Here is a 110,915-nt window from a genome sequence, read left to right as displayed (position 1 = left end):
AGCGAGGAGAACCCGCGCCAGTTCTATCGCCGCTGGCGCGACTACATGGACGGCGCCGACTGGGACACCCTGCTGGGCCGCCACGACACCGGCGCGGCGAGCTTCGCCGGATGACGGCCGCGGAATCAACAGGCATGGCGCACCACCCCGTCACCCTCGTCACCGGCGGCACCTTCGGCCTCGGCGAAGCCATCGCGCTCGAACTGGCCCGGCGCGGCCACCGCGTGCTGGCCTTCGGGCTCGCGCAGCCGCAGGTCTCGAGCACCGCGCAGGGCCTCGAGGGCGTGCGCGCCGCGGCCGAGGCCGCGGGCCTGGCCGAGCGCATCGAGGTGCTCGAGGCCGATGTGTCCAGCGCCGCCGATGTCGAACGCGTGGTCGAACGCGCGCTGTCGCGCTTCGGCCGCATCGACGGCCTGGTCAACAACGCCGCCATCGGCCCGCTCGGCACGGTGCTCGACACGAGCGAAGAGATGTTCGACCGCATCCTAGCCGTCAACGTGAAGGGCGTGTACCTCGCCTCGCGCGCCGTCATCCCCACGATGGCCGCGCAGGGCGGCGGCTCGATCGTCAACATCGGCTCGGGCGCCGGCCACGGCAAGCCCAACATGGCGGCCTACGCGGCCAGCAAGGGCGCGGTGCTCGCGCTCACCACCGCGATGGCCTACGACCATTTCCATCAGCACATCCGCGTGAACCTCGCGATTCCCGGCGGCGGCGGCATCGTCTCGGGCATGAGCGTGGGCCGCGTGGGCGGCGACGCCGCGCTGTTCGCGGGCCGCAAGGTCGCGGGCACGGCGGCGGGCCGCCCGGCCACCGGGCGCGACCTGGCCAACGCCGTGGCCTTCCTGCTGTCCGACGACGCCGCCACCGTCTCGGGCACGGTGGTCGACGTCGGCTGCTTCGCGAACCAGGGCGGACCGATCCCGCCCGCACCGAATTCCTGACCGAACCTCCCACGAAGGACGCATCGATGACCGAGACCCTCACCGAACCGACCGCCGTCGCCAGCCCGCCGCCGAGGCCGCCGCGCGACGCGCGCTACTACGAACTCAAGCGCGAGATCGAGGAGTTCCTCTACGACGAGGCCGAGATGCTCGACCAGCGGCGATTCCGCGAATGGCTGGACACGCTGGCCGAGGACCTCGTGTACTTCATGCCGATGATGTTCAACGTCAAGTTCGGCCAGCACGAGACGCGCGAGAAGACCCGCTACGAGAAGGACATGAGCTGGTTCAACGAGGGCAAGTGGACCCTGACCAAGCGCGCCGAGCAGATCCTCACCGGCGTGCACTGGGCCGAGGAACCGCTGTCGCGGCTGTGCCGCCTCGTCACCAACGTGCAGCTCACCGCGATCGAAGAGAACGCGGCCGGCCAGCAGGAGGTGTCGGTGCTCAGCGGCTTCCTGATCTACCAGAACCGCTGCGAGCACGAGGAGTACTACTTCGCCGGCAAGCGCAGCGACGTGCTGCGGCGCGTGGACGGCCGGTGGCAGCTCGCGCGGCGCGAGATCCGGCTCGGCCAGAACGTGCTGCTGGCCAAGAACCTCACCATGTTCTTCTGAGGTCCGCTCATGCTGAACATCATGCACCTCGAGGCGGGCCGCAGGCTCGAACTTCGCAGCGGCGCCATCGGCGAGATCGTCGAGAACATGGGCGACGGCATCTGGGTGCAGCTGCGCATCCTGAGCGCGCCGCGCGGCGACTTCGCCGCGGGCGACGAAGAGCTGATCCATTGCGAGGACATCAAGGACCTCGCGCCCGACTGACATCGACACGCGGCGGGCAGGACCGGGCCGTCGAAGCCCGGCCGTCCGTCGACGCCCCCACAAACCGGAGACAAGCCCCATGAAGATCCTTTCGACGCGCTTCAACGCGCGTGCGCTCGCGAGCGCCGCCCTCGCGCTTTGCGCCTTCGCTGCCACGGCCCAACCCTTTCCCTCCAAACCGGTGACGCTGGTCGTTCCCTTCGCGCCCGGCGCCTCGGCCGACGGCATCGCGCGCATCGTCGGGCGCGAACTCTCCACCGCGCTGGGCCAGCCCGTGGTGGTCGACAACAAGCCCGGCGGCGGCGGCGCCACCGGCCTGATCGGCGTGGCGAAGTCCGCGCCCGACGGCTACACCATCGGCATGGGCGCCACCGGCGCGATCGTGGTCAATCCGAACCTGCCCGACGCCGCGCCGCTCAAGCCGCAGGAGCAGCTCGCGCCGGTCGCGAAGGTGGCCGACATCCCGCTGGTGCTGGTGGCCGGCGCGAAGACCGGGCTGCGCGACCTGCGCGGCTTCATCGAGAAGGCACGCGCCACGCCCGAGGGCACCAGCTACGGCACCACCGGCCAGTACACCGCGCAACACCTCGCGGGCGAACTGCTGGCCAGCATGGCGAAGCTCAAGCTGGTCGCCGTGCCCTACCGCGGCAGCGGCCCCGCGGTGACCGACCTGCTCGGCGGCCAGTTGCCGGTGGCGGTGGTCGACCTGACCTCGGCCTATCCGCACATCAAGAGCGGCGCGCTGGTGGCGCTCGGCGTGACCAGCGCCACGCGCAGCGCGGTGGCGCCCGAGATTCCGACCATCGCCGAGGGCGGCGTGCCCGGCTACTCGGCCACCGCGTGGATGGGCCTGTTCGCGCCCGCCAAGGCGCCGCCCGAGGCGATCGAGAAGCTCGCGGGCGCGATCCAGGCCGTGGTCACCAAGCCCGAGGTGCAGTCGCAGATCGTCGGGCTCGCGGCCGAACCGCGCTACCTCGGGCCGGCCGGGTTCAAGAGCTTCATCCACGCCGAGTCGGACAAATGGGCGGGCGTGATCGCCTCCATTCCCGCGCCCCAGAAGTAGCCCGCCAAGGAGACGCCATGATCCGCCTGAAGAGATTCGCGAGCCTGCTCGGCCTCGCCGTGCTGGCCAGCGCCAGCACCGCCGCGCCCTGGGCGCCCACCAAGCCGGTGCGCATCATCGTGCCGATCACCGGCAGCACCAACGACACGGTGGCGCGGCTGGTGCAGCCGAAGCTGCAGGAGACGCTGGGCCAGCCGGTGATCGTCGAGAACCGGCCCGGCGCGGGCGGCAACATCGGCGCCGACTACGTCGCCAAGTCGCCGCCCGACGGCCACACGCTGCTGGTGGGCTACAACGGGCCGATCGCGATCAACGCCACGCTGTTCCGCAAGATGCCCTTCGATCCGCGCAAGGACCTGGCGCCGATCACGCTGGCCGTGACCTCGCCGCAGTACCTCGTGGTCAATGCCGACCTGCCCGCGAAGACGCCGGCCGAGTTCGTCGCGCTGGCCAAGGCGCGCAAGGGCGGGCTGTCGTATGCCTCGGTGGCGGTGGGCAGCGCCTCGCACCTGACGATGGAGATGCTGAAGTCCGCCGCGCAGGTCGACATCACGCACGTGCCGTACAAGGGCGCGGGACCGGCGCTGGTCGACCTGGTGGCCGGCAACGTGCAGAGCGCCTTCCTGGTGCCGGGCAACGTGCAGCAGTTCGTCAAGGACGGCCGGCTGCGCGTGATCGCGACCACGGGCGAGAAGCGCTTCGCGAACGTGCCCGAGGTGCCGACGATGGTCGAGTCGGGCTATCCCGATTTCGTCGCCACGTCGTGGGTCGGCTTCCTCGCGCCCGGCGGCACGCCGCGGCCCGTGATCGACCGGCTCAATGCCGAGATCGTGAAGATCGTGCGCTCGCCCGAGATCAGCGCGAAACTCCGGGAGCTGGAATTCGACGTGGTGGCCGGCTCGCCCGAGGATTTCTCGCGCTGGATCGACAAGGAAGTGGACCGCTGGGGCCGCGTCATCAAGTCCACCGGCGCCACCGTCGACTGACCAGCACACCCCTCACGATTTGAACGAAGAACCCAGGAGACACACGAATGACGATGGATGCGGCCTCGGCCCCACCCGCTCCCCCCGCGCCGGCCGGCATGCCGGCCGCCGAATGGACCGCCCGGCTCGACCTGGCCTGCTGCTACCGGCTGTTCGACCACCTCGGCTGGACCGAGCTGATCTTCAACCACATCACGCTGCGCGTGGACGAAGCCGGCGAGGGATCGGAAGCGCGCTACCTGATCAACCCCTTCGGCCTGCACTACGCCGAGGTCACGCCACTGAACCTGATCTGCACCGACATCGGCGGCAACTCGCAAAGCGAGAGCGCCTACACGGTCAACAAGGCGGGCTTCGTGATCCACAGCGCGGTGCATGCCGCGCGGCCCGATGCGCACTGCATCATGCACGTGCACACCACCGCGGGCTGCGCCGTCGCCTCGAAGGAAGAGGGCCTGCGGCACGACAACTTCTACAGCGCGATGATGTACGGCGACGTGGCCTACCATGACTACGAGGGCGTGACCACGAACCTCGACGAGCAGCCGCGGCTGGTGCGCTCGCTCGGCAAGGCCAACCACCTGATCCTGCGCAACCACGGGCTGCTGACCGCGGGGCCCGACATCCCGACCGCCTTCAACCGCCTGTGGACCCTGCAGCGCGCCTGCGAGATCCAGCTCGCGTCCGATGCCGGGCGCGGGTCGAACCGCGCGATCCCCGCCGAGATCCTCGAGACCGTGCCGGCCACGCGCGTCGCGGGGCGCGGCCCGGTGAACCGGCTGGTGTTCGAGGCCATGCTGCGGCGCGCGGGCATCTCGCGCGCGATGTTCGCCTGAGACTGAACTAGTTCGCGAAGTGCGCCGCGAGCGCGAGGTCCGCCGCGGACCTCGCCTCGGCCACGGCCGCTTCGCCCAGTCCCGTGCCCTGCACCGAGAAGAAGTGCAGTTCGGTCAGCCCGATGCTGCCGAGGATCGCGCGCAGATAGGGCGTGAGGAAATCGGGCTGCCGCGCGCGCTCGCCCGAGAAGCGGCCGCCCGAGGCGATCGCGATGAACACGGGCCGGTCGCGCAGCATGCCGACCTTGCCCTCGGGCGTCATGCGGAAGGTGCGGCGGGCGCGCACCACGTGGTCGATCCAGGCCTTGAGCACCGAGGGCAGGCTCAGGTTGTGCATCGGCGTGCCGATGACCACGACGTCGGCCTTCTCGAGTTCCTCGATCAGGGCATCGGAAGTCGCGACCGCGCCCCGCGGCGCGACCTCGGCCGTGGCCGAGTGCTGCCCCGAGGCGTAGTTGGCGTCGATGTGCGCGAGGCCGCCATCGCCGATCGCGCGCCGCACGAGCAGCGCCGCGGGCGCCTGCCCGCGAAGGTGTTCGACGATCCTGTGCGAGAGCCGGCGGCTCTCGGAGTCTTGTCCGCGCGGGCTGCAGTCCAGGTGCAGGATGTTCATCGTTCGCTCCCCATGATGTGATGGCGGCGATTCTAGGAATCGCATGGTCTGACCCGAAGAGCCATGAATCGATATTTGGAATAGGCCATGATCGATGGCCCGGTGCTACGATCCTGCGCACCCTCCTCTCTCCTCACGCACGCCATGGCCGCAGGGACCCTCGCCCATCTCTCGCCGCTGGATCCGAAGTCGCCGGAGCCCTACTACCGGCAGATCTACGGGCGCTTCCGCAACGCGATCGCGAGCGGCACGCTGAACCCCGGCGACCGCATCCCCTCGGCGCGCGCGCTCACTCAGGAGCTGGGCCTGGCGCGCGGTACCATCGATGCCGCCTACGGCCTGCTCGCGGCCGAGGGCTACATCCAGGCGCGCGGGCAGGCGGGCACGGTGGTGTCGCCGAGCCTGCGGCCGCGCATGCCGGTCGCGCGCGAGCAGCCGGCGCCCGCGGCCCGCCCCTACACGCCGAGCTTCCGGCCCGATTCGATCCTGCCGTTCCAGATGGGCCTGCCCGCGCTCGACGTGTTCCCGCGCAAGATCTGGGCACGGCTGGGCGCACGCGCCGCGCGCGCGATGCAGCCGATCGACATGACGCATCCGGCCGTGCCGGGCCTGCCCGCGCTGCGCGCCGGGATCGCTGCCTATCTGCACGTATCGCGCGGCATCGACTGCGCGCCCTCGCAGGTCTTTCTCACCTCGGGCTACCGCCACACGCTCGAGCTGGTCGCGCAGGCGCTGCTCAAGCCCGCCGACCGCGTGTGGTTCGAGAACCCCGGCTATCCGCCCACGCGCGAACTGCTGGCGGCGATGCGGCTCGCGGGCGTGGCCGTGCCGGTGGACGCCGAGGGCCTGGTGGTGGCCGAGGGCCTGCGGCTGGCCCCGAAGGCGCGTGCCGCGGTGGTCACGCCCGCGCACCAGAGCCCGCTGTGCGTGTCGCTGTCGCTGCCGCGCCGGCTCGCGCTGCTCGACTGGGCCCGGCGTAACCGATCGTGGATCGTCGAGGACGACTACGACGGCGAGTACCGCTATGCCGGCCGCCCGCTGCCCGCGCTCAAGAGCCTGGACCGCGACGGCCGCGTGATCTATGCCGGCACCTTCAGCAAGGTGCTGTTCCCGAGCCTGCGGCTGGCCTACCTCGTCGTGCCCGAGGCGCAGGTCGAGCGCTTCGAACGGACCCAGGCGATGTTCGCGGGCGGCAGCCCGCAGCTCACGCAGGCCATCGTCGCCGACTTCATCGCCGAAGGGCATTTCGCGCGCCACATCCAGCGCATGCGCAAGCTCTATGCCGAACGCCGCGACGCGACCCGCGCAGGCCTCGAGCGCGTGCTCGGCGCCAAGGTGCGCATCGACGAGCAGCCGGGCGGCATGCACCTGATCCTGCGGCTGCAGGGCCGGCGCTCCGACCGCCGGCTGGTCGCGCGCATGCGCGAGGAAGGCCTGTTCGCGGAGGCGCTGAGCGACTGGGCCGTCGACCGGGACATCGCACCCGCGCTGATGGTGGCCTTCACGAACGTCGACTCCACCGCCACGGCCGAGCGGCTCGCACGGCGGATCCTGCCGCTGATGTGAAGCGCCGCGGCCGGATCATGGCCTAGAACGCAAGGCCAATCATGGCTCTTCTGAAGTAGACCAAGCCGCGGCACCATACGGTTCTTCATTCAACGCACATTGCTTCCAGAGGATCCGTCATGACCCATCGCATCGACTACGCCAAGGTTTCGCCCGAAGGCTACAAGGCCTTCGGCGGGGTGTACGCCGCGCTCCAGAAGAGCGGCCTGCCCAAGGAACTGGTCGATCTCGTCTACCTGCGCGTCTCGCAGATCAACGGCTGCGCCTACTGCATCGACATGCATTCGCGCGACCTGCTCAAGGGCGGCCTGCCCGTCGACAAGCTGGTGCTGGTGCCGGTGTGGCACGAGGCCGGCGCCGTGTTCAGCGCGCGCGAACGCGCCGCGCTGGCCTGGTCGGAATCGGTGACGCGCGTGGCCGACACCGGCGTGCCCGATGCCGACTACCAGGCCGCCAGCGCCGAATTCAGCGAGAAGGAACTGGTCGACCTGACCTATGCCATCGGCCTGATGAATGCCTTCAACCGCCTCGGCGTGACCTTCCGCGCCACGCCGGCGGCAGCCGCGGCCGCCGCCAAGGCCTGAGCGTGGCCTGGACCCTGCTCGGCATCGCCGGGCTGCTGGAAATCGCCTTCGCCTTCGCGATGAAGTCCTCCGAGGGCTTCACGCGGCTGGTGCCGGCCCTGTTCACGGTCGCCACGGGGCTGTCGAGCGTGGTGCTGCTGTCGTTCTCGATGCGCACCCTGCCGATGGGTACCGGCTACGCGGTCTGGACCGGCATCGGCGCCGCGGGCACCGCGATCGTCGGTGTGCTCGCGCTCGGCGATTCGGCGGCGCCGCTGCGGCTGCTGTGCATCGCGCTGATCCTCGCGGGCGTGATCGGGCTCAAGCTGGTCGCGGCCGACTGAGCAGGCCGCCGCCAGCCGCAGGAGGCATTCAGTTACATGCGCCATCGGCGCCGTCCGACGTGCCTACCCCGGCGCCCCTCGCGATCATTGCGGCCATATTCCTGGAGGTTCCCAAAATGGCTGTGGCGCAAAAGAACTGGATGGCGGATGGCGGCGGCCACAAGGAGGCATCGCTCGCCACATGGACCGTGCTCGTGTCGCTGCTGGTCGTCGTCGTCACGATGGCCTGCCTCTATCTCGCGGTGCAGCGCGAGCGGGCGGCCGTGGCGCAGGCGCCCGTGTCGGCCGTGTCGATGCAGACGCAACCCGAAGAGATTTCGCTGGCGAGCATGCCGGTCGGGTTGGCCAAGTAAGGCCCGCTCGCGAAGCTCTTCAGGCGAGTGGCCGTAGCGCCACGCCCATGTCGCGCCAATCTTCGGGGTGACAGGTGAACAGCAGCACCTGGTGCCGCTGCGCCGCATCGAACAGCACGCGCTTCATCTGCGCCAGGCGCGGCGCATCGCTGTGCACCAGCGCGTCGTCGAGGATCAGCAGGGTCGGACGACCCGCCTCCTGCAACAGGTCGGCATAGGCGAAGCGGCTGATGAGCCGCAGCTGCTCGCGCGCGCCGAAGCTCAACTCCTGCAACTGACCGCTCTCCACCGCGCCGCCCAGGCGCGCGCGCGTGAGCATGACGGGCGCGAGTCCCGCATCCATCTCCACCGTGGCGCCGGGCATCAGCAACGGCAGGTAGTGCTGCATGCGCGCCTGCAGCGGTGCCTGCAGCCGGGTCAGCGTGGCCTGCCGCTTCTGCTCCAGCTTGCGGCACAGCAGCGACAGCGCCTCGGCGCGGCGCTGCAGGTCGGCCTGCCGGCGCTGCGCCTGCGCGAGCTGGCCGGCCAGCGCCTCGCGCTGTTCCTCGAGGCCCTGGACACCGGACTGCTGCAAGGCGCTCTCGAGCACCAGCAGCTGTTCGCGCCGCTGCTGGTGGCCGCGCATCAGTTGCTCGATGCTGCGCCGCAACCGCTCGATGTCCTGCAGCACGATGTCGGGTCGCGCGGCCTGCAATTCGGTCTCGGTGAGATCGATGCGCGCGGCCAGGGCATCGGCCTCGGCGCTCGCGGCCAGCAGTTGCTGGTTCGCCTGCGCCTGGCGCTGCTGGCGGCCCGGGTCGGCCAGCGTGGCCTGGGCCGCGGCCAGTTCGCGCCGTGCCGCCTCGCTCGCGCCCTGCGCGGCCGACTGGCGGCGCTGCGCCTCGCCCAGGGTCTTGCGCAGCGCCTGCTCGGCCGCCACGGCGGCGTCCTGCGCGGCCTCTGCCTCTTCCATCGAGGGCAACTCGCCCGCGGGCGTTGCGGGCAGCCGTTCGAGCGCGGCCTGCGCGCCCGCATGGCGGGCCTGCGCCTGGGCGTGCTCGCCGCGCAGCGTGTCGATGCCGCGCGGCGCGACGATCGCCAGCGCCTGCTGCGCGAGCCGGGTCTGGGCCTCGAGATCGGCCGCGGCGCGCTGCCGCGCCTGGGCCTGCGCGACCTCGTCGACGCCGAGCGAACGCAGCGCGGCCTGCAGCGCCTCGCGCGCATCGGCATGCTGGCGCGCCAGGCCCGCGAGGTCGTTGCCGCCGGGCGTGATGATCAGTTGCCCGCCACCGGGCAGGTGCAGCGTGGCGGGCGCGTCGACGAGCCGTTCGCCCTCGGCGCGCAGCTCGTGGCTTTCGCCGCGCGCCTGCAGGCGCAGCGCCTGGCCTTCGGGCAGCACGAACTGCAATCGCGTGGCGACGGCCTGGCGGCGCAGGTCGGCATCGCGCTCGGCGCGCTCGAGCTTGAGCAGCCGATCGAGTTCGGCCGGCTGGATCGCCGGTGTGGAGGCGGCCGTGGCGCGCAGGGCCGCGAGCCGCTCCTGCGCCTCCTCGGCACGCGCGAGGTTCTCGGCATGGCGCGCGACCTCGGCCTGCGCCTGCTGCAGTTGCTGCTGCAGGCCGCGCCGCTGCGCTTCCTGGCTCGCCGCGCGCCAGGCCTCGCGCGCGGCATCGACGCGCCGTTGCGCCGCATCGGCCTGCGTGCGCGCCTGGGCCACGGCCTCGTCGCTCTCGCGCAGTTGGCGCTCGGCCTCCTCGGCGGCCCGCTCGCGCGCCTGCGCGGTCGCCTGCTGCTGCGCCAGGCCTTCGAGCGCCTTGGCGAGCAGGTCGCGCGTCTCCTGCAGCTGCCGCAGCCGCGCGCGGTCGCCAAGCAATTGCGCCTGGCCGGCCTGCAGCGCCTCGTTGCGGGTCTGCGCGGCCTGCAGTTCCTCGCGCAGCGCGTCCCAGGGCCGGGCCGTCTCGTCGGCCTGGTGCTGCTGGCGCATCAGCGCGAGCTGGTCGACCTGCTCGCGGTAGGTGGTGATCTGCGCATCGAGCGCGGCCCGCTGCGCCTGCAGCGCGGCGGCCTGCTCGATGACCTCGGCATAGGCGGCGCGCGGCTTGCCGGTCGAGGTCAGCAGTTCGTCGCGCTGCGCGCGCAGGCTGTCGAGCAGCGCATCGCCGCCGCTCGCGGCCAGCGGCGCCGCGGCATCGCCGGCCGGGTCGCGCAGCGCATCGTGCAGGTGGTCGCGCGCATGGCTCACGTCGAGCTCCTGGCCGCGCCCCTGCTCCACCCACAGCAGACCCGGAATGCCCCAGTTCTCGGGCCGGCTCGCGCCCTTGGCCGCGAACGAGAAACCGAACAGCTGCGCCAGGTGGTCCTCGGCCTCGGTGCCCTCGAGGCTGCGCGCGCCGGCATCGAGCACGCAGCGTTTCTTCGCGAGGAAGCTCTTCATGAGCCGGTGCGGCTGGCCGTCGAGCAGGAAGTCGAGCTCGACCTGCGGCGCGGCGCCCGTGCCCTCGCCCCAGGGGCGCAGGTCCTCGACCTGGGTGGAACGGTGGCGTTCGAAGAAGGCCGCGCGGATGGCGCGCACCAGCGTGCTCTTGCCGGCCTCGTTGGCGGCCGCGACGATGTTGAGCCCGGGCTCGAAGCCATCGAGTTCGAACGGCGCGCGAAAGCGCCGCAGCTGCTCGACGCGCAAGCGGGTGATCTGCAGCTTCATGGCCGGGCCCCCTCCGCCGCGCCGCGCGCGAGTTCGGCCGCGAGCAGCGCCAGCGCGTCCTGCGCGATGCGCGCCTGCGCCGGGTCCGCGCCGGCCTGGGCCTCGCGCAGCTCCTGCATCACCTCGCCGAGGTAGCCGTCGGCGCGCAGGCCGGCGATGTCCTCATCGGTGGGCTCGAGCCGCAGCGCCGACAGGTCGGCCTGCAGATGGCGCGCGCGCGCCTCCGCGCGGCCGATCGCGGCCTGCAGCCGCTGCAGTCCCGCGAGGTCGATGCGGCCCTGCACCCGCAGGTCGACCACGTCGTGCGCATCGAGCCCCTCGAGCTGCGCTTCGAGCGCGTCGGCATCGCTCGCGACCTGCAGCACGCCGGCGATGGCCTGCCAGCGGAAGCGGCCGACCTGCAACTGCGTGACGCGCGGCTCGGCACCGGGCGCGTCGATCTCGACCAGCAGCGCCTGGCCCGAGCCGTTGTCCTTGAAGCGGTCGGGCTCGGGCGTGCCCGCGTACCAGGTGCGCGCGTCGATGCGCTTGCAGCCGTGCCAGTCGCCGAGCGCGAGGTAGTCGAGCCGCGCGCTCGCCGCGCGCTCGGGCGCGATCGGGTTGGCCGAATCGATGTCCTCCGACAGCAGGCCCTGCACGCTGCCGTGCGCGAGGCCGATGCGCAGCAGGCCCGCGGGCGTGTCGGCCTCGTCGAACCAGGCCGTGAGGTCGTTGTAGGTGTGACGCTGCGCGAGCGGCGCGGGCAGCACCGCGAAGCCCTGGGCCTCGAACAGGCACAGCTCGGGCGCGAGCAACAGGTGCACGTGGGACGGCACCGCGCCCAGGCGCTGCGCGCGCGTCCACACGCTCTCGGCCAGCGCGGCGTCGTGGTTGCCGGGGATCAGCAGCCAGGGGCCGGAATAGGCAGCGAGTGCATTGAACAGCCGGCGCAGCGTGCGCTCGGACACGGTCTGGGCATCGAACACGTCGCCCGCGACCAGCACCGCGTCCACCCGGTGCTCGAGCGCGAGCGCGGCGAGGCGTTCGACCACGGCGATGCGCGCCTCGGCCAGGATCGGCGCGTGCTCGGGGTCGAAGCTCGCGAACTGGCGGCCGATCTGCCAGTCGGCCGTATGGAGAAAACGTGTCATGAAAGGATGGGAGGGTGCGGCGCGCTCGCGCCGTGGCGTTGCATTGTCGGTGCTTCGCTCACGCGTCGAAGCCCTCGGCCAGCGTCTCGCGCAGCCAGGCCACGAACACGGCCACCGCGCGCGGCACATGGGTGGCATAGGGACGGATCGCATAGAGCTTCTCGCCGAAGGCACCGACCGAGCGCCATTGCGGCAGCACCTCCTGCAGCTTGCCCGACTGCAGCGCCGACTGCGCGCTGAAGTCGGGCACCAGCGCGATGCCCAGGCCGCTCACGGCCGCGTCGCGCAGCGCCTCGCTGTTGTTGGCCACCAGCGGCCCCGACACCGGCACCGTGATGCGCTGCACCGCCGCCTTCGAGGCCGCGGCGCGCGCCTCGAAATGCCAGGTCGGCGTTTCCTGCGCGCGCGGGTAGTGCAGGCAGTCGTGCTCGGCCAGCGCCTGCGGCTCGCGCGGCGTGCCGCGGCGGCGCAGGTAGGCGCGGCTCGCGACCAGCACCGAGCGGGTGTCGCACAGGGTCCAGGCGACGTGGGTGTCGGGCGGCGCGGCCGTGTGCCGGATCGCGAGGTCGAAGCCCTCCATCGCGAGCGAGCTCAGGCGATCGGACATGTCGAGCTCGATGCGCACCTCGGGCTGCGCGCGCAGGAAGGCCGCGAGCCGCGGCACCAGTTGCTGGCGCGCCAGGGCCACCGGCGCCGTGACGCGCACCAGCCCGCGCGGCACGCCGGCCAGGTCGCGCACGCCCTCGAAGCTGTGGGCGATCTGCTCGAAGGGCCCGCGCATGTCCTCCACCAGCCGCTGGCCGGCCTCGGTGAGCCGCACGCTGCGCGTGGTGCGCTGCACCAGCGAGGCGCCGGCCGCGCGCTCGAGCTCGGCGATGCGCTGGCTCATGGCCGCCTTGCTCACGTTGAGCCGCAGCGCCGCCGCCGTGAAGCTGCCCTGCTGCGCCAGCACCGTGAGCCAGTGCAGGTGGGTCCAGAGCGACTCGATATTTTGGGTCTTCATGGATCCATTGTTCACTATCGCAAACAATAAGTTCAAGCTTCGCGTCTAGGCGAGGACGACCGCGCTGCCTAAACTGCCCCTCGACCCCCCGCATTCCTTCGCATCCCGCCTCCTTTCACACGAGAGACACGCACCATGCCCATCCAGTCCATCGACCATTACATCGCCGGCCAGGCCGTCGCCAACACCTCGGGCCGCACGCAGGACGTGACCAACCCCGCCACCGGCGCCGTCACCGGCCGCGCCGGCCTGGCCGACGCCAGCCAGGTCGCCGCCGCCGTGGCCGCCGCGCAGGCCGCCTTCCCGGCCTGGGCCGACACGCCGCCGATCCGCCGCGCACGCGTGATGTTCAAGTTCCTGCAGCTGCTCAACGAACACAAGGACGAACTGGCCCACCTGATCACGGCCGAGCACGGCAAGGTGTTCACCGACGCGCAGGGCGAAGTCAGCCGCGGCATCGACATCGTCGAGTTCGCCTGCGGCATTCCGCAACTGCTCAAGGGCGACTTCACCGACCAGGTCTCGACCGGCATCGACAACTGGACCCTGCGCCAGCCGCTGGGCGTGGTCGCGGGCATCACGCCCTTCAACTTCCCGGTGATGGTGCCGATGTGGATGTTCCCGGTGGCGATCGCCGCGGGCAACACCTTCATCCTCAAGCCCAGCCCGACCGACCCGAGCCCCTCGCTGCGCATCGCCGAGCTGCTCAAGCAGGCCGGCCTGCCCGACGGCGTGTTCAACGTGGTGCAGGGCGACAAGGCCGCGGTCGACGCGCTGCTCGAGCATCCCGACGTCAAGGCCGTGAGCTTCGTGGGCTCGACCCCGATCGCCAACTACATCTACGAGACCGGCGCACGCCACGGCAAGCGCGTGCAGGCCCTGGGCGGCGCGAAGAACCACATGGTGGTCATGCCCGACGCCGACATCGACCAGGCCGTCGACGCGCTGATCGGCGCGGGCTACGGCTCGGCCGGCGAACGCTGCATGGCGATCAGCGTGGCGGTGCTGGTGGGCGACGCGGCCGAGAAGATCATGCCGAAGCTGATCGAGCGCACCAAGACGCTGAAGGTGCTCGACGGCGAGAACCTCGAGGCCGAGATGGGCCCGATCGTCACGCGCGCCGCGCACGAGCGCATCACCGGCTACATCGCCCAGGGCGAGAAGGAAGGCGCGAAGCTGCTGGTCGATGGCCGCCAGTTCGACGGCGCCAAGGCCGGCAAGGGCTGCGACGACGGCTTCTGGATGGGCGGCACCCTGTTCGACCACGTCACGCCCGAGATGCGCATCTACAAGGAAGAGATCTTCGGCCCGGTGCTGTCGTGCGTGCGCGTCGCCAACTTCAAGGACGCCGTCGACCTCGTCAACGCCCACGAATTCGGCAACGGCGTGAGCTGCTTCACCCGCGACGGCAACGTGGCGCGCGAATTCGGCCGCCGCATCCAGGTCGGCATGGTCGGCATCAACGTGCCGATCCCGGTGCCGATGGCCTGGCACGGCTTCGGCGGCTGGAAGCGCTCGCTGTTCGGCGACATGCACGCGTATGGCGAGGAAGGCGTGCGCTTCTATACGAAGCAGAAGTCGATCATGCAGCGCTGGCCCGAGAGCACGCCGAAGGGGGCGGAGTTCGTGATGCCTACGGCGAAGTAAGCCTGGCCCCTCACCCTCGCGCAGGCGGCCCATCGGCCGCCTTTTTCTTGGGCTCAGCTCGCCCGCATCCGGCAAGCCGCCCGCACGATCCGCGCCGTCGGATTCGGCGTCATGTCGAGAAAGCGCATCGGCTTGGGCGCCGCGCTGTAGTCGGCGATCTGGTGCGGCTCGCCGCGCCACAGCGGCTCGGCATAGAAACGCGCCTGCACATAGGTCGCGCTCTTCGCATGGCAGTCGAAGACCACGCGCGATTCGTACGAGCGATAGGGGACGCGGTCCCAGTTGAAGCGCGGGCCCGAGCGGTTCACGCGCACGTTCATCTCGATCAGCGGCTTCTCGGGCGCGGCCTCGCCTTCCGCGGGCGGCGTTGCCGCGATGCGGTTGGGGTCGACCTGCACCGTGTCGGCCGCCTTGTCGAGCGGATCGCCGACCACGGTGAACCACGCGGGCTGCGCCCATGCCAGGCTGCCCGCCACTGAAAGACCCGCCGCCAGCCACCAATGCCTCACGCGTTTGCTCCTCGTTGTCGCGACCGGGCCCCGCCGGGTCGGCAGGGAAAATAACCGAAGAATCCGGTTCGCTGACACAGGAATTTACAGTTTGGGGCACATCGGGCTTGTCGGACACCGGCGTGGCGGGCCTGCGGAAAGCGCGCCGTTGCCGCGCCCGACGACGGACAAAGCTTCGGCGCCGGCCGCGTACCGGGGCGTTCTCCGACATGGCGAGGGTCGGGCCGCCTCCCGACAGTAGAGTCGAGCCCCGTCCCCGGCCACCCCCAACGAATTTCGCAAAGGATCGCACCCATGACCAGAAAGCTCATCAGCTCCGGCTCCACCTTCGAACAGCAGATCGGCTACTCGCGCGCCGTCGTCGCGGGCGACTGGGTGTTCGTCTCGGGCACCACGGGCTTCGACTACTCCACCATGACCATCTCGGACGACGTGGTCGAACAGGCCGAGCAATGCCTGAAGAACATCGAGGCGGCGCTGCAGGAGGCCGGCGCCAGCCTGCGCGATGTGGTACGCGTGACCTATGTGCTGCCCGACGGCGCCGAGTTCGAAGCCTGCTGGCCGGTGCTGCGCAAGTACTTCGGCGAGGTGCGCCCCGCGGCGATGATGATCTCGGCGGGGCTGGCCGATCCGCGCATGAAGATCGAGATCGAGGTGACGGCGCTGCGCACCTGAGGCGCTTGCGTGCGGAGGTTCTCTCACTCCCCCGCGCGCCTTTGGTCCATGTGCGCCAACAGGCTGTTCGCGCCTTCGGCGGAGAACCATTGCGCGAAGGCCTCGCTGGTTTCGCTCGCGATCCTGTTGCTTCGCTCCAGCATGGCGAGTTCGTACGCTTCGATGGCCTGGCGCCAATCGGAGGCACCGATCAGCGACTCGGCCAGTTCCGCGGCGTCCAGCATCGCGAGGTTCACGCCCTCGCCCATCGGCGCCATCACGTGCGCCGCATCGCCGAGCAGCGTGAGCCCGGGCTTGTGCGTCCAGCGGAAGTCGACCGGCAGCGCGACGATCGGACGGATGGCGGCGATCCGGTCGGCCTTGTCGATGAGGTCGAGCAAGGCAGGCGACCATCCTTCGAAGCGGGTGCGCAGCTCGGCCAGGGTGATGCCGGCCAGTGCCTTGTCCGGACGATCGGTGTCCGACTCACGGCTGCGGAAGGCGGCATAGACGCGGATCGCACCACCGCCATTGCGCTGCGCGAAGAGGCCCGCGCCGTCGTGCAGCGAAAACACCGATCCACGTCCGACCCGCTCGCTCAGCGCCGCATGCCGCTCGTCCACCTGGGAGAACCACAGCTCCACGAAGGTGACGCCCGTGTAGGTGGGCTGCTGCTCGGCGAGCGCCGCGCGCACCCGCGACCATGCGCCATCGGCACCGATCACGAGGTCGAAGGGACCCACGACCTCGTCGCGCAGCCGCAGGAAATGGGCGCCGCTGCCATCGCTCAGCACCGCATCGACGGATTCGCCCCATCGCACCACGCCCTCGCCCAGCGACCGCAACAGCAATTGGCGCAGCAGTACGCGATCGATCTCGGGCCGGTCTCCAGTGCCCTCCTCGGGGATCTCCTCGCGCAGCACCGCGCCGGTCGCGTGGTCGAGCACCCGTTGCCCCTGGTCCTCATGGCGCGCCACCGCGAGGAAATCCTCGAGCAGGCCGGCCTTGGCCAAGGCCAGTTGCCCGCCGTCGGGATGAAGATCGAGCGTGCCGCCCTGGTCGCGTGCATCGAACGCCGCATCCCCCTCGAAGACCGTGACCGGCCACCCCGCGCGATGCAGGAGGTTCGCTGCGCAAAGCCCGCCCGGGCCGGCACCGACGATGGCAATGCGTGGCGCTTTCATGGGATCGATTTCGTTGATAACATAGCCTCCTATGTTAAAGAGATAGGATGCTATGTCAAGAGGTGCCATCGATGGCTGAAGCGTGGCAACCGCGGGCCATGCCGACGCTGGCGCTCAGTCGCGTCGCGAGGATGATCCATCGCCTGGTCGAGCTGCGGCTGTCGCCGCTCGGCATCAAGACAGCGCAGTTGCCCGTGCTCGTCGCCTTGAAGGACGGCGCGAAGCTCACGCAGAAGGAACTGGCCGTGATCGCCGGCGTCGAGCAGCCGACCATGGCGCAGTTGCTGGCGCGCATGGAGCGCGATGGGTTGATACGGCGGGAGCCTTCGCCCGACAACTGGCGCAGCAGCCTCGTCATGCTGACCGCCCATGCCGAGGCCCTGCTCGAACCGGGTAGGGAGGTCTTGCGCTCGATCGACGAAGAGGTGTGCGCCGGCCTCGGCGCGGAGGATCGGGAGACGTTTCTGCGGCTGCTTTACAAGATTGCCGAAGGGGCCGGGGAGGCTGACCGCTGAGCCGCAGCGATCGCCTCGACCTGCATCTGACGCGCGCGTCAAGCCGACCGAGGACGACGGCGAGCCGCGAGTCGCAACGACCTGTTCACAGGCCCCCGACGATCAACGGAGCCAAGACGATCATGGCAAGCGCGCACACGACGTTGACGATCTGCAGCAGGTGAATGGCACCGGCCTCGAACCTGAAGATCGAATACAGCGCCAAGGCTGACGGCATGAACAGCGCCGCGTAGAAAGCAAACTGGAACTTCGCACCAGTGAACCCCAGGGCGTTCATGCAGATTGTCAGGATGAACCAGCACGTGAGCGCCACGCCGTGCAGCGAAACCAACAGCCGCGTACCGGGCGAGTAGTGCTCCGCCGCTCGAAAATAGATCACGCTCACCAGGAAGGTCGCCAGAGGCGGGCCAACGATGAAGATGAGGATCGGTAGCGCTTCCATGGGCTGTGGCGGGTGAGGGGCGTCGATGTCGTCGGCAGCAGACGGCCAATCTATGCCCCGCCGCGCCTTCCCTCGGAATGAAACCCACGCGGTACCGCAATGCGGTACGTCGGGTGCCGTGCCCTGCGCCGGTGACATGCGTGAGGAAGTCACCGGCACCCACAACGGCCACGGGCCAGATCAGGAATCGCTCATCCGCGATGGAGGCGTCTTCCGCCGCCAGGGAAGTCCGGCCGCGACCCCGAATCCAAGTGACAGCACGAGGTGCATGGCCAGGATAGTCAACGCCGCGTCGAGGGCAAGCCGCCGGGACAGGGCCGTCAATGCGACAAGAAAGAGCAGCGAGATCGGAACCGAGATCGCCATCAGCCCCGGAACGGTTCCCCAACGCCGACGGGCCATCGCGAACAGCACGGGCACGCCGATGAGCGCCATGCCGACCAGAACACCGTAGCTCAGCAGAACCCAGAGGGTCGAGAACTCCGCCAGCAACGCGCTCCAGTATCTTTCCGGTGGAATGCCCCATCGGGCCCACGCCTCATCGGCGGGGGTGTAGCTGCTCGCCGCCGCGAATCCACAGCACACGAGCACCACGACGACGTAGCCCAGGACCAAGCGCGCGATCGACACAGGCGGCGCATCGCTGCGCGAGTACAGCATCGCAGTCGAAACCAGCAGGATGGCCGCGAGCACAGCCAATGCGATCGGGTCCCAAAGCGCGCCAGCCAACCAGCCTGCTTCCATCCGCACCTCCATGTGTCACGACGAGCGCTCGCGATGCACATCGGGAACGACATGGTACGCACGTCAGGCGTGCGGCGAGTCCCTGCGAATCCGCAAGCCCGTCAAAACACCCCAGGCGCCCGCCACACGATATCCCGCACATTGATCCGCCGCGGAATGATCCCCAGTGCCTGGAAGGCATCGGCCAGTTGCTGCTGTTGCGCGATGTGCGCCTCGGTCACGGGCCCGAACGAGAACTCCGCGCGCGCGAAGGCGGCCGACCAGGGCTTGACGTCGATGCCCGTGGCCTCGGCCGCGATGGCGGCGAGTTCCTCGCGGTGCTGGCCCGACCAGACGGTGAGCAGGCGCAGTTCGTCGAGCACGGCCGCCAGCACCGAGGGATGGCGCGTGGCGAAGTCGCGGCCGGCCATGTAGTACGAAGCGCTGGTGAGCCGCTTGTCGGTGGTTTCGGCGACGACGCGCGCGCCATAGCGTTCCTCGGCGATCGCGTAGTAGGGATCCCAGACCACCCAGGCGTCGATGTTGCCGCCGTTGAAGGCGGCGGTGGCATCGGCCGGCGACAGGTAGGTGGGCTGGATGTCCTGGAAGCCCAGGCCCGCGGTGGCCAGCGCCTTGATCGTCACGTTCTGCGCGCTCGAGCCCTTGCCGAACGCGACCTTCTTGCCCTTCAGGTCCGCCAGCGTACGGATCGGCGAGTTCTTCGGCACTAGCACCGCATGCTGCGCCGAGGGCGTGGCGGCCGCATAGACGAGGTCGGAGCCGCCGGCCTGCGCGAACACCGGCGGCGTGTCGCCGACCGAGCCCAGGTCGATGACGCCCGCGCCCAGCGCCTCGAGCATCGGCGGGCCGAACTGGAACTCGACCCACTTGACGCTGCCCACGCCCAGCGCCTTGAGGCGCTTCTCCACCACCTGCTGCTTGCGTGCCAGCACCAGCACGGCCGAGCCCTTCTGGAAGCCGATCCTCACCTCCTTGGGCAAGGCGTTCTGCGCCCAGGATCTGGCGGGCAGCGAAAGCGCAGCGGCCAGCGCCAGCAGCGTGGGCGCGACCTGTCGGCGACGCAGGGAGAAGTCGGATCCGGAGGACAAGAGCACACCTCGAGGCAAGTCGGTAGAGGCCGCGATGCTGCACCGCGGCCCGCCGCTTGTCGAATGCGCTGCGCGCGCTTGCTTATGCGCTTTTCCTATGTGCGCGCCGCCGCGCGCCGCGGCTTCACGAAGCGCAGCGTCATGCGGTCCGATTCGCCAATGGCAAGGTACTTCGCGCGCTCCACGTCGCCTCCGCGCAGGGTCGGCGGCAATGCCCAGACCCCGTTCGCATGGTCGCGCGTGTCGCGCGGATTGGCGTTGATCTCGCTCTCGCCGTCGAACACGAAGCCGGCCGCGCGGGCGCGCGCGATCACGAAGTCCTGCGCCACGTAGCCGCTGTCGATGGTCCGTGCGAGCGATGTGCCGGGCAGCGCGCGGTGCTCCTCCACGCCGAGCACGCCACCGGGCCTGAGCACGTCGAAGAAGGCGCGCAAGGTCTCGTCGAAATGGCCGTCGGCGATCCAGTTGTGGATGTTGCGGAAGGTCAGCACCGCGTCGGCGCCACCGGGCGGGTGGATGTCGGTGAAGCGGTCGGTCGGCAAAGTGCCGAGCACCACGCGGCCGTAGTGGGCGGGGTCGTCCGCGAGCTTCCTCGCGAAGGCCGCGCGGGCACGCTGCTGCTCGGGCGTGCCGTCGGCCGGCGCATGGGCCGCGTAGAGGCGGCCGCGGGCTTTCAGGTAGGGCGCGAGGATCTCGGTGTACCAGCCGCCGCCCGGCGCGATCTCGACCACCGACCACTCGGGCCGCAGGCCGAAGAAGGACAGCGTCTCGAGCGGATGCCGCGCACCATCGCGCGCGCGATTGGCCGCGCTGCGCTGCGGGCCGTCGATGGCCGACTGCAGCGCGGCGAGCGCGGGATCGGCGGCGCCCACGGCAGCGGGCGCGACGGCGGCCGCGGCCAGGCCCAGCAGCAGCGCGCGGCGCCGGTCCGAGTGACGGCCGGCCATGGCGGCGGAAGATGCGATGGACATGGGACGCTTCTCTTTCTCGAAATGGACGCTCTCAGGCCAGGGCGGCATCCGCGAACGATCGCGCGGCCGCGCCGGCCACGCGCGGCAGCACATGATCGGCGAAGCGGCGCATCTCCGCTTCGAAGGGCTGGAACTGCAGCATGAACAGCTCGATGCCGGCCGCGTGGAAGGCCTCGATGCGGCGCGCCACGCTGTCGTAGCTGCCCACGAGCTCGGCCGCGGTGCCGCCGTTCGAGCCCACGCGCGGCGACTTCTGCGCGGTCTGGAACATCACGGCCTTGGGATCGATGTTGGGCTTGTTGGCCGCGCGCAGCGGCGCGTCGAGCGCCGCGAGCGCGAGCAGGCGCGCATGCTCGGCGCGCGCCTCCTCGTCGGTCTCGCGCGCGACCACGAAGGCCGAAAGCCCGAACTGCAGCGGCGCCCAGCCGGCCGGTCGCTCGCGGCGCCGCAGGTCGGCGATCAGCGCCTGCACGTCGGCCAGCGGCTGGCCGTTGATGAACCAGGTGTCGCCGCGCTCGGCCACCAGCGCGCGCGCCGGCTCCGATTCGCCGCCCACGTAGATGCGCGGCCGCGCGCGGTGCAGGCCCGCCGGGCTCAGCCGGTAGTCGTCGAGCTTGAAGTGCTCGCCCGCGAAGCGCGTGCGCTCGCCGCGCAGCAGCGACTCCACCACCTCGATCCATTCGCGGCCATAGGCGTAGCGCGCATCGTGCTCGGCGAAGGGAATGCCGGCGCGCTCGAGCTCGGGCCGGTTCCAGGCATTGACGAGGTTGATCGCGAAGCGCCCGCCGCTGATCTCCTCGATGCCCAGCGCCATCTTCGCGAGCACCGCCGGGTGATAGAGGTAGGGCTTGATGGCGGCGATGATCTCGATGCGCGAAGTCAGCGCGGCCAGCGCCGCGGCCGCCGTCCAGGCCTCGAGCTGCGCGCTCTCGCCATCGTGCGGATTGACCGTGTGCTGCGCCACCAGCACCGAGTCGAAACCGAGCCGCTCGGCCTCGAGCACCAGCGCGCGGTTGCGCCGCCAGGAGGCGTCGTAGGGTTCGTCGGGATCCTGCAGCGCGGCGCGGCTGCCGTGCACCAGCGCCCAGATGCCGAAACGCGGGCCAAGGCCGTGGGAAGAAGCAGAGGTCATGGCGATGAAGAAGGGTTGTTTATGCGGCGGCATCGCGCAGCAGCGGCAGCAGTTGCTCGCCCTGCCGGCGGATCTCGTCGAGATAGGGCGTGTCGGACAGCACGAAGTGCGTGATGCCCAGCGCCTGGTACTTGCGCAGCGAGCGCGCGACGTCCTGCGCCGAGCCCACCAGCCAGGTGGTGGCGGCACCGCCGCCGCCGTACTTGCCGGGCGTGGTGTAGAGGTTGTCGTCGAGCACCTCGCCGCGCTCGTGCAGCTGCAGCAGCCGGCGCTGGCCCACGGCCTGCGCGCGGTCGGGCTCGCCGGGGGCAGCGCCGCGCGCCATCTGCGCCACCTTGGCCTCGGCGTCGGCCCAGGCCTCCTCGGTGGTGTCGCGCACCAGCGTCGTGACCCGCAGGCCGAAGCGCAGCGGCGGGAGGTCGCGGTCGAGGCTACGGCTCAACGCCTTCAGCCGCTCGATGCGTTCCTCGATACCGTCGCGCGGCTCGCCCCAGAACAGCTGCACGTCGGCCTCGGTCGCCGACACGCGCTCGGCCGCCTCGGAGGCGCCGCCGAAATAGATCGTCGGATGGCGCCGCGTGCCGCGCACCTCGATGCGCGGCTGCACGGTGGCGTTCTCCACGCCGAAGTGCTCGCCACGGTACGTCACGCCCTCCTCGGTCCAGAGCCGGCGCACCAGGTGGATGAACTCGCGCGTGCGCGCATAGCGCTGTTCGGGGTCGCCCTCGCTGTCGCCATAGGCCGCGAGCTGGTCCTTGCCCGAAACGATGTTGATGCGCACGCGGCCGCCGCTCAGGTGGTCGAGCGTGGCCGCTGCCGCGGCGAACTGCGCGGGCCGCCAGTAGCCGGGGCGGATCGCGATCAGCGGCTCGAAGCGGGCGGTGCGCGCCGCGAGCGCGGTCGCCACCGTGAAGGTGTCGGGCCGGCCCCAGCCGGCGCCGAGCAGCGCGCCCTTCCAGCCGTGCGCCTCGAGCGCCAGGGCATGGCGGGTCAGCGTGTCGAGGCTGTTGTGGCCCTCGACGGCGGCATCGCCGCGATGGCCGGCCACGACCTGGTTGGGGACGTACCAGAGGAATTCGGTGGATTCGCTCATCGCCGTGCCTCCCCCACCGCAACGCAAGCGCACGATGCGGATATGCACATGTGCTTTTCTTCGTTCGCCCGCGAGCGGCTTCGCTCCATCGTTGAGTTCTTCATTTCACCGACTTCCAAAGGATTCCTCGCATGAGCCGCGACCGACTCTTCCTGCTCGAGGCAGGCTTCACCGACGACAAGCACCCGGGCGACGCCTTCGTCTGCCCCGACGGCCTGCCCATCGAGGGGCTGCTGGCCTCGGCGCCCGAACAGGCCGCGCGCCTCGAGGTGCACCGGCTGCCGTTCCCGCGCCCGCGCGCGGCCGTGGTGGCGGTGCTCGACGAGGCGCACCAGAGCCTGCCGGTGCTGGTGTTCGGCGACGAGTCGCCGGCACCGGCCGACGCGCAGTCGCTCGGCGCCTTGCGCTTCGTGACCGACACGCGCCGCATCCTCGCGCTGCTGGCCGAGCGCCACGGCTTTCCGAAGGTGCATTGACCCTCGACCGGGCGCGGCCCGGCTTCAGGCCACCGCGTGCAGCTGCGGCCGCGGCGCGGCGGCGCGCTCGGCCTGCGGCTGCAGCTGCCGCAGCACCGGCAGCGCGCGCGAGACCGCCAGCGCGATGCGCGCGCGCAGCAGTTCGCTGCGCACCTGGTAGTTCTCGAAATCGCGGTCGGTGGCGTAGACGCCGATCGGCAGCGTGTGCGACTGGAAGAAGCTGAACAGCGGCCGCAGTTGGTGATCGATCACCAGCGCATGGCGCTCGCTGCCGCCGGTCGCGGCCAGCAGCACCGGCTTGTCGATCAGCGCATCGTGGTGCACGAAGTCGAGGAAGTGCTTGAACAGGCCGCTGTAGGCGCCGCGGAACACGGGGCTGGCGGCGATCACCAGGTCGGCCGACTCGAGGGCCACGAGGGCTTCCTCGACCGCAGCCGGCAATTGCGGGCGGTAGAGCACCGCGCCGAACTGCGGCACCAGATTGCCGATCTCGATCACGCGGCTCTCGACGGGGATCGCCTGGGCGATGCCTTCGATCAGCTCCTCGACCAGCACCAGGGTGCGCGAGGGGCGTTGCAGGCCGCCGGACAGGGCGACGATCTTGAGGGGGGTTTGGGGCATGGGATGGATGGCGCGGCCGGCGGGCTGCGCGTGTGCAGACTAGGGCTGCGGCCATTCTGCGCGCCGTGCGCGGCGCGTGAACCTCGACTTTCGCATGTGCTTCTGCGAACTTCGTCTATGCGCCGTACGGGGTGCGCCGCGCGCATGGCAGGCATGCGCGGCGGCCATGGCAGAAGCCGCATATGGGCCGCATATGGATGTGCGCAATCGTTCGTTCCGCACGGCCGATGCGCGTCCCAGAATCGCGCCGGCCTTCCCCCTCCCCCTCTTCTCTCTTCCCCCGCATGACGCTCCCCACCTCCGCCATCGACCATCCCTGGGGCGCACCGCCCAGCGCGCGCTACGACGAACTCGCGCGGCCGTTCCGCGCCGTGTTCGCGCGCATCCGCGAGGGCGCGGTGGCGCGCGACCTCGCGCACCAGCTGCCGCACGAGGAGATCGGCTGGCTGCGCGAGGCCGGCTTCGCGCGGCTGCGCCTGCCGGTCGAACGCGGCGGCGCCGACGCCAGCCTGGTCGAGCTGTTCGCGCTGTTGACCGAGCTCGGCGCGGCCGACACCAACGTGGTCAACGCCCTGCGCGCGCACTTCGGCTTCTCCGAGGACGTGCTGCTCGCGCCCGAGTCGCCGTGGCGCACGCACTGGCTCGAGCGGCTCGCCGCGGGCGAGCTCGTGGGCTCGGGCTTCTCGGAGACCGGCGACGCCAAGGTCGGCGCCTTCTCGACCCGGCTGCGCGCCACGCCGCGCGGGCTGCGTCTCGACGGGCGCAAGTTCTACACCACCGGTTCGCTGTTCGCCGACTGGATCAACGCCGTGGCCGACGACGACGAAGGCCAGCCCACGATGATCTCGGTGCCGCGCCAGGCCGCGGGCGTGCAGGTGCTGGACGACTGGGACGGCTTCGGCCAGGCGCTCACCGCGAGCGGCACCGCCACCTTCGAGGACGTGGCGATCGATCCGCTGTGGGTCAACCCGAGCAAGCTGCGCTTTCCCTACGCCTCGCCCTACTTCCAGACCGTGCACCTGGCCTCGCTGGCCGGCATCGCGCGCGCCTCGAGCGACGACCTCGCGCAGCGCGTGCGCGCGCGCGACCGCAGCTACAGCCACGGCAATGCCACGCGCGTGTCCGACGATCCGCAGATCCTGCAGGTGGTGGGCCGCGGCCGCAGCGCGGCCTATGGCGCGAGCGCGATCGTGCTGCAGGCGGCCGGCGCGCTGCAGCGCGCGCACGATGCGCACCTCGATGCTTCGCTGCCCGACGAGGCGCGCGCCGCCGCCGCGGCCGCCTCGCACGTCGAGGTGGACCAGGCGGTCTCGGTCGTCACGCGGCTGGTGCTCGACGCGAGCACCGAGCTGTTCGACGCGCTCGGCGCCTCGGCCACGCTGCGCACCCACGGGCTGGACCGCTACTGGCGCAACGCGCGCACCATCTCCTCGCACAACCCGCGCGTCTACCGCGAGCGCCAGGTCGGCGCCTTCGCGGTCAACGGCACGCCGCCGCCGACCTTCTATCGCGTCGGCAAGAGCTGAACGCGGCGGGCGGTCCGCCGCCCGGCTTCAGCCATAGCCGTAGGGATTGGGCACGTCCCCCGCCAGCAGCCAGGCGCCGATGCCCTGGTGCCGGTAGTCGAGCGGGTCGTGCAGCGTGTGCACGCGCACGTTGCGCCAGTAGCGGTCGAGGTTGTGCTTCGAGGCGGTGCCGCGCGCGCCCACCAGCTCGAAGATCTGCGAGGTGACGTGCAGCGCCGTGCGCGCGGCCTGCGTGCGCGCGGCGGCCACGTCGATCGCGAGCGCCCCACGGCTGTCGGCCGTGAGCGCGAAGCCCTGCTCCCAGGCCTGCTGGAAGCGCTCGTTGGCCTGGTTCGACAGCGCCATGGCGGCCTGCAGCGCCGACCACATCTCGCCCGCGCGCAGTTGCAGCAACCGGTCGTCCTCGGCGCGCTCCACGCCGGCCATGGGCCAGGGCTGGGTGTGGGCGCGCAGGTGCTCGATGGCGACGCGCAGCGCGCCGAAGGCATTGCCGAGGTAGATCTCGGTCAGCACGATCTGGCCGATCAGGTTGCGCAGCGTGGCGCGCGGGCTCGAGGCCACGCCGGGCGGGCCGAGGATCTCGTCGTGCGCGATGCGCACGCGCCGGAACTCGACGTTGCCGCTGTCGGTCTGGCGCTGGCCCATGTTGTCCCAGTCGCCGAGCACCGTGATGCCCGCGCGCGAGGTCGGCACCACGGCGAACAGCCGGTCGGTCGGCTCGGGGCCGAGCACCACCGAGACGTTGAGCACGTCGGAGTCCGGGGCGCCCGAGCAGAAGCCCTTCACGCCGTCGATCTCGATGCCGTCGTCGGTGCGCGCCGCCTGCAGCCGGGTGTCGCGCGCATTCACGGCATTGCCCCAGAACCAGCGCTTCTCCACCGCCTCGCCGAGGAAGCGCGCCTGCTGCGCCTCGGAGCCGAACAGCAGCACGCTCGCCACCTGCAGGTGCTGGAAGCCGAACAGGTGCGCGAGCGAGCTGTCGGCCTGCGCGAGCCGGCGCAGGATGCGGAAGATCAGCGGCCAGGCCGCCTGCTGGCCGCCATGGGCCGCGGGGATCGCGAGCGTGAGCAGGCCGCTGCGGCGCAGCAGCGCGCGTTCGGCCAGTGCCGTGCCGCCCGCGCGGTCGCGCTCGCCGGCGCTGGCGGCCAGGGTGTTCGCGAGCGCGAGCACCGGCTCGGTGAAGATGCCGAAGTCCTCGGCGAAGGGATCGGCCGCCGATGGCGTGCCCTGGGGAGCGGAAGAAGAGGACACGGGATGGCGGCCTGCGGTGGAGAAGAGGAAGCGGAAAGCGGGGGCGGGCCGGAACGCGGGATCGGAGAACGGCGACGCCTGCCGCGGCGGCTGCACGCATGATGCCGAGCCGGACCCCGTTCGCTTAGAACATTCCGGCGCATGGATATGCGCCGCGCGTTCAGCGCCGATGGTCGACGCGCCGCGCCAGCCACTCGCCGACGAACTGGATCGCCGACACCAGCGCGATCAGGATCACGATCACCTCGAACATCACGCGCGTCTCGTAGCGCTCGTAGCCGTAGCGAATCGCCAGGTCGCCGAGGCCGCCGGCGCCCACCGCGCCCGCCATGGCCGAGGCATTGACCATCGCGATCACGCTGACCGTCATGCCGCCGATGATCCCGGGCAGCGCCTCGGGCAGCAGCACGTGGCGCACGATGTGCCAGCGCCGGCAGCCCATGGCGCGCGCGGCCTCGACCAGGCCCGCGTCGACGTCGTTGAGGCTGACCTGCGCGATGCGCGCATAGAACGGGATCAGGTTGGCCGCCAGCGGCACCACCGCGGCCCAGGTGCCGAGCGTGGTGCCGACCAGGAAGCGCGTGACCGGCAGCAGCGCGATCAGCAGGATGATGAACGGGATCGCGCGGCAGACGTTCACCGCGATCGACAGCGCCCTGTGGAAGCGCGGCCGCGGATAGAGGTTGCGCGGCGCCGTCACCGTGAGCACCACCGCGAGCACCAGCCCCAGCGCGATCGCGATGAAGGCCGAGATGCCCACCATCAGCAGCGTCTGGAAGAAGGCCTGGACGTACTTGTCAATCTGCGGCGTGGACATAGCCCAGGACCTCGATGCGGTCGGCCGCGAGCGCCTGGCGCGCGGCTTCGATGTCGAAAGAAGGGTCCGCGCCCACCGGCACGGCCACCAGCAGCCGGCCCTGCGCATGGCCGCGGATGCGGTCGAGCCCGCCGTGCAGCCAGGTCGCGCCCGGGCCGAGCGCGGCCAGTGCCTCGAAGGGCAGGCCCCGCGGCCGCGCGGCGCCGTCGAAGCCCAGGCTCAGCACCCGCAGGGCCGGCCGGCCCGGGATGCCTTCGAGGCCTTCGAGCCCCGGCACCAGCGCCGCGGCCAGGTCGGGCGGCAGGTCGTGCAGCAGCGGCTGCAGCAGCGCGCGCGTGGCCTCGGCCCGCGGCTTGCCGAACACGCGCCACACCTCGCCCAGCTCGACGAGGCGGCCGCGGTCGAGCACCAGCACGCGGTCGCAGACCTCGCGGATCACCGCCATGTCGTGCGTGATCAGCACCACCGTGAGGCCGAAGCGCCGGTTGATGTCGCGCAGCAGCGCGAGGATCGATTGCGTGGTCTCGGGATCGAGCGCCGAGGTCGCCTCGTCGCACAGCAGGATCTGCGGCCGGTGCACCAGCGCGCGCGCGATGCCCACGCGCTGCTTCTGCCCGCCCGAGAGCTGCGCCGGCCAGGCATCGGCCTTTTCGGCCAGGCCCACGAGCTCGAGCAGCTCGTCCACGCGCTCGCGGATGCGCCGCGGTTCCACGCCCGCCACCTTGAGCGGCAGCGCGACGTTGTCGCGCACGGTCTTGGCCGACAGCAGGTTGAAGTGCTGGAAGATCATGCCGATGCGCCGGCGCAGCGCGACCAGGCCGTCCTCGTCGAGGCCGCCCACGTCCACGCCGTCGACGCGCACCGTGCCGCCGCTCGCGGCCTCGAGCGCATTGATGGTGCGCAGCAGCGTGGACTTGCCCGCGCCGCTGCGGCCGATGATGCCGAAGACCTCGCCGCGCTCGACGGCGAACGAGACCGCCTCGAGCGCCGCCACCGTGCCGGCCGCGCCCGAGTAAGTCTTGGAGATCTGCTCGAAGACGATGTGGGCCGGCGCCGCCGGCGTCGTCGCGGCGCTCAGAAGACGGGCAGTACCGAACCCTGGTACCGCGTCTGGATGAACTGGCGCACTTCCTCCGACTGGTAGGCCTGGACCAGCGGCTTGACCCAGGCCGCGTTCTTGTCCTTCTCGCGCACCACGATGATGTTGACGTAGGGGTTGTTTTCCTTCTTCTCGACCGCGAGGCCGTCGCGCGTCGCGATCAGGCCGGCCTGGTAGGCGAAGGTGTTGACGATGGCCGAGGCGTCCACGTCCTCGAGCGAGCGCGCGAGCACCACCGAGGCGGCCTCCACCAGCTGCACCTTCTTCCTGTAGCCGGTGATGTCGGCCAGCGTGGCGGTGCCCTTGAAGGGATCGAAGCCCTCGCGCAAGGTGAGCACGCCCTGGTCGCGCAGCACCACCAGCGCGCGCGTCTGGTTGCTCGGGTCGTCGGGGATGCCGAGCTTGGCGCCGTCGGGCAGGTCCTTGAAGGCCTTGTGCTTCTTCGAATAGAAGGCGATCGGCGAGATGTAGGTGTTGCCCACGCTGACCAGCTTGTAGCCGCGCTGCTTGACCTGGTCGTTGAGGAAGGGGATGTGCTGGAACGAGTTGGCCTCGAGGTCGCCGTTGTTGAGCGCCTCGTTGGGGCTGGCCGAGCCGGTGATGACCACGGGTTTGACCTCGAGGCCGTTGCGCCTGGCGACCTTGGTGACCACTTCCCAGATCTCCTCGTCGACGCCGCCGCGCACGCCCACGCGCAGGGTCGGCGATTGCGCGAGGGCCGCGGTCTGCGCCCAGAGCGCGGTCGAGGCGAGGACGAGTGCGCCGAGGGCGCGAAGAACACTGCGTGTGTGCATGACTTTCTCTTTTCGGTTGCCGGTTTTTTGCTGCGGCCGATCTTCGAAGGCCGCGCCATGGCGGGAAAGGAAAGTTTTCGCACAAGCAATCTCGCTGCGCGACGAAGGCGCGGATCGATCCGCGCCGCGCACCGGCGGCGCGCTTGCACATGCGCATTCCGAAGTTGCCGTGGCGCGGGCCCGCCGATACGGTCGACGGCTTCGCATGTCACCCTGCCTGGAGTTCCTTCGATGACCGCTTCGCTGCCTTCCCTCCCGCTTCCGCCGAGCCGCCGCACGCTGGTGCGCGGTGCCGCCGCCGCGCTCGGCGCCGCCGGCCTCGGCCTGCTGGGCCGTCGCGCCTGGGGCGCCGACAACGACAAGCCGATCACGCTGTCGTGGACCGGCACCGGCCTGTGCCTGAGCCCGATCGTGGTCGCCAATGAACTCGGTTACTTCACGAAGAACAACGTGAAGGTGGAGATCATCAATTTCGCGGGCGCGGTCGACCAGGTGCTCGAATCGATCGCCACCGGCAAGGCCGACATCTCGCTGGGCCTGATCCATGCCTGGCTCAAGCCGCTGGAAGCGGGCTTCGACGTGAAGGTGGTGGGCACCGCGCACGCGGGCTGCATCCGCGTGCTCGCGCCAAAAACCTCGGGCATCGCGAGCATCGAGGCCGTGAAGGGCAAGACCATCGGTGTCTCGAGTCCCGCGGGCTATGGCCGCCAGTTCTTCTCGACCGCGCTGGCGCGGCGCGGCGTGAACCCCGACCAGGACGTGCAGTGGCGCGTGTTCCCGGCCGACCAGCTCGACATCGCGCAGAAGAAGGGCGAGATCGACGTCATCGCCGACTCGGACCCGAACCTCTACCTGATCGAGAAGCGCAACCCCGGCGCCTACCTCGAGATCGCCAATATCCTCAAGGGCGACTTCAAGGACCGGCTGTGCTGCATCGTCGCGGCGCGCGGCGAACTGGTGAAGCGCAATCCGCAGCAGGTGGCGGCCGTGGTGCGCTCGCTGCACCAGGCGGCGGACTTCATCGCCGAGAACCCCAACGAGGCCGGGCGCGCGGTGAGCAAGCTGTTCCCGAAGGTGGCGCAACAGGACCTCGGCAGCATCCTCTCGACCATCGGCTACACGCACCATGCCAAGCGCTTCGATCTCGCGAAGGAGATCGAGAGCTATGCGGTCGACCTCAAGCAGGTGGGGGTGCTCAAGAAGAGCACCGATCCGGCGCGGTTCGCGAAATTCCTGACAGTGGACGTGCTGGCCTGAGCGCCCGCTTCAGGCCGCCAGCGGCTCGGGCACCGCGGCCAGCAGCGAGCGCGTGTACTCATGCGCGGGCCGCGACAGCACCTCCTCCACCGGCCCCTGCTCGACCAGCCGGCCGCGGTTGAGCACCAGCACGCGGTCGGCCACGTGGCGCACGAGGTTGATGTCGTGCGAGATGAACAGCAGCGCCGTGCCCAGCCGCGACTGCAGCTCGGCGATCAGGTCGATGACCTGGGCCTGCACCGAGACGTCGAGCGCCGACACCGGCTCGTCGCAGACGATCAGCGCGGGCTGCGCCGCGAGCGCGCGCGCGATCGCCACGCGCTGGCGCTGGCCGCCCGAGAGCGAACGCGGGAAGCGCTCGGCCAGCTCGGGCGCCAGGCCCACCTGCTGCAGCAGCGCCGCGATGCACGCGCCCGTCTCGGCGCGCGGCAGGCCCTGCAGGTTCTCGGCGATCACCTGCGACACGCGGTAGCGCGGATCGAAGCTGCTCAGCGGATCCTGCGGGATGTACTGCAGCCGCGGCCGCAGCGGCCGGCGCGCGGCCTCGGAGACGCCCGACCACGGCTGGCCCAGCAGCCGCACCGCGCCCGCGTCGGGCTCGAGCAGGCCGAGCACGATCTTCGCGCAGGTGGACTTGCCCGAGCCCGATTCGCCGACCAGGCCGAGCACCTCGCCGGCCGCGATCGAGAACGACAGGTCCTCGAGCGCCACGAAGTCCTCGCGCGGACCCAGCCCGCGCCGCACCGCGAAGCGCTTGCCAATGCCCTGGACCTCGAGCACCGGCGCCTGCGCGGCCGGCACGGGCGTGCGTGGCGGCAGCGGCTCGCGCACGATGCGCAGCCGCGCCTCGGGGCCGACGCCGGTCGCCTCGAAGCGTGCCGACGACAGCCGGCTGCCGCGCGAGGAGGTCGAGGGCACGGCCGCGATCAGCTGCCGGGTGTAGCCATGGCGCGGGCTCGACAGCACGTCGCGCACCGGGCCCTGCTCGAGCACGCGGCCATGGCGCATCACGAGCACGCGGTCGGCGATGCCCGCCACCGCAGACAGGTCATGGCTGATCAGCAGCAGGCCGCTGCCTTCGTCGCGCACGCGCCGCGCCAGCACCTCGATCACCTGCTTCTGCAGCGCCGCGTCGAGCGCGGTGGTGGGCTCATCGGCCACGATCAGCGGCGGCAGGCCCGCGATCGCGGCCGCGATCAGCGCGCGCTGGCGCAAGCCGCCCGAGAGCTGGTGCGCATACTGGCCGATGCGGCGTTCGGGTTCGGGCATGCCCACGCGCGCGAGCGTTTCCAGCACGCGCCGGCGCACCGCCGCGCGGCCGCGCAGCAGGCCATGGTGCTCGAGCACCTCGCCGACCTCGCGGCCGATGGGGCGCAGCGGATCGAGCGACACCAGTGCGTCCTGCATCACCAGCCCCGCGAAGGTGCCGCGCAGGCGGCGCCAGTCGGTGGCATCGAAGCGGTTCGCGTCGCGCCCGTCGATCAGGAATTTGCGCGCATTCACGCGCGCGCCCGGCCCCGCGAGCGCGAGCAGGCTGCGCGCGGTCACGCTCTTGCCCGAGCCCGACTCGCCGACCAGCGCCACGCATTCGCCGCGCGCGATGCGCAGGTCGAGCGCCTCGACCACGGTGCGCTCGCCCGCGGGCGTGTCGAAGCGGACCGTGAGGCCCTCGACGTCGACCAGCGGCACTTCGCTCATGCCAGCCTCCCCTCGAAGCGCCGCTGCAGATGGTGGCCAAGCACGGTGAACGAGATCACCGTGAGCGTGATGGCCGCGCCCGGGAACACGCCGGGCCACCAGGCCACGCGCAGCACGTCGCGGCTCTCGGCCAGCATCACGCCCCACTCGGGCGTGGGCGGCTGCGGGCCGAGGCCGAGGAAGCTCAGCCCCGAGGCAGCCAGCACGGTCGATCCCACGTAGACGGTGGCGGTCACGGGCACCGCCACCAGCACGTTGGGCAGCAGGTGGTCGAAGAACACCTGGGCGCGGCTGCGGCCGTAGATGTAGGCATGGGTCACGTAGTCGGCCTGGCGCACGATGCGCGTCTGCGCGCGCACCACGCGCGCGAACTTCGGAATGCCCGCGATGCCGACCGCGAGCGCGATGTTGGCCAGCCCCGGGCCCAGGAACACCACCACCAGCATCGCCAGCAGCACGCCCGGAAAGGACGAGATCACGTCGAACAGCCGCGACAGCCCCTCGTCGAGCAGCCATTGCTTCTGGCCCGCCACCAAGCCCAGCAGCACGCCGGCCAGCACCGAGATCGCCGTGCCGCCGATGCCGATGAACAGCGAGTAGCGCGCGCCATGCACGGTGCGCGAGAGCACGTCGCGGCCGAGCCGGTCGGTGCCGAAGGGATGCTCGGCGCCCGGCGGCTGCAACACCGCGAGGAAGTCGCCCTCGAGCGGATCGAGCGGTGCCAGCCAGCGCGGCGCGACGGTGGCGATCACCAGCAGCACGACGAACAGCGCAGACAGAAGTACCGCGAGCGGCGGCAGGCGCCGGCGCGGTGCGCTCGACGCGGGTGCGCTGCCCGCTGGCAGCGCGACGGTCTCGGATGCGGAAGTCATGATGCCTTGAGCCTCGGGTCGATCAGTGCATAGAGCAGGTCCAGCACGGTGGACGCCGCGACGTGGATGAAGGCCGCCAGCAGCACCACCGCGAGCACCACGGGCGCGTCCTGGCTCAGCACCGCGTTGAGCGTGACCGTGCCCAGGCCGGGCCGGCCGAACACCTTCTCGGTGATGACGGCGCCGCCGAGCAGGCCGCCGATGATCCAGCCGCCGAGCGTGACCACCGGCAGCGCCGCATGCCGCAGCACGTGCCGCAGGCGCAGCCGCAGCTCGCCCAGGCCGCGCGCGCGCACCGTGACCACGAAGGGCTGCTCGAGCGCGCGCTCCATCGCCTCGCGCAGCACCTGCGCGAGCAGGCCCGCGGTCGGCAACGCCAGCGCGGTCGCCGGCAGCACCAGCGCGCGCCAGTCGGCCGCGCCCGAGACCGGGAACCAGCGCAGCGTGAACGAGAAGGCCATCAGCAGCAGGATGCCGAGCCAGAACACCGGCGTGGAGGCGAACACCAGCTCCAGCGTGGAGGCCGCCGCGCGCGCGAAGCGTCCGCGGCCCGAGGTCAGCGTGGCCACCACCACCGCGAACAGCAGCGCCAGCACGCCGGCCGCGAGCGCGAGCTCGACCGTGGGCCACAGCTGCGCCATCACCACGCGCGCCACCGGCTGGCGCAGTTCGTACGAGGTGCCGAAGTCGCCGCTGGCGATGCGCGCCAGGAAGCCCAGGTACTGCTCCCACAGCGGTCGGTCCAGCCCCCACTCGGCCGCGATGGCCTCGCGCAGGCCCGGGTAGTCGAGGTCGCCGGCCAGGATGTCCTCGACCCGGCCCGGCAGCGCATGCAGGGCCAGGAAGGCCGCGGTGGCGCTGCCCCACGCCACCAGCAGGCCGGCACCCAGCCGCGAGATCACCAGTCGCCACATGACGGGCTCAGCGCTCCGACAGCCACACGTCGTGGAAGTTCGACGGCGAGTCGAGCTGCGTCTCGAACGACAGGCCGCGCACCCGGCTCTTGGCCGCGAGCTGGTAGTTGGCCGAGAACAGCGGCACGATGATGCCCTGGTCCACCGCGTGGCGCTGCGCGGCGTCGACCAGCTTCTTCTTCTCCTCGAGATTCGTGGAAGCCAGCGCGTCGTTGATGTAGCCGAACAGCGTCTTGTCGCCCTTGTCGGCCACCGCGCGGATGAAGCCGCTCTCGCCGATGTTGCCCTGCAGCTCCTGCGCCGCGTCGGCCGGCAGGTAGGTGTTGGGATAGATGCTCCACGAGCCCTTCTGCAGCTGCTGCGCCCACTCGCCGCCGGTGACGAAGCGCAGCCGCAGGTCGAAGCCCAGGTTCTTGCGCAGCTGCGCCTGCAGGCCCTGGATCAGCACGTCGCGGTTGTCGCGCACGAAGGGCTGCGGGTAGCCGACCTCGATGGTCAGGCGCTGGCCGTCCTTGGTGCGGAAGCCCTCGGCGTCGCGGCCGGTCCAGCCCGCTTCGTCGAGCAGCTTGTTGGCCGCGGCCGGGTTGTTGCCCCAGCTGCCCTCGAGCGCCTTGTTGTAGAAGAAGCTGTCGGGGCCGATGTTCGACCAGGCTCGGCGGTAGGTGCCGCGGTAGACGCTCTTGACCAGCGCATCGATGTCGGCGCCGTCGCGCAGCGCGCGGCGCACGCGCACGTCGGTGGCCGGCGGGATCGTGTAGTTGACGTTGAGCGTGAACGAGGTCTGCGCGCCCGCGGGTCCGACCAGGAACTGGAAGCCCGGCTGGTCCTTGAACAGGCCCACGTCGGTGGGCTGCACGCCCTCGATCACGTCGACCTGGCCCGAGCTCAGCGCGCCCGCGCGCACCGCGTACTCGGGCAGGAAGCGCACCGTCACGCGGTCCAGCCAGGCCGGTCCCTGGTGCGCCGCATAGCCGGGCGCCCACTGGTAGCGCGGGTTGCGCGCGAAGCCGGCCGACTGGCCGCGCACATAGTTCTGGAACAGGAAGGGGCCGCTGCCCGCGATGGCCGGACCGCCGCCGCAGAGGTCGTCGCCCGACTGCAGCGACTTCGGCGAGATCAGGCCCAACCGCACGCTGGCGATCGATTCGAGCAGGCCCGAGTCGGGCCGGGCCAGCTGCAGCCGCACCTCGCTGGCCGACACCACCTGCACGCGCTCCACGGCCTTGAGCAGTTCGCCGGCGGCGTTGGTGTTCTTCGTGTCGCGCACGAAGTCGAAGTTGAACTTCACGGCCGCCGCGTCGAGCGGCGTGCCGTCATGGAACTGCAGGCCCGGCTTGAGCTTGAAGGCATAGGTCTTGCCGTCGGGCGAGACGCTCCACTCCTGCGCCAGCCAGGGCAGGAACTTGCCGCCCTTGCCCTTGGCGACCAGCGAGTCGATGTAGTTGCGGATCAGGATGTAGGAGTTCTGCTGCGTCGAGCGGTGCGGGTTGAAGCAGATCGGATCGGTGGTGACGCCGAAGACCACCTCGCCGCCCTGGCGCGGCGTGTCGGCGGCCAGCGCGAGGTTCATGCCGCAGGCCGCGAGCAGGCCGGCCTGGAGGATGCGCGGCAGCGCGCGCCGCGGGGAAGCAAGGACAAGGGAGATCTTCATGACGACGGAAAGGAACGTGGGAAAGCCGCGCGGACGAGTCCGCGCCTGGAGGAAAGGAAAAGGAATCGGCGCGCGCGGCGCCGACCGTGCAGGCCCGGGCGAACGCCCGTGCACGGGCAGCGCCGATCTTCGAAGCTCAGGGCTTCGCGGCTAACGAAAGTTTTCGCAGAAGCTATCTCGCTCAGCGCGCATGGAGCGCTCCCGCGCCTTTCATCCGCTCAATCCAGCAGCCCGTCCCAGTAGAGACGCGCCGCCGCCAGCACGGTCCGCATCTGCGTCGTGTGCGCGAGCCGGAAGGCCGCGCCGCGCACGGTCTCGTCGGGGAACTCGCTGATCAGCGTGAACGGCACGGTCGAGCGCTCGTCGGTGATCACCATGCAGGGGATGCCGTTGATGGGCGCGAACGGCAGCTCGCCGACGTGGGCATGCCACATGCGCTGCTGGAGCGCATTGAACGCGGCCAGCTCGGCCGAACCCGCGAGCAGTTCCTTCGTGAGCGCATCGAGGAAGCGCAGGCCGTCGTGGCCGCGGTGCTGGCGCAGGATCAGGAAGAAGCCCTTGGGCACCGTCCACAGCTCGCTGCCGCGCGGCACGTAGCCGGCGCGCGGGCGCGTCCATTCGTGCGCCGGGTAGCCATGCAGGCTCAGATGCAGGCGCGCGCCGGTGCGCGCGATCGCCTCGAGCCGCGGCGCCTTCTCGCCGAAGGGCGGCTTCATGCGTGCCTCGAGGTCGTCGCCCAGCGCGGTGTAGCGCGCGGCATGCGCCATGTGCGTGGGGTCGGTCTGCTGGAGCCGGTGATGCAGCGCCGCGCCGTCGGGGTTCTCGAGCGCGACCAGCGCATAGTGCGCGCCGGGCAGCGCATTGAGCAGCGGCGCCGCGCGCAACGCGCCGACCACGCCCGAGCTCTCGTTCGCATGCTGGCCGGCCGTGACCACCAGGCCCGGCAGCGTGCCGCGCACATGCAGGCCCGAGACCGGGCGGCCCTGGAACGAGGTGACGCCGAAACGCTCGCCGGGCAGGCGTTGCATCGCGGCCTCGACCTCGACCGGGGCCAGCGAGCGGTCGGCGCTGTCGAGCACCAGGGCGGTGTCGACGGGCGGGTCGACCCGCCGATGCGCGGCCAGCCGCACCGTGACCCGCGTGTCGTCCTCGCTGCGTGAGATCAGCGGCACGATGTGGCCGCGTTGCAGCGTGCGGTCGGCATCGTCGAGGCCGGCGCGCGCCTTGAAGAACTCGAGCGCGCCGTAGTAGCAGTCCTCGTGCAGCGCCTCGAAGGTGTCGATCGTCTCCTCGCCGAAGGGCAGCCGGCGTTCGATGCCGGTGGTGGCGATCGCGATCTCGAGCGTGTCGAACAGCGGCAGCGTGCCGGGCCAGGCATGGCCGCGCACCGCGTCGAGCGCGGCCGCGCAGGCGGCCTCGAACTCGGTGGGCAGCGCGGCGTCGTGCACCAGCGCATCGCCGTCCCAGACGCGCAGCCAGCCGCAGGGCGAGGCGGTGGCATCGTTGGGCGCGAACACGCGCCACTGCCGCGCGCCGGCCGTCACGAGGTGCTCGCCGGGCAGCTCGCCTTCGGCGAAACGCAGCGCGACGTCCTCGCCGAGCAGGCCCGCCAGCGGATAGGCCTCGAGGCGAAAGCGCTGGCCCTGGCCCGCGGGCGTGCGGACCTCGATCGACGTCGCCCCATCGCTCTCGAATTCCTCGAGAAAGAAATGCACCAGCGGCTTGTAGGCGCTGCGCAGCACGGCCTGCACGCCCGCCGCGGCGAGCGCCTGCTCGGCGGCGCGGCGCATGGGCGCGTCCTCGAACAGCCAGGCTTCGATGCGCGTGACCGGGTGGGCGCCGAAGCGTTCGACCAGTTGCACCAGCGTGCGGGGAAAGGTGGTGTCGAGCAGCAGGGTCATGGCGCGAAGAATAAACCGCCTCGCGGCGTGGGGTTACCAACGGGCAGACACGCTGCCCCGGGGACGGGCGCCCCCAGTCTTGGCCCTCGGGCGCGCAATGCAAGCACGGAATCCGCATACGTTGATCCGTTTTTGTTCTTTGGCCCGCAGGTGGGCGCACGCTAGCCTGCGCCGGCTCCCGACTCACGGGGACCCTCATGGAAAGCCTCGCCTCGATGTCTCATGTCTTCGACAACCTCCCGCTGCCCACGGCACCCGCTGCCGTCGAGCCGGCCGCCAAGCCGTTGCCGCCGCGCCGCGCGCCACGCGTGCTGTCGCGCAACCAGCTGCTGCTGATCTCCTGGCTGGTGCCGGCCCTGGTGCTGGTGGTGTGGGAGCTGGCGGCGCGGGCCGGCTATCTCTCGATCCACGTGCTGCCCGCGCCCAGCAAGGTGGCGGCCACGGCCTGGGGCCTGATCCAGGAAGGACGGCTGATCAGCGACATGGGCACCAGCCTGCTGCGCGCGGCCACCGGCTTCGTGATCGGCGGCTCGATCGGCTTCGCGCTCGGCACGGTGGTGGGCTTCTCGCGGCTGGCCGAGGCGCTGTTCGACCGCAGCATCCAGATGATCCGCGCCATTCCCTTCCTCGCCATGCTGCCGCTGGTGATCGTCTGGTTCGGCGTGGACGAGGGCGGCAAGATCTTCCTGGTGTCGCTGGGCGTGATGTTCCCGATCTACATCAACACCGTGCTGGGCATCCGGCAGGTCGACCCCAAGCTGCTCGAGCTCGGCCGCGTGACGGGCCTGAGCAATGCCACGCTGATCCGGCGCATCGTGTTGCCGGGCGCGCTGCCCTCGATCCTCGCGGGCGTGCGCTATGCGCTCGCGGTGGCGTGGCTCGCGCTGGTGATCGCCGAGACCATCGCCACCAGCTCGGGCATCGGCTACCTCGCAATGGATGCGCGCGAGTTCCTGCGCACCGACGTGATCGTGCTGACCATCGTGGTCTACGCCACCATCGGCGTGGCCTCGGATGCGGTGGCGCGGCTGCTCGAACGCCGGCTGCTGGCCTGGCATCCCAACTACGCGGCGGGGGAACGGCGATGAGCGCGCAACCATCGCAACCCGAGGCACCCGCCGTCGTCGTGCACGGCCTGCAGCGCCGCTATGGCGAGCGCACCGTGATCGGCGGCCTCGACCTGCGCATCGCGCGCGGCGAATTCGTCGCGCTGCTCGGCGAGAGCGGCTGCGGCAAGACCACGCTGCTGCGCGCGCTCGCCGGCCTCGATGCCATCGACGGCGGACGCATCGACGGACCGCGCCAGCCCGCGGTGGTGTTCCAGGAGCACCGGCTGCTGCCGTGGGATTCGCTCTGGCGCAATGTCTCGCTGGGCCTCGACGAGGCCACCGGCAAGGCGCTGGCGCAGGCCGCGCTGGCCGAGGTGGGCCTCGGCGACCGGCTCGACGACTGGCCACGCAATCTCTCGGGTGGCCAGGCGCAGCGCGTGGCGCTGGCGCGCGCGCTGGTGCGCGAGCCCCGGCTGCTGCTGCTCGACGAACCCTTCGCCGCGCTCGACGCGCTCACGCGCATCCGCATGCATGGCCTGGTGAAGGAACTCGTGCGCCGCCACCGGCCCGGCGTGCTGCTGGTCACGCACGACGTCGACGAGGCGGTGGCGCTGGCCGACCGCGTGCTCGTGATGCGCGACGGCGCGATCGCGAGCGAGTACGCCGTGTCGCCCGAGGCCAATGCCAGGCGCACGCATCCCGATGCGACGGTGCTGCGCGAGGCCCTGCTGGCCGAGCTCGGCGTGGCGGCCGACAGCGTGCCCGCCTGAACCTCCTTTTCGTTTTCCTTTCTCCACCGGCCTCTTCCCTTCATGACCTCCTCGTTCTCCCCGGCCTCGCGCCGCAGCTTCCTGCAGACCGCCGTCGTCGGCGCCGGCGCCCTGGCCACGGGCCTGGCCCATGCACAGGCCGCCGGCCCGGCCAAGGCCACGCGCAACACCGACACCGTGCGCCTCACCTGGGGCCGCGGCGGCCTGCCCGCGCTGGCCAAGAACCGCGGCGAGTTCGAGAAGCTGCTCGCCAGGGACGGCATCAAGGTGCAGTGGATCGGCCCCTTCCCCAACCATGCGCCCTCGCTGCAGGCCGTGACCGGCGGCAGCGCCGACTTCGGCTTCGGCGGCAGCACCACGCCCGCGCTGGCCGCCATGCTCGCGGGCTCGCCGCTGGTGTTCACGCAGTTCGCGATCGTCGAGCCGCGCAGCACCGCGATCATCGCCAAGGACGGCTCGGGCATCGACAAGGTGCAGGACCTGGTGGGCAAATCGGTCGCGGTCAACCGCTCGGGCCTCGGCGAGTTCCTGCTCGTGGCCGCGCTCGAGAAGCACAACATCGACCGCAGCAAGGTCAAGTTCGTCTACCTCAATCCGCCCGACGCCGGCCCGGCCTTCGCGCAGGGCAAGATCGACGCCTGGTCGATGTGGAGCCCGGGCGTGGACATCGCGCGCACCGAGTACAAGGCGCACGACGTCTTCTTCGAGGGCCGCGACCTCGACTTCCTGATCGACTTCAACTCCTACGTCACGCACCGCAAGTTCGCCGAGGAGAACGTGGCCATCGTGCGCGCCGTGAACGCGGCCTATGCGGCCGAGGCGAAATGGATCAGCGAGCATCCGGTGGAGGCCGAGACGCTGAACCAGCAGGACGCCGGCTACAGCGACGCGGTGCGCGACACGCTGGTCAAGCTCAAGCGCCGCTGGGACGTGCGCGGCGTGCAGGACGCGAAGTTCATCCAGGAATTCCAGAAGGCCTCCGACTGGCTGTCGGAGCGCAAGATCCTGCCGCAGAAGGCCAAGGTCACGGACTACCTCGCGCGGCTGTGAGGCCCGTGCGGAGTCCGGGCCCATGCCACTGACATCCACCCACTGGGGCGTGTACCGCCCCGTGGTCGAGAACGGCCGCCTCGTGGCCATGCGGCCCGCCGAATGGGACGCGGCGCCCTCGCCCATCGGCGCCGCGATGGTCGGCGCAGTCGATTCGCCCACGCGCGTGCGGCGCCCCGCGGTGCGCCGCGGTTTCCTCGATGCCGCCACGCGGCACCGCAGCGGCGACCGGCGCGGTCGCGAGGCCTTCGTCGAGCTGCCGTGGGACGAGGCGCTCGACCTCGTTGCGCAGGAGCTGCGGCGCGTGAAGCAGGCGCATGGCAACCGGGCCATCTACGGCGGCAGCTACGGCTGGTCGAGCGCGGGGCGCTTCCACCATGCGCAGAGCCAGCTGCACCGCTTCCTCAACGCCTTCGGCGGCTATGTCTACAGCAAGGACAGCTACAGCCTCGGCGCCGGCCGCGTGCTGCTGCCGCACATCGTCGACGGCATGGACGCGCTGCTGCAGAACCACACGAGCTGGGACGTGCTCGAACAGCACTGCGAGCTGTTCGTGGCCTTCGGTGGCCTGCCGCTGCGCAACACGCAGGTCAGTCCCGGCGGCGCGAGCGACCATGGCGTGGCACCGGCGCTGCGGCGCATGGCGGCCTCGGGCCGCACGCGCTTCGTCAACGTCAGCCCGGTGCGCGCCGACCTCGATGCCGTGCCCGATGCCGAATGGCTGCCGCTGCGGCCCGGCACCGACACCGCGCTGATGCTGGGCCTGGCCTTCGTGCTGATCGACGAGGGCCTGCACGACGAGGCCTTCTGCCGCAGCCACGCGGTCGGCTTCGACCCGGTGCGCGACTACATCCTGGGCCACGCCGACGGCGTGCCCAAGACACCGGCCTGGGCCGCCGAGCGCTGCGGCATCGCGGCCGAAGCCATCGCCACGCTCGCGCGCCGCATGGCGCGCAGCCGCACGCTGGTGAACTGCACCTATTCGCTGCAGCGCGCGCGGCATGGCGAGCAGCCGTTCTGGATGACTGTCACGCTGGCCACCCTGCTCGGGCAGATCGGCCTGCCGGGCGGCGGCTTCGGCCTGGGCTACGGCTGCATGAACTACATCGGCAGCGGCCACGGCAGCTTCTCGGGTGCGCGCCTGCCGCAGGGCGTGAACCCGGTGGCCGATTTCATTCCGGTCGCTCGCATCGCCGACATGCTGCTGAACCCCGGCGCGCCCTTCGACTACAACGGCGGCCGGCACCACTACCCCGACATCCGCCTCGTGTACTGGGCCGGCGGCAACGTGTTCCACCACCACCAGGACCTCAACCGCACCCTCGAGGCCTGGCGCCGGCCCGAGACCGTGATCACGCACGAGCAGTACTGGACCGCGCAGGCCCGGCACTCCGACATCGTGCTGCCCGCCACCACCACGCTGGAGCGCGACGACATCGGCAGCGCGGGCAGCGAGCGCTTCATGGTCGCGATGCATGCGGCGATCGCGCCCGTGGGCGAGGCGCGCGACGACTACGACATCCTGTCGCAACTGGCCGAGCGGCTGGACATCGCGCTGGCCTACACCGAGGGCCGCGATGCGCGCGAATGGCTGCGGCATCTGTACGAAGGCTCGCGGCCGCGTGCCGAGGCCGCCGGTCTGGCGCTGCCTGCGTTCGATGCCTTCTGGGAGATCGGCCGCATCGACATCGGCCGCACGAACGCGGTGGCGAACGAACCGGTGGTGCTGCTCGCGCCCTTTCGTGCCGCCCCCCTCGCGCATGCCCTGCCCACGCCCTCGGGCCGCATCGAGCTGTACTCCGAGCGCATCGCGGGCTTCGGCTACGACGATTGCCCGGGCCATGCCCGCTGGTTCGAACCCGAGGCGCCGGAGGGACCGATCCAGCTGCTGTCGAACCAGCCCGCGACGCGCCTGCACAGCCAGTACGACCATGGCGCGCTGAGCCGAGCCTCGAAGATCGCGGGCCGCGAGCCGATCACGCTCAATGCCCAGGATGCGCGCGAGCGCGGCATCGCGGCCGGCGACGTGGTGCGCGTCTTCAATGCGCGCGGCGCCTTCCTCGCGGGTGCCGTGCTGTCCGACGACGTGCGGCCCGGCGTGGCGCAGATCGCCACCGGTGCGTGGTACGACCCGCTCGACGCGCAGGCACCGGGCAGCCTCGAGAAGCACGGCAATCCGAACGTGGTGACGCCCGACGTCGGCAGCTCGAAGCTGGCGCAAGGGTGCGCGGCGCAGAGCGCGCGGGTGGAGGTGGCGTTGTGGCGCGGCGAGCTGCCGGCGATCACGGCCTTCGATCCGCCGGCGTTCGAGCCGGCGCCGCGCGGCGCACCCTGAGCGCCGCGCCCCGCACCGCCCTCAACGCCGCATCAGATTGCGCCGCTCGACCGGCGTCAGCTGCTCCAGCTGAGCCGCGTCCAGCGCCATCTGCCCGACCACCTGCAAGGCACCGCGGCCGCCGTCACCGGCCGCCTTGTCGTCGCGCCGCGGGGCTTCGTTCGCGGGCAGGGGCTCGTTGCCGAAGCCGAGCACCCGCACGGTGAAGACCGAAGGCAGGGCCTGGCGGCCGGCGGCGCGCTCGCGCTGCACCACGTCCTGCGCGGCCATGGCGGCCTGCGATGCCGCGGCGCTCGCGCTCGTGAGCGCGCCGATGTTCACGGCCACCACCACCGGCAGGCCCCTGGATTCGCCCTTGACCTGGATGTTGTCGGCATTGAGCACCTGCAGCGCCGCGATGTTGAGGTTGCCCGCCACGCGCACGCCGGCATCGCCGGCGTTGACGGTGCCCTTCGGCGCCACCAGGTCGACGTCGCCATCGCCCACGGTGCCGATGCCGCTGCCGCTCATGTCGGACTTCTCGCGCACCACGGTCACGCCGTCGAGGTCGGTGACGACCTCGGCGGCCGAGGGCACGCGCACGGTCTTCGAGCCCTTGCCGGCATCGATGTCGCCCACGCTCGACCAGAGGATCTGGTCGCTGCCGCGGTCGGTCGCCGCGGGCACGAAGGACAGGATGCGCGAGCGGTTCACCGTGACGTCGTCCTTCGCGAAGATGCCGATGTGGCCCGAGGCCAGCGTCACCAGGCCGTAGCCGTCGGGCACGGTGGCGCCCAGCGCCGCCACCTGCAGCCCGCCGCCGGGCGTGAGCACGTCGATGTCGCCGCCGGCCATGGTGCGCAGCATCAGCTTGTTGGCCGCCACGTTGCCCTGCCAGTCGCTGCCCGGGAACAGCGTGGCGATGGCCGCATAGCCGCGGTTGTAGCCGCCGTTGCGCGGCAGGCCTTCCACGCCGGGCTCGTTCTGGTCGCGCCCCGCCTCGCGCAGCTCGAGCAGGTAGACCTGGCGCAGGAACTGCTGGCGCGCCAGTTCGGGCAGGGCCTGGAAGCGGGTCCAGGCCTCGAGCGGCGCGAGCTTCTCGCCGGTCATGTCGAGCATGTACGACACCAGGCCGCGCCGCACCACCTTCTGCTGGCCACCGGCGCGGGTCTCGGCCAGGTCGCTCAGGTACAGCGGCAGCACGCTGCCGTCGTCGCCGCGCACCTTCAGGTACTCGGGCATGGACGCCACCTTCGACGGATCGAGGTAGGCGGCGCTGAAGGCCTCGTAGGCCGCGGGCCGGTTCATGCCCGCCATCACGGTGATCGAAGCACCCTGCTCGGGCAGGCCGTTGACCTGCGTCAGCAAGGCCGGCCGGTTGGCGCCGTCGTAGCGCTGGTTGCCCAGGGTCTGGATCTTCAGGTCGTCGGCATACACGTCGCGCCCGGCCGACAGCACCAGCGCGCCGGCGCCCTGCACCGACACGTTGCCGGTGTTGTCGGTGAAGGCATAGGGCGTGCGCACGTAGGTCATCGCCAGGATGTCGTTGCCGGCCTCCAGCAGGGTGGTGTCGCTCGCATGCACGTTGCGCGCGCTCAGGCGCACGCCGCGGATGTCGGTGCCGGCGCGCAGCCAGGTCTGCTCGCTGGCCATCACGTCGGCGCCCAGGATCGAGCCGCCGGCCGCGTAGATGCGGCTGGGCTCGTAGTCGCCCGCCAGCGCCAGGCGATCGGGGTTGCCCTCCTTCTGATAGAAGTCCTGCCGGGTGCCCTGGAAGTAGGCGCCGATGTCGTTGCGCAGCAGGGCCTCCATCTGCACGCCGTACAGGCCGCCCAGCGGCGCGAAGGCCGTCGGGATGGTGGCGAGCGTGGCGCGCGCCATCACCACCTCGGCGTACGGCTCGTTCTGGTAGGTGCTGTTGAACTCGGCCCGCCCCACGGCCATCAGCGCGCTGAAGTTGCGGTTGTCGAAGCGCACGTCCTTCTGCGCCATCAGGCGCACGTCGTTGCTGCTGCCGGGCATCACGTACATCGGGCCCTGCAGATCGAGCGAGCCGTTCATCGCCACCGCGTGCGTCAGCGCGGGGTAGCGGTTGGCGCCCATGCCGACCAGGCCGTCCGCGGGCGTGGTGGCGTCGGTCAGCACCAGGTCGCGGAAGGCGAACACGGCCTGGTTGACCAGCGTCACGTCGCCGCCGGCCGAGGCCAGGCTGAGCGCGCTGCGCTCGGTGTAGCCGCTCATGTAGGCGCCGTAGTCGCGCATCCGGCCACTGGGGCTGTCGGGCACGTAGCCGTCGCCATAACGCACCAGCAGCGGATCGATCACCGACTGCAGGCGCAGGTCGCCGGCGGTGCGCAGGCTCAGCGTCGCATCGCCGAGCGCGAGCACCGGCGCGATCGGGAACACCTGGGTCTGCGCGCCCGACCTGGCGACCGTCACGTCGAAACCGACCGCGGTCTCGCCGGCCGTGATCTCGCCCGCGCCGCGCGCCACGTAGTACTGGCCGCCGCGGATGGCGCCGCCGGCATCCACCGTCATCGCGCCGCCGTTGCGCACCTCCATGTGCATCGCCTCGCCCGGCGTGCGGCCGCCGCGCATGCGCATGTTGCTGGTCAGCGCGACCACCAGGTTGCCGAGGTCGCCGCCCGCGCGCACCTTGACGTTGCCGCCGCCGAAGGCGGCCACGCCCTGCTGGAACTCACCGTAGTTGATCCACCAGCTCGACTGCTGCGCGCGCTCCATGATCGGAACCGGCTGGCCGTCGACGTAGCCGTTCTCCAGGCTGTATGGGCCGAACGCCAGGTTGCGGTCGAGGTTGCCCTGGCGGTTGAGCCACTGGGTGAAGCGCTGGCCCGACAGCTGCGCGCTGATGCTGCCGCGCGCGTCGATGTCGAGGTTGCCGCCGCCCACGCCGTAGCTCGCGTCGGCGCGCTCGGTGGTGAAGTCGCTCCAGGCCGTGGTGTCCCTGCGGCCCGCGGTGTAGATCACCGAGTCCTTGTGCGCCAGCGTCAGGTCGCGCCCGGCGCGCACCTCGATGTCGCCGCTGCCGGTGCGGATCAGCTTGCCCGCGCCGTTGTCGACGGCCGGGTCGGTGCTGGTGTTGGCGCTGCCCACCACGATGTTGCCCTGCCCCGCGGCCAGCGCCGCCAGCGGCTTGAGCGCGAGCCCGTTGGCCGAGTCGAGGTCGCCGCCCGCGACCAGGCGCAGGTTCCACGAGGCCGGTGCCTGCAGCACGCCGCCGCGGTCGGCCCGGTCGAAGCCGTCGCTCAGGTGGCCGCCGACGATCAGGTTGCCGCCCGCGCGCAGCGTGAGGCTGCCTTCGCGCGCGCCAGCGAAGTCGCTCATCAGGTTCCAGTCGCTGCCGAGCACGAGGTCGCCCGCGCTGCGGATCTCGATGCCGGGCATCACGGCCATGCCGGTGCCCAGGCGCGCGCGCACGGCGTCAGCGCCGGCCGCGAAGGCATTGGCATCGGCGACGGCCTCGGCCTTGACGGCATCGACGCGGTCGCTGTCGTAGCTGCGCACGCCCTCGAGCACGCTCGAGCGCGCACCGGTCACCTCGAGCGCCAGCCGGGTCACGGCCAGGTCGGTGTTGGCGGCGTTGCGTTGCGCGCGCAGCCGCACCGCGCCGGCGTCGCCGCCGGCCACGTCGATCGCGCCGCCGCGCAGGTCGAGCTGGCCGCCCGCGGCCTCGAGCGTGACGCGGCCGCTGCCCAGCTCGGTGGTGGCGCCCGCGAGCAGGCGCGCGCCCTGCTGCATCGCCACGCCGTTGCCGCCGGTGATGCGAATCGCGCCCCCGTAGGCGGCACGCGCGTCGACCGTGCCGACGATGTCGATGCGGCCCTGGTCGGTGGTGAGGCCGAAGTCCTCCACCGTGGTCGTGCCCGCGAGCACCACGTCGCCCTGGCGGATGCGGAACTGGCGCGAGCGGTTGAAGCCGGCCTCGTTCAGGCGCTGGCTGAAGCCCGCGAAATCGGGCAGCGCGGCGATGTCGAGCGAGAACGCGCCCGCATGGCCGCCGGTGCCGGCCTGCGCGGCGATGGCGCCGTCGAGCACGACGGTGCCGCCGCCCGAGGCCGCCAGCGTCAGCGTGCCGGCGCTGCCGCCGGCGGCATGCGCCGCGAGGTCGAGGCGGCTGCCAGTCTCCAGGCGCACGTCGCCGCCCACGGCCGACAGGCCGATGCGGCCCGCGTCCGCATATTCCGCCATGTCGAAGAACTGCTTTGCGAAGCCGCCCACGTCGACCTGCGCGCCCTCGGCCAGCACCACGTCGCCGGCCGTGGCCGTCATGTCGACGCTGCCGCCGAGCGCCACCGCGCGGGTGGCGAAGCGCACGCTGCCGCCGCTGAGGCTCAGGCGCGAGCCCAGGCTGGCCTGCAGGCTCTGCGCGGAGCGGTCGTCCGGCGCGCTCTCGCCTTCCAGCGCCTGCAGCGCGCCGGTGGTGACGATCGACTGCGCCGCGCCGCCGCGCCCCGTGAGCAGCGGCGTGCGCAAGGTGAGCGCGCTGGCGCCGACGTCGATGCCGCCCGTGCCCTCGGCCACGATCTGGCCGCGCCCCGCCAGCGTGACACTGCCGAAGCCCGAGACGGTCTTCTGGCCGGCGCCCAGGGTCAGCGTGCCGGCGTCGAGCGTGAAGCTGCCGCCGCCCGTGCCGCCCGCCGTGGCGGCACCCAGGGTGTTGACCAGCGCGATCGCATCGCCGCGGATGACGATGTCGCCGTTGCCGTGGCCCGCGAAGCCCGCGCCGTCGAGCGTCAATGCGCGCAGCCCCGACGCGCCCAGGTCGACGGAACGGTAGAAGTCGAAGTTCGAATAGCTGCGCAGCGTGAGACGCTCGGAGTTGGCCAGTTGCGCCAGCGCCGCGGCGTCGAGCACCAGCCCCTCGGTGCCGCCGCCGAAGCCGACGCGGCCCGAGGACACCGACAGCGCGCGCCCGGCGATGCGCGCCGAGCTCGCGAGCTCGGTGGTGCGCGTGGCATCGATCAACAGCGCCGCGCCGCCCTCGAGCACGGCCCCCGCGCCGATGCCGACCAGCCCGCCGGTGCCGATGTCGACGTTCTCGCGCCGCACCGCGATGGCCTCGCCGTTGGCCACGCGCACCAGCGCGCCCCAGTCGCGCGAGGGCGTCAGCAGCACGTCGTCGCCCACGCCCGGCGTGCCCTTGGTGTCGTAGACCGCGGCCTGCCGCGGCGTCATCACGAGGTCGCTGGTGCCGCTGCCGGCCTCGCCCACGGCACGCAGCACGCTGCCCGCGTCGATCGCCACCCGGTCGGTGGCCGCCAGGATGATCTCGGGGCCCGCGAGCGCCGAGTCCGCGCCGTTGCGCAGCACGATGTCGGTGGCCGTCACGTCGACGCGCGTGCCCAGCGGGTCGCCGGTGCGCGTGCCGCCCACCAGCAGGCTGCCGGCGCCGAAGCCCGACAGGCTGGCCGCGTCGATCACCAGGTAGCCGTCGGCGCGCAGCGTGCCCGCGTCCTGCGCCGCGCCGACGATGGCGATACGGCTGCCCGCGATGTCGACCAGCCCGCCGCGCCCGCCGGCGTCGGGGGCCGAGCGCAGCGTGCCGTCCAGCGTCAGGCGCTGCGTGGCGTCGAACACCACCGCGCCGCCGTCGCGCGGCAGCCGCGGCGTGACGACGTCCTGCCCGCTCAGGCGGTACTGCGTCAGCTTGAAGGCGTCGGACGCGAAGAAGTCGTTGGCGAAGGCCTCGTTGTATTCGGTGTACTGGCGCAGCGTGACGCCCGACATCACGCGCCATGCGGAGGCCACCGTGTCCTGCCTGCCGCCGAGCGCATTGCCGCCCTTGCCCTGCATGAGGATGCTGCCGTCGGGCGCCACCGCGCCGGCCGCCACCGGGCCGGCCCACGGCGTGCCCGTGGTCTGCACGGCGAAGGCGCCGGGCAGCATGGCGTAGCGCGCGGGCAGCAGCGTGTACCAGCCGGCGGCCAGGCCGCCGCCGCCCGCGAGCCACACGCGCTCGCCGGCCGCCGTGCCGCTGGGCGGCGCGGTGCTGCCGTAGCCCGGCAGCACCGCGTACATGCCCGGCGTGGCCAGCACGTCGTGCGAGCCGCCGGGTCCCGGCACGAACTCCCAGGCGTACAGGTCGCCGCCGCCAGCGATGTCGACCACCGCACCCCTGGCGAGGTCGACGTTGGGCGCCTTCATCGCGATGCGCTTCTCGGGCGGCGCGACCAGCGCGCTGTCGGAGGGCAGCGCGGTGTTCAGCCGCTGCGTCGGGTCCTGCCAGTGCTCGTCGTTGGACAGCGTGCCGTAGGGCACCACCAGGCCCCGGCCCGACACCGAGGTCAGGCTGTCGGTGCCCAGGGTCAGGCGCTCGCTGGCTTCGAGCGCGATGGCGCCGAAGGGCGCGCGCAGCACGCCGTTCTGGTCGATCACCGGCGCCTCCAGCCGCAGCGTGCCGCCGGCCGAGAGCGCGGGCGCGCCCGCGTCGCCCAGGCGCTCGACGGCGATCGACTGGCCCGCGCGGATGACCGCCGTGGTGGCCGTGGCCGGATAGACCTGGCCGGCCCGCAACACCAGCCGGCCGTCGACGTCGAGGCCCACGCGCAGGCTGTCGGTGGTGTTGATCTGGCTCGGCACCGCGGCGCCCAGGCGGATCTCGTCGGCCTGCAGCAGCGTGTTCGCGAAGCCCGCGATGCGCGTGCCCGCCGCGCCGTCCAGCGCATCGCGCCCCACCTCGAGCAGGCGGGCCTCGAGCGTCAACTGGCCGCCCAGCTTGGCCGCGTCGGTCCACTGCGCGGCGGTGTAGGGCGCGCGCGCTTCGAGCGTGATGCGCGGTGCCGACAGCCGCGCGCTGCCGCCCGTGGCGCCGTTGGTCAGCGTGCCCATCAGGTTCAGCGCGCCGCGCACGCCGAGGTCCACGCCGTTGCCCAGCGTGATCGTGCCCGACTGCAGCGAGACCGTGTCGAAGCCACCCGCGCCCAGCGAGCCGGCCGCGATGCGGATGGTCGGCGCGACCTGGATGTCGGGAATCACGATGTGCTTGCTGGCCGCCGCGTCGGAATAGAAGTAGCGGTTGAGCAGGCTGACCACCGCGGCGCTGATGGCGGGGTTCACCTCGGACGGATTCTTCATGCCGCCCGAGCCGGGCGCATCGAGGTCCACCACCACCTCCATGCCCGTCTGCACCTGGGTCTTGAGGCCCAGGATCGCCAGGCGCATCGCGGCCGTCAGCTTGAGCGGCTCGGTGCCGTACTCGTCGAACAGGTCGAGGTCGGGAATGCTGGCGTAGGAGGCCGAGCTCTTGATCGCGCCCGTCACGGGGTCGCGCCAGTAGTAGGAGCGCCCCGGCAGCACGACCGGGTCGCCGCCCGATTCGCCGCCGGCATCGACGATCGACAGCGAGCCGCCCACGGCCGTGGGGCCGCCGGCCTTGCCGACCATCGCCGAACCCACCACGCCGGCACCGAACAGGCGGATGCTGCCGCCGTCGCTGTCGCGCACCACGCTGCGCACCTCGGCGCCGCCGAAGCGCCGGTAGGTCGGCTCGTCGAACTCGCCGCTGGCGCCCGAGACGTCGATGCGCGCGCCCGGGTCCAGCGCCAGGGCCGCGCCGGTCACGCCGTTGCTCAGCACGATGTCGCCGCCCGGCAGCACCTCGCCCGTGCGCCAGCCGCGCGCATCGGGCCGGATCACCGGCACGCCGCGCGCCAGCAGCTGCGCGCCCGAGGCCAGCGCGATCGACTTGCCGTTGAGCTCGATGCGCCCCGCGGGCGCCTCCAGCGTGCCGTTCACCGTGAGCGCGCCGGCCACGGCGGACAGCGTCAGCGCGCCGCCGACGTCGGTGCGCAGCACGACACCGGCGCCGACGTCGATCGAGCCGCTGTCGACCACGAGCCTCAGCGAGGCGGGCGCGCGCTGCAGGCGCTCCTCGAGCCGCAGCTCGCCCACCGGCGCCAGGCTGGCCAACCGCGCGCCGGTCTCCAGCTCGCGGTAGGCGAAGGCGCTGAGGTCGATGCCCTTCACGGACTGCGACACGCCGATGTCCTCGGGCACGGCGATGCGACCGCCCTCGGCCGCGGTCACCCGCACCGTGACGTCGCCGAAGCCGCGGTCGGCATACAGCGTGGCGGGAAGCACGAGCACGCCCGGCGCGGCCGGGGCATCGGGCGCGGCCGGCTCGGCGGGTTCGACCGGCACGGGCGCCGTGCCGCCGATCTGCACGTTGGCCTTGGTTTCGAGCACCAGCCGTCCGGCCGAGCCCGCGGCATAGGCGCGGATGTCGAAGGTCGACAGGTCGGTCTTGTCCGTCAGCCCGCTCAGCGTGAGCGAGCCGGCATTGCCCACGCGCAGCCCCGGCAGGCCGTTCTTCGCGCGGTCGACGCGGCCGCCGCCCGACACGTCGAGCACGGCGGCCGGGTCGACCCGCAGCTCGCCCACCTGAAGCGCGATGGCGCCGCCGTCCATGGCCCAGCGCGCGGGCGCCATGCCGTCGCGCCAGGCGTTGATCCACTGGCCGCCGACGTCGAGCCGGGCCTCGGCCCCCAGGGTCAGCGGGCCGTCCATGGTGCCGAGCACGATGCTGCCGCCCGGTGCGCGGATGGCGCCGTCGATGCGCATCGGGTTGGTCGAGCGGTCGCCGCCGCTGGCGATGAAGGTGGCGCCCGGCGACAGGTCGAGCGAGGCGCCGGACTCCAGCACGAAGCCGTAGTCGCCCGAGATGTTGAGCACGATGCGGCCCATGCCCGAGCGGCTGAGCACCTCGTCCGACAGGAAGGTCACCTTGCCGATCGCCTGGTTGGCAGCGTCGGGATCGGGCTGGGCCTCGTAGGCACTGTCCAGCGTTGAGCCGGCCTGGAAGGCGGCGTCGAGCCGGTGCGGGTCGCGGGCAATCACGATGCGGTTGGGCGACCACGGCCGGTCCTCGACGCTGCCGCCACCGAGTTGCAGTTCGCCGCCCGCATTCTTCGTCGGCTGCTTCTGCTGCCGGTCGCCCACCACCACGCCGCCCGCGTAGTCGCCTTCGAGCACCATCGCGCTGCCCGCGAAGATCTGCACCGCGCCGGCCTTGCGGCCCTCGGTGTAGCCGGCCTCGACGCTGTCGCGCCCGATCACCGCGCTGCTCCAGCTGTCGGACACGCCCCAGCGCGCATGGCCGTCGGTGTAGCGCCCGGCGATGCCGGTGTAGCTGCCGTCGGGCAGCGCGCGGTCCATGGTGTAGACCCGGCCGTCGGCGCCCATGAGCTTGGTGGCGGTGTTGAGGCCGTCGGTGTAGCGCACCGAGCCGCCCGACACGTCGAGCAGCGAGCCCGCGCGGGTGATGACCGAGCCGCCCGCGCGCATCGTGATCTTGCCGGCATCGGTCGACAGCTCGTTCAGGTCGGTCATGCCCACGCCGACCCAGCCGGTCACGTCGCCCAGCGGCGTGCCGGCCCAGCTGCCGGGCAGGTAGTTGCCCGCCGCGTCCTTGACCCACAGCACGCCGGCCATCGGGCCGTCCTCGAACACGCCGCTGGCGCGGCGGTCGACGATCACCTTCTTGCCGCGCACCCATGCGTTCAGCAGCAGCGGCGAGTCGCGCAGCTCGTTGATGCGCAGCTCGGCCTCGATGAAGTTGCGCGCCATCGGCACCGCCGCGCCCTGCAGGCCGGCCACGCTCAGGTAGGCGCCGCTGTCGATGTAGATGCGGCTGCCGTCGCCCAGGCTGTCGGGCCGGTAGCCCGGCAGCTGGGTCGGCAGCGGGTTGGCGGCCGACTCCACGCTGATCGTGCCCGAGGGCACGAGCACGCCCGCGCCCGCCTGCACGTCGATCAGCCGGCCGTACAGCCCGATGGCACCCGGCTTGTAGCGCGTGGCCAGCGCGGTGGTCTCGATCTCGCTGGTGTCGGAGGCATCGGGCAGGATGCGCGTCACGCTGCCCTGGCCCAGCGTCAGCGTGCCGGCCTGCCAGCTCAGCAGGATGTTGCTGGGGTCGTCGTTGACGTAGATGTGCGTGCCCTGGCCCCAGGCGCGCAGCAGGATCGAGCCGCTGCGGTTGTTGAGCGCGGTGGTCGCCAGCGCCACGCCGTTCTGGTGCACGTCGCGCGCCTGCAGCGTGATGTTGCCGCGCTCGGACTGCACGATGCCGCTGTTGGTCACGTCGTAGCCGACCGCCTCGGCGCGCGCCGCCATCTCGGGCAGCACGTGCTGGGCGATGGCCTCGACGAAGCCGGGATTGAACGGATCGGTGCCGGTGCGGATGGCGCTGCTCACGAAGGCCCATGGCATGGCCCAGCCCGGCGCGGCCGCGGCGGCCACGTCGAGGCCGCGGATGGCGTTGGCGTCGATGGTGCCGTTGGCGGTGGTGTTCCTGACCGTGTTGAGGAAGACGTTCTCGCCGGCCGCGAGGATCACCTGCCCGTCGGGCGCCGAGATGCGCCCGGCGTTGTGGACCTTGGGCGCGAACAGCATCACCTTGCCGCCGCTCGCCACATCGAGCTGCGCGCCGGCCTGCACCTGCACCGCGCCGGGCGCCGCGCCCGGGTCGAAGCGGTCGACGCCGCCGAGCCGGTCGGGCGCCGTGCCGTTGCCGGGCACGTAGCTGCCGTAGATGTCGGGCGCGGCCGAGGCGAAGGCGCCGAACTGCGGGATCGCGAAGTCGTTGGCCTGGCCCGTGGCGTCCTTGAACACCTGCGCGTTGTTGATGCCGAGGTTGAACTGCTTGTCCGACAGCGCGAGGCTCGAGGCCACCAGCGTGCGCGTGTTGACCTGGCTCGAGCCGGTGAAGACGATGCCGTTGCGGTTGATCAAATAGACCGACCCGTCGGCCTGGATCTGGCCCGCGATCCGGCTCGGCCGGCCGCTCGGGTCGTTGATGCGGTTCAGCGCGATCCATGCGTTACTGCCATCGGGCTTCGCCCCGCCCTTCTGGTCGAACTGCACCGTGGTGTTGCGGCCGACGTTGAAGCTCTCCCAGTTCAATATCGCCTTCTCGTCGGTCTGCAGGATGCCGACCACGGTGCGTCCGCCCGCCACGGTCTGCACCGGCGCGCGCGCGTTGAGCCAGCCGGCCGTGAGGCTGTTCGTGTCGACCTTCAGGCCGCCATCGGCCAGGCCCTCGGGAATGTCCGAGCCGCCGTCGAGCGCCGCCTGGCGCGCCGCGTCCTGGGCCGCCTGCTGCGCCGCGATGCCGCGCGCGGCCAGGTTCAGGTTGTCCATCGAGCGCCGCAGCTGGGCGTTGTCGCGCTGCTGCAGCGCGAGCGGGTTCGTCAGCGACGCGGCGGGCGTGCCGTCTGGCATGCGTCCCGTGGCCGCGGCCATGCTCTGCGCCACGTTCTTGCTGGCGAACCAGGCCGGCCCGAAGGCCCGCTGCGCGTGCGCGCCCTGCATGACGCCGCCCGCGGCGAGCATCGCCGCGAGCGCATGCGCCAGAGGCTTGAGCCGCAGCGAGAAAGTGGGAGCGCCCGCACGCTGGCCGCCGAGAGAAATACGCGTGTTCATGTGATGCCGATCCAGTCAGGTGAATGCCGCAGTTCGAGTCCTGCGCGCCGCGACCTCCAGGTCGACAGCGCTCCTTGACTAGACCGCCGGGCACCGCGCGATCGGCAAGCTTTTCTTTTGAAGCTTTCGTGACAGCGCGGCGGGCCCTCGTCGCGTCGCCGCTTCAGCTCAGCAGCACCACGCCGCCGGGCAGCGAACGCACCTTCAGGCCCAGCGACTGCTTCATCTGCACGATGGCCAGGTCCAGCCCGCCGATCTGGAACCGCCCCGTCATCTGGCGCGCCGCCAGCTGCTCGTCGAGCAGCACGACCTGGCCGGGGCGGTAGCGGTTGATCTCCTCGATCACCTCGCCCAGCGGCGTGTCGACGAAGCGCAGGTAGCCCTCGCGCCAGGCCACGCGCCGCGCGAGCTCCGCGCCCGCGAGCGTCTCGACCGGCCCGTGCGCGCGCTCGTCCCAGTCCAGCTGCTGGTGCGCCTCGAGCAGCACGCCGCCCGCGGCATGCGCCACCTCGAGCCGGCCCTCGAGGCAGACCACGACCACGCGCGCGCCCTGGCGCCGGAGCGCGAACAGCGCATGCGGCCCCAGCGGTCCGGGCCTTGCCGTCAGGCGACCCGCTCCCGCTTCGACCACGGTGCGGATGCGCGCGTCCCGCACCTCGAAGGCCGCCTCGCCGGCGATCAGCTCGATCTCCTGCGGCGGCGCGCGGCCTTCGCGCACCACGATGCCCGAGCGCGTGTTGAGCTCGACCGTCACGCCCTCGGCGAGCGCCACCTTGCGGCGCTCGCCGATGCCGGTGCGGTGGTCGGCGCGCAGCTCGCCCAGCGAAGGCCACAGGCCCAGCGGCGGATGCACCATGGCCGCGGCGGCCACGGCCGTGAAGCCCAGCGCGCCACCGAACAGCGCGCGCCGGCCCGGAGCGAAGCGCGGTTCGCGCTGCGCGCGAGGGGTCGTCGACGGCTGCGACGCGGACGGCGCGCGCGCCGCCACCAGTTGCCCCGCGGCACCCAACAGCGTCCATTGGCGGCGCGCCGCGGCCAGCGCGGCCCGGTGCGCGGGGTCGGCCTCGCACCAGCGCCGCATCGCCGCGCCGTCGGCCTGCGTCATGCGGCCCGCAGCGACCTGGCTCATCCAGGCGATCGCCTGGCGCTCGATGGCGTCGGTCGTTTCGCGCGGGGGCATCGATCCGGGATGTGTCATGTTCGGCAAGGCTTCACCCACTAGACCGCCGGCGCGAACGGAATCGGCACGCTTTTCATTTTTTTTCCCTGTTCCCGTGCGCCATGCAGTGCTCGTGCGCACGCTTGAGCTCCAGGCCGATCAGCCGCGCCGACACGCCGAAGCGGGCCGCCGCGGCCTGGTTGGACAGCTCGTCCACGCGCACCGCGAGAAAGATCGCGCGCCGGCGCGGCGGCATGCCGTCGATGACCCGCGCCAGCGCCTCGATCTCGTCGCGCGCCGCGGCCACCTCGTCGGGGCCGGGGGCCGGATCGACCAGTTCGTCCATCAGCGCGCCCATGTCGTCGGCGCTCATGTAGCGCCCGTCGCGCTCGATGCGGTCGAGCGCCACGTTGACCGCCATGCGCATCAGGTAGGCGGCCGGATTGGTCAGCGGGCCCGACGATTCCTTGCGCTCGTCCAGCCGCACCCAGGTGTCGTGCAACGCATCGCTCGCCAGCTCGACCGAGCCCAGGCGCCAGGTCAGGCGGCGCTTGAACTCGTCGTAGCGCTGGGTCAGCAGCTCGCGCAGCGCCCCGAGGCTGTTGGCACTCATGCGAGGCTCGTGGCGGCGCTCATGGCGCCGCGGCCCGGCCGGCGCCCGGGCACACCGGCGCCGCATCGGCCGTGCGCGCGCGCAGCAGCAGCACGAAGGGCCGCGCCGGATCGGCCGGCGCCTGCCCCACGTCGACACGGCGCAGCGTCTCGACGATGGCGCCGTCGCGCGCCCGGTCGCCGGTGCTGTCGAGCAGCCGCACCTGGGCGGCACGGCCACCGGTGTCGACCTGCACGCGCAGCGCCAGGCGGTAGCTGCCGAGCGCGAGGTCGCCGCGCTCGCACAGCGCGCGCAGCAGCCGCGATTCCAGCCGTTGCTCGTAGCCGCGCTCGACCACAACGGCCGGCACGGGCTCGGGCGGCACGGCGTCGTCCGGCCCCGCGGGTTGCAGCACGAAGGCCTCGGGCGCGACCAGGCGCGCGACCAGTCCGCTGCCTTCGAGCAGGCGATGCAGCGCCTGCTCGGGCGCCATGCGGCCGCGCACCGGCGCGGCGCTGCGGCCCTCGACCAGCTCGGACGGGAAGAACACCGACATGCGCGTCGCCGTGTCGTAGCGCGCCAGCGCGTCCTTGAGCGGACCGCCCGGCAGGTCGAACAGCGTTGCCACGGCCTCGGCCCGCGCCGCGCCCGCGGCCACGCACAGGCCCATGACGGCCACCCAGCACGCGAGCAGAAGACGGCGGGCGTGAAAGGCAGGGGCTGGCCGTGCGCGGCGGAGCGGCCCGGGCGCGCCGGCGAGCGTGTGCATCTGCGGAAGGTCCACCGTGAGGAGTTGCGCGGCGGATGCTAGGCAGCCGCGATGACCTTCGGGTGACAGCGCCACGCCCGCGGCACGCGTGGATGCCGCTCACCATGCCGCCCGCGCGCGAAGGCAGCCGGGCGAGGGCCGGCGAAAAAGCGCGACAAGGAAGGGCTGGGGCTCGGTCATGGGCGGGCGGTCGTGAAGGCTCTGTGCCAGAACGATCGAGGCGCCGCGCACCTGTTGTTTGTCACGAAAATTTCACGCAGCGCCGCCGCGACCGCCCTTCCCGCTCATCCGCAGCGCGGCTCGCCCGCGCGGGTGCAGATCGGCACGAAGATGCGCGTGCCCGCGCGCTGCACCAGCAGCGCCGCCGTGCCGTCGGCCGTGTCGAGCTGCTGCGCCAGCGCCTCGGCGCTGTCGATGGGCTGGCCGTTGAGCGCCAGGATCAGGTCGCCCGGCTGCACCCCCGCGCGCGAGGCCGCCGCGTTCACGCGCTGCACCAGCAGGCCGCCCTCCACGCGCAGCAGCTGCCGCTCGGCCGGCGCCAGCGGGCGCACCGCGAAGCCCAGCCGCGACGGCGCGCTCGCGGCGCCGGTGGCCAGCGGCGGCGTCTCGAAGCCGTCGACGCGCACCTCGAGCACCTGCTCCGTGCGATCGCGCCACACCATCAAGCGCACGCTGTCGCCCGGCGTCTGCTCGGCGATGAAGCCCAGCGCATCGGCCGCCTGCACCACCTCGCGGCCCTGCACCGCCAGGATCACGTCGCCCGGCCTCAGCCCGCCGGTCTCGGCCGCGCCGCGCGGCTCCACGTAGTTCACCAGCGCGCCGGCCGGGCGCGGCAGGCGGAAGGTGTCGGCCAGCGCCTGCCCCACCTCCTGCACCGACACGCCGATGCGCCCGCGCGTGACCTTGCCGGTGGCCAGCAGCTGGTCCTTGATGCGCATGGCCGCATCGATCGGAATCGCGAACGAGAGGCCCTGGTAGCCGCCGCTGCGGCTGTAGATGCGCGAGTTGATCCCGATCACCTCGCCGCGCAGGTTGAACAGCGGGCCGCCCGAATTACCGGGGTTGATGGGCACGTCGGTCTGCAGGAACTGCATGTACTCCGCGCCCGGCAGCAGGCGCCCCTTCGCGCTCACGATGCCGGCCGTCACCGAGTTGCCGAAGCCGTAGGGCGAACCGATCGCCACCACCCCGTCGCCCGGCTCCACGCTCGAGGGCTCGCCGATGCGCACCGTGGGCAGGCCGCTCGCATCGATCTTGAGCAAGGCCACGTCGGCCACCGCGTCGAGCCCGACCAGCCGCGCGCGGAACTCGCGCCGGTCCGGCAGCTTCACCGTGATCTGCGTGCCGCGCGCCACCACGTGCGCGTTGGTCAGGATCAGCCCGTCGGCGCTGATGAGAAAGCCCGTGCCCAGGCTGGCCTGGTCAGTCTCGGCGGGCTGCGGCTGCGCGCCGGGCACCAGCAGCAGCCAGCGGTCGCTGAGGCGGCGCGCCGGCGCCGAAGGCCGCTCCACGCCGATGTGGACCACGGCCGGCCCGTAGCTCTTGACCAGCTCCGCGAGCCCCGAACTCGGCCACGGCATCGCCGCCTGCAGCGGCCCGCCGAACGCCAGCCCCGCGAGCGCGACGGCCAATGCCGCGCAGAAGCGCCACGTCCGCGTGCTCGCTCCGGCGGCGCGCGGCGAGGGTCTGGCGGACGAAACGGTCATGGCGGTCTTTCAGGAGCAAGGTGGGCCCAGCCGCACGATGCGCCGACGAACAGGGTCGAGGCGCGCGGACGGGACTGGCCTCGAAGACAAGACGGTCCGGGGCGGGCGGAACTGCGCTTTGTCATGAAAATTTCACGCATCAGGTCCGATGCGCGCGGCCGCTGTGGACCTCAGGGCGCGGGCGGAGCGCTTCGCTTCTGCTGCATCCGCTGCACCATGACCGCCAGCCTGTACCCCAGGAGCGCGCCGAGCAGCGCGACGGCGACGCCCACGACCATGTGACGGGTCAGGTCCTCGAGCATCGGGGCGTACTTGCTGTGCAGCGTCCAGGCGACGCCGACGGCGGTGAAGCCGCACCAGGGCAGCGCGAAAGCCAGCATCCAGAGCAGGCCCCAGCGCGACTGGAAAAGGAATGCCAGCCCGAACGAGAACAGCGCCAGGGTCGCGGCGGCCTGGATCATCAAGGCCACGACGTCGCGCGTTCCGGGCGCCCAGCCCGCGGGGAGGTGCGGCATCAGGGCATTCGAACTCACCAGCATCAAGGCGGCAAAGAGCAGGACGTCGGCGCCGATGAGGATCAGGAGGTTTCTCGTGAAGCGGAGCATGTTCGCAGATGCCGACCCGCTCGCGCTCAGACAAGTGGCTTGGCACACTGCCAGAGCCCCAGGGCCACCATCAGCAGCACGGAAGCGAAGAACGCATTGCGGATGATCCATTGCGTGCGGGAACTGAACATCGGCGGTTCCTTGTCCGGCAGGCCGAGCCACTCCGGCTGGTAGGTGGGTTCGGGGTGCGGGGCATCGGTGGCATGCCGTTCGCGCGGCAACGCGTCGTGCCATCCATCCCACTGCGCGATGTTTTTCGAACCGACCGTGACCACGACCCATTGCCCGTAGTTCAACATCAACCAGTTCAGCATGCGGAACGTTCGCACCAGGTCGGTATCGCTCGGTCGGCGGCCGGCGCGAATGCGGTCCATCAGGTCGACCTGCAATTCACGGGCATTGGTCACTTGCGACTCGAAAGCATCGCGACCGATGACCGCGGCATGAATTTCGGCGCCGGGTATGCCGTAGTAGCGCAGACGGTCCGGATCGAGATCCCAGGCAAAGGCGACGACGGCGGCCTCGAACAGATTTTCGTGACCGGGCTGCCATCCCGCGGCAAGCAGACGAACCAGCATGCGTTCGAAGTGCTGCCGTACCTCGATCGCCTGAAGTGCCGGCTCATTCGAGATGTCGGTCATCCGCGCCGAGACCTCGGCTCGGTCGCTCAAGCTGGTCGAGAGCAGGGTTTCGAATGCCTGGCGCGCGACTTCGTCAGCCGCGAGCGCGGCCACCGTGGGTGCATCGTCCACTTCCCTGCGCTCGCACCAGGCGATCGCCTCCTCATAGGCGGTACGGAGTTGCTGGAACGATTCCAGGTCGGCTTCCTGGTCGATCGTCTTGACCCGCCGGGCATAGGCTCGACGGATATCCTGGACGGACGCATCGAGTCCGAGCTCCAGGAACCGAAGGCCCGGGGGGATGGGGATTGCTGTCATCTCTTGATTCGAATTGCGAGCGTCGTGCGTGCGCCCGTCGCGCTCGATGCGCTGCAGGCACTCGGCCAGATTTCGGGCTTCGGCGTCGATACCGCTCTCGGGGAAGCGACCGAACATCAGGGTCGCCAGCTTGCGGACCGCTGGCATTCCATGACGCCCTCGAACAGCGCGAGAATCGATATGTCGAAGGTGCCGCCGCCGAGATCGAAGGCCAGGAAGCGGCTCTCGCCGCGGCGTTGATTCACGCCATACGCCTTCGATCGATCCATCTGCGTTGCGTCTTCTCCTGTCGGCGAATGTATCCGAAGCCTGCGAGCGCCACCCGGCCGGGCCGGTGCAAATCGACGCCCGGCCGAAAGGCCACGCCCTCCGAAATCGCGTCCAGGAAGAACGGCGTGCACCGCAGGCGATCGATCTGTCGTGGAAGAAACGGCGTGCTAACGTCCATCCCAAGATGGGCCTCGCCCGAGGCCCGACAACGACGAGGAAAGCCGGCTCGATGAGTTTGACCCGCGCATGGTCGCGCCTCCAGTCACTGCGCGACGAGCCGGCCCGCAGCGACGTGCTGCTGACGCGCGCGGCCCTGATCTGCTGCGTTCCGATCATGCTGGCCTACGGCTGCGCCGGGCTCGTCTATGGCGAGCTGCCGATGCTCACGCCGTTCGGCTTCGTCGAGATGCCCGGTGCCTGCGCCTGGCTCACGGCCGCGATGGCCTTCGCGCTCGCGGTGCTGGCGACCGACTGGCTGGTGCGCGGCGAGCTCGCCACCCCGCGTGCCTCGGTGATCGTCACGACGCGCTCATGGCGCGTGGGCGATCCGCCGATGCCCGCCCTGCCGCCGCATGTGTGGCCGCAGCCGCGCAGCTCGCCGCTGCGCATCGCCTGCCTCGGCATCGCGGCGGTGGCCTGCGCCTCGGCACTGGTGGGACGCGCCACGCTCGCGCTGGGCTGGCAGGCCTTCGCGCGGCCGGGCGGGCTGGCGCCGAACGCGGAATGGCCGCTCTATCCGCTGCAATGGCTCTGGCCCTGGCTGCTGCCGCTGACCCGCCGCCCCGTGGTGCTGGGCACGATCGTGGTGGGCGCGGTGCTGCTGCTGGCCGCCTACCTGCTGGCGTGGCGCAAGGTGCGCGGCGCCTGGCTGCCGTTCATCACGATGCTGCCGCTGCTGGTGGCGGTCCATTTCCTCGGCGCGGCCGGCTTCGACTTCGCGGCCGCGCGCGGCCTCGGCGGGATCGTCGAGCCCGAGCTGTCGACCGCGCTGGCGCAACGTCCCGGACACTACAACATCCACACATTCCTGAGCCTGTGGTGCGCCATCGGGGCGCTCACGGTCGGGATGATCGGGGGCTTCTGGCTCGAGGCCTCGTCGGTGTTCGAAGAGGACTGAGCGGGCGTCGGCGCGAGCGGATCAGGTCCTGCGCGCGATCCGCACGATGGCGTCGTAGATCTCGTGCTCCGCGTCCGCCCGATCGATCTCGCCCGCGGCCGCCGCGAACGAGACGGCCTCGGCCGTCCCCAGCATCGCACGCATGCCCGCCAGCGCGAGCGGCTGCTTGGCAAAGGGCTGCAGCGCATCGCGGCACTTAGCGAGGAACAGCGCCTCGTGCTCCTTCTTGAGCGCATCGAGCTCGGGCGAGCCGGCCAGCGCGGCGCTCACGCCGGGCATCTCGCGGCCCATCTCCATCACGCAGTTGACGTAGGTGGCGGCGATCACCTTGGCCACGGCCGGCAGCGACCGGGCCGCCACCCGCAGGGCCTCGTCCATCAGCGCGTGCTGCCGGCCGTCGTACTCCTCATAGAGCACGCCGAGCAGCCCGGTGCGCGTGCCGAAATGGTCGTAGACCACGGGCTTGGTCACGCCCGCACGCTCGGCCAAGTAGCCCAGCGTGAGCGCGTCGGTGCCTTCGCCGCGCACGATGGACCACGCCACGTCCAGCAGCTGGCGGTTGCGTTCCTCCTTGGGCAGGCGCTTCTTCGCCGCGACTTGCACGGCCGGTTTCGTCGGGTTGCTTGACATCCTTAAACTACCAAAGGTAACCTACGAAGCGTAGACTACTAAAGGTAGTTTACACCCAGCCTCAAAGGAACCACCCCATGCATGCCCTCATCGTCGTCAGCCATCCCTCCCCGCAGTCGCTCACGCACGCCGTCGCGCGCTCGTTCGCCGAGGGCGTCGAGGCCTCCGGCGACCACAGCACCGAGATCGCCGACCTCGCCGCGGAGGGCTTCCAGCCGGCCTTCAGCCAGGCCGACGCCACCGCCTACCTGCTGCAGGCGCCGCTGCCGGCCGACGTCCTGCGCGAGCAGCAACGCATCGACCGCGCCGACGCGCTGGTGCTCGTCTATCCCGTCTATTGGTGGTCGTTCCCGGGCCAGCTCAAGGGCTGGATCGACCGCGTGTTCTCCAACGGCTGGGCCTACGACGAGCGGCCCGACGGCTCGCTCGGCAAGCGGCTCGGGCACCTCCCTATCCACCTGCTCGGCATCGGCGGCGCGGACGGCGGCACCTATGCGCGGCACGCCTACGACAAGGCGATGCGCACGCAGATCGACCATGGCATCTTCGATTTCTGCGGCGCGCCGGTGCGAACCTCGGAGTTACTGGTCGATGTGAATGGGCAGGGCGGGGCCGCGCACCTCGTCACCGCGCGGGGGCTTGGCAGCCATGCGTTCTCGAAGGGCGCCGCGGCCGGTGGCAGGCGGGCCGACGCGGTCGAGTTGGCGTCATCGAACTAGGCTCGGGCTTCGATCGAAACCGGGCGCCCCGAGGTCAGGCCTCGAAGGCCGCGCGAAGCGACGCCTCCACCTTGGCGTCCTCGATCTCGGGCAGCAGCATGACCACGCCCTCGCTGGCCCATTGCGTCAGGGCATCGAGCAGCGCCAGGCCAGGCGGAAGCCATGGCGAACCCGGCGTGGCCTCCTGCACCGCCGCCAAGCTCGAACCCCGGCGCAAGGTATCGGCGCGCTGAACGATGAGGAAGCGCGACCGCGTGGCCCCGTTGCCGAGCCACAGCCCGCCGGGCGCGAGCAAATATTCGCCACGGGGCGATCGCATGTAGGTGGACGCGTCGCTGCCGAAGAACAGCCGTCCGCCGTCGAAGTCGGCGAGGTACTCGTAGTCCCCCGCGAGCAGGCCGTACTCGGTGTTCTTGCTCGACCGGGACCATGCGATCGACTCGGCCAGCTTCACGCGCCGCGGTTCGCCGACACGCGCCAGCGACTTCGCGTCCACGAAGGCGTATTCCCCCTGTGGCGCCGCCCATGCGGCGACAGGCAGCGCGGCGATGCCGATGAGCAGTTGTCGTCGATCCATCCGGATTCCCTCTAGACGTTCCATGAAGCCACCCCTTCTTCCCGGCGGATCATGGCATGCCGCCTCGACCGGTCGAGCGCGGCGCTCCCTGCCTAGGACGGCTTGCTCTTCAAGCCTTTCAACACCGTCGCAAGAACGGCCGTGGCGGCCTGCGGGTCGGACGTCTCCACCGACACCCAGAAACCGTGGATGCGGAAGCGGGACACATACGCGATGTAGTGGATGTATTCATCGCTCCCCTCGATGCGACCGAGATAGGAGATTTCCGCCGATGTCTCGTCCTCGTTCATCCGGACGGAGTCGTCGAGAAAATGGATCGTGCGGCCGCCCCTCACCTGGCGTTCGAGCTTTTTCCGCTCGCGGACCACGCCGGCCGCGACCGCGTAGATCTGCCCCTCGCGCACGGAGACCAGGTGCTCGGAAATCACCAGAGACGCCAGGGGCTCCTTCGAGATGAAGCTCCACACGCCCTCGCCACGTACCTCGGTATCGATCCAGTTCTCGGCCAGGTTCAGTTCGAAGTTTCTCGCTTCGACCCGAGGCGCGCTGTGACAGGCGCCCAGCAGGGCGAGCAGGCAGACGAAGACGAAGCGCACGGTTCCTCCCGCGGTTTTCTGGATGCAAGGTGCGAACGAGACTGCAGGCAGGCAATGCGCCTGGATCCCCTCAGCCCTTCGCCAACCGCCGCCGCGCCTTCACCGCCGAAGCCAGCCCCTCGAGCACCGGCACCGTCTGCGCGAAGCCGATGCAGGCATCGGTGATCGACACGCCGTGCTTGAGCGCCACGCCGGGCTTGAGGTCCTGCCGCCCTTCCTCGAGATGGCTCTCGATCATGAGGCCGGTGATGCGCCGCTCGCCGCCCGCGATCTGTGCCGCGACGTCCTCGGCCACCACGATCTGGCGCTGGTGCTGCTTGCTGCTGTTGCCGTGCGAGACGTCGATCATGACCTGCGGACGCAGGCCGTTCGCCAGCAGCGCCTGGCAGCTGGACTCGACGTCCGCGGCCGAATAGTTGGGCGCCTTGCCGCCGCGCAGGATCACGTGGCAGTCGTCGTTGCCGCGGGTTTCGAAGATCGCCGCCATGCCCATCTTGGTCATGCCCATGAAGGCATGCGGCGCGCGGGCCGCGAGGATGGCATCGGCCGCGACCTTGACGCTGCCGTCGGTGCCGTTCTTGAAACCGACGGGGCAGCTCAGGCCCGAGGCCAGTTGCCGGTGGCTCTGGCTCTCGGTGGTGCGCGCGCCGATGGCGCCCCAGGCGATCAGGTCGGCGATGAACTGCGGGCTCAGCAGGTCGAGGAACTCGGTGCCGGTCGGCAGGCCCAGCGTGGTCAGCTCGAGCAGCAGGCGCCGCGCGCGCTCCAGGCCCTCGTTGATGGCGAAGCTGCCGTCCAGGTGCGGGTCGTTGATGTAGCCCTTCCAGCCCACGGTGGTGCGCGGCTTCTCGAAGTAGGCGCGCATCACGATCAGCAGGTCGTCCTGCAGCGAATCGGCCACCTTCTTCAGGCGCTGCGCGTACTCGATGGCCTGGTCGTGGTCATGGATCGAGCACGGGCCGACCACCACCACCAGCCGGTCGTCGCGGCCGTGCAGCACGTCCGCGATCGCGGCGCGCGCGCCCTCGACCAGCCCCAGGGTGTTGTCACGCACGGGCACGCGCTCCTGCAGCAGCGCGGGAGTCATGAGCGGGCGCACGGCACCGATGCGCACGTCGTCGATCCGGGTGGTGTCGAGCGTGCTGTCGCGGGAGCCGATTTCGGCGTCGTGGAGGGGGTCGTCGAGGCGGGGCATGGTCGTGGGGTGGTGTCGGGGGAGCTCCCGCGATTGTCCTCTCGAAAATGCCCACGGCCTCCCGGGCCCGCATCCGGATAATGCGTCGCCCACCACCGCAGGAGACGAGGATGGAGACAGAACATGGGACGTGAAGCGACCTGCCAGGCGCGCGTCGGCGACGAATCGGCCGAGGTCAAGGCCCTGCTCGAATCGACCGAGCTGATCCTGCGCGGCGCCATCAAGCGCCGCTATGCGATCGCGGCCTTGGCGCAGGTGCAGGCCACGGCCGGCGAGCTGCGCTTCGAGGCGAACGGCGAAGCGGTCGCACTGGCGCTCGGCGACACCGAGAGCCAGCGCTGGGCCACGAAGATCGCCACGCCGCCGCCCTCGCTCGCGTCCAAGCTCGGCGTGGGACCGGCGCAGCCCGCGTTCGTGCTCGGCCGCGTCGACGATGCGGCGCTGAGCGAAGCGCTGCGCGGCGCGCGCACCGACGACGCGGCGGCCGCGCATTCGGTGGTGGCCGTGGTCCGCAGCGACGCCGAGCTCGCGGCCACGCTCGAGGCGCATGCCGCGCTGCCCTGCCCCGGGCTCTGGATCGTCCATCCCAAGGGGCGCGGCGCCTCCATCGGCGACAGCGCGATCCGGCAGGCGCTGCGCGAGCGCGGCTATGTCGACCACAAGACCTCGGGAGTCTCCGAGGCGCTCACGGCCACGCGCTACGTTCGGCGCTGAACGCTAGAAATACCGCGCCCGCCGGTCGTCGCGCGGACCGACCGCGAGGTCTTCCGACAGCCCCTTGAGCACGGCAAAGCCGGCCTGGAGCGCATCGAGGTAGGTGGGGAATCCCGCCGCGGCTTCGAGCAGGCGCTCGTACTCGGGCGAACCGTCGAACGATTCGAGCAGCACCCAGTAGTACTCGCTCGTGTCGTGCTGTTCCACCGTCAGTGCGATGGAGATGAGAGGGCCGAACATGCGGGGATGCTCGCAGCCCCGCATGACGGTCTGAAGAAAGCTAGATCTTCAGGACGGGGAAGGATTTCACGAGATCGTCGAGCGCCTTGAGCTGCGTCATCAAGGGTTCGAGCTGGTGCAGCGGCAGCGCGCTCGGTCCATCGCACTTGGCCTGGGCCGGATCGGGGTGGGCCTCGATGAACAGGCCCGCGAGGCCCAGCGCCATGCCGGCGCGCGCGAGGTCCACGAGCTGCTCGCGGCGGCCGCCCGAGGCGGCGGCGCCGGCCTCGCGCTGCTGCAGCGCATGGGTCACGTCGAAGATCACGGGCAGGTCGCCCGTCGTCTTCTTCATCACGCCGAAGCCCAGCATGTCGACCACGAGGTTGTCGTAGCCGAAGCAGGTGCCGCGGTCGCACAGGATGATCTGGTCGTTGCCCGCTTCCCTGAACTTCTCGACGATGTTGAACATCTGGCTCGGGCTCAGGAACTGCGGCTTCTTGATGTTGATGACGCGGCCGGTCTTGGCGAGCGCCACCACCAGGTCGGTCTGGCGCGCGAGGAAGGCCGGCAGCTGCAGCACGTCGACCACCTCGGCCACCGGCGCGGCCTGGGCCGGCTCGTGGACGTCGGTCAGCACCGGCACGCCGAAGGCCGACTTGACCTCCTGCAGGATGCGCAGGCCCTCGTCGAGGCCGGGGCCGCGGTACGAGTGGATCGACGAGCGGTTGGCCTTGTCGAAGCTTCCCTTGAACACATAGGGAATGCCGAGCTTGCCGGTGACGCGCACGAACTCCTCGGCGGTGCGCAGCGCCAGGTCCTTCGACTCGAGCACGTTGACGCCGCCGAACAGCACGAAGGGGCCGTCGTTGCGCACGCCGATACCGGGGGGGATGGTGACGTTTTTCATGGGGGAGCTCCTGTCCTGAATCTTGGGGCCTATTGTCGACGCTCCCGGCGACCGGGCTCCAGGCCGGGGCTCAGGGCATCTTCACGGCGATCTGCGACAGCCCGCGCAGGTGGCGCGGCCCGAGGCGCGCGTCGTTGGCCGAGATCAGGCACAGCGCGCCCAGGTGCGGCTCGAGCGGGCCACCGTTCTTCTCGTACAAGACCAGCGCCTTCTCCCCGATGGTGCTGTTGTAGAGCTCGTTCCAGCTGAAGATGGCCTGGTAGCCGTCGTCGCCGAGCGCAACCACCACGCAGCGCTTGAGCTCCGAGCGCGGCCGCTCGGAAAAACCGCAGGCATCGAGCACGTCGATCAGCCGCGCGCCCGCGTAGCTGTCGACCTGCGCCACGGCACGGCCCGAATAGCACAGCACCTGGGTCGGGCCGAGGTCGTGGCGCGCCATGCGCTGGAGCGCCTCGCGCGCAAACGCAGCCGGTCGCGGCACGCCGCCGAGCACGTGCAGCAGCGCGCTTGCCGGCGGGTTCGGACTTTCGCTCGCGGCGCGGCGCGGCTCCACGGGCACAACGGCATCCAGGCTCATCGGGGTTCCTCGGTGATCAGCAGGCGACAGGCCGGCATTCTGCGCGGCGCATCCGGCCGGCGCGATCCGCCCCGGCGTATGAGCCCCATCCACGAAATGCGATTGCGCGATATTCCGGCCGACATAGCGAAAGCCGAATCTACCGCCGATCCGATGTCCCTGCCGCCGCTCACAAGGTGTGAAGAAACCGTAGCGAGCGCCCCGAGGTCGCGCCGAGGACCGGAGCCGTACTCTGTACGGTGAGGACCGCAGGTGCGAGATCGGGGGGCGCAGCAGGTTTATTCACACCTTGTCAGCGCACCAGCCGCGGCCCGGCCATGATGATGAACATGCCGAGCAGGCTGACCCCCACGCCGACCCAGTCGGTCACGCTCGGCTGCACCTTGTCGACCGCCCAGAGCCACAGCACCGCCACGCCGATGTAGACCCCGCCGTAGGCCGCGTAGACCCGGCCCGCTGCGGTCGGGTGCAGGGTCAGCAGCCAGGCGAACAGCGCCAGCGAGACCGCCGCGGGCAGCAGCAGCCAGGCCGAATGGCCCTGGCGCAGCCAGAGGTAGGGCAGGTAGCAGCCCACGATCTCGGCCAGCGCGGTGGCGACGAAGAGGGCGAAGGTCTTGAGCAGGTCCATGCGGGGATTCTCGGCGCGGATCGCACCACCGCCGGCCACTGGAACCCGGCGCGATGCGAGGCCCGCGACACCTCGGCTCGGTATACTTTCGGACACATTTTTGTGGCAACCGGCCCCCCGCTCGCGCGGGAACACGCACACAACGCCGGTGCATCGGGAGGACCTCATGGACGAGCACACCGGATCGCGGCGCGAACCGCAGTGGATGGGAGACATCGCAGCCCCGGCCCTCGGTTGGGAGCCGGGCTTCATGCGCGACGACCGCGAGCGCGGGCGCAAGGCCGGCCCGCTGTTGTGGGGCCTGGCGGCCCTCTCGCTGGCGGCGCTCGAGGCCACCACGCTGTTCTTCGGACGCTCCGAATCGATGTCCCCGGCGTTCCGCATCGGCACCGCGCTGGGCGCCCTGCTCTGGCCCCTCGTCGTGGTGCTGCTGTACTCGCTCTGGGACCACCGCTTCAGCCAGCGCCGCGGCGTCAGGGTCTTCGCCTGGACCTGCCTCGTGCTGGCGGTCGTGTCCTTCGCGAGCATCGCCACCACCCGCGGCTACTGGCAGCGCTGGCTCAACAAGGACAACCTCACCGCCGAGGACTTCCGGCGCCAGGCGGGGCGTTGCGCGCGCGAAGCCGACCTGGCCTGCGAGGAAGCCAACTGGCAGGACTACGTGCGCCTGTTGCCCGGCGACACCCTCGACCTCGCCAACCTCGGCATGGCACAGGCCCGGCGCGGCAAGCACCAGCAGGCGGTCGAGAACTTCGAGCGCGCGGAAGCGCTCGGCGAAGGCGCCTACGACCTGTTCGCCTTCCATGCCGACAGCCTCTCGAAGCTGGGCCGCGGCGAGGAGGCCATCGCGTGGTCCTACAAGGCGCTGGCGGCGCAGCCCGCGCTGGTGGACGTGCGCGCCAGGCTCGCGCGCCTGCTGGTCGCGGCCGGCCGGCCCTACGAAGCCCTGTCGCTGCTGCAGGCCTACGACAGCCAGGCCCAGGCGCGCGGCAGCCCGCTCTATTTCGCGGGCCAGCGCATCGCCATCGAGACCGCCATCGACCAGGGCGGCGGCGCCGCGGCCCCGGAGCGCGCCGGCCTGCGCCTGCCGGCCTACGGCGGCCACTTCTTCGCACCGGTGAACCTCGGCGAAGCCAAGGCCATGGCCTTCATGGTCGACACCGGCGCCACGCGGCTGTCGCTCGCGGAAGAGACGCTGCGGCAATCGAAGGCGGCCTACCGCGTCGTCGATCCCAACGTCAGGATGTTCACCGCCGACGGCCGACGGGTCGTCGCCAAGGCGATCGTGATCGATGCCATCCGCATCGGCCGCTTCGAACTCAAGAACGTGCAGGCCATCACCTGTGCCGACTGCCTGCCGCTGCTCGGGCAGTCGGTGCTGTCGATGTTCGACATGCGCTCCAGCAAGGTCCAGGGGCTGGAGTTCATGACGCTGGTGAAGCGCGGCGGCTGAGCGCCGGTGCTCGAGCGCGACAGACCCCGCGGCCCCCCGAAAGAAAAGACGCGCAGGAGGATGCGATGAACTCACCGACCCGGCTGCGCCACATCGCGCTGGCCCTCGCCTGCGCCTGCACCGTGCCCCATGCGCTTGCCACCGATTGGCGCCGCGTCGGCAACCCGACACCGGATGGCGACAACATCTACCTCGACGTGAACGGCCCCGCGCGGGAGCCCGGCGGCCATGTCGTCGCGAGCCTGCTGTTCGACTATGGGCAGGAACATCGGACCACCGACGGTCGCGCCTATGGGTCCGACGTCCGGATCACGCGGATCGATTGCCAGCGCGAACGCCTCGCGGACCAGAGCATCGTGAGCTACGCGGGACGCGCCAGCCAGGGACCGGTGGTTCGACGCATGGTGCGCCCACCCTCGGAGGCCGAGGCCGCCATGGAACCCGCGCTCCAGCACTCCACCGGGCAGGCCATCGTCTGGGCCGTGTGCGAACTCATGGTGCGCGGCAAGCCGCGGGGCTACAAGCCACCGCCTTGAGCCGTCCGACGAGGCGCCGGGCTCAACCTGTCGTGCTCGCTGGCCGCTCCTCCTGGAACAGCCGCTCCAGCATCCGCGCCAGCCGGTCCACGTCCACTGGCTTAGTCAGATGGCCGAGAAAACCGGTCTCGAAGCTGGTGTCGCGGTCGCTGGGCTGGCCGTAACCGGTCACGGCGATCAGCGCGGGCGGGTCGACCAGCTCGGCGCGCAGCCGGCGCGCGACCTCGTGGCCGTCGATGCCGGGCAGGCCGATGTCGAGCAGCACGACGTCGGGCCGGCCGGCCTTGACCGCCTCGATGGCCGCGAAGCCGTCATGCACGACCGCGCTGGCATAGCCCAGCGCGTCCATCAGCAGCGCCATGGTCTCGGCGGCGTCCTGGTTGTCGTCGACCACCAGCACCAGCCGCTCGCCGGGCGCCCGGCCCGAGGTGCCCTCGCCCGCCAGCGGCTCGGCCACGGCCGCCAGGTTGACGATGAATTCGCTGCCCTCGCCCGCGCGCCCGCTGCTGAACACGCTGACCCGGCCACCATGCAGCGCGACCAGCTGCTGCACCAGGCTCAGCCCGAGGCCGAGGCCGCCCTTGGAACGCGCGGCGTCCTGCTCGCCCTGCACGAACAGGTCGAAGATGCGGTGGACGTCCTGCGGCGCGATGCCCGGGCCGGTGTCGCGCACCACGATCTCGGCCTCGATCGGGCTGGCGCCCGCGACGCCGGGCGCGGTGGGGCCGGCGCCGAGCCGCAGCTCGATGCGCCCGCCGTTGTCGGTGAACTTGGCGGCGTTGTGCACGAGGTTGCTGACCACCTGCACCAGCCGCGCCCGGTCGCCCGTGACCCAGGGGTCGGCGCCGTCGACCTGCAGCTCGAGCACTTGCGACTTCAGCGCGACCAGCGGACGCACCGTCTCGACCGCGTCGTGGATCACGTCGCGCAGCCGCACGGGCTTGGCCTCGAGGTGGATCTTGCCGCTGGTGATGCGGCCCACGTCGAGCAGGTCGTCGATCAGCCGGGTCATCTGCCGCAGTTGCCGGTCGATGATGTCGCGCGTGCTGTTGAAGATGCGCGACTCGATCTTCTCGCGCTTGAGCAGCTCGAGCGCATTCGAGATCGGCGCGAGCGGGTTGCGCAGCTCGTGCCCGAGCATCGCGAGGAAGGTCGCCATGCGCCGCCCCTCGTCCTCCAGCGCGGTGATGCGCCGGCGCTCGCTGAGGTCGCGCGTGACCTTGGCGAAGCCCTTGTGGTGCCCCGCCGCGTCGTACAGCGCCGTGATGACCACGCTGGCCCAGAAGCGGCTGCCGTCCTTGCGCACGCGCCAGCCCTCGTCCTCGAAGCGGCCGTCGCGCAGCGCGTTGCGCAGCTCCTGCGCGGGCCAGCCGCTGGCGGCCACGTCGGGCGGATAGAAGGTCGAGAAGTGCCGCCCGATGATCTCGGCCGCCTCGTAGCCCTTGTTCTTCTGCGCGCCCGCGTTCCAGCTGATCACGTGGCCCGCGGGATCGAGCATGAAGATCGCATAGTCCTTCACGCCCTCGACCAGCAGCCGGAAGCGCTCCTCGCTCGCGCGCAGCAGCTCGTCCTGCAGGCGCCGCTCGCTGAGGTCGCGCGTGATCTTGGAGAAGCCGCGCACCGTGCCGTCGGGCCCGGTGAGCCGCGTGATGACCACGCTGGCCCAGAAGCGCGTGCCGTCCTTGCGCACGCGCCAGCCCTCGTCCTCGAAATGGCCCGCCTCGCGTGCCTGCGCGAGCTCCTGGCGCGGGCCGTCGCGCTGCTGCGCTTCGGCCGGATAGAGCATCGAGACATGGCGCCCGAGGATCTCGGAACCTTCGTAGCCGCTGACGAGCCGCGCACCGGCATTCCAGCTCAGCACCATGCCGTCGGGATCGAGGAAGAAGATCGCGTAGTCGGTGACAGCATCGATCATCTGCCGGTGATCGGCGTCCGACAGGTTGGCGATGGACAGCCACTCGGCGGCGGGATCTGGCATGTGTTTTGTTCTCTCGGACAGTGGGTTCGTGCCGGTTCCCCCTCGGCTGGACCGGGGAGTATTCCCCCGCCCGGCGGCCCGATCCGTGGGACGTTGCCGACATTTGCGGTCGGCCATCCTGCTGGGGCCACTGGATTCGGTTGGCCTGGCGGGCCGGACTGCCGAGGTGTCGAAAGAGAGATGCGAGCGGCTCGCCCCACTCGAGCGTCGACGAGGATCGGCGCCCTCGGCGGCAACCGTCAGCGGCGATCGGGCTGTGTCGCCGTCCGGGGCGCGAGGAATTCAGCGGCCAGGACTGGCGGGTTTTCGCATCGGTGCATGCGCCGCTGCAACCCGGTCACGCAGCAGCGCCCCCGTGCGCCGGACCGCAGGCCAGCGGGATCGGATCTCACTGTGCCGTGAGAACCACGATCTCGCCGTTGGAACCGCGCTGATAGAACAGCTCGTTGCCTTTCAGCCGCACCTCGTTGCACCGGCTTTCGAGGGCCTTGCGCATGTCCTGGCACAGCTTCGTGCCATCGAGCCGGACCGTGCCGTCGAAGATGCCCCCACCGGGCCCGGCACCGGTGCCGCCGCGCCGATACGCCAGCCGGAAATAGTCGTCGGGGCCGAAGTCCATCGTCCAGCCCGTGCCGTCCACGCGCGTGCCCACGAACTTCTTGCCGTTGAGGCCCTTGAGCGTCTCGGGCGTCAGTGCCACGGCCTCCGCCGGAAACTCCGGCGCGGCCGACTGGGCCAGCGCAGCCGGCAGAGCGAGCCCGAGCGCAGCCGCCGCGAATGCGCAGCGACGGATATGTTGCAGGGTTCTCATGCTTTCGATCTCCTGTCCGCCTCGAGGCGTGAGTTGAAGCCCCCCTCCGGGTGCTCTGCGGCGGAAGTATTGAGACGGACCCGTTCCTTGGCATCCTTCGAATCAAGTAGATCCTTGGCATGCGCCGCACACGTCCCCTACAGCGGGGACAGACAAGCCGGTCCCCTGCGAACACCATCGCGCTGCAGGAGACACGCAGATGGAATGGCTGATCCCTTACAAGCTCGACACCGACGCGCCCGACGGCGGCCGGCCCTCGATCCAGGCCCCGAGCGCGCCTGAAAAGCGGCCCGACGCCGCGCGGCATCGCAACGCGTGGACGCGCGTACGCGCCCTCTTCTTCCCTCGCCAGATGCGCGCGCCATGCAGCAGGTCGTGATCGTTGGCGCGGGCCATGCGGGCTTCCAGTGCTGCGCCTCGCTGCGCCAGGAAGGTTTCGACGGCGCCATCGTGCTGGTCGGCGACGAGGCCAGCCTGCCCTACCAGCGGCCGCCGCTGTCGAAGGCCTACCTGCTCGCGAAGGCGAGCGCGAGCGACCTGCACTTTCGCCCCGAGCGCTTCTTCGAGGAACAGCGCGTGCAGCGCGTGCAGGGCCGCGTCGAGCTGATCGACCGCGCCGCGCAGCGCGTGGTGCTGACATCGGGCCAGGCGATCGCCTACGACCATCTCGTGATCGCCACCGGATCGAGCCCGCGCCGCATGCGCGTCGAGGGCGCGGAGCTCGAGGGCGTGATGAGCCTGCAGACGCTGGCCGATGCCGACCGGCTGCGCGAGCGGCTGGCCGACAGCCGGCGCGCGGTGGTGATCGGCGCGGGCTTCATCGGGCTCGAGTTCGCCTCGGTGGCGCGTGCCCTGGGCCTGGACGTGACGGTGCTCGACGTGGCCGATCGCGCGCTGGCGCGGGCCGCCTCGCCGCACAGCGCGCAGGCCGTGGCGGCCTCGCACGAGGGCCGCGGCACGCGGCTGCGCTTCGGCTGCGGCGTGACGGCGCTCGAGGGCCGCGAGGGCCGGATCGCGGCGGTGCGCACCGCCGACGGCGAGACGCTGCCGGCCGACCTCGTGGTGGTGGGCATCGGTGCCGAGCCGCGCACGCAGCTCGCGGCGCAGGCCGGGCTCGCGGTCGACAACGGCATCCGCGTCGATGCGCAGCTGCTGAGTTCCGATCCGGCGATCTCGGCCATCGGCGACGTGGCGGCCTTTCCCGACCCGGTCAGCGGTCGCCACATCCGGCTCGAGTCGGTGCAGAACGCCGGCGACCAGGCGCGCAGCGTGGCGGCGCGGCTCGCGGGCAAGACGGTGGCGCACGGCCCGGTGCCGTGGTTCTGGAGCGACCAGGGCGAACTCAGGCTGCAGATCGCCGGGCTGCGCGCGGCCGACGATGCGCACGTGGTGCTGCGCGATGCGGCCTCGTCGGCCGCCACCGTGCTGTGCATCCGCGAAGGACGCCTCGCGGCGGTCGAGACGCTCAACCGCGCGGGCGATCACATGCTGGCACGCCGGCTGCTGGCCAAGGGCGTGGCGCTGAGCGAGGAAGAAGCGCGGGCGCCGGGCTTCCAGCTCAAGGCGCTGGCCTGAGCCGCACGCGCTTCAGAGCACGTCGCTGCCCGACAGCGAAGGCGTCTGCGCGATGCGCTCCGAGATGACGCGACAGGCCTCGAGCAGCGGTGCCACGTAGGCCTGGGCCGGGTCTTCCTTCTGGCGGAACACCAGCGTGCTCACGCTGATCGCCGCCACCGGCACGCCGCCCACGCCGCGGATCACCGCGCCGAAGCAGAAGATGCCGGCCTCGTTCTCCTCGTTGTCGACCGACCAGCCGCGCTCGCGCGTCTTCTGTACCTCGGCGCGCAGCGCTGCGGCATCGACGGTGGTGTTGGGCGTGTAGCGCGGCATCGGCAGGCGCTTGACCAGCGCCTTGAGCGCGCCGTCGTCGAGCGCCGCCATGTAGGCCTTGCCGACGGCGGTGGCATGCAGCGACACGCTGGTGCCGATGCGCGAGGCCATGCGCACCGCGCTCGGGCTCTCGAGCTTCTCGATGTAGACCATGGTCGTGTCGTTGGGCACGGCCAGGTGCACGGTCTCGCCCGTGAGGTCGCGCAGCCGCTTGAGCTCGTCGACGGCCGCCAGCCGCAGCTCGGAACGGCCCCAGCTGCGGCTCGCGAGCTGGATCAGCCGCGGGCCCAGCCCCAGGGTCGCGCTGTGCGGGTGCTCGACCAGCAGGCGCTCGGCGATCAGCGCCGCGACGATGCGGTGCACCGTGGGCCGCGGATAGCCGCTCGCGCGCATCAGCGCCGCGACATTGACCGGCTCCTGCGCATCGGCCACCAGCTGCAGCACGTGCATGAACTTGGAGAACGAGGCGGTACCCGCGACCTGGTTCGCGGAAGCGGCGGAAGAAGCGGGAGCGGCGGAGGAAGACCGGGGAGCGGGCATGGACGAAGGGACGAGGCCGGCGCGGGCACCGGCGGGAACGAGGGCCGGGCCATTATCCATACCCTCCATCCAGTCCACGCGCATCGGGCGCGCCCTCAGCTCACCAGGTAGCCGCCGTCGACCGGCAGCACCACGCCGGTCATGAACGACGCGGCCGGCGTGCAAAGGAACATCGCGGCGCGCGCCACGTCGTCGGGCGTGCCCCAGCGGCCCAGCGGCGTGCGCGCGAGGATCGGGCCCGCGCGCGCGGGATCGTCCTGCAGCGGCTTCGTGAGCGGCGTCGCGATCCAGCCCGGCGCGATCGCGTTCACGCGGATGCCGTCGGCCGCGTAGGCGATCGCCAGCGACTTGGTGAGCTGGGCCACGCCGCCCTTGCTCGAGGCATAGCCGGGCACCAGCCCGCCGCCGAAGAAGCTCAGCATCGAGGCCGTGTTGACGATGCAGCCGCCACTCGCCTTGAGACGCTCGCGCGTCATGCCGCACACGCGCATCGTGCCCGTGAGGTTCACGGCCAGCACCTTCTCGAACACCGCGAGGTCGTGCTCCGCGCCGCGCTGGATGATGCCGGCGCAGTTGAAGACGATGTCCAGGCGCTCGATGCCGCCGATCGCGGCCTCGAGGCTCGCGTCCGAGGTCACGTCGGCCTGCCGGACCTCGACCGCGGCATCGAGCGTGCCGTCGCCGTTGCCCAGGCCGATGGCCGTGACCTGCGCGCCGAGCGCGGCCAGGTGGTTGGCGATCACGGCGCCGATGCCCTGGGTGGCACCGGACACCAGTGCCCGCTTGCCCTTGAAGAGTGCTGCCTCGTAAGTCATGAAAAGGGAGTTGCCTTTGCGTGGATCAGTTCTTGATGTCGAGCTTGCCCATCAGCGTCTTGAAGTAGGCGCTGTCCTTGGCCATCGTGGCCTTGAAGGCGACGTCGTCGGCATAGGCGAAGCCCAGGTTCTGCTTGTCGAGCACCTCGCGGAAGGCGGGCTCGTTGGCGGCCTGCTGGCTCACGGTCTTCAGGTAGGCGATGACCTCGGGCGGCGTGTTCTTCGGCGCCGCGATGCCGCGCCAGGTGCCGATCACCAGGTCGATGTTGCGTTCCTTGAGCGTGGGCACCTTCTCGAAGCCCTTCACGCGCTGCTCGGCCATCACCGCCAGCGTCTTGAGCTTGCCGGCCTGCACGTAGGTCGTGACCTCGGCCGGGCTCACCGCCACCGCATCGATGTGGCCGCCCATCAGCGCGAGCACCGCGGGGCCGGCGCCCTGGAACGGCGTGTGGTTGAACTTCACGCTGGTCTTGTCCTCGAGCGCGGCGGCCGCCAGGTGCCAGATCGAGCCGTTGCCGGCATTGCCCACGCTGAGCTTGCCGCTGTCCTTCTTGGCGGCGGCCAGGAACTCCTCGATGGTGTTCCACGGCGCATCGGCGCGCACGGTGATCGCGGCCTGGTCGGCATTGAGGCGCGCGATGGGCGCGAGGTCCTCGTAGGTGAACTTCGCGAGGCCCATGTGCGGCAGCGTCGTCAGTTCCACCGTGACCACCGCGAGGCGGTAGCCGTCGGGCTTGGCGTTGATCACGTCCTGCCAGCCGATGGCGCCGCTGGCGCCGGGCTTGTTGACGATGATCATGCTCTGCGGCATGTGCTTGCGCGTGGCATCGGCGAAGGCGCGCGCCAGTGCGTCGGTGCCGCCACCGGGCTGGAACGGCACCACCAGCTCGACCGGCTTGTTGGGATAGTCGCGCGGCTGCGCCGAGGCGGGCGCGGCGGCCAGCAGCGCCGCCACCGGCAGCAGCGACAGCGCCGCGAGGCGTTGCAGTTTCGAGGCGAAGCGAATCATGGGGTGTGTCTCCGTGGTTTGAAAAGGAATGGGACCGAAAAAACTTGCAGCGCTTCAGTACGTGGCCCGACCGCCCGAGAGATCGAAGGTGGCGCCGGTGCTGAAGCTGCACGAGCCCGAGCACAGCCAGGCCACCATCTCGGCCACCTCGGCGCTCTCGCCCAGGCGCTGCATCGGGCTCTTGCCGATCATGGTCTGCACGTGCTCGGCCGACATCTGCTCGAGGATCGGCGTGCGCACCGCGGCCGGCGCGATCGCGTTCACCAGGATGCCCGTGGTCGCGAGCTCCTTGCCGAGCGACTTGGTCAGCGCGATCACGCCGGCCTTGGCCGCGCTGTAGGCCGAGGCATTGGGCGTGCCCTCCTTGCCGGCCAGCGAGGCGATGTTGACGATGCGGCCCGCGCCCGCGGCACGCAGGTGCGGCACCACGGCGCGGCACACGTTGAAGGTGCCGACCAGGTTCACGTCGACGATGCGACGCCACGTGGCGGGGTCGTAGGCATCGAGCGGCACCGTCGGTCCCGCGAAGCCCGCGCTGTTGACCACGAAGTCGATGCGGCCGAAGCGCGCGACCACCGCGGCGGCGGCGCGCTCGACCGTGGCGAGATCGCTCACATCGACCTGCCAGGCGTCGTCGTTCGCAGTGGCCTCGGCCATGTCCCACACCGCCACCCGCGCACCGGCACGCCGCAGCTGCGCCGCGACTTCCGAGCCGATGCCGCTGGCACCGCCGGTGACCACCGCCACCGCGCCCGCGAAGTCGTAGCCGGCGCGGCCGTAGGCCGTCGTGCTCATCGGATGAACTGCTTGACGTAGTCCGCGCCGAGGCCGACGTTGTCGAAGTGCTTGCGGCACATGTCGATCTTGGTGAACACGTCCTCGTAACCCATGCCCTTGCCCCAGGGGTCGGTGTAGTACATGACACCGTTGACCTGGAAGTAGGTGATCATTTCCTCGACGTCCTCGGGCACGTACAGCGTGTGCGTCTCGCCCGGCGGCTCGAACACGTAGCTGCCCTCGGTGGCTTCCCAGTCGTGCTCGAGATAGCGCCAGCGCCCCTTGAGCACGAAGCCGTGCACCGCCTGCGGATGGCGGTGGCGGCTCAGCACGCCCGACTTGCGCACCTTCAGCAGGTTCATCCAGTAGCCCTGGCTCGCGTTCAGGCACAGCGGCCGGAACCACACGTTCTCGGCCTGCGGCACCCACAGGCGCTCGTCGGTCGGGATCGCGTGCTGCACCACGATCTCGGGCAGCGCGTCCGGAGGATTCGGGTACTGGTAGGGCATCTTCGGGGTCGGGTCCGAATCATCGAGGGGCATGTCGCTTGTCCATATTGTGGATGTATGTCCATATTGTAGACATCGATGCCGGAGCCACGTCTTTGCGTAAACCCTGATGGCGCGCGCGACTGCGCCGCCGCATCGGCGCGGCGGGTCGGATCACGGGGGTTGCCTGCGCTCAGTCGAGCCGGACGGCGGCGGGGAAGGCCTCGACGAGGTGCTCGATGAAGGCGCGCGCCGCGGCGCTCATGCCGCGCCGGCTCGGCATCAGCGCCGAGATGGTCGAGTCGGCCGCCACCCAGTCGGGCAGCACGCGCCGCAGGCGGCCGGCGCGCAGCTCGTCGCGGCAGATGTAGGCCGGCAATGCGACCACGCCCATGCGCGCCTCGGCCGCGCGCTTCAGGGTCACCATGCAGGTGCCCTCCATGCGCGGGCGGATCGCGACCTGCGCGGTCTGCGCGCGGTCGTCCTCGCGCTTGAGCTGCCACAGGGGTGCGAGGCCGCCGCGCTTCATGAACAGCGTGGCGCACCCCAGCAGGTCGTCGGGCGTCTCGATGGCGCCGGCGGTTTCGAGGAACTCGGGTGCCGCGAACAGGTGCCAGGGCGCTTCCGCGAGCGCGCGCTGCACCAGGTTCGAATCGGGCAGCGCGCCCGAGTAGGCACGGATCGCGAAGTCGTAGCGGTCGGCCACGATGTCGACGTTGGCATCGCTCGCGTCCTGCAGCAGGTTGACCTTCGGGTACTTCGCGAGAAAGCTCGCGACCATCTCGGTCATCGCGAACTGCGAGGTCGCGACCGACACCGTGTAGCGCACGGTGCCGGTCGGCTCCGTGCTGCGGCTGCGCATCGCCGCCTCGGCCTCGTTGGCGCGCGCGATGGTGGCGACCGCGTGGCCGTAGAAGGCCTCGCCCGATTCGGTCAGCGTGATGCGCCGCGAGGTGCGCGCCAGCAGCGTCAGGCCGAGCTCGGCCTCGAGCTGCTGGATGCGGTAGCTGATCGTCGACACAGGGCGCTGCAGCGCGCGCGCCGCGGCCGAGAGGCTGCCCCGGTCGATCACTTCCACGAAGTACCGAAAGTCGTTGAGGTCGAGCACGCGTGTCTTTCGCCGATGGGTTCTTCCGAGTCCGCGGCAACTTAGCACGTTCCGCGCGCACCGGCCACGCGCGGACCCGGGCAAAGGGTCAGGCGTTCCAGTGGCGCGACACGAACGCAGCCGCGCGGTCGAGCGCCTTGCGCGCGCTGGCCAGCTCGCGGGTGTTGAGCTGGAACACGTGGTGCATGCCCTGCCACTCCTCGAGCTCGACCTGTGCGCCCGCGCCGCTGGCCGCTTCCACGAGACGGCGCGAATCGTCGCGCAGCACCTCGTCCGAGCCGACCTGGACCAGCGTGGGCGGCAGGCGCCGCAGGTCCGCATCGAACAGCGGCGAGCCACGCGGATCGCTGACCGGCGCGCCGCCCAGATAGGCCGCGGCCGAAGCACGCAGGTAGCCGACGTCGAGCAGCGGATCGCCGACGGCCAGTTCCTGCGCGCTCGCGCCGCTCAGGCTCAGGTCGGTCCAGGGCGAGAACGCGACCAGCGAGGACACGGCGATGCCCTGCCTCGCGGCCTCGAGCACGGTCGCGAGCGACAGACCGCCACCGGCCGAGTCGCCCGCCACCGCTACCGCACCGAAGCGCGCCGCCAGCTCCGCGAGCGTGCGCAACGCGAGGTCGCGCGCGGCGGGCAGCACGGCCTCGGGCGCCAGCGGGTACTCGAGCACGAAGGCCGGCACGCGCGTGCGTGCCGCGAGCTGGCTGGCCAATCCGACATAGGCGCTAGCATGGCCCAGGCCGTAACCGCCGCCATGGATGAACAGCAGCGCGCGCCCGGGCACGGCCTGCGCGGGCTCCACCCACCAGCCGGAAGCGGCTTCGTCGACGGCCTCGCGCGCCGCGACTTCGGAAGCGGTGGGCGTCTGCGCGATGAAGCGGTCATAGATGTCGCGCGGCGTGCCGGGCGCGGTGGACCAGAAGCGGCCGAACTCGAGGCGCAGCGCGCGCGCCGCGGCGATGTCCTGGGGATCGATGGGAACGAGGGCCATCAGCGGACTCCGAAGCCGTGGCCCGCGAGATGCCAGGCCATCATCATGGTGGTGATGTTGGGCGGCGCGCTCGGTGCCCTGGGCATGATCGACGCATCGATCACGAACAGGCCCGGCACGCCGTGCACGCGGCCGCCGCCATCGACCACGCCCTGGCCGGGCGGTCCCATGCGGCAGGTCGAGGTGGGGTGCGCATAGCCGTCGAGCTGCTGCTCGATCGCGCGCTGCAGGTCGTCGCCATCCGAGAACTCAGGCCCCGGCGCCATCTCGGCCGCGACCATCCCGGCGAACGGCGACTGCCGCCCGATCGCGCGCGACAGCCGCACGGCCTCGAGCATGCGCGCCATGTCGCGCGGCGTGCCCAGCAGGTTGTAGCGGATGCGCGGCGCGCTGCGCGGATCGCGGTCGGCCAGCTCGAGGCTGCCGGTCGCCTCGGGCTGCGTCACCGACACCGCCAGCACGATCGCGCCGCCCGTGGGGCTCAGCGCCGGGTCGAACAGGTGGGTGGCCGAGATGTGCAGGTCGAGATCGCCGGGCTTGGCCTGCGAGGACGCGGCCCAGAGGATCGCGCCCGCCGCGGGATGCATGCCCGCCGCTTCGGGCGTCAGCGCATAGACGTTGTAGTAGAACGGATGCTCCTGCAGGCCCTGCCCCACCGGCAGTTCCGCCACCAGCGGAATGCCCAGCGACGCCAGGTGCGGCGCGGGACCGATGCCCGATCGCATGAGGATCGCAGGACTGCCGAAGGCGCCCGCGCTGAGGATCACCTGGCCCGCGCGATGGCTCTCGCCCTCGGCATCGACCACGCCCACCGCGCGCCCTTCCTCGAACAGCACGCGGTCGATCTCCACGCCGCCGCGGATCGTGAGGTTGGGTCGCGCACGCACGTCCTCGCCGAGGAAGGCGATGCCGGTGTTGATGCGCCGCCCCGAGATCACGTTGAGCGGATACGGCGCGACGCCGGCCTGCTGTTCGCCGTTGAAGTCCGCCACGCGCGCGAAGCCGAGTGCGGCCGTCGCATCGACGAAGCCATTGAGCGCCGGCGTCAGCTCGTCGCGCCGACGGTTGCGGATCGGCAGCGGACCCGCGCGGCCGCGGAACGCGTCGTCGCCGTCGGGCGTGTTCTCGATCGCCTTGAAGGCCTCGAGCAGCTCGGGCCATTGCCAGCCCTCGATGCCGAGCGCGCGCCACTTCGCGAAGTCCTCGGGCCGCGAGCGCATCGCCACCGCCGCGTTGACGGCCGAGCTGCCGCCCAGCGTCTTGCCGCGCGGTGCGTGGATGCTGCGTCCCGCGAGGCCGGTCTCGGCCTGGTAGCCCCAGTCGTGGCCATCGGGCCCGCCGGCCGTGTCGGCATCCGCGAGGTCGCGCGGAAACACGTTCGGCCGGTAGGCTTCGCCGGCCTCGAGCAGCAGCACCTGGCGCGCGGGATCGGCGCTGAGCCGATGCGCGAGCACCGCACCCGCCGAACCGCCACCGACGACGATGACGTCGAAGGCAGCGCTCATCGCGACAGCGCTCCGGCCACCTGGCCCATCAGCACGGCGAACGGCATGTCGAGCGCGGCATACACATCGAGCGCCTTCGGATCGGCGTTGTCGCCCATGATCTCGACCATCAGGGTCGCGTAGTCGGAGATCTCGATGCCGAGCGTCGTCAGGCGCGCGATGCCTGCCTCGCGCTTGGCGGCCGAGAAGGTGCCGCAGGCGTCGATGGCAATGATCGGCTGGTAGCCCTCCTCGCGCGCCGAGATCGCCGGCAGCGAGGCGCAGACCTCGAAGGACAGCCCCGCGATGATCAGGTGATCGCGCTTCGTCGCCTTCACGGCCTCCACGAACGGCGGGTAGTCCCAGGCGTTGACGGTCGAGCGGTCCATGATCTCGCCGCCGCCCAAGGCCTCCTTGAGCTCGGAGGCCGTCGGCCCCCACATGCTGTCGCGCGCCGTCGTCACCGCGACGATCGGCAGGCCCAGGACCTTGGCCGCCTTCGCGAGGCCGACGACGTTGTGCTTGAGGTCGCTGACCGTCATGTCGCGCACGCCGGTCATCAGGCCGACCTGGTGATCGATGAGCAGAACGGCGGTGTTGTCCCGCGTCATGCGGGTGCGTTGGGTTTGCATGGGGTGTGACTCCTGGCGATGGGTTGGTGTGGGTTCGAAACGTGAGGCATTCGAACGGATGCGCCAGGCAGGGTCAACGAGATCGGCGGGGATCGGGCCTGGAAGGATCTTCCAATGGGTTGGAGGGTGGAAGAGGTTCCAATGGGACGGATGCTTTTGCCGGGATCACCTGCTGCGGCAGGGAATGCAGGTCGGGATAGCGAACCCCGTGACGCGGAACGCCGACGTCGTCTCTACGCGGAGATGGAGATCGACGTCCTCGGCACGGCCTCTGCGCTCAAGCGTCGTGGCTCTCGCTCGGCCCTTCAGTCCCGTCGGCATTCCAGAAGCGCCACACGCCGACTTCGCGCCCATCGCGATAGTGGCCCTCGGAGGCCGGCCGGCCATCGGGATGGAAGTCGCGCCAGAGCCCGTCTTCCTTCCCGTCGACGTAGTGGCCTTCCGATACCACCGTGCCGTTCTCGTGATAGGCCACGAACGAGCCATGCCGGATCCATCGCGTCCTGTCGGGCGACATCACCCTCGCGTAGCGGAATCGGATGGTTCCCGATTCGTAGGGGATCTCGGCGATGTTGAGGTCGAGGTCGGCGGTCATGTGATGCAGGGGAAAGGCGGTGCGTCGATCTCAGTCTAGCAACCGCCGCAGCGCTCCCCGCGTCAGGTGCGCTCGCTCCGCCCACCCACGACCTGCACCGTATGCTCCCCCAGCATCGGCGCCCTCGCCTCCCGCTTCACCCCGCGCTCGCCATTGAATCGGATCGGTTCCACCACCGCGCGGTAGCTGCCCAGCGTGGGATGCGCATGCGTCGCCAGCAGCCCCTGGTGTTCGACCTGCTCGTCGTCGAACACCTCCTCGATGCCGCGCACCACGGTGCACGGCACGCGCGTGCCGAAGATCGCTTCCCATTCGCGGGCGCCGTGCTGCAACAGCGCGGCGCGCAACTGCGGGACCAGCTCGGCCTCGTTGGCCTTGCGCAGGCGCATGTCGGCAAAGCGCGGATCGCGCGCCAGATGCGCGAGGCCCGTGAGCTCGCACAGCGCCTCCCAGAACGGCTGGGTCTGGGCCTGCAGGTAGACGTAGCCTTCGCGCGTGGGGTGGATGCCCGAGAGCGCGCCGCCGCGCAGGTCGCGATCGACGCCGGGGCCCTCGCCCTCGGACCACACCATGCGGCCCGCCTGCATGGCGAGCGCTGCCTGCAGCAGCGAGGTGTCGACGCGCTGCGGCAAGCCGGTGCGTTCGCGCTGGAACAAGGCGGCGCAGATGCCGGTGGCGATCAGGCTCGCGCCATAGAAATCGACGGCCGAACCCCAGACCACGCGCGGCTCGTCGCCCGGATAACCCTGCGCCTTGGCGATGCCGGTGCGGCATTGCAGCACCTGGTCGAAGCCGGGGCGCTGCGCCTGCGGGCCGTCGGGGCCATAGCCGGTGAAGCTGCAATAGATCAGGCGCGGCTGGATCGCGGTCAGCGTGTCGCAGTCCAGCGCCAGTCGCTCGGCCACGCCGGGGCGGAAGTTGTGCAGCACCACGTCGGCCTGCGCCACGAGCCGGTGGCAGGCCTCGCGGTCCGCGGGCTGCTTGAGGTCGAGCACGATGCTGCGCTTGTTGCGGTTCACGCCGATGAAGGCGCGGCTCTCGCCGGGCAGGGTCGAGGGGTAGTAACGCATCGGGTCGCCCTCGGGCGCCTCGATCTTGATCACGTCGGCGCCCAGGTCGCCCAGCAGGCTCGCGCCGTAGGGGCCCGCGATGTAGGTGGTGAAGTCCAGCACCTGGATGCCGTCGAGTATCTGTTGCGCCATCGATGTCGTCGTTTCGGGTCGGGGGGTGTGATGAAGAACTAGGCGAGCAGGCGGCGCGCGCGATCGACCATCGGGCGATCGATCATGCGGCCATCGAGCCGCAGCGCGCCCAGGCCCTCGGCGTCGGCGCGGGCATGCGCCTCGAGCACCTTGCGGGCCTGCGCGATCTCGGCCTCGGTGGGCGCGAACACGCGGTTGAAGACCCGCACCTGCGCCGGGTGCACGGCGGGCGTGCCGCCGAAGCCGAGCCGGTGCGACAGCCGCGCCGCGTCTTCGAGCGCATCCATGTCGTCGAGCTCGGCGATGGAGGCGGCCAGTCCCCAGCAGGCGAGGCCCTCGGCCGCGGCGCACATGGCGACGCGCGCGGCCGCGGGCACCAGCAGGTCGGCATGCGGCGGCCGGCCGATCGCGGCCGCATAGTCCTCGGCGCCGAAGCCCAGCGCGCGCAAGGCGGGATGGGCCGCCGCGATCGCATCGGCGCGCAGCACGCCGCGAGGCGTTTCGATCAGCGCGACCAGCGAGCGCGGTCCGTTCGAGCCGCGCTCGCGCGCATGCCGCTCGAGGTGCACGACCGCCGCGCGCACCTCGCTCGGCGACTCGACCTTGGGCAGCATGACGGCATCCACGCCCGCGGCGACGCAGGCCTCGAGGTCGGCATCGAGCAGTTCGGCCTCGGCATTCACGCGCGCCATCAGCGGCAGGCCGGTGCCGCGCAGCGCGGCGGCCGCATGCGCCAGCGCGAGCCGCGCCTCGGCCTTGCGCTGCGGCGCGATCGCGTCCTCGAGGTCGAGGATCAGCGCCTGCGCGCCGCGCTCGCCCGCGCGCGCGAAGAAGCGCGGCTCGAGCACCGGCACGAACAGCGCGCAGCGAATGCGGTGGGCGTCCATCGGCGGCTCCTCAATCGGCGGTGATGCCCAGGCGAGCCACCACGCCTTCCCACACCGGCGCGTCCTTCAGCATCTGGGTGCGGAAGCTCTCGACCGGCATCACCAGCGGCTCGGTCTCCATGCTCGCGAACTGGGCCTTGACCTCGGGCGAGGACATCACGGCCGCCATCTCGGTGCTGATGCGCTCGACGATGGGCGCGGGCAGCTTCGAGGGACCGAACAGCCCGCCCATGGTGTTGAGCGTGAGGCCGGGATAGCCGAGCTCGGCCATCGTCGGCACCTCGGGATAGGTGGCCAGGCGCTGCGCCGAGGTCACGGCCAGGGCCCGCAGCCGCCCGCCGCGGATCAGCGCGCCCGCGGCGATCGGCGAGTCGGTGGAGAACAGCACCTGCCCACCCGCGAGGTCGGCCAGCGACTGCCCGCTGCCCTTGTAGGGCACGTGGGTGGCCTTGGCATGGACCTGCTGCAGGTACATCTCGGTCGCCAGGTGCGTGAGCGTGCCGGTGCCGGAGGACGAGTAGCTCGATGGCGCGGCCGCCAGCCGCTTCGTCAGTTCCTGCAGGCTGCGCGGGCTGTCGGGCTGGGTGCCGACCAGCACCATGTAGGGGCTGCGCAGCGCCGCGGCCACCGCGGTGAAGTCGCGCAGGTGGAACTTCGCGTTGCGGTTCATCGCGGGCACCACCACCAGCGGCGCGGTGGTGCTCAGCAGCAGCGTGTAGCCGTCGGCCGGCTGGTCGAGCACGAACTGGTGGCCGATGATGCCGCCGCCACCGGCCTTGTTCTCGACGTACACGCTCTGCTTGAGCCGCTCGCCGAGCTTGCTCGCGAGCAGGCGCCCGATCACGTCGCTGCCCGAGCCCGTGCCCTGGGTCACCACCAGCCGGATCGGCTTGCTGGGGTAGGTGTCGGCCAGCGCCAGCGGTGCCACGCCGGCCAGCGGCAGTGCGGCGCCTGCGGACAGCGCGCGGATAAAGTCTCTACGATGCATGCGTTTGTCTCCAGTGGCGTCTGCTTCGCCTAATTAGTCGAATATTCGAATATTATCTCTTCATGGCGCATCCAACAAGTGCCGGCGCGGCATTGACCATCCAGGACATCGTCGACGCCATCGTCCGCGAGATCGACGAAGGCCGTTATCCCGTCGGCAGCCTGCTGCCTTCCGAAGCCCAGTTGCAGGCGCAGTTCGGTGCCACGCGCTACCGCCTGCGCGAGGCCATGAGCGCGCTGCGCAAGCTCGGCGTGATCGATTCGCGCGCCGGCATCGGCACGCATGTGCTGGCGCGCAATCCCACGCCCTTCTTCGTGCATTCGCAGCAGACGCTCGAAAGCATCATGGAGGCCGCGCGCACCACGCAGCTCAAGCTCGAACGCGCCGGCCTCGTCGCCGCCGACGAGCAATTGGCCGGCCTGCTGCAGGCCGAGCCGGGCAGCCAGTGGCTCTTCCTCGACACGCTGCGCTACCTGCGCGGCGAAGCGCGCCCGACCGGTGCGCTGTGGCTCTACATGCGGCCCGAGTTCGCGGGCGTGGCCGAGCGACTGGAAGCATGGAACGGCCCGGTCTTCAAGCTGATCGAGCGGCTCTACGGCGTGGGCGTGGCGGTGGTGGAACAGGAGATCGACGCGGCGCCGCTCGAATCCCGCCTGGCCGAGCGCCTGGATGCAGTGCCCGGCTCGCCCTGCCTGCAGGTCACGCGCCACTGGTTCGATGGCGCGGGCAAGCTGGTGCAGTGCTCGGTCGGTCTCTATCCGCAGGGGCGCTCGCGCTATCGGTCGCGGCTGCCGCTCGCGAGCCTCTGAGTTCGAACGGCCGGGCATCGGGCGCCACCGATGCCCAGGCTGTCGGTGTTCACCTAAGGTGACCGCCTTAACAACCAGGCGTCTTCTGCGCGGCGTGGGTGGGCTATAGCATTTTCGGCTTCACCCATAACGAGACATCAATGAAGCGCCTGTTCACGATCGCGATCGCGGCCCTCGCCGCCCTTCCTGCGTTCGCCGAGTATCCCGACAAACCGATCATGATCGTGGTGCCCTTCGCGGCCGGCGGTCCCACCGACAAGGTGGCGCGCGACTTCGCCGAGGCGCTGCGCAAGCCGCTGGGCAACGTGGCGATCACCATCGACAACACCGGCGGCGCCGGCGGCACGCTCGGCGCCGCCAAGGCCGCGCGCGCGGCCAACGACGGCTACACGCTGATGCTGCACCACGTGAGCATGGCGACCTCGCCCTCGCTGTACCGCAAGCTGCCCTACAAGACGCTCGAGGGCTTCGAATACCTGGGCCTGATCAACGAAGTGCCGATGACGCTCATCAGCTCGAAGTCGGTGCCCGCGAACAACTTCACCGAGCTGCGCAAGTGGCTCGAGGCCAACGGCAGCAAGACCAACCTCGCCAACGCCGGCATCGGCTCGGCCTCGCACCTGTGCGGCCTGATGCTGCAGAGCGCGCTGAAGATCGCGCCGCAGACCATCCCCTACAAGGGCACGGCACCGGCCATGACCGACCTGATCGGCGGCCAGGTCGACATCATGTGCGACCAGACCACCAACACCACCGCGCAGATCGAGGGCAACATGGTCAGGGCCTATGCCGTGACCACGCAGCAGCGCCTGAAGACGCCGGTGCTGGCCGCGCTGCCCACGCTCGACGAGAGCGGCCTGAAGGGCTTCAACGTCAGCATCTGGCATGGCCTGTTCGCGCCCGCGGGCACGCCCAAGGCGGTCACCGACAAGCTCAATGCGGCGCTCAAGGTGGCGCTCAAGGACCCGGCCTTCATCAAGAGCCAGGAAGGGCTCGGCGCCGTGATCATCACCGACGCGCGCGTCAACGGTCCGGAGCACAAGAAGTTCGTCGAGACCGAGATCGAGAAGTGGGGCGCGGTCATCAAGGCGGCCGGCCAGTACGCGGACTGAGCATGGACCGCGCCATGACGACGAATCCGAACCGCCTGCGCCTGCGGCTGATCGCCCTCGCGGCGCTGGCGCCGCTCGCGGGCGCTGCCGCGGCCGCCTCGCCGAAGTTCTCGGTCGAGCTCGTGGGCGGCCGCATCAAGGGCGACGACACGCTGAAGGTGCGCCAGGGCGACCAGGTGCAGATCAGCGTGGTCAGCGACCAGCCCCTGGTGCTGCACCTGCACGGCTACGACATCGAGGCCCAGGTGACGCCGCCCGCGCCGGCGCTGCTGAGCTTCAAGGCCAGCCTCGCGGGCCGCTTCCCGGTGCACGAGCATCGCCACGGCCCGGGCAACCACCGCGCCGTGATGTTCATCGAAGTCCATCCCTAGGCGCGCCCTGAAAACGCTTCGCTTCGGGACCGGTCTCGCGATCGCGTGCGCCACGGCCGGCGCGCAGGCGCACGGCTTCGGCCAGCGCTTCGACCTGCCGCTGCCGCTGTGGCTGTGGCTCACGGGGGCCGGCGCGACCCTCGTGCTGACCTTCGCGGCGCTGGCGCTGTTCGCGCGGCGCCACGACTTCGGTTCCTCCTTCCTGCGCGACACCGACCTGCTGCGCTTCGCGCCGCTGCGCCGCATCGCGCATCCGCTCGCGGTGGTGCTGCGAACGCTGGGCTGCGCGCTGTTCGTGCTGACACTGGCCACCGGCTTCCTCGGCAATTCCGACGCCTATGCGAACCTGATCGTCACGATGGTCTGGGTGTTGTGGTGGGTCGGCATGGCCTTCTTCTGCGCGCTGGTCGGCGACCTGTGGGAGATCGTCAATCCGTTGCCCACGCTGTACCGCGCCGCCGCGCGCCTGGTCGGCGGCGGGCGCGAATCGCTGGGCCTGCGCTGGCCGAAATGGCTGGGCGCCTGGCCGGCGGTCGCGCTGTTCTTCGCCTTCGCCTGGACCGAGCTGGTGTGGCAGGACAAGGACCTGCCCTCCGCCCTCGCCGGCGCCCTGCTGGGCTATGCGCTGCTGAGCTGGGCCGGCATGCTGCTGTTCGGCGTGGAGGTCTGGCGCCACCGGGCCGATGCCTTCGCGATGGCCTTCCGCGTGCTGGGCCGCTTCGCGCCGCTCGAGCTGCGCGGCTCGACGCCGACCGAGCCCGCGCGCCTGCGGCTGCGGCCCTACGGCGCCGGGCTGCTAACGACCGAGCCGGTGCCGAATTCGGTGGCGGCCTTCGTGCTGCTGATGCTCGCGACCGTCACCTTCGACGGCTTCCACGAAACCCCGCTGATGGACCGCATCGGCACCGCCGCGCAGACCTCGCGCACGGTGGCCGAGACGCTGTTCACGCTCTCTTCCGCGACCGGCATGGACGAGACGCAATGGCTCAACAGCGTCATGCTGCTGCTGTTCCCCGTGGCCTTCGTGCTGATCTTTCGCGCCGTGGGCGCATGGATGCTGCGCCTGGCCGGCAGCACCGAACGCGCGGCCGTGAACGCGATGGTCTGGAGCCTGGTGCCGATCGCCGTGGCCTACCACCTGGCCCACTATGCCTCGCTGCTGCTGACGACAGGGCAGTTCATCGTCCCGCTCGCCTCCGATCCCTTCGGCTGGGGCTGGAACCTCTTCGGCACACGCGGCCGCGCGGTCGACCTAGGCATCGTGAGCCCGGCCATCTACTGGTACACGGCCGTGACGCTGATCGTCGTCGGCCATGTGCTCGCGGTCGTCGTCGCCCATGTCGAGGCCACGCGCCGCTTCGCGAACCACCGCGCGGCGATGCTGAGCCAGCTGCCGATGCTGGTGCTGATGGTGGCCTATACGAGCCTGAGCCTCTGGATCATGGCGCAGCCTATCGTGGGGTGAGCGGCGTCAAGCCAAGGCGGCCTGGCGCTTCAGAAAGCCCTCGACCACGCCCGCGAAGTACGACGGATGCTGCTGCATCGGGTAGTGCCCGCAATCGGGCACCACCTGCAGCTCCGCGTTCGGATGCCACGCGAGGAAGGTGTGCTTCATCGCCTCCGCATCGAGCCCCGGATCCCTGTCGCCGACGACGAGCAGGAACGGCGTTTCTAACCCTCGCACCTCGTCGGCGAAATCGGCCGTGACCAGCATGTCGAGGTAGCGCCTGCGGCATGCGGGCGCCACCGCCTCGCGGTGGTGCCGCAGCTTCTCCTCGACCCATTCGTCGGGCAAGCCCCCGCCGACGAACTTGAACAGCCGCCGAAGCGCGTCATCGTCGTCGGCCGTGCTGGCAAAGAAGGCCAAGGCCTCCGGACTCAGTTTGTTGCCAGCGGCTGAAATGGGGCACACGGCGATCGCGCTCGCGATGCGCGAAGGCGCGTCCGCCGCGAGGCGTTGCGTGACCATGCCGGTCATCGAATGGCCGAGGACGTGGAAGCGCCGCCAGCCGAGGCGGTCGGCAAGCGCGAGGCAGTCCGCGGCGATCTCCTTCACCGTGCACTCGCCCGGCAGTGCGATCGACAGCCCATAGCCGCGCAGGTCGGCGAAGACATGGGTGAACGCCTGGCCGTCGAGCCAGGGCAGGAGCGCGTCGTAGTTCGCGTGATCGCCGAGCCAGTCGTGCAGGACCAGCACGGGGATCGGCCCATGGCCATGCCGGACGTATCCGAGGCCGACTTGCGATGCGGGGCGAATCTCGAGGGGTGCTTTCATCTCTGGGTTTCATGGAAGTTGCGGAACAAAAAGAAAACGCCCTCCCGGCGAACCGGGAGGGCGTTTTGAAAGTGCCGCGATGCTATCGACCGCGCGAGCGAAGGTCAACAGGCATGCGCGGTCCTTGGCATCTTCAGCTCTTGAGGTTCGCCACCGTCAGCTTCCCGCCGCTCTGCAGGTAACCATTGGTCGTGAACGAGCAGCCCTCGGTGCAGCTCAGCGAGAAGAAGCCCTTGTTGCCGCCGTTGTCGGTCACCTGCAGGCGGAACTTCGCGGGCTGGCCGTCGAAGCTGCCGTCGGCGTCGATCTGCAGCGAGTTGCTGGTGGCCGTGACCTGCGCGCCATCGGCGTCGATGGCCGAGCCCAGGCGCGTCACCGCGCCCAGCTGCACCTTGTTGCCCAGGCCTTCGATGCTCAGGCTGACGCTAGCGCCCTTGCTGTCGCGGCCGGCCTTCAGCGCCACCGTGATGTCGCCCTGCGCCGTCGCCACCTTGCCGCTGACGTTCGCGCTGCGGCTCATGCACGGGTTGTACTGCGGGTTGGTCAGCTCGAGCGAGACCAGGCCGCCCTGGTTCCAGCCGGTGTAGTAGAGGCAGTTCTCGGCGTCGTAGCGCGGGTCGGGACGCGTGAAGTCCATCTTGCTCGGCGTGTTGCGCCGCGCGACGTAGTAGCCGATCTCCTTCGGGCTGGTCGGATCGGTCCAGTCGGCGAAGCGGATGCCGCCCGATGCGGCCGCGTAGACGGCCACGCGCATGTGGTTGCGGTCGTCGAAGTTCAGGTAGTGGACCATCGGGACGTTGCCGCCCTCGGCCACCAGCGTCGGGCAGACGCTGGCCTTGTTGGCATCCTGCTCGTAGGTGCCGACGATCTTCGGATGCTTCTCGTCCGAGATGTCGATCATGCGGCCGAAGCTCTGCTGCTTGCACTGGTTCGGCAGGCCGTTGGTGTCGCTGGTCGTCAGGGCGTACGACTCGTCGGTCGAGACGATGTACTCCTTGCCGTTGACGTGCCGCACCCATTCGGTCGCGTGCGTCGCGGCGGTCGAGGTCATGCGCGCATAGCCGCCCTGCTCGAACTCGGGGTTGGGCTGCTGGTCGCACCACGAGAGGAAGCTGACGTACTTCAGCTTCGGATCGGCCGCGCGCTTGACGATGTCGCTCGAGTCCATGATCAGCAGGCCGTTGGCGCAGGTCTGGTCGCGCCAGAAGGTGGTGGTGGGCGTCGGCAGGTTGCCGGCCACCTGGCCGCCGCCGCCGTACACCGCGAGATAGAGCCGCGTGCCGTCGGGGTTGGTGCTGACGTCATGGATGTTGGTCGCCGCCATGATGCGCCAGTTCTTGTTGTTCTTCACCTCGTCGGGCAGCTGCGAACGGTTCCAGCTCAGCAGCAGCTTGGGGTTCTTCGGATCGTCGAGGTTGGTGATGTGCAGGTCGACGCGCTTGTTGTCGATGGTGTAGTTGGCGAAGTTGTCGTCCGTGGGCGAGGTGCCGCCGGTGATGAGCGTGGTGCCGCCGTCCTTGGCCGTGGTGCCGAAGGGCACGCCGTACCAGGTCTTGCCGTCGGGCGAGAGCCAGCCGTCGTGGTGGCCGCCCGAGGACTGGTAGCTCGCGTTCAGCGGCACCGGGTGCAGGCAGTCGCTGACGTCGTAGACGTCCACCATCTTGTTGTCCTTGTAGCCGGCCACCAGCAGGTCGCCCGACAGCTCGAGCCCCGAGTAGGCTTCGAGCGCGGCCGGAGTGCGCAGGATCTTGCCGTTCGGGTTGACCGGCGTGGCGGCGGTGGTTTCCTCGCCCCACTTGTTGGTGCTCGTGGCCTTGACGCTGGCCGACGGCGCGGTGCCGACGACCGTGGTGTCGCCGCTCGCGGGCACGACCTGCATCTTCGTCGGCGTCTTCATGTCGAACACGATGATGCCGGTGGTCAGCGCGGCATCGCCGCCGGCCGCGCCGTCGCGGTTGGAGGCATAGGCGCAGCGCGTCGAGCCCTTGGCCTTGATCTGCAGGTCGCCGAAGGCGCCGCGGCCGAACAGCGTGTTCTGCGCGACCTTGCGCGCGCCGCACCAGTAGCCCTGGAAGCCATCGGGATTGGCGGTGGCGTCGTACATCGCCGACTTGGGGATGTGGCCATTGACGCCCGGCTCTCCCTGGTCCCCGGGGCCGGGCTCGCACAGCCGCGGCGGTGTCACGTAGTCCTGGGCAACAGGCCCGGTGTCGGTGGGCGGCTGGTCGGTGGACCCCGCGGGTGGCGGCGCGGAGCCGACGATGAGCGGCGCGCTGTCGTTGCTGCCGCCGCACGCGGCGAGCAGCAAGGCGCTGGCGAGGGCGCCAACCAACAGCAGGTTGGCTCTGGGGGCTTGTCTTCTCTTCATGGTTCTTCTTTCTCTGTCAAAAAACACGGGGCCAGGGGAAAGTCTTCGCGTCAATGTCCGAAGGGGGCGGGGTCTCCCGCGAATGCCGGTTCCACGTCCGGCTCCGGCGGGTGGGCCGGGCGGGAAGGCAGCGGCGATGCGACGGTGCGGTCGGTCTCGATCACGACCGACTGCCCCGCGCCCGCGAGCACGACGCTGTCGGGCTGGATCGCGCTGACGGTGAGGCCCTCGACGTGGCCACCGACACGCAGTTGCAACAGCTGCGAATCGCCGGCGCGGCGCATCAGCGCGAAGCTGTCCACGCCATCGGCCGCCACGACCGTGCCGACGAGCTTGAAGGCCGAGACCGACAACGCGGCATCGACCGGCTTCGCGGCCACCGGCACGGGCTTCGGTGCCGGTGCCATCGCAGGTGCCGGAGCCACAGCGACCGGCGGCATCGGCACGACGGCCTCATCGGACGACGGCCACCACCACACGGCCGACAGCGCGACGGCGAGCACCGCCACGAGCCACCAGGGCCAGCGGATGCGATGCGTCACGGAAGCCTGCATGGATGTCGATGTGGTTGTGGTTATGGAGTGGGCGCAGAGATTAGTTGTGAAAGCCCTGCGTCAGAAGACGACCAACGGTTAAAACGTTCGTCGCAGGTGAGCGCATGAATCGCATCGCGGGCCCTGCCCGGGACCCTCGCCGACACTGGCGTCGCGGCACGAAAGCCGCGTGTTTTCATCGCATGCGGACGTCGATCGCGATGCACCGTGATCCCTTGCGCGTGCGCGCCGCGTCGATAACATCGCCGGCTTCTTTGAATGGAGGCAAGGGACAGCGATGTTGCTGACGACATGGATCCTCACCGGCGCGCGGGCCTCGGCCATGGCCGCGGCCCTGCTGCTCGCACAGCACGCGGTGGCCGGCCACGACGCGGTCGATCCCGCGCTGCGGCGCTTCACGGCCAAGGTGACCGGCGTGGGCCAGGCCGGCAAGGCGGGCCGCATCGCCACCTTGCGCTTCGAACCGATCGGCCCGGGTATGGTGGCGCCCCAGCGCAACGAGATGCGCGGCTGGCGGCTGACCTTCATCCGCGGCAAGATGTTCGGCCGCACCCTGTGGCTCAAGAGCAATACGCCCGACGAGCTCACGGTGCGCGCCACCGATCCCTCGATGGAAGGCGTGAACGCCGGCGACATCGTCATCATCGAATTGATCGACCCCAAGCTGGTCGACCCCCATGCGTAGGCTGCTGCTCGCCACTGCGAGCCTGGTCCTGGCCGCCGCAGCGGGAGCGCAGACCGTGAAGCTGCCGGCCGACGCGGTCGACGGCTTCCACGCCGCGCTCAAGCGCAAGGACACGGGCGGTGCGCTCTCCTACCTCGACCGTTCATTGGTGGTGTTCGAGTTCGGCGTCACCGACCCGACGATCGAGGCCTATGCGCTGAGCCACCTGCCGGGCGACATCGACATGGCGGCCGTCTCCACCTGGACCCTGCAGGCGCGCCGCCTCGGCGGCAGCGGCAACGAGCGCTGGGTGCTCAGCACCTACCACGTGACCGGCAAGCTGCCCGACGGCAAGCCCATCGACCAGGTGATGCAGGAAACGGCGATCGTGCGCCGTGCCGGCGACAGCTTCCGCATCGTCCATCTGCACTGGTCGAGCGACAAGCTCTGGGCGCAACCGCCGCGGCCCGCCGCGCCCTGAGCGCAGCGCGGCCCCTCACAGGTCGAAGCGCAGTTCGGCCGTGTAGGTGCGTTGCGGGTACGGGTGGAAGTTCCAGTAGCGGTCGTTGTTCGCGTTGTCGATGCCGAAGGCTGCCGACCACTGCTTGTCGATCTGGTAGCGGACGCGCAGGTCCACCGTGAAGTAGCGGCTCGCCCCGAAGTAGGCGAAGGCGTTGACGTCGCTGTTGTCGAGGTTCGAGTACTGCCGGCCGCTGTAGCGCGCGGCCACCGTGAAGGCCCAGCGCGCATCGGGCTTGTAGGTGGCGTAGGCCGTGGCGCGCCAGCGCGGCACGCGCGGCTGCCACTTGCCCACCGCCGCCGGAAAGGCCGCGTCGGCCACGGTCTTCGAATCGGCATAGGTCAGGCTGCCGCCGAGGTCGAGGCCCTGGATGCCGACGTCCTGCCCGGTGTAGGCAAGCTCCACGCCGGTGGTGCGCATCCGGTCGACGTTCTGCACGCGCGAGACGGTCGAGTTCGGGATCAACTGGCTGTAGAGCGCGTTCTTCGTGGTCTCGTGGAACAGCGTGGCGCGCAGCAGGCCGTTGCCCAGGTCCTGTTCGGCCGTGAGTTCGCCGGTCCACGACTTCTCGGGCTCGAGGTTCGGGTCGTTGACGAACGAGAGCGCGCCGCCCGAGGTCGCGCCATAGAGTTCGCCCACCGTCGGATAGCGCACCGCACGGCCCACCGAGGCCTTGATCACCGTCGAAGGCGCGAGCTGGTAGGCCAGGGCGGCCTTGGGCGAGAGGTCGGACTCGCTGCGCGAGGCATAGGGCTGTGCGCTCGTGGCCGTGGCGGTGAAGCCGTCCGTGGCCTTCCACTTCTCGTAGCGCAGCCCGAGCACGCTCTTCCATTGCGGCGCGAAGGACCATGCGTCCTGCGCCCAGGCACTGAACGTCTGGCTGCGCCCTCCCACCTGGCTCACGGGCGTGAACGCGGGGCCGTCCTGCCAGCCGCCGAGCACGTTGGTCTTGGCGATGACGAGCTTGTAGGCATCGCGGCCGACGCCGAAGTCCACCACGTGCGCACCGCCCACGCCCTGCGGGCGCCAGGTGCCCTTGGCCGCGAGCGTGTTCCAGCCGGTGCCGCCCTGGTCCTGCAAGGTGCCGGCACCGCCGAGGGCCGCCAGCGGCAGCGCGACCGTGGGCGAGCGCTGCGTGTCCTTGGCGTAGTCGTAGAGGCTGGCGGCCACCTCCCAGTCGAAGGCGCCCTGGGTGTTGCTCTTGACGGACAGCCCGTGCATGAAGTGCGTGGCGCGGTCCTCGGTCCACGGAAAGGCCGTGGGCGCGAGCGTGAAGCTGCGCCCGCCGATGTTGACCGGCCCGCTGTAGACCGGCTGGCCGCGTGCATCGACGAGGTAGCTCTCGCTCTGCCCGCTGCCCGCGTTCTGCCACCAGCCGAGCGTGTAGCTCGCGCGCAGCGTGGGCGAGATGTCGTAGGCCAGCTTGAGCTTGGCGTGGTCCTGCACGGTGCGGTATTGCGTGCCCGCGCCGAGGATCAGCCACGGGGCGTTGGTGGTGTTGAGGCCGGGCACCGCGCCGAACACCGGCGTTCCCGCGCCGCTGGCCATGGTGGACGCCAGCGTCGCCGTGGTGAAGGTCAGCGGCTGCCCCTGGCTGTCGGTACGGTTGACGTCGATCCACCAGGACCAGTCGCCGCTGCGGCTGCCCAGCGAGGCGCTGGTCTGCCAGCCGTTGAAGCTCTTCTTCGTGCGGTAGAGCTCGTTGGGCTGCGAGGAGAAGCCCGCCTTCACATGGGCCTCGAGCTTGTCGGGCATGCGCGTCACGTAGTCGACCACCGCGCCCGCCGAGTTGCCCGGGTACGCGGCCGAGAACGGGCCATACATCACGTCGACCCGCTCGATCTCCTCGGCCGTGACCAGGCCCCAGCGCGGCGCGAAATTGGTGCCGTTGGCGATGCCGTTGCCCAGGTAGTTCGACAGCAGGATGCCGTCGGCATAGACGGCCGAGCGCGCGCTGTTGCCGGTGCCCGAGGCGCGCGTGGAAAGGATCGCGTGGTTGTAGTCGCCGATGTAGCGCTTGCGCACCAGCAGGCTCGGCAGGTACTTGAGCGCGTCCTCGCTGTCGGTGGCGTTCACGCGCGTCTCGATCTCGGCACGCGTCACGCCCTCGATGGTGGTGGGAATCTGCGTGGGCAGCGAACTCGGCCGGGCGCCGGTGACCGTGACGATGCCGAGCGACTTGGCGCGCTCGGGCGCGTCCTGGGCCATGGCATCGGTTGCAACGCAGGGAAAGGCCGCGACCAGCGCGAGCGACAGGAGGGACCTGTTCATGAAGGCCTGGCGCGATCTGTAGCGGGAAGTCGCATGTCTCTGTTCTTGTTCGGATGCGCCGGCGCCGCGGCGCGAAAGCGGCAGAGGTTAGTCGCGGCCCGTGGCGCCCCGGAAGGACATCGGCGGTTAACTCGTTCACCAAAGGTGGGCACATGTCATCGGCTCCCGATGCACCGCGAACGCCGCAAACCCGCATGGATGCTGGCGTTTCCCTCGTTGCGGCGCATGCCGCATACGCCCGCGGCCGCGCTGCGCCCCGGGAACGCTTGCCGGATAATCCGGCCGATCACAACGACAACGAGACACGAGACAAAGTGCGCGAGGCCCACCTCCGAGATCTGATAGCCGTCATCGAAACCGGCAGCGTTCGATCCGCCGCGCGCAAGCTCGGCCTTGCGCAGGCGGCCGTCAGCAAGAACCTCACCGCGCTCGAGAAATCGCTGGGCGTGCCGCTGCTGGTGCGCTCCGCGCGCGGCGTCGAGCCCACCGAGTTCGGCCGCATCGTGCTGCGCCGCGCGCGCGTGATCGATGCCGAGCTGCGCCATCTGCAGGAAGAGCTCGAGAGCGCCGGCGGCGAGGGCCGCAAGCTGATCACGGTGGGCCTGTCGGCCACGGCCGAGGCCATGCTGCTGCCGACGGCGGTGGCGCGCTTTCGCGAGCACACGCCGAATGCGTTGATCAGCGTGCTCGGCGGCCGCTCGTCGTCGACCATCGCGGCGCTGCGCGAAGCCCGGATCGACTTCGCGGTCGGCCCGCTGCCCACCGACCAGAGCCTGTCCGACCTGCACACCGAGCAGCTGTGCAGTTCCGACATGGGCATCGTCGTGCGCGCGGGCCATCCGGCCGCCGATGCGCGCGACCTGGCCGCGCTGGTGCCCTATGGCTGGCTCTACAGCGTGCAGCAGTCGGGCGGGCCGATGATCGTCACGCTGATGACCCGGCAGGGCCTGCCGGCGCCGACGCTGGTGGCGCATTGCGATTCCTCGAGCGCGCTGGTGTCGATGCTGCTGCAGAGCGACCTCGTCACGCTCAACAGCCTGGGCGGGCTGGAGCCCTTGCGCGAACGCGGGCTGCTCAAGGTCCTGCCCATCAAGCTCGATCTGCCGCCGGCCGTGCAGCACCTCGTGACGCCGACGAAGCGGCCGCTGACCCCCTCGGCCGCGGCGCTGGCCGACGAGTTCCGGCGCGCCTCGCGCAGGCTGCGGCGGTGAACGGCAACACGCTGGCGACGCGGCGCGCTCTGCTCGCCGCCATCGCGTGCGCCGGCCTGTCCGGCCGCCACGCGCTGGCCGCCAATGACACGGGCCGGCCCCTGCGCATGATCGTGCCGCAGGCCCCGGGCGGCGCCGCCGACTTCATGGCACGGTTGATCGCCCGGGAGCTGTCGAGCGTGCTCGATCGCCCGGTGGTGGTCGACAACCGCGCGGGCGGCGGCATGATCGTCGGCACGCAGGCCGTGGCCATGGCCGCGCCCGACGGCAACACCATCGGCATGGTGTTCTCGCCGCATGCCGCCAACGAGGCCATGCGCCAGCAGATGCCCTACGACGCGCTCGACGATTTCGAGCCCCTGTGCCTCGGCGGCCATTCGATCGTCGTGCTGGTCACGCAGCCGGGCTTCGCCGCGCGCGACGTGGCCCAGTTGATCGCGCTGGCAAGGCGCACCGATCCGCCGCTGCAGTACGCGTCGCTGGGCATCGGCTCGGTGTCGCACCTGGCCGGCGAGCTGCTCGCCATCGAGGCCGACGTGACGCTCGAGCACGTGCCCTACAACGGCAGCGCGCAGATCTACCGCGCGCTGCTCAACGGCGATCTGCCGCTGGCTTTCGTCACCCTGGAGAGCGCGCTGCCGCACCTGCAGTCGCAGCGCCTGCGCGCGCTGGGCATCACCAGCGCGCGGCGGGCCGCGTCCTATCCGCAGCTGCCCGCGATCGCGGAGTCGCTGCCCGGCTTCGAGCTGATCGGCTTCTATGGTTTCGTGGCACCGGCGCACACGCCGGCAGTGCAGGTCGAGGCGCTGAGCAGCGCACTCGCCCGGACTCTGCAGACCCCGCAGGTGCATGACCGGCTGGCGGCCGGCGGGGTCGAGGTCTCGGTCGCGCCGCCGGCGGCCTTCGCCGCCTTCCTGCGCCAGCAGGTCGACAAGTACGCGGCGCTGTCCAGGCGCACGGGGATCACGCTGGACTGAAGCGGGCCCCGGTCCGGCCCGCTCCCGCTTCGCTCAGGTGCCTTCGATGATCCGCAGATCGCGCTCGGCGCCGTCGCCCAGCGCGACCAGCGCGGCCTGGTAGTCGGGGCTGTCGTGGGTGGCCGTAGCCTGCGCCACGCTGTCGAACTCGATCAGCACGGTGCGTTCGGCCAGACCGTATTCGTAGGTCTTGGCGGGCAGGCCGCGTGCCAGGAAACGCCCGCCGCCCGCGGCGATGGCCGGACCGGCCAGCTTCGCGTAGGCCGCGAGTTTGTCGGCGTCCTTGACGGCACGGTATGCACTGACCCAATAGGCTTTTGCCATGTTGATTTCTCTGTAGTTGCCAAAGGCTTTCAATATAGCGGGGCAAGGCACCTCGCGCCTCGGCCCGGCCGCAAGCCACCTACACTGCACCGGCCAATCCGCTGGCCCGCATCGCACTCCGTCCACTCCACGTCGCGAGGTTCCATGGCTGGTGCAACCGCTCGATGGCGTCGGTGGCGATGGCTGCTGGTGCCGCTCTTCCTGCTCGGCCTCCTGCTGTCGCTGAGCGACCTGCTCTACCGGCAGGCGGCGGCGCGGGCATCGGCCTTCGTCTTTGCCTCCTGCCAGAAGGTCTGGGCCCATCGCGGCCATGCGGCCACCGGTGGCGAGAACAGCCTGCGGGCCGTGGCGGAGGCCTTCAGGCGCGGCGCGGCCGGCGTGGAGATCGACGTGCTCTTCGACCCCGAGCTGGACGACTTCGTGGTCTCGCACGACCGGCCCTACACCCTGTTCGACGGCCGGCCGCTGCGGCTGGAAGCGGTGCTGTCGAGCGCCCCGCGCAACGGTCTCTTCTGGCTCGATGCGAAGGATCTGCGAAAGCTCTCGCCCTGGACCGCCCACCAGGCGACGCACCGGCTCAGCGCGCTGCTCGAGCGCTACGGCCTCACCGAGCGCGCGTTCGTGGAATCGAGCCAGCCGCTGTACCTGTCCTGGCTGGCCGACCAGGGCGTGCACACCAGCTACGCCATCAGCCCCAACGACCGCAAGTACAGCGCGCCGCTGTACCGGCTGCATGCAGCCTTCATGAAGCTGGCCTATGCGTTCGTGGGGGCCGATGCCTTCTCGATGAACGCCGCGCGCTACACGCCGGTCACGGCCGCCACCTTCGGCGAGGCCGCGATCCTGCTGTCGACCGTCAACGATGCCGGGCTGCTGCGGCACCTGTCGGCGCTGCCCGAGGTGAAGGCCATCCTGACCGACGACGACCACTACGCCGTCACGGCCTGCGCCGATCGCCCACGCCAATGATCGTGGCCACGCGCTACGGGTTCGCAATCTCCCCGCGCTCGACCAGCAGTTGCCGGATGTCCTTCTTCGCGATCTTCCCGTAGCCCGACTTCGGCAAGGCCTCCCAGAAGAACACGTGGTGCGGCCAGCGGTAGCGCGCACAGCGTCCGTCGAGGTGCGCGATCAGCGCATCGCAATCGACCTGCGCGCCCTCGCGCCGCACCACCACGGCCACGCCCACCTCGCCCCACTTGGGATCGGGCACGCCGAGCACCGCCACCTCGGCCACCGCGGGATGGGTGAGCAGCACCTCCTCGACCTCGCGCGGGTAGACGTTGGAGCCGCCCGAGATGTACATGTCGGACTCGCGGCCGGTGATGTAGAGCAGGCCGCGCGCATCGAGCCGGCCGAGGTCGCCGGTGTGGAACCAGCCGCCGCGCAGCGCCTTGCGCGTGGCCTCCTCGTTGCCGTGGTAGCCCGCGAACACGGCGGGGCCGCGCACGCAGATCTCGCCGACCTCGCCCGTGGGCAGGCGCCGCAAGTCGGCATCGAGGATCGCCACCTCCATGCCGGTGCGCGCGCGGCCGCACGAGCCGATGTTGGCGTTCGGGTCCTCGTCGTCGGCCGAATGCATGGCGGCCGGCAGCACCGTGATGTTGCCCGTGACCTCGCCGAGCCCGAAGTACTGCACCAGCACCTTGCCGAGCTTCTTCAGCGCGAGCTTCTGGTCGGCGCGGTACATCGGGGCGCCCGCGTAGATCACGTGGCGCAGCGAGCTGTGGTCGTAGCGGTCGACCGCCGGATGCTCGACCAGCATCTTGACGATGGTCGGCACGGTGAAGAGGTTGCTGACGCGGTGCGTCTGCACCGAGGCCCAGAAGGCCTCAGGGTCGAGCCTCTCGCTGGCAGGCAGCACGGTGGCAGCGCCGCGCGCCACGTTGAGCAGCGCATGGATGCCCGCACCATGCGACAGCGGCGCGACCGCGATCGAGCGGTCGTGCTCGGTCGTGCCCGGGATCAGGTCGGCCAAGTGGTTGGCGACCACGAAGGCCATCTGCCCGTGCGTGAGCACGCCGGCCTTGGGCCGGCCGGTGGTGCCCGAGGTGTAGAAGAACCACAGCGGGTCGTCGCGGTCGACGGTCTCGTGCTCGGACTGCGATGCGTCGTGCGCCTCGTGCGCGCGCAGCAGCTCTTCGTACGAATGCTCGCCCTCGCGCGCGCGGCCGATCGCGACCACGTGCGCGAGCGCCGGCGAGGCCGCGCGCACCGCGTCGGTGTGGCCGGGGAAGATGTCCTCCACGATCATCGCGACCGCGCCGCTCGACGCGCCGAGGTAGGCCACCTCGGGGGGAGTGAGCCGGAAATTGGTCGGCACCCAGACGCAGCCGAGGCGGAACGCGACCCAGCAGCTCTCGAACATCTGCAGGTTGTTGCGCGACTGCACGAGGATGCGGTCGCCCTTCTTCAATCCGAGCGCGCGCAGCGCCGCGGTCATCGCGGCCACGCGCGCCTCGATCTCGCCCCAGGTCCAGCTGCGCCCGCCCTCCTGGATGAGGCCCGGCCGATCGGCAAAGAGCGCGGCCGTCTGCGTGAGCAGCCGGCCCAGGTTCATCGCCTGCGCCGCACTCACGAGGCCGGCTCCAGGATGCTGAGGTAGCTGGCCACCGCCGAGCCGCCCATGTTGAACACCGCGCCCATGCGCGTGCGCTCGACCTGCATGCCGCCGGCCGTGCCCGAGAGCTGCATCGCGGCCATCACGTGCTGCGACACGCCGGTGGCGCCGATCGGATGGCCCTTGGACTTGAGTCCGCCCGAAGGGTTGACCGGCAGCCGACCGTCCTTGCGCGTCACGCCGTCGAGGATCACGCGCGCGCCCTCGCCGTGCGGCGCGAGCCCCATGGCCTCGTACTCGAGCAGCTCGGCGATGGTGAAGCAGTCGTGCGTCTCGACGAAGCCCAGGTCGTCGAGCGAGGCGCCGGCCGAGGCCAGGCCCTTCTTCCACGCCATCGCTGCGCCCTCGAACTTCGTCGGGTCGCGCCGCGACATCGGCAGAAAGTCGTTGACGTGCGTGCGCGAGCGCCAGCGCACCGCGGGCACCCTGGCGCCCGCGAGCGGCTCGGTCGACAGCACCAGCGCGGCGGCGCCGTCGGACACCAGCGAGCAGTCGGAACGCTTGAGCGGACCCGACACGAAGGGGTTCTTGTCCGAGGGCGTGCGGCAGAAGTCGAAGCCGAAGTCGCGCCGCATGTGGGCATAGGGGTTGTGCATGCCGTTGGCGTGGTTCTTGGCCGCGATGGCTGCGAGCGCATCGGACTGGTCGCCGAAGCGCTCGAAGTAGTTGCTCGCAATGCCGCCGAAGATGCCCGCGAAGCCGGCCGGGTCGGCGCCCTCCTCCTTCACGTACGAACACTTGATCAGCGTGGCCGCCACCTCGGGCGTGCGCAGGCCGTTCATGCGCTCCATGCCGATCACCAGCGTGCGCTTCATGCGGCCCGCGGCCATGGCGTCGAGCGCGGCCCAGATCGCGGCCGAGCCGGTGGCGCAGGCGTTCTCGCAGCGCACGGCCGGCGTGTGGCGGAACTCGGGCATGGCCACCGCGGGCAGCGAGGCCGTGAAGTCCTGGCCGACGAAGCCGGCGTTGAAGTGGCCCACGAAGATGCCGTCGATGTCCTCGGCCGCCACGCCCGCGCTGTCGAGCGCGGGTTGCACGGCGTCGCGGATGAGCTGCTCGAGCTCGGCGTTGTCCAGCTTGCCGAAGGGCGTGTGGCCCCAGCCGACGATGTAGGCGTTGTCGTTGCGCATGATGTCTCCTGGAAGGAATGGAAAGCGGATTCAGGGCACGGCGGGCCGCGCGGGCACGGGCCGGCCATGACGTTGTACCAAGGTCAGCGCGATCGTGCCGGCCGCGGCCGCGAGCACGCCGGTGGTGAGCGACAGCACGGCGGCGCTGCCGCTGCGGTACATCAGGCCCATCCAGCCGCCGCAGAGGAAGGCCGCGCCCGCGAAGATGAAGCCGCCGAGCGCCGAGGCCGCGCCGGCCTGCAACGGGAACGGCGTGGCCATGCCGACATGGCCGCAGGGCTGATGGATGCCGTAGGCCAGCAGCATCAGCCACAGGCCCGCCGTGAGCGTGCCGGCCGTGTGCGCGCCGGCAAGCTGCGGCACCACCAGCAGCAGCGCCGCCAGCAGCGACAGGAAACCGGCGCGCCGCACCGAGGTCACGATGCCGTGCGCCGCGATCCAGCGCCGGCACAGCATGGTGCCCGCGAGGTAGGTGACCGAGGCGCCGCCGATCACCAGGCCGAAGCCCACGCGCGAGACGCCGAAGGTCTCGATGAAGAGGTAGGCCGAGCTCGAGAAGAAACCGAAGTTGGCCGCGTAGCCGAAGGCGTTGAGCAGCGTCCACGACTGGAAGGCCGGATCGCGCGAGATGCGCGCATAGCCCGCGAGCAGCGGGCCGAGGCGCAGCGCATCGGGCTTGAGCGAGCGCGCGGTCTCGGGCACGCGCGCGAGCACCAGCAGCGCGCCGGCCAGGCCGCACAACGCCATCGACCATAGCGTGGCGCGCCAGCCCAGGGTCTGCGCCAGCAGCGCGCCGGTTACGGGGATCAGCATCGTCAGGCAGGCCAGCACCGACATCGCGACCGTCATCACGTGCGTGCCATGCTGCTGCTCGAACAGGTCGCGCACGATCGCGCGGCCGCAGACCATGCAGGCCGCGATGCCCAGGCCCTGCGCCGCGCGCGCGGCGATCAGCACCTCGATGTTCGGCGCCATCGCGCCCACCGCGGCGCCCACCGCGTACAGCAGGAAGCCCGCCACCAGCACCGGCCGGCGGCCGAAGCGGTCGGAGGCCGGGCCCCACAGCAGCTGGCTCAATCCGAAGCTGAACACCAGCACCGCGAGCGTGAGCTGCACCACGCCCACGCGCGCCGCGTACTCGTTGCGGATCGCGGGCAGCGCCGCGAGGTAGAGGTCGGTGCCCAGCGGCTGGACCGCGGTCGCGAGCGTGACCACGCCGACGACCAGCGCCGGCCCCATCGCAGCGACTGCGGCGACAGTGCCGGTCTTCACGGACTCAGCGCTCGAGCAGGTTGCGCTCCTGCAGCCAGCCGCGGATCAGCGCCGTGGCTTCCTGCAGCAGCTCGGGCTGGCCGGCATAGTAGTGGGTCGCGCCCTTCACCACGCGAAAGAGCTTGTCGGGCGAGGCCGCGGCCTCGAACAGCATCTTGGGATGCGTGGTTGGCACCGCGTCGTCGGCGCTGTTCTCGATCACCAGCAGCGGCACGCGGATGCGGCGCGCGCCTTCGAGCCCGTTGCCGCAGGAGTCGTCGAGCGACCATTGCGACAGCCAGCTGCGCAAGGTGGTGAAGCGCGCGAGCCCGACCGGCCCGGAGTTCACCGTTTCGGGATTGCCCATGTAGCACCAGCGCGGCCGGCGGTCGTTGGGGTCGAGCGTGGGATCGAGAAAGCGCGGATCGGCCAGCGTGCGGTGCACGAGGAAAGGCCGCTCCATCTCGCCGGTGTTGCGCGCCTTGAGCTCGGCCAGCTTCGCCCGCGCCCAGGCCGTGATGCGGCGCATGCGGTCGAGCTGCGCCACGCGGTAGCGCTGGATGTAGGCCGGCGAATACGGCGGCTGGTTCGGGTTGCGCGGGTCGTAGATGTCGAGCTCGACCTCGCGGTCGTCGGGATTGAGCTCGTCCTTCACCGAGGGATCGATGGTCTCGGCCAGCAGGTGCGCACGCGAGAGGTGCGCGGCCTGGTAGATCACCGCGTCGGCCGGGATCAGTCCCTTGCCCTTGAGATCGACCGCGTCGCCGGCCGGCGTGTGCGTGATGCGCGGATCCTCGGCCTCGGCCTGGTAGCTCACCGCCAGCGCCCCGCCGCCCGACCAGCCCACCAGCACCACGTGGCGATAGCCCCAGACCTGCTTCGCATGGCGGATGTAGGCGCTCAGGTCGAGGAACACTTTTTCCATGATCAGCGCCGTGTCGTTGCGCTGGTAGCGGCTGCCCGCGCACAGCACGTGCGCGCCGGTGGCCGCCATCGCGCGCGGCACCGGCAGCAGCTGCAGCGTCGACGCGGGATGCATGAAGACCATCAGCGTGTCGGACGCCTGGCCCTCGGGCCTGAAGCGGATCGCCTCGAGGTTCACCGCGCCCTGGTTGCCGGAGAAGCCGTAGGTCTCGGTGAAGGCGGCGTGCTCGTCGTACTGGAGGTGCACCCACTCGGTCTGGACGGTGAAGGACTCGGTCATGGGGGGAATGTAGGACTGGGCGGGGGGGATGGCAGTCCCCCGGTGGAGGTACAGGGGTCCGGCCTTCCTGGCCGAGTGCGCAATCGGCCTACCCGCGCGAAGCCCCGGTCGCCGCAATCACGATCCCCACCAGCACGGCCAGCAGCCCCGCGACGAGGTTCCACCGCAGCGGCTCCGCCAGCAGCCAGGCCCCCACCAGGCCCGCCGCCACCGGATTGACCGTCACCGAGATCGCCACGCGCGTGGGCGTGGTGCGGCCCAGCGCGAAAGCCCAGAGGAAGAAGACGATCGCGCCACCGAACACGCCGAGGTAGGCGATGGCCAGCCACTGAGCCGTGCCGAAGGAAGCCACGGGCGCGAAGCTGCCGCCCTGCCAAGCGATGCCGGTGAGGCACAGCGCGCCGACCGCCATCGCCACGGCGGTGAAGGTCAACGGCCCCGAGCGGCGAATCAGCGGGCGCGAGCCCACGCTGTAGAACGCCATGCACAGGGCGGCCGCGAGCATCAGCAGGTCGCCGCGCCAGGCATCGGGCGGCGCGGTGCGCAGTCCCGACAGCAGCGCCAGCCCCACGCCCGCCATCGCGACCAGCACGCCGACCGTCTTGCGCCGCGTGAAGGGTTCGACGCGCAGCACGCCCGCCACGGCCATGGTGAGCAGCGGCAGCGCCGACAGCGCCAGCGCGCCGCGCGCGGCGGTCGTGTGGTGCAGCGAGGCATTGAAGAGCAGCGGGAACAAGCCGAAGAACAACAGCCCCAGCCCGGCGGCCGCGGGCCAGTCGCGCGGCGCGGGCCACGACTCGCCGGTGCGCAGCAGCGCCATCGGCAGCAACAGGCAGAAGCCGATGCCGAAACGAAAGGCACCGAGTGCCACCGGATCGATGACGCCCGCGACATAGCGCGTTGCGCCCACCGCCGCGCCGCCCAGCGCACTGGACAGCATCGCGGCCGCGATGCCCAAGAGTTCTCCCACGCCCGTGCTCCCTGATCGATGAAGTGACAGTAGCGTAGGCAGCCCTCTATCATCAATCAATGGAATTTATTTGGTCACCCTGATCAACGAATCGAATGAGCATCCCGACGCTCGACCCCGAGCTGCTGAAGGCCTTCGTGGCCGTGGCCGACCATCGCTCCTTCACGCGCGCGGCAACCGCGCTGAACCGCACGCAGTCGGCCGTGAGCATGCAGATCAAGCGGCTCGAGGAGCGGCTGGGCGCCGCGCTCTTTCACCGCACCAAGGTCAACGTCGACCTGAGCCTCGCGGGCGAAGGGCTGCTCGGCTATGCGCGCCGCATCCTGCTGCTCAACGACGAGGCGGTGGGCCATCTGCAGCAGCACAAGGTCGAGGGCCGCGTGCGGCTCGGCGTCATGGACGACTACGGCAGCTTCGTCGTGCCGCCGGTGCTCGCCAGCTTCGTGGCCGCGTACCCGCGCATCCACATCGAGATGGAGACCGGCCTGACCGCGCGCATGCCCGAGCGACTGGGCGAGGACTTCGACCTCGTGATCGCGATGCATCCCGAAGGCCAGGGCGGCGGCGAGCTGCTGCGGCGCGAACAGGCGGTGTGGGCCACGTCCGTTTCCCAATCGGTGGAATCGCAGGACCCGCTGCCGGTCGCGCTCTATCCGCAGGGCTGCCTGTTTCGCCAATGGGCGACCGAGGCACTCGATGCGTCGGGGCGGCCATGGCGCCTGGCCTTCGTGAGCCACAGCCTCGCGGCCGTGGAGTCCATTGCGGCGCAGGGATTGGCGGTGACGGTGGTGAAGTCGGGCACCTTTCCGCCGAGGCTGCGGGCGCTATCGGAGCGCGATGGCATGCCGCGGCTGCCTGGGGCGGATATACGGCTGCATCGGGCGGCGGGTCTGTCGCGGGCGGCTGGGTTGTTGGCGGATCACATCGTGGGGGCTATTGGGCTCTGACTGGTGCGATCAGCGAGCGGCAATCAGCATTGCGAATGGCGACGGCAAAAGGCCCTTGCTTTACGGCTGTGAACTGTGCTGGCGTTCGCAGAGGTAGTCGACAGCTTGCAGATTGGAGATTGGCTCAATGGTCTGAGTCAGAGGCGGCTTTTTGCGCTCCATCTCGGACATTGGTCGCACCGAAAGGCAGGCGATCAATGCAGGCGGATTGAAGATCTCAATAGCCTTTTCAGAGACTTGCCGCGGGAGTCGGCTATGCAGCGAAAGCCGACGTTGGACAAGCAATGACCAACCGACAGCTGACCGCCAAGTTGCAGTAGTTCACGCCAACTGTTGGTGTTGAAGAAGAACCTGTGCAAGACAACGCCACCAACACTACGCAGAAGCAAAAGCGTGAACGCCACGCGTACGTCAGCTGCTGGCAGACAGGTCGCCGATTCTTAAATGTAAGCATCAGAGCTTGTCGCAGCCGGGCTTCGCAACCAAGTCGTTGTCCGCGGCTTTGGCGGCCGCCACGCACACCGCGTACCTCTGTTTGGCCGATTCGAGTTTCGACGATTCTTGCAAGGCGGCGAATTCTTTGGCGTCTAGGTTTTTGAACGCATCGAACACGCCGCCGATGGCTGTGAAGTAAGCGCCGATGACGTCTGCTGGCAGTTTCAGCAAAGCAACCAACTCACCGTCTGCATCGCGCTTGAACTTGGTCGGTACACCGTCTTCGAACGTGATCTCCACAGCGTTGTTGGCGAAGAATGACGAGCCTGTCGGCAAAAAGTAGCTCTGCGCAGCCGGCACATAAAGAATGGACGCGGCGTCGATCCCGTGTCCCTTGGCGACCACCAGCAGCGCTTCCAATTGTCGATAGTAGATTCCAGCACGTCGCTGTGATGCGGTCGTCAGATCAGTGGCAGACCGTGCGGTGTTCTCGGTGCCATTCACTGGCGCTAGACGCTTTATCGTGACCTCCACTTCGCAGGCCGCGTTACGAGTGCTGGCGGTCGACAAACTTAAAGTGTGACCGCCATCGCTGTCGGACTACACTTGGAAAGTGTGATTACCATCGCCGTTGCAAACACCGTTCTCGCGCGATTGATTGGCCATGCGATCGCCAGTCAAGGCGGCGCGAGACGAGGCGAGATTCTTGAGCGCATCCGATACGCCGCTTGTCAACGTACCGGTCGATGACGTCAACAAGCCATTTTTCATCTCGAAATTGGTGACGTTCTTTGCGAGCCCGTTGGCCTCATGGTTCAGAACGAATGCAGCGCTGCGATCCGGATAAGCGGTGGTCGCGTTGAGCGTCACGCCGGTCAATTGGCCGCTTGCCACGGTGAGCGTGACCACGACGTCTTTCTTAGGCAGAAAGTAAACGAGTCCAGCGTTGGAATCGTCCGGACGCAGATGGCTCGACGAATAGCTCGAGCATCCAGCCAAACCACAAGCCAAGAGCGCGGATGCTGCCAAGTACAGAGTGAGTCGCACGACGTTCCTTTGTTCAACGATGTTGCTGTATGGTGCGCACGAGAATGATCACGTTCGTTGAGTCAGAGCGTGCTGGGTTGGAAATTGATCATGCAACCAGAGCGGACTTCGCGCGACAGCGATCGTCGTGATCACTGTCAGTTCCCTCGAGTTCGGCCACAGGGCCGCCAGCGCATAGAACGTGGCCGCTGCACCGCGACGCATTCGGGAACTGCCTTTGGTACGATTGTCCAGCTTTGATCCGGTAAAAATCTCCACACTTTTTTGGATTGACCTTTGATTGCTTCTGTTTTAGATTGCCGTCGGAAACTGCAATAAAAACTTACAGCCGATGACGGCTGCGGTAGCCAACGCGTCTGGAGGAGTGCATGACCAGCGGACTGCATTTGGATCGGCGCCAGTTTTTGGCGCAGGCGGGAGCCGTCGCGGCCGGCGGATTTCTCTTTGGCGGATGCACGTCCGCTCAAGTCCAACCGAGTGCGGCTCCAGCGCCTTTCTTGGTCGATGTTCATTGCCACGTCTTCAATGCTGCGGACTTGCCAGTTCGTGGTTTCATCCAGCGCGTGGCGCTCGGAGACGAAGAGAATCAAGTTTCGATCGGCCCATCGGAACGCGCTGCGCTGCCGTGGCTGGCCGCCGTGCTCATCGAGATGATCGGCACCAACGCCAAAACCGCCGATGCCGAGCTGGCCGAGATCCAGCGCGGCGGTTCCGCTGGACAAACTGACAGAGCCGCCGCAGCATCGCAAGCTGAGCAAGCACTGACAGATTCCATCAGCACGGTGCTTGGCACCGGTGGAAGCGATCGCCGAAGCACTCCGGCTGCACCGTTACCAGCGAACAGAACCGGTCGCTCGGTCTTGCTGTCTCGCATCGACCAAGAAATTGGTCGCACGAGCCGGTCCAGTCTGGTTACGTCCGACGATGCGCGCGAAATGGCACGCGGATTGCTGACCGGCAATGGCGCGATCTCGCGGTACGTCCAGTGGGTTAAGACTCTGCTTCTCGATCGCCGAGATACCGTATCTCAGCTGGTGTCGCTGTACGCGCCGAACGGTAGATCGTGTCTTTTCACCCCGGCGCTCATCGACTTCAGCTACTGGCTCGAAGACGAACCAAGGTCCGATCTGGAATCGCAAATTCGCGTGATGGAGATGATCCAGAGATCGCAAGCGCCAGCGGCGGTTCGTTGCTTCGTGCCGTTCGATCCATGGCGACAGCTGGTCGGCACCAGTGCCGCCGAGCAGAAGCAAGCGCTTGAGCTCGTCAAATGGGCCATCGAAGACATGGGCTTTCTCGGCGTCAAGCTGTATCCGCCAATGGGCTTCAAACCGACCGACAACGCTCGCGTTCGCCAGAGCTATCCGAAGCGCGCA

103 protein-coding genes and 1 pseudogene (2 of these 104 only partly in view) are annotated in these 110,915 nt (G+C 70.5%); 39 read left to right on the top strand and 65 right to left on the bottom strand.

Annotation, left to right across the window (positions count from 1 at the left end; translation table 11 throughout):
- The 7 genes from AC07PU_RS02355 to AC07PU_RS02325 all read left to right on the top strand — a co-directional run.
- Positions 1-114, top strand: the end of a protein-coding gene (locus AC07PU_RS02355; protein WP_203207009.1) for an aromatic ring-hydroxylating oxygenase subunit alpha. Its footprint begins 1,251 nt before the window's first position; 114 of the gene's 1,365 nt are visible here — the last part of the coding sequence; its start codon lies beyond the left edge, outside the window; it ends in the stop codon at positions 112-114.
- 20 nt (positions 115-134) lie between these two features.
- Positions 135-944 carry an SDR family NAD(P)-dependent oxidoreductase gene (locus tag AC07PU_RS02350; protein WP_495314909.1) on the top strand — a complete coding sequence of 270 codons (810 nt, stop codon included), beginning with the start codon at positions 135-137 and terminating at the stop codon, positions 942-944.
- A gap of 26 nt (positions 945-970) precedes the next feature.
- Complete coding sequence (locus tag AC07PU_RS02345; protein WP_203207008.1) at positions 971-1,561, top strand: 3-phenylpropionate/cinnamic acid dioxygenase subunit beta; 591 nt, start codon at positions 971-973, stop codon at positions 1,559-1,561.
- Positions 1,562-1,570: 9 nt separating this feature from the next.
- Complete coding sequence (locus tag AC07PU_RS02340) at positions 1,571-1,765, top strand: hypothetical protein (protein ID WP_093352531.1); 195 nt, start codon at positions 1,571-1,573, stop codon at positions 1,763-1,765.
- Positions 1,766-1,844: 79 nt separating this feature from the next.
- Positions 1,845-2,828, top strand: a complete 984-nt coding sequence (locus AC07PU_RS02335) for a Bug family tripartite tricarboxylate transporter substrate binding protein (RefSeq protein ID WP_495314906.1) — start codon at positions 1,845-1,847, stop codon at positions 2,826-2,828.
- Positions 2,829-2,845: 17 nt separating this feature from the next.
- Positions 2,846-3,814, top strand: coding sequence for a Bug family tripartite tricarboxylate transporter substrate binding protein (locus AC07PU_RS02330; protein WP_495314904.1), 969 nt, complete (start codon positions 2,846-2,848; stop codon positions 3,812-3,814).
- Positions 3,815-3,861: 47 nt separating this feature from the next.
- Entirely contained in the window at positions 3,862-4,650 is a 789-nt protein-coding gene (locus AC07PU_RS02325) for a class II aldolase/adducin family protein (protein WP_495314902.1), read from the top strand.
- 7 nt (positions 4,651-4,657) lie between these two features.
- On the opposite strand, the gene AC07PU_RS02320 is transcribed toward AC07PU_RS02325, so the two are convergent.
- Complete coding sequence (locus AC07PU_RS02320; RefSeq protein ID WP_495314900.1) at positions 4,658-5,263, bottom strand: FMN-dependent NADH-azoreductase; 606 nt, start codon at positions 5,261-5,263, stop codon at positions 4,658-4,660.
- Positions 5,264-5,407: 144 nt separating this feature from the next.
- Here AC07PU_RS02320 and pdxR point away from each other — a divergent pair, with 144 nt between their 5' ends.
- From pdxR to AC07PU_RS02300, 4 genes are all read left to right on the top strand, one after another.
- The gene (pdxR, locus tag AC07PU_RS02315; protein WP_495314898.1) at positions 5,408-6,829 is read left to right on the top strand and encodes a MocR-like pyridoxine biosynthesis transcription factor PdxR; all 1,422 of its coding nucleotides are present in this window, start codon (positions 5,408-5,410) and stop codon (positions 6,827-6,829) included.
- A gap of 119 nt (positions 6,830-6,948) precedes the next feature.
- Positions 6,949-7,413, top strand: a complete 465-nt coding sequence (locus AC07PU_RS02310) for a carboxymuconolactone decarboxylase family protein (RefSeq protein ID WP_296785654.1) — start codon at positions 6,949-6,951, stop codon at positions 7,411-7,413.
- 2 nt (positions 7,414-7,415) lie between these two features.
- Positions 7,416-7,736, top strand: coding sequence for a DMT family transporter (locus AC07PU_RS02305; RefSeq protein WP_093352546.1), 321 nt, complete (start codon positions 7,416-7,418; stop codon positions 7,734-7,736).
- 116 nt (positions 7,737-7,852) lie between these two features.
- Positions 7,853-8,089: a hypothetical protein gene (locus AC07PU_RS02300; RefSeq protein WP_495314895.1), complete on the top strand. Its 237-nt coding sequence runs from the start codon at positions 7,853-7,855 to the stop codon at positions 8,087-8,089.
- Positions 8,090-8,108: 19 nt separating this feature from the next.
- On the opposite strand, the gene AC07PU_RS02295 is transcribed toward AC07PU_RS02300, so the two are convergent.
- From AC07PU_RS02295 to AC07PU_RS02285, 3 genes are read right to left on the bottom strand one after another with little or no spacing between them, the layout of a single operon-like run.
- Positions 8,109-10,769, bottom strand: coding sequence for an AAA family ATPase (locus AC07PU_RS02295; protein WP_495314893.1), 2,661 nt, complete (start codon positions 10,767-10,769; stop codon positions 8,109-8,111).
- A complete protein-coding gene (locus AC07PU_RS02290; RefSeq protein ID WP_495314891.1) occupies positions 10,766-11,899 on the bottom strand; it encodes a metallophosphoesterase family protein in 1,134 nt (377 codons plus the stop codon). The genes AC07PU_RS02295 and AC07PU_RS02290 overlap by 4 nt, the downstream gene beginning before the upstream one ends.
- Before the next feature lie 58 nt (positions 11,900-11,957).
- Positions 11,958-12,902: a LysR family transcriptional regulator gene (locus AC07PU_RS02285; protein ID WP_057592669.1), complete on the bottom strand. Its 945-nt coding sequence runs from the start codon at positions 12,900-12,902 to the stop codon at positions 11,958-11,960.
- Between the two features lie 135 nt (positions 12,903-13,037).
- Here AC07PU_RS02285 and AC07PU_RS02280 point away from each other — a divergent pair, with 135 nt between their 5' ends.
- Positions 13,038-14,549 (top strand): CoA-acylating methylmalonate-semialdehyde dehydrogenase, encoded by a 1,512-nt coding sequence (locus AC07PU_RS02280; RefSeq protein WP_495314888.1) that lies wholly within the window; start codon positions 13,038-13,040, stop codon positions 14,547-14,549.
- A gap of 53 nt (positions 14,550-14,602) precedes the next feature.
- Here AC07PU_RS02280 and AC07PU_RS02275 read toward each other — a convergent pair whose 3' ends face one another.
- The gene (locus tag AC07PU_RS02275; RefSeq protein ID WP_495314886.1) at positions 14,603-15,058 is read right to left on the bottom strand and encodes a surface-adhesin E family protein; all 456 of its coding nucleotides are present in this window, start codon (positions 15,056-15,058) and stop codon (positions 14,603-14,605) included.
- A gap of 294 nt (positions 15,059-15,352) precedes the next feature.
- Here AC07PU_RS02275 and AC07PU_RS02270 point away from each other — a divergent pair, with 294 nt between their 5' ends.
- A complete protein-coding gene (locus AC07PU_RS02270) occupies positions 15,353-15,733 on the top strand; it encodes a RidA family protein (protein WP_495314884.1) in 381 nt (126 codons plus the stop codon).
- 23 nt (positions 15,734-15,756) lie between these two features.
- Here AC07PU_RS02270 and AC07PU_RS02265 read toward each other — a convergent pair whose 3' ends face one another.
- A complete protein-coding gene (locus AC07PU_RS02265; protein WP_495314882.1) occupies positions 15,757-16,896 on the bottom strand; it encodes an FAD-dependent oxidoreductase in 1,140 nt (379 codons plus the stop codon).
- 71 nt (positions 16,897-16,967) lie between these two features.
- Here AC07PU_RS02265 and AC07PU_RS02260 point away from each other — a divergent pair, with 71 nt between their 5' ends.
- Entirely contained in the window at positions 16,968-17,411 is a 444-nt protein-coding gene (locus tag AC07PU_RS02260; protein WP_495314880.1) for a MarR family winged helix-turn-helix transcriptional regulator, read from the top strand.
- Between the two features lie 85 nt (positions 17,412-17,496).
- Here the strand turns inward: AC07PU_RS02260 and AC07PU_RS02255 are convergent, their stop codons facing one another.
- The 6 genes from AC07PU_RS02255 to AC07PU_RS02230 form a co-directional block, all read right to left on the bottom strand.
- Positions 17,497-17,853, bottom strand: a complete 357-nt coding sequence (locus AC07PU_RS02255) for a hypothetical protein (protein ID WP_495314878.1) — start codon at positions 17,851-17,853, stop codon at positions 17,497-17,499.
- A gap of 180 nt (positions 17,854-18,033) precedes the next feature.
- The gene (locus AC07PU_RS02250) at positions 18,034-18,597 is read right to left on the bottom strand and encodes a hypothetical protein (RefSeq protein ID WP_495314876.1); all 564 of its coding nucleotides are present in this window, start codon (positions 18,595-18,597) and stop codon (positions 18,034-18,036) included.
- A 101-nt stretch (positions 18,598-18,698) separates the two neighbouring features.
- Positions 18,699-19,685 carry an aliphatic sulfonate ABC transporter substrate-binding protein gene (locus AC07PU_RS02245; RefSeq protein WP_495314874.1) on the bottom strand — a complete coding sequence of 329 codons (987 nt, stop codon included), beginning with the start codon at positions 19,683-19,685 and terminating at the stop codon, positions 18,699-18,701.
- Positions 19,686-19,780: 95 nt separating this feature from the next.
- Positions 19,781-20,656, bottom strand: coding sequence for a class I SAM-dependent methyltransferase (locus tag AC07PU_RS02240; protein ID WP_495314872.1), 876 nt, complete (start codon positions 20,654-20,656; stop codon positions 19,781-19,783).
- A 31-nt stretch (positions 20,657-20,687) separates the two neighbouring features.
- Positions 20,688-21,788, bottom strand: coding sequence for an LLM class flavin-dependent oxidoreductase (locus tag AC07PU_RS02235; RefSeq protein ID WP_495314871.1), 1,101 nt, complete (start codon positions 21,786-21,788; stop codon positions 20,688-20,690).
- A gap of 19 nt (positions 21,789-21,807) precedes the next feature.
- Positions 21,808-22,881, bottom strand: a complete 1,074-nt coding sequence (locus tag AC07PU_RS02230; protein ID WP_495314869.1) for an LLM class flavin-dependent oxidoreductase — start codon at positions 22,879-22,881, stop codon at positions 21,808-21,810.
- A 131-nt stretch (positions 22,882-23,012) separates the two neighbouring features.
- Between AC07PU_RS02230 and AC07PU_RS02225 the strand changes: the two genes are divergently transcribed.
- Positions 23,013-23,357, top strand: coding sequence for a DUF3088 domain-containing protein (locus AC07PU_RS02225; protein WP_203206987.1), 345 nt, complete (start codon positions 23,013-23,015; stop codon positions 23,355-23,357).
- A gap of 24 nt (positions 23,358-23,381) precedes the next feature.
- Here the strand turns inward: AC07PU_RS02225 and msuE are convergent, their stop codons facing one another.
- Complete coding sequence (gene msuE / locus AC07PU_RS02220; protein WP_093352586.1) at positions 23,382-23,978, bottom strand: FMN reductase; 597 nt, start codon at positions 23,976-23,978, stop codon at positions 23,382-23,384.
- A gap of 284 nt (positions 23,979-24,262) precedes the next feature.
- Here msuE and AC07PU_RS02215 point away from each other — a divergent pair, with 284 nt between their 5' ends.
- Positions 24,263-25,504, top strand: a complete 1,242-nt coding sequence (locus AC07PU_RS02215) for an acyl-CoA dehydrogenase family protein (RefSeq protein WP_495314866.1) — start codon at positions 24,263-24,265, stop codon at positions 25,502-25,504.
- A gap of 27 nt (positions 25,505-25,531) precedes the next feature.
- Here the strand turns inward: AC07PU_RS02215 and AC07PU_RS02210 are convergent, their stop codons facing one another.
- The 4 genes from AC07PU_RS02210 to AC07PU_RS02195 all read right to left on the bottom strand — a co-directional run bounded on the left by AC07PU_RS02210 (position 25,532) and on the right by AC07PU_RS02195 (position 29,465).
- Entirely contained in the window at positions 25,532-26,755 is a 1,224-nt protein-coding gene (locus AC07PU_RS02210) for an acyl-CoA dehydrogenase family protein (protein WP_495314864.1), read from the bottom strand.
- Positions 26,756-26,915: 160 nt separating this feature from the next.
- Complete coding sequence (locus tag AC07PU_RS02205) at positions 26,916-27,572, bottom strand: methionine ABC transporter permease (RefSeq protein WP_296727092.1); 657 nt, start codon at positions 27,570-27,572, stop codon at positions 26,916-26,918.
- Positions 27,553-28,650, bottom strand: coding sequence for a methionine ABC transporter ATP-binding protein (locus AC07PU_RS02200; protein ID WP_495315795.1), 1,098 nt, complete (start codon positions 28,648-28,650; stop codon positions 27,553-27,555). Before AC07PU_RS02200 ends, AC07PU_RS02205 begins: the two co-directional genes overlap by 20 nt.
- Positions 28,647-29,465: a MetQ/NlpA family ABC transporter substrate-binding protein gene (locus AC07PU_RS02195; RefSeq protein ID WP_495314861.1), complete on the bottom strand. Its 819-nt coding sequence runs from the start codon at positions 29,463-29,465 to the stop codon at positions 28,647-28,649. The genes AC07PU_RS02200 and AC07PU_RS02195 overlap by 4 nt, the downstream gene beginning before the upstream one ends.
- A 231-nt stretch (positions 29,466-29,696) precedes the next feature.
- Between AC07PU_RS02195 and AC07PU_RS02190 the strand changes: the two genes are divergently transcribed.
- The gene (locus AC07PU_RS02190) at positions 29,697-30,722 is read left to right on the top strand and encodes an ABC transporter substrate-binding protein (protein ID WP_490879645.1); all 1,026 of its coding nucleotides are present in this window, start codon (positions 29,697-29,699) and stop codon (positions 30,720-30,722) included.
- A gap of 9 nt (positions 30,723-30,731) precedes the next feature.
- On the opposite strand, the gene AC07PU_RS02185 is transcribed toward AC07PU_RS02190, so the two are convergent.
- The 5 genes from AC07PU_RS02185 to AC07PU_RS02165 form a co-directional block, all read right to left on the bottom strand.
- Complete coding sequence (locus AC07PU_RS02185) at positions 30,732-32,420, bottom strand: dipeptide ABC transporter ATP-binding protein (protein WP_495314858.1); 1,689 nt, start codon at positions 32,418-32,420, stop codon at positions 30,732-30,734.
- The gene (locus tag AC07PU_RS02180; RefSeq protein WP_495314856.1) at positions 32,417-33,292 is read right to left on the bottom strand and encodes an ABC transporter permease; all 876 of its coding nucleotides are present in this window, start codon (positions 33,290-33,292) and stop codon (positions 32,417-32,419) included. The genes AC07PU_RS02185 and AC07PU_RS02180 overlap by 4 nt, the downstream gene beginning before the upstream one ends.
- Positions 33,289-34,206 carry an ABC transporter permease gene (locus AC07PU_RS02175; RefSeq protein WP_495314854.1) on the bottom strand — a complete coding sequence of 306 codons (918 nt, stop codon included), beginning with the start codon at positions 34,204-34,206 and terminating at the stop codon, positions 33,289-33,291. Before AC07PU_RS02175 ends, AC07PU_RS02180 begins: the two co-directional genes overlap by 4 nt.
- 7 nt (positions 34,207-34,213) lie before the next feature.
- Positions 34,214-35,857: an ABC transporter substrate-binding protein gene (locus tag AC07PU_RS02170; RefSeq protein WP_495314852.1), complete on the bottom strand. Its 1,644-nt coding sequence runs from the start codon at positions 35,855-35,857 to the stop codon at positions 34,214-34,216.
- A 218-nt stretch (positions 35,858-36,075) separates the two neighbouring features.
- A complete protein-coding gene (locus tag AC07PU_RS02165) occupies positions 36,076-37,758 on the bottom strand; it encodes a M14 family metallopeptidase (protein ID WP_495314850.1) in 1,683 nt (560 codons plus the stop codon).
- Positions 37,759-37,973: 215 nt separating this feature from the next.
- Here AC07PU_RS02165 and AC07PU_RS02160 point away from each other — a divergent pair, with 215 nt between their 5' ends.
- The 4 genes from AC07PU_RS02160 to AC07PU_RS02145 are packed head-to-tail and all read left to right on the top strand — an operon-like array spanning position 37,974 to position 42,962.
- Complete coding sequence (locus tag AC07PU_RS02160) at positions 37,974-38,846, top strand: ABC transporter permease subunit (protein WP_398491410.1); 873 nt, start codon at positions 37,974-37,976, stop codon at positions 38,844-38,846.
- Positions 38,843-39,577 carry an ABC transporter ATP-binding protein gene (locus AC07PU_RS02155; RefSeq protein ID WP_495314848.1) on the top strand — a complete coding sequence of 245 codons (735 nt, stop codon included), beginning with the start codon at positions 38,843-38,845 and terminating at the stop codon, positions 39,575-39,577. Before AC07PU_RS02160 ends, AC07PU_RS02155 begins: the two co-directional genes overlap by 4 nt.
- Positions 39,578-39,619: 42 nt before the next feature.
- Complete coding sequence (locus tag AC07PU_RS02150) at positions 39,620-40,627, top strand: NrtA/SsuA/CpmA family ABC transporter substrate-binding protein (RefSeq protein WP_490877556.1); 1,008 nt, start codon at positions 39,620-39,622, stop codon at positions 40,625-40,627.
- Positions 40,628-40,649: 22 nt separating this feature from the next.
- Positions 40,650-42,962, top strand: coding sequence for a molybdopterin guanine dinucleotide-containing S/N-oxide reductase (locus tag AC07PU_RS02145; protein ID WP_495314845.1), 2,313 nt, complete (start codon positions 40,650-40,652; stop codon positions 42,960-42,962).
- 21 nt (positions 42,963-42,983) lie between these two features.
- On the opposite strand, the gene AC07PU_RS02140 is transcribed toward AC07PU_RS02145, so the two are convergent.
- From AC07PU_RS02140 to AC07PU_RS02105, 8 genes and pseudogenes are all read right to left on the bottom strand, one after another.
- A complete protein-coding gene (locus AC07PU_RS02140) occupies positions 42,984-54,380 on the bottom strand; it encodes a filamentous hemagglutinin family protein (RefSeq protein ID WP_495314843.1) in 11,397 nt (3,798 codons plus the stop codon).
- Positions 54,381-54,543: 163 nt separating this feature from the next.
- On the bottom strand, positions 54,544-55,560 hold the full coding sequence (locus AC07PU_RS02135; RefSeq protein WP_495314841.1) for a FecR family protein: 1,017 nt from the start codon (positions 55,558-55,560) through the stop codon (positions 54,544-54,546).
- A 73-nt stretch (positions 55,561-55,633) separates the two neighbouring features.
- A complete protein-coding gene (locus tag AC07PU_RS02130; protein WP_093352623.1) occupies positions 55,634-56,152 on the bottom strand; it encodes an RNA polymerase sigma factor in 519 nt (172 codons plus the stop codon).
- Between the two features lie 19 nt (positions 56,153-56,171).
- Positions 56,172-56,801: an STN domain-containing protein gene (locus AC07PU_RS02125; protein WP_495315793.1), complete on the bottom strand. Its 630-nt coding sequence runs from the start codon at positions 56,799-56,801 to the stop codon at positions 56,172-56,174.
- Between the two features lie 383 nt (positions 56,802-57,184).
- Entirely contained in the window at positions 57,185-58,606 is a 1,422-nt protein-coding gene (locus AC07PU_RS02120) for a trypsin-like peptidase domain-containing protein (RefSeq protein WP_256222928.1), read from the bottom strand.
- A gap of 170 nt (positions 58,607-58,776) precedes the next feature.
- Positions 58,777-59,211, bottom strand: coding sequence for a hypothetical protein (locus AC07PU_RS02115; protein ID WP_495314838.1), 435 nt, complete (start codon positions 59,209-59,211; stop codon positions 58,777-58,779).
- 26 nt (positions 59,212-59,237) lie between these two features.
- On the bottom strand, positions 59,238-60,266 hold the full coding sequence (locus AC07PU_RS02110) for a hypothetical protein (RefSeq protein WP_495314836.1): 1,029 nt from the start codon (positions 60,264-60,266) through the stop codon (positions 59,238-59,240).
- 14 nt (positions 60,267-60,280) lie between these two features.
- Positions 60,281-60,403, bottom strand: a pseudogene (locus tag AC07PU_RS02105) (Hsp70 family protein); the annotation flags it as partial.
- A 245-nt stretch (positions 60,404-60,648) separates the two neighbouring features.
- Here AC07PU_RS02105 and AC07PU_RS02100 point away from each other — a divergent pair.
- Positions 60,649-61,536 carry a hypothetical protein gene (locus tag AC07PU_RS02100; RefSeq protein WP_495314834.1) on the top strand — a complete coding sequence of 296 codons (888 nt, stop codon included), beginning with the start codon at positions 60,649-60,651 and terminating at the stop codon, positions 61,534-61,536.
- A 21-nt stretch (positions 61,537-61,557) separates the two neighbouring features.
- On the opposite strand, the gene AC07PU_RS02095 is transcribed toward AC07PU_RS02100, so the two are convergent.
- The gene (locus AC07PU_RS02095) at positions 61,558-62,166 is read right to left on the bottom strand and encodes a TetR/AcrR family transcriptional regulator (RefSeq protein WP_495314832.1); all 609 of its coding nucleotides are present in this window, start codon (positions 62,164-62,166) and stop codon (positions 61,558-61,560) included.
- A 77-nt stretch (positions 62,167-62,243) separates the two neighbouring features.
- On the opposite strand from AC07PU_RS02095, the gene AC07PU_RS02090 reads away from it, so the two are divergent.
- On the top strand, positions 62,244-62,885 hold the full coding sequence (locus AC07PU_RS02090; protein ID WP_495314830.1) for an NAD(P)H-dependent oxidoreductase: 642 nt from the start codon (positions 62,244-62,246) through the stop codon (positions 62,883-62,885).
- A gap of 34 nt (positions 62,886-62,919) precedes the next feature.
- On the opposite strand, the gene AC07PU_RS02085 is transcribed toward AC07PU_RS02090, so the two are convergent.
- The 3 genes from AC07PU_RS02085 to AC07PU_RS02075 form a co-directional block, all read right to left on the bottom strand.
- Positions 62,920-63,486 carry a hypothetical protein gene (locus AC07PU_RS02085; protein WP_495314828.1) on the bottom strand — a complete coding sequence of 189 codons (567 nt, stop codon included), beginning with the start codon at positions 63,484-63,486 and terminating at the stop codon, positions 62,920-62,922.
- 68 nt (positions 63,487-63,554) lie between these two features.
- Entirely contained in the window at positions 63,555-64,058 is a 504-nt protein-coding gene (locus tag AC07PU_RS02080) for a hypothetical protein (protein WP_495314826.1), read from the bottom strand.
- Between the two features lie 70 nt (positions 64,059-64,128).
- Entirely contained in the window at positions 64,129-65,253 is a 1,125-nt protein-coding gene (locus AC07PU_RS02075) for a 3-deoxy-7-phosphoheptulonate synthase (RefSeq protein WP_495314824.1), read from the bottom strand.
- 123 nt (positions 65,254-65,376) lie between these two features.
- Between AC07PU_RS02075 and AC07PU_RS02070 the strand changes: the two genes are divergently transcribed.
- The gene (locus tag AC07PU_RS02070; protein ID WP_398491193.1) at positions 65,377-65,967 is read left to right on the top strand and encodes a hypothetical protein; all 591 of its coding nucleotides are present in this window, start codon (positions 65,377-65,379) and stop codon (positions 65,965-65,967) included.
- Positions 65,968-65,970: 3 nt separating this feature from the next.
- On the opposite strand, the gene AC07PU_RS02065 is transcribed toward AC07PU_RS02070, so the two are convergent.
- From AC07PU_RS02065 to AC07PU_RS02050, 4 genes are all read right to left on the bottom strand, one after another.
- Positions 65,971-66,207 carry a hypothetical protein gene (locus AC07PU_RS02065; RefSeq protein ID WP_093352645.1) on the bottom strand — a complete coding sequence of 79 codons (237 nt, stop codon included), beginning with the start codon at positions 66,205-66,207 and terminating at the stop codon, positions 65,971-65,973.
- 40 nt (positions 66,208-66,247) lie between these two features.
- Complete coding sequence (gene kdsA / locus AC07PU_RS02060) at positions 66,248-67,093, bottom strand: 3-deoxy-8-phosphooctulonate synthase (protein WP_495314821.1); 846 nt, start codon at positions 67,091-67,093, stop codon at positions 66,248-66,250.
- A gap of 70 nt (positions 67,094-67,163) precedes the next feature.
- Complete coding sequence (locus AC07PU_RS02055) at positions 67,164-67,670, bottom strand: hypothetical protein (protein ID WP_495314819.1); 507 nt, start codon at positions 67,668-67,670, stop codon at positions 67,164-67,166.
- Positions 67,671-67,962: 292 nt separating this feature from the next.
- Entirely contained in the window at positions 67,963-68,298 is a 336-nt protein-coding gene (locus tag AC07PU_RS02050) for a YnfA family protein (RefSeq protein WP_093347314.1), read from the bottom strand.
- Between the two features lie 166 nt (positions 68,299-68,464).
- Between AC07PU_RS02050 and AC07PU_RS02045 the strand changes: the two genes are divergently transcribed.
- Together AC07PU_RS02045 and AC07PU_RS02040 are read left to right on the top strand one after the other, a co-directional pair.
- Positions 68,465-69,751, top strand: coding sequence for a retroviral-like aspartic protease family protein (locus tag AC07PU_RS02045; RefSeq protein WP_495314817.1), 1,287 nt, complete (start codon positions 68,465-68,467; stop codon positions 69,749-69,751).
- A gap of 65 nt (positions 69,752-69,816) precedes the next feature.
- Positions 69,817-70,287, top strand: coding sequence for a surface-adhesin E family protein (locus tag AC07PU_RS02040; RefSeq protein WP_495314815.1), 471 nt, complete (start codon positions 69,817-69,819; stop codon positions 70,285-70,287).
- A 22-nt stretch (positions 70,288-70,309) separates the two neighbouring features.
- On the opposite strand, the gene AC07PU_RS02035 is transcribed toward AC07PU_RS02040, so the two are convergent.
- Both AC07PU_RS02035 and AC07PU_RS02030 read right to left on the bottom strand, forming a co-directional pair.
- The gene (locus tag AC07PU_RS02035) at positions 70,310-72,265 is read right to left on the bottom strand and encodes a hybrid sensor histidine kinase/response regulator (protein WP_495314813.1); all 1,956 of its coding nucleotides are present in this window, start codon (positions 72,263-72,265) and stop codon (positions 70,310-70,312) included.
- Positions 72,266-72,653: 388 nt separating this feature from the next.
- Positions 72,654-73,076 (bottom strand): hypothetical protein, encoded by a 423-nt coding sequence (locus AC07PU_RS02030; protein WP_495314811.1) that lies wholly within the window; start codon positions 73,074-73,076, stop codon positions 72,654-72,656.
- 199 nt (positions 73,077-73,275) lie between these two features.
- On the opposite strand from AC07PU_RS02030, the gene AC07PU_RS02025 reads away from it, so the two are divergent.
- On the top strand, positions 73,276-73,455 hold the full coding sequence (locus tag AC07PU_RS02025) for a hypothetical protein (protein ID WP_495314809.1): 180 nt from the start codon (positions 73,276-73,278) through the stop codon (positions 73,453-73,455).
- Positions 73,440-74,651 (top strand): NAD(P)/FAD-dependent oxidoreductase, encoded by a 1,212-nt coding sequence (locus AC07PU_RS02020; protein WP_495314807.1) that lies wholly within the window; start codon positions 73,440-73,442, stop codon positions 74,649-74,651. The genes AC07PU_RS02025 and AC07PU_RS02020 overlap by 16 nt, the downstream gene beginning before the upstream one ends.
- A gap of 12 nt (positions 74,652-74,663) precedes the next feature.
- Here the strand turns inward: AC07PU_RS02020 and AC07PU_RS02015 are convergent, their stop codons facing one another.
- The 13 genes from AC07PU_RS02015 to AC07PU_RS01955 all read right to left on the bottom strand — a co-directional run bounded on the left by AC07PU_RS02015 (position 74,664) and on the right by AC07PU_RS01955 (position 86,479).
- The gene (locus tag AC07PU_RS02015) at positions 74,664-75,506 is read right to left on the bottom strand and encodes an IclR family transcriptional regulator (protein WP_057591224.1); all 843 of its coding nucleotides are present in this window, start codon (positions 75,504-75,506) and stop codon (positions 74,664-74,666) included.
- 95 nt (positions 75,507-75,601) lie between these two features.
- Positions 75,602-76,321, bottom strand: coding sequence for an SDR family NAD(P)-dependent oxidoreductase (locus AC07PU_RS02010; protein ID WP_495314804.1), 720 nt, complete (start codon positions 76,319-76,321; stop codon positions 75,602-75,604).
- Positions 76,322-76,346: 25 nt separating this feature from the next.
- Positions 76,347-77,330: a tripartite tricarboxylate transporter substrate binding protein gene (locus tag AC07PU_RS02005; RefSeq protein WP_495314802.1), complete on the bottom strand. Its 984-nt coding sequence runs from the start codon at positions 77,328-77,330 to the stop codon at positions 76,347-76,349.
- A 54-nt stretch (positions 77,331-77,384) separates the two neighbouring features.
- Entirely contained in the window at positions 77,385-78,125 is a 741-nt protein-coding gene (locus AC07PU_RS02000) for an SDR family NAD(P)-dependent oxidoreductase (RefSeq protein WP_495314800.1), read from the bottom strand.
- On the bottom strand, positions 78,122-78,649 hold the full coding sequence (locus AC07PU_RS01995; protein WP_093347207.1) for a 2,4'-dihydroxyacetophenone dioxygenase family protein: 528 nt from the start codon (positions 78,647-78,649) through the stop codon (positions 78,122-78,124). The genes AC07PU_RS02000 and AC07PU_RS01995 overlap by 4 nt, the downstream gene beginning before the upstream one ends.
- Before the next feature lie 139 nt (positions 78,650-78,788).
- Positions 78,789-79,703, bottom strand: a complete 915-nt coding sequence (locus tag AC07PU_RS01990; RefSeq protein ID WP_296785837.1) for a LysR substrate-binding domain-containing protein — start codon at positions 79,701-79,703, stop codon at positions 78,789-78,791.
- A gap of 88 nt (positions 79,704-79,791) precedes the next feature.
- Positions 79,792-80,691, bottom strand: coding sequence for an alpha/beta hydrolase (locus AC07PU_RS01985; RefSeq protein ID WP_495314797.1), 900 nt, complete (start codon positions 80,689-80,691; stop codon positions 79,792-79,794).
- Positions 80,691-82,196 carry a GMC family oxidoreductase gene (locus AC07PU_RS01980; RefSeq protein WP_495314795.1) on the bottom strand — a complete coding sequence of 502 codons (1,506 nt, stop codon included), beginning with the start codon at positions 82,194-82,196 and terminating at the stop codon, positions 80,691-80,693. Before AC07PU_RS01980 ends, AC07PU_RS01985 begins: the two co-directional genes overlap by 1 nt.
- The gene (locus AC07PU_RS01975; RefSeq protein WP_281081570.1) at positions 82,193-82,807 is read right to left on the bottom strand and encodes an isochorismatase family protein; all 615 of its coding nucleotides are present in this window, start codon (positions 82,805-82,807) and stop codon (positions 82,193-82,195) included. The genes AC07PU_RS01980 and AC07PU_RS01975 overlap by 4 nt, the downstream gene beginning before the upstream one ends.
- A 277-nt stretch (positions 82,808-83,084) precedes the next feature.
- Positions 83,085-83,402: a toxin-antitoxin system YwqK family antitoxin gene (locus AC07PU_RS01970; RefSeq protein WP_495314792.1), complete on the bottom strand. Its 318-nt coding sequence runs from the start codon at positions 83,400-83,402 to the stop codon at positions 83,085-83,087.
- Between the two features lie 62 nt (positions 83,403-83,464).
- Entirely contained in the window at positions 83,465-84,604 is a 1,140-nt protein-coding gene (locus AC07PU_RS01965) for a CaiB/BaiF CoA transferase family protein (RefSeq protein WP_495314790.1), read from the bottom strand.
- Positions 84,605-84,642: 38 nt separating this feature from the next.
- Positions 84,643-85,491: an HpcH/HpaI aldolase/citrate lyase family protein gene (locus AC07PU_RS01960; protein ID WP_495314788.1), complete on the bottom strand. Its 849-nt coding sequence runs from the start codon at positions 85,489-85,491 to the stop codon at positions 84,643-84,645.
- A gap of 10 nt (positions 85,492-85,501) precedes the next feature.
- Positions 85,502-86,479 (bottom strand): Bug family tripartite tricarboxylate transporter substrate binding protein, encoded by a 978-nt coding sequence (locus tag AC07PU_RS01955; RefSeq protein ID WP_296785849.1) that lies wholly within the window; start codon positions 86,477-86,479, stop codon positions 85,502-85,504.
- Between the two features lie 62 nt (positions 86,480-86,541).
- Here AC07PU_RS01955 and AC07PU_RS01950 point away from each other — a divergent pair, with 62 nt between their 5' ends.
- The 4 genes from AC07PU_RS01950 to AC07PU_RS01935 all read left to right on the top strand — a co-directional run bounded on the left by AC07PU_RS01950 (position 86,542) and on the right by AC07PU_RS01935 (position 90,236).
- Positions 86,542-87,288, top strand: a complete 747-nt coding sequence (locus tag AC07PU_RS01950) for a GntR family transcriptional regulator (protein WP_093347174.1) — start codon at positions 86,542-86,544, stop codon at positions 87,286-87,288.
- 140 nt (positions 87,289-87,428) lie between these two features.
- Positions 87,429-88,400, top strand: a complete 972-nt coding sequence (locus AC07PU_RS01945; protein ID WP_495314785.1) for a tripartite tricarboxylate transporter substrate-binding protein — start codon at positions 87,429-87,431, stop codon at positions 88,398-88,400.
- A gap of 14 nt (positions 88,401-88,414) precedes the next feature.
- The gene (locus tag AC07PU_RS01940; RefSeq protein WP_143129245.1) at positions 88,415-88,771 is read left to right on the top strand and encodes a hypothetical protein; all 357 of its coding nucleotides are present in this window, start codon (positions 88,415-88,417) and stop codon (positions 88,769-88,771) included.
- A 142-nt stretch (positions 88,772-88,913) separates the two neighbouring features.
- Positions 88,914-90,236 (top strand): hypothetical protein, encoded by a 1,323-nt coding sequence (locus tag AC07PU_RS01935; RefSeq protein WP_495314783.1) that lies wholly within the window; start codon positions 88,914-88,916, stop codon positions 90,234-90,236.
- Between the two features lie 6 nt (positions 90,237-90,242).
- Here the strand turns inward: AC07PU_RS01935 and AC07PU_RS01930 are convergent, their stop codons facing one another.
- From AC07PU_RS01930 to AC07PU_RS01920, 3 genes are all read right to left on the bottom strand, one after another.
- Positions 90,243-91,046, bottom strand: a complete 804-nt coding sequence (locus tag AC07PU_RS01930) for an alpha/beta fold hydrolase (RefSeq protein ID WP_495314781.1) — start codon at positions 91,044-91,046, stop codon at positions 90,243-90,245.
- Between the two features lie 133 nt (positions 91,047-91,179).
- Positions 91,180-93,414: an LVIVD repeat-containing protein gene (locus AC07PU_RS01925; protein ID WP_495314779.1), complete on the bottom strand. Its 2,235-nt coding sequence runs from the start codon at positions 93,412-93,414 to the stop codon at positions 91,180-91,182.
- 50 nt (positions 93,415-93,464) lie between these two features.
- Entirely contained in the window at positions 93,465-93,968 is a 504-nt protein-coding gene (locus AC07PU_RS01920; protein WP_495314777.1) for a hypothetical protein, read from the bottom strand.
- 277 nt (positions 93,969-94,245) lie between these two features.
- On the opposite strand from AC07PU_RS01920, the gene AC07PU_RS01915 reads away from it, so the two are divergent.
- Both AC07PU_RS01915 and AC07PU_RS01910 read left to right on the top strand, forming a co-directional pair.
- Positions 94,246-94,653, top strand: a complete 408-nt coding sequence (locus AC07PU_RS01915) for a hypothetical protein (RefSeq protein ID WP_495314775.1) — start codon at positions 94,246-94,248, stop codon at positions 94,651-94,653.
- Positions 94,646-95,113 carry a YybH family protein gene (locus AC07PU_RS01910; protein WP_495314773.1) on the top strand — a complete coding sequence of 156 codons (468 nt, stop codon included), beginning with the start codon at positions 94,646-94,648 and terminating at the stop codon, positions 95,111-95,113. Before AC07PU_RS01915 ends, AC07PU_RS01910 begins: the two co-directional genes overlap by 8 nt.
- A gap of 15 nt (positions 95,114-95,128) precedes the next feature.
- Here AC07PU_RS01910 and AC07PU_RS01905 read toward each other — a convergent pair whose 3' ends face one another.
- Positions 95,129-97,423: a TonB-dependent receptor gene (locus AC07PU_RS01905; protein WP_495314771.1), complete on the bottom strand. Its 2,295-nt coding sequence runs from the start codon at positions 97,421-97,423 to the stop codon at positions 95,129-95,131.
- A gap of 314 nt (positions 97,424-97,737) precedes the next feature.
- Between AC07PU_RS01905 and AC07PU_RS01900 the strand changes: the two genes are divergently transcribed.
- Positions 97,738-98,634, top strand: a complete 897-nt coding sequence (locus AC07PU_RS01900; protein ID WP_057594162.1) for a LysR family transcriptional regulator — start codon at positions 97,738-97,740, stop codon at positions 98,632-98,634.
- Positions 98,631-99,611: a tripartite tricarboxylate transporter substrate-binding protein gene (locus tag AC07PU_RS01895; RefSeq protein ID WP_495314768.1), complete on the top strand. Its 981-nt coding sequence runs from the start codon at positions 98,631-98,633 to the stop codon at positions 99,609-99,611. Before AC07PU_RS01900 ends, AC07PU_RS01895 begins: the two co-directional genes overlap by 4 nt.
- A gap of 33 nt (positions 99,612-99,644) precedes the next feature.
- Here the strand turns inward: AC07PU_RS01895 and AC07PU_RS01890 are convergent, their stop codons facing one another.
- Positions 99,645-99,935: a DUF1330 domain-containing protein gene (locus tag AC07PU_RS01890; protein ID WP_093347137.1), complete on the bottom strand. Its 291-nt coding sequence runs from the start codon at positions 99,933-99,935 to the stop codon at positions 99,645-99,647.
- Between the two features lie 189 nt (positions 99,936-100,124).
- Between AC07PU_RS01890 and AC07PU_RS01885 the strand changes: the two genes are divergently transcribed.
- Positions 100,125-100,904 (top strand): glycerophosphodiester phosphodiesterase, encoded by a 780-nt coding sequence (locus tag AC07PU_RS01885; RefSeq protein WP_495314766.1) that lies wholly within the window; start codon positions 100,125-100,127, stop codon positions 100,902-100,904.
- A 13-nt stretch (positions 100,905-100,917) separates the two neighbouring features.
- On the opposite strand, the gene AC07PU_RS01880 is transcribed toward AC07PU_RS01885, so the two are convergent.
- The 5 genes from AC07PU_RS01880 to AC07PU_RS01860 form a co-directional block, all read right to left on the bottom strand.
- The gene (locus tag AC07PU_RS01880; protein WP_495315791.1) at positions 100,918-102,495 is read right to left on the bottom strand and encodes an acyl-CoA synthetase; all 1,578 of its coding nucleotides are present in this window, start codon (positions 102,493-102,495) and stop codon (positions 100,918-100,920) included.
- A gap of 14 nt (positions 102,496-102,509) precedes the next feature.
- The gene (locus AC07PU_RS01875; protein ID WP_431514352.1) at positions 102,510-103,685 is read right to left on the bottom strand and encodes an acetyl-CoA acetyltransferase; all 1,176 of its coding nucleotides are present in this window, start codon (positions 103,683-103,685) and stop codon (positions 102,510-102,512) included.
- A gap of 30 nt (positions 103,686-103,715) precedes the next feature.
- Positions 103,716-104,957, bottom strand: a complete 1,242-nt coding sequence (locus AC07PU_RS01870; protein WP_495314764.1) for an MFS transporter — start codon at positions 104,955-104,957, stop codon at positions 103,716-103,718.
- A 4-nt stretch (positions 104,958-104,961) separates the two neighbouring features.
- Entirely contained in the window at positions 104,962-106,140 is a 1,179-nt protein-coding gene (locus AC07PU_RS01865; protein WP_489040430.1) for an alpha/beta hydrolase family protein, read from the bottom strand.
- 88 nt (positions 106,141-106,228) lie between these two features.
- Positions 106,229-107,110 (bottom strand): DMT family transporter, encoded by an 882-nt coding sequence (locus tag AC07PU_RS01860; protein ID WP_495314761.1) that lies wholly within the window; start codon positions 107,108-107,110, stop codon positions 106,229-106,231.
- Between the two features lie 95 nt (positions 107,111-107,205).
- Here AC07PU_RS01860 and AC07PU_RS01855 point away from each other — a divergent pair, with 95 nt between their 5' ends.
- Positions 107,206-108,057: a LysR family transcriptional regulator gene (locus AC07PU_RS01855; RefSeq protein ID WP_495314759.1), complete on the top strand. Its 852-nt coding sequence runs from the start codon at positions 107,206-107,208 to the stop codon at positions 108,055-108,057.
- A 453-nt stretch (positions 108,058-108,510) separates the two neighbouring features.
- Here the strand turns inward: AC07PU_RS01855 and AC07PU_RS01850 are convergent, their stop codons facing one another.
- Together AC07PU_RS01850 and AC07PU_RS01845 are read right to left on the bottom strand one after the other, a co-directional pair.
- The gene (locus tag AC07PU_RS01850) at positions 108,511-108,912 is read right to left on the bottom strand and encodes a hypothetical protein (protein WP_495314757.1); all 402 of its coding nucleotides are present in this window, start codon (positions 108,910-108,912) and stop codon (positions 108,511-108,513) included.
- Between the two features lie 180 nt (positions 108,913-109,092).
- Positions 109,093-109,401, bottom strand: a complete 309-nt coding sequence (locus AC07PU_RS01845; RefSeq protein WP_495314755.1) for a hypothetical protein — start codon at positions 109,399-109,401, stop codon at positions 109,093-109,095.
- 506 nt (positions 109,402-109,907) lie between these two features.
- Between AC07PU_RS01845 and AC07PU_RS01840 the strand changes: the two genes are divergently transcribed.
- Positions 109,908-110,915: the 5' portion of an amidohydrolase family protein gene (locus tag AC07PU_RS01840; protein WP_495314753.1), read on the top strand. 678 nt of this gene lie beyond the right edge of the window; 1,008 of the gene's 1,686 nt are visible here — the first part of the coding sequence; its start codon is at positions 109,908-109,910; the stop codon falls past the right edge of the window.

Source organism: Variovorax sp. GW821-FHT10D07, from assembly GCF_059415325.1.
This window is presented reverse-complemented; position numbering and strand designations above follow the sequence as displayed.

What these genes read in the sequence shown, in the direction of transcription:
- AC07PU_RS02195 (WP_495314861.1), bottom strand. Translation starts at nt 29,465, where the DNA reads ATGCACACACGCAGTGTTCTTCGCGCCCTCGGCGCACTCGTCCTCGCC.
- AC07PU_RS01865 (WP_489040430.1), bottom strand. Translation starts at nt 106,140, where the DNA reads ATGACCGAGTCCTTCACCGTCCAGACCGAGTGGGTGCACCTCCAGTAC.
- AC07PU_RS02145 (WP_495314845.1), top strand. Translation starts at nt 40,650, where the DNA reads ATGCCACTGACATCCACCCACTGGGGCGTGTACCGCCCCGTGGTCGAG.
- AC07PU_RS02285 (WP_057592669.1), bottom strand. Translation starts at nt 12,902, where the DNA reads ATGAAGACCCAAAATATCGAGTCGCTCTGGACCCACCTGCACTGGCTC.
- AC07PU_RS01960 (WP_495314788.1), bottom strand. Translation starts at nt 85,491, where the DNA reads ATGGACGCCCACCGCATTCGCTGCGCGCTGTTCGTGCCGGTGCTCGAG.
- AC07PU_RS02260 (WP_495314880.1), top strand. Translation starts at nt 16,968, where the DNA reads ATGGCTGAAGCGTGGCAACCGCGGGCCATGCCGACGCTGGCGCTCAGT.
- AC07PU_RS02265 (WP_495314882.1), bottom strand. Translation starts at nt 16,896, where the DNA reads ATGAAAGCGCCACGCATTGCCATCGTCGGTGCCGGCCCGGGCGGGCTT.
- AC07PU_RS02125 (WP_495315793.1), bottom strand. Translation starts at nt 56,801, where the DNA reads ATGGGCCTGTGCGTGGCCGCGGGCGCGGCGCGGGCCGAGGCCGTGGCA.
- AC07PU_RS02150 (WP_490877556.1), top strand. Translation starts at nt 39,620, where the DNA reads ATGACCTCCTCGTTCTCCCCGGCCTCGCGCCGCAGCTTCCTGCAGACC.
- AC07PU_RS02035 (WP_495314813.1), bottom strand. Translation starts at nt 72,265, where the DNA reads ATGCCAGATCCCGCCGCCGAGTGGCTGTCCATCGCCAACCTGTCGGAC.
- AC07PU_RS02135 (WP_495314841.1), bottom strand. Translation starts at nt 55,560, where the DNA reads ATGCCCCCGCGCGAAACGACCGACGCCATCGAGCGCCAGGCGATCGCC.
- AC07PU_RS02045 (WP_495314817.1), top strand. Translation starts at nt 68,465, where the DNA reads ATGGACGAGCACACCGGATCGCGGCGCGAACCGCAGTGGATGGGAGAC.
- AC07PU_RS01950 (WP_093347174.1), top strand. Translation starts at nt 86,542, where the DNA reads ATGGCGCATCCAACAAGTGCCGGCGCGGCATTGACCATCCAGGACATC.
- AC07PU_RS02250 (WP_495314876.1), bottom strand. Translation starts at nt 18,597, where the DNA reads ATGGAAGCAGGCTGGTTGGCTGGCGCGCTTTGGGACCCGATCGCATTG.
- AC07PU_RS01915 (WP_495314775.1), top strand. Translation starts at nt 94,246, where the DNA reads ATGTTGCTGACGACATGGATCCTCACCGGCGCGCGGGCCTCGGCCATG.
- AC07PU_RS02205 (WP_296727092.1), bottom strand. Translation starts at nt 27,572, where the DNA reads ATGTCCACGCCGCAGATTGACAAGTACGTCCAGGCCTTCTTCCAGACG.
- AC07PU_RS02320 (WP_495314900.1), bottom strand. Translation starts at nt 5,263, where the DNA reads ATGAACATCCTGCACCTGGACTGCAGCCCGCGCGGACAAGACTCCGAG.
- AC07PU_RS02155 (WP_495314848.1), top strand. Translation starts at nt 38,843, where the DNA reads ATGAGCGCGCAACCATCGCAACCCGAGGCACCCGCCGTCGTCGTGCAC.
- AC07PU_RS02070 (WP_398491193.1), top strand. Translation starts at nt 65,377, where the DNA reads ATGGGACGTGAAGCGACCTGCCAGGCGCGCGTCGGCGACGAATCGGCC.
- AC07PU_RS01980 (WP_495314795.1), bottom strand. Translation starts at nt 82,196, where the DNA reads ATGAGCGCTGCCTTCGACGTCATCGTCGTCGGTGGCGGTTCGGCGGGT.
- AC07PU_RS02100 (WP_495314834.1), top strand. Translation starts at nt 60,649, where the DNA reads ATGAGTTTGACCCGCGCATGGTCGCGCCTCCAGTCACTGCGCGACGAG.
- AC07PU_RS02015 (WP_057591224.1), bottom strand. Translation starts at nt 75,506, where the DNA reads ATGCCCGCTCCCCGGTCTTCCTCCGCCGCTCCCGCTTCTTCCGCCGCT.
- AC07PU_RS01920 (WP_495314777.1), bottom strand. Translation starts at nt 93,968, where the DNA reads ATGCAGGCTTCCGTGACGCATCGCATCCGCTGGCCCTGGTGGCTCGTG.
- AC07PU_RS02295 (WP_495314893.1), bottom strand. Translation starts at nt 10,769, where the DNA reads ATGAAGCTGCAGATCACCCGCTTGCGCGTCGAGCAGCTGCGGCGCTTT.
- AC07PU_RS02020 (WP_495314807.1), top strand. Translation starts at nt 73,440, where the DNA reads ATGCAGCAGGTCGTGATCGTTGGCGCGGGCCATGCGGGCTTCCAGTGC.
- AC07PU_RS02000 (WP_495314800.1), bottom strand. Translation starts at nt 78,125, where the DNA reads ATGAGCACGACGGCCTACGGCCGCGCCGGCTACGACTTCGCGGGCGCG.
- AC07PU_RS02185 (WP_495314858.1), bottom strand. Translation starts at nt 32,420, where the DNA reads ATGAGCGAAGTGCCGCTGGTCGACGTCGAGGGCCTCACGGTCCGCTTC.
- AC07PU_RS02240 (WP_495314872.1), bottom strand. Translation starts at nt 20,656, where the DNA reads ATGTCCATCGCATCTTCCGCCGCCATGGCCGGCCGTCACTCGGACCGG.
- AC07PU_RS02115 (WP_495314838.1), bottom strand. Translation starts at nt 59,211, where the DNA reads ATGCTCCGCTTCACGAGAAACCTCCTGATCCTCATCGGCGCCGACGTC.
- AC07PU_RS02225 (WP_203206987.1), top strand. Translation starts at nt 23,013, where the DNA reads ATGAGCCGCGACCGACTCTTCCTGCTCGAGGCAGGCTTCACCGACGAC.
- AC07PU_RS02140 (WP_495314843.1), bottom strand. Translation starts at nt 54,380, where the DNA reads ATGAACACGCGTATTTCTCTCGGCGGCCAGCGTGCGGGCGCTCCCACT.
- AC07PU_RS01880 (WP_495315791.1), bottom strand. Translation starts at nt 102,495, where the DNA reads ATGAACCTGGGCCGGCTGCTCACGCAGACGGCCGCGCTCTTTGCCGAT.
- AC07PU_RS02180 (WP_495314856.1), bottom strand. Translation starts at nt 33,292, where the DNA reads ATGACTTCCGCATCCGAGACCGTCGCGCTGCCAGCGGGCAGCGCACCC.
- AC07PU_RS01955 (WP_296785849.1), bottom strand. Translation starts at nt 86,479, where the DNA reads ATGCATCGTAGAGACTTTATCCGCGCGCTGTCCGCAGGCGCCGCACTG.
- pdxR (WP_495314898.1), top strand. Translation starts at nt 5,408, where the DNA reads ATGGCCGCAGGGACCCTCGCCCATCTCTCGCCGCTGGATCCGAAGTCG.
- AC07PU_RS01975 (WP_281081570.1), bottom strand. Translation starts at nt 82,807, where the DNA reads ATGCAAACCCAACGCACCCGCATGACGCGGGACAACACCGCCGTTCTG.
- AC07PU_RS02110 (WP_495314836.1), bottom strand. Translation starts at nt 60,266, where the DNA reads ATGTTCGGTCGCTTCCCCGAGAGCGGTATCGACGCCGAAGCCCGAAAT.
- AC07PU_RS02095 (WP_495314832.1), bottom strand. Translation starts at nt 62,166, where the DNA reads ATGTCAAGCAACCCGACGAAACCGGCCGTGCAAGTCGCGGCGAAGAAG.
- AC07PU_RS02175 (WP_495314854.1), bottom strand. Translation starts at nt 34,206, where the DNA reads ATGTGGCGACTGGTGATCTCGCGGCTGGGTGCCGGCCTGCTGGTGGCG.
- AC07PU_RS01945 (WP_495314785.1), top strand. Translation starts at nt 87,429, where the DNA reads ATGAAGCGCCTGTTCACGATCGCGATCGCGGCCCTCGCCGCCCTTCCT.
- AC07PU_RS01910 (WP_495314773.1), top strand. Translation starts at nt 94,646, where the DNA reads ATGCGTAGGCTGCTGCTCGCCACTGCGAGCCTGGTCCTGGCCGCCGCA.
- AC07PU_RS02255 (WP_495314878.1), bottom strand. Translation starts at nt 17,853, where the DNA reads ATGGAAGCGCTACCGATCCTCATCTTCATCGTTGGCCCGCCTCTGGCG.
- msuE (WP_093352586.1), bottom strand. Translation starts at nt 23,978, where the DNA reads ATGCCCCAAACCCCCCTCAAGATCGTCGCCCTGTCCGGCGGCCTGCAA.
- AC07PU_RS02325 (WP_495314902.1), top strand. Translation starts at nt 3,862, where the DNA reads ATGACGATGGATGCGGCCTCGGCCCCACCCGCTCCCCCCGCGCCGGCC.
- AC07PU_RS02055 (WP_495314819.1), bottom strand. Translation starts at nt 67,670, where the DNA reads ATGAGCCTGGATGCCGTTGTGCCCGTGGAGCCGCGCCGCGCCGCGAGC.
- AC07PU_RS02300 (WP_495314895.1), top strand. Translation starts at nt 7,853, where the DNA reads ATGGCTGTGGCGCAAAAGAACTGGATGGCGGATGGCGGCGGCCACAAG.
- AC07PU_RS02230 (WP_495314869.1), bottom strand. Translation starts at nt 22,881, where the DNA reads ATGAGCGAATCCACCGAATTCCTCTGGTACGTCCCCAACCAGGTCGTG.
- AC07PU_RS01875 (WP_431514352.1), bottom strand. Translation starts at nt 103,685, where the DNA reads ATGCGCAACGACAACGCCTACATCGTCGGCTGGGGCCACACGCCCTTC.
- AC07PU_RS02010 (WP_495314804.1), bottom strand. Translation starts at nt 76,321, where the DNA reads ATGACTTACGAGGCAGCACTCTTCAAGGGCAAGCGGGCACTGGTGTCC.
- AC07PU_RS01970 (WP_495314792.1), bottom strand. Translation starts at nt 83,402, where the DNA reads ATGACCGCCGACCTCGACCTCAACATCGCCGAGATCCCCTACGAATCG.
- AC07PU_RS01905 (WP_495314771.1), bottom strand. Translation starts at nt 97,423, where the DNA reads ATGAACAGGTCCCTCCTGTCGCTCGCGCTGGTCGCGGCCTTTCCCTGC.
- AC07PU_RS02075 (WP_495314824.1), bottom strand. Translation starts at nt 65,253, where the DNA reads ATGCCCCGCCTCGACGACCCCCTCCACGACGCCGAAATCGGCTCCCGC.
- AC07PU_RS02120 (WP_256222928.1), bottom strand. Translation starts at nt 58,606, where the DNA reads ATGACCGTTTCGTCCGCCAGACCCTCGCCGCGCGCCGCCGGAGCGAGC.
- AC07PU_RS02005 (WP_495314802.1), bottom strand. Translation starts at nt 77,330, where the DNA reads ATGATTCGCTTCGCCTCGAAACTGCAACGCCTCGCGGCGCTGTCGCTG.
- AC07PU_RS02030 (WP_495314811.1), bottom strand. Translation starts at nt 73,076, where the DNA reads ATGAGAACCCTGCAACATATCCGTCGCTGCGCATTCGCGGCGGCTGCG.
- AC07PU_RS02215 (WP_495314866.1), top strand. Translation starts at nt 24,263, where the DNA reads ATGACGCTCCCCACCTCCGCCATCGACCATCCCTGGGGCGCACCGCCC.
- AC07PU_RS02280 (WP_495314888.1), top strand. Translation starts at nt 13,038, where the DNA reads ATGCCCATCCAGTCCATCGACCATTACATCGCCGGCCAGGCCGTCGCC.
- AC07PU_RS01930 (WP_495314781.1), bottom strand. Translation starts at nt 91,046, where the DNA reads ATGAAAGCACCCCTCGAGATTCGCCCCGCATCGCAAGTCGGCCTCGGA.
- AC07PU_RS01940 (WP_143129245.1), top strand. Translation starts at nt 88,415, where the DNA reads ATGACGACGAATCCGAACCGCCTGCGCCTGCGGCTGATCGCCCTCGCG.
- AC07PU_RS02050 (WP_093347314.1), bottom strand. Translation starts at nt 68,298, where the DNA reads ATGGACCTGCTCAAGACCTTCGCCCTCTTCGTCGCCACCGCGCTGGCC.
- AC07PU_RS02160 (WP_398491410.1), top strand. Translation starts at nt 37,974, where the DNA reads ATGTCTCATGTCTTCGACAACCTCCCGCTGCCCACGGCACCCGCTGCC.
- AC07PU_RS02335 (WP_495314906.1), top strand. Translation starts at nt 1,845, where the DNA reads ATGAAGATCCTTTCGACGCGCTTCAACGCGCGTGCGCTCGCGAGCGCC.
- AC07PU_RS02270 (WP_495314884.1), top strand. Translation starts at nt 15,353, where the DNA reads ATGACCAGAAAGCTCATCAGCTCCGGCTCCACCTTCGAACAGCAGATC.
- AC07PU_RS01985 (WP_495314797.1), bottom strand. Translation starts at nt 80,691, where the DNA reads ATGGCCCTCGTTCCCATCGATCCCCAGGACATCGCCGCGGCGCGCGCG.
- AC07PU_RS02290 (WP_495314891.1), bottom strand. Translation starts at nt 11,899, where the DNA reads ATGACACGTTTTCTCCATACGGCCGACTGGCAGATCGGCCGCCAGTTC.
- AC07PU_RS02310 (WP_296785654.1), top strand. Translation starts at nt 6,949, where the DNA reads ATGACCCATCGCATCGACTACGCCAAGGTTTCGCCCGAAGGCTACAAG.
- kdsA (WP_495314821.1), bottom strand. Translation starts at nt 67,093, where the DNA reads ATGAAAAACGTCACCATCCCCCCCGGTATCGGCGTGCGCAACGACGGC.
- AC07PU_RS02130 (WP_093352623.1), bottom strand. Translation starts at nt 56,152, where the DNA reads ATGAGTGCCAACAGCCTCGGGGCGCTGCGCGAGCTGCTGACCCAGCGC.
- AC07PU_RS02340 (WP_093352531.1), top strand. Translation starts at nt 1,571, where the DNA reads ATGCTGAACATCATGCACCTCGAGGCGGGCCGCAGGCTCGAACTTCGC.
- AC07PU_RS02235 (WP_495314871.1), bottom strand. Translation starts at nt 21,788, where the DNA reads ATGACCTCTGCTTCTTCCCACGGCCTTGGCCCGCGTTTCGGCATCTGG.
- AC07PU_RS02170 (WP_495314852.1), bottom strand. Translation starts at nt 35,857, where the DNA reads ATGAAGATCTCCCTTGTCCTTGCTTCCCCGCGGCGCGCGCTGCCGCGC.
- AC07PU_RS01855 (WP_495314759.1), top strand. Translation starts at nt 107,206, where the DNA reads ATGAGCATCCCGACGCTCGACCCCGAGCTGCTGAAGGCCTTCGTGGCC.
- AC07PU_RS02040 (WP_495314815.1), top strand. Translation starts at nt 69,817, where the DNA reads ATGAACTCACCGACCCGGCTGCGCCACATCGCGCTGGCCCTCGCCTGC.
- AC07PU_RS02165 (WP_495314850.1), bottom strand. Translation starts at nt 37,758, where the DNA reads ATGACCCTGCTGCTCGACACCACCTTTCCCCGCACGCTGGTGCAACTG.
- AC07PU_RS01890 (WP_093347137.1), bottom strand. Translation starts at nt 99,935, where the DNA reads ATGGCAAAAGCCTATTGGGTCAGTGCATACCGTGCCGTCAAGGACGCC.
- AC07PU_RS02350 (WP_495314909.1), top strand. Translation starts at nt 135, where the DNA reads ATGGCGCACCACCCCGTCACCCTCGTCACCGGCGGCACCTTCGGCCTC.
- AC07PU_RS02090 (WP_495314830.1), top strand. Translation starts at nt 62,244, where the DNA reads ATGCATGCCCTCATCGTCGTCAGCCATCCCTCCCCGCAGTCGCTCACG.
- AC07PU_RS01965 (WP_495314790.1), bottom strand. Translation starts at nt 84,604, where the DNA reads ATGGCGCAACAGATACTCGACGGCATCCAGGTGCTGGACTTCACCACC.
- AC07PU_RS02330 (WP_495314904.1), top strand. Translation starts at nt 2,846, where the DNA reads ATGATCCGCCTGAAGAGATTCGCGAGCCTGCTCGGCCTCGCCGTGCTG.
- AC07PU_RS02190 (WP_490879645.1), top strand. Translation starts at nt 29,697, where the DNA reads ATGACCGCTTCGCTGCCTTCCCTCCCGCTTCCGCCGAGCCGCCGCACG.
- AC07PU_RS02345 (WP_203207008.1), top strand. Translation starts at nt 971, where the DNA reads ATGACCGAGACCCTCACCGAACCGACCGCCGTCGCCAGCCCGCCGCCG.
- AC07PU_RS01925 (WP_495314779.1), bottom strand. Translation starts at nt 93,414, where the DNA reads ATGAAGAGAAGACAAGCCCCCAGAGCCAACCTGCTGTTGGTTGGCGCC.
- AC07PU_RS02085 (WP_495314828.1), bottom strand. Translation starts at nt 63,486, where the DNA reads ATGGAACGTCTAGAGGGAATCCGGATGGATCGACGACAACTGCTCATC.
- AC07PU_RS02065 (WP_093352645.1), bottom strand. Translation starts at nt 66,207, where the DNA reads ATGTTCGGCCCTCTCATCTCCATCGCACTGACGGTGGAACAGCACGAC.
- AC07PU_RS01995 (WP_093347207.1), bottom strand. Translation starts at nt 78,649, where the DNA reads ATGCCCCTCGATGATTCGGACCCGACCCCGAAGATGCCCTACCAGTAC.
- AC07PU_RS02025 (WP_495314809.1), top strand. Translation starts at nt 73,276, where the DNA reads ATGGAATGGCTGATCCCTTACAAGCTCGACACCGACGCGCCCGACGGC.